This is a genomic window from Marinomonas sp. SBI8L, assembly GCF_001624705.1.
GTDB lineage: Bacteria > Pseudomonadota > Gammaproteobacteria > Pseudomonadales > Marinomonadaceae > Marinomonas.
Genome location: NZ_JSEO01000007.1, coordinates 115343 through 230685, shown reverse-complemented (window position 1 = coordinate 230685; position 115343 = coordinate 115343). Strand labels below are relative to the sequence as shown.

Below are 115343 nucleotides of genomic sequence, written 5' to 3'. Positions count from 1 at the left end.
TTCAGACATATCATTTAAAACACGTTGCTTTAACGCGATATCAGCGAGATCTTGTGTATTCCTTCTAAGCGTATGCTCGCCATAGGAACCACCATCTATATAGTGAAATAAGAATGGGGGTAATTTCGCTTTTGCTGCTTTACGGTAATCTGTTGAAGACGCAATAATCACAGGACCAACCTCTCGCTTTAATATGAAAAATGATAAAAACATCAAACACTCAGCAGTAATACATCACCACAATTTAATAGATGACGGTTTTCTTCCAAACATTTGAAAATAGCCAGCACTACATAAGCACACTCATCCATGGCAAATAATTCAAACAACCAAATATATTGAAATTTTTGAATTAAAACATTTAATTGGTATTACCAATATTACCAATTAGTTAATCTCTTTATTCCATATTGTAGAAATTTTATCAAGCACTAGATATTTAAGAGCCTGAAAGCTAAAATCGATTAAACAGAACCATTAAATGGTATTACCAATTTGTCGATATCATCAAACGCAGTTTAGGAAATACAAATGGCAGGCTTAAAAATCTCTGATCAAATCACCAAAGAGCTTGAAAGCATGATGATTGAAGGTGTACTTAAACCTGGAGACAGGCTACCTCCAGAAAGAGAGTTAGCTGAGCGCTTTAAAGTTTCCCGCCCTTCTTTAAGAGAGGCAATTCAAAACTTAAAAGCAAAAGGCATGGTTGTTAGTCGCCAAGGGGGCGGTAATTACATCAGTGAAACACTAGGCAGCGATCTGAGAGACCCTTTATTACAAGCCTTATCAGAACACGATGAATTTAGATATGATTTACTAGAATTTAGGGACGCATTAGAAGGCATCTCCACTTACTATGCTGCGATAAGAAGCACAGATGAAGATAAACAGAAATTGACTGCAGCCTATGAAGATTTAGTGCAAGCACACAATATGCGCCTACCTGAATTAGAAGCTAAAAAAGACGCTGCATTTCATTTAACCATTGCCGAATGCGCCCATAACGCTGTAATGCTACATACTATGCGAGCGCTATTTCAAATGTTGTCACAAAGTATCGCTGCCAATCTGAATTATTTATTTCAACACAGCGAAGCAAGAGAAATGGTCATGCAACAGCATACAAGTATTTATAATGCCATTATGACAGGCGACGGTAATGTGGCTAAACTCGCTATCCATGAACATCTGTCGTATGTTGAGGACATATTACTTGAAGTAAGCCGACTTGAATCCCGCAGGCAAAGAGCCCTAAAGCAAGCAAATTTATTACTATAAGCCCTCAAAATTAATCCTATTCACAAAAAAGCAGCCTAGGCTGCTTTTTTATTCGACTCAATATCAATTAACGGCCTGGACGTTTAGGCTTGCGATTCCCTGATTTTTGCTGAGAAGGCCTTGACGCATTTGGCTTTTTACCAGCACTTGCAGGTTTAGCAGGACGAGACTCTCCTCTACCATTGGCTTTATCCGCTTTTTGATTAGCTTTTGCTTTCGCTGCATTCTTTGCCATGGTTGGTCTATTACTAGAATGGGATGCGCCCGTTGCTTGACCCGGTTTTGCCTTTTTAGGTCGACGGGAAACTTGTTTATCCCTTTCTTCGCCAGGCACCAATTTATTAACGCCATCACCAATCAAGTCACCACGACCCATTGCTCGCAATGTTTTACGTAACGCTGACCAGTTATCAGGATCGTGATAACGCAAGAAGCCTTTTTGCACTACTCGCTGCTCAGCTTCTTTAATTGTCACCACATCTTCACTCTTATAAGTCACCGCTTTTAACGGGTTCTTACCAGAATGGTACATGGCCGTTGCCAATGACATAGGCGAAGGATAGAAGGTTTGTACCTGATCTGGCTTGAAATCATTTTGTTTGAGCCAAAGGGCTAAACTCAACATGTCCTTGTCATCGCTGCCAGGGTGAGCTGCTATAAAGTAAGGAATGAGATGCTGTTTTTTACCTGCTTCTTTTGAATACTTATCAAACATACGCTTGAATCTGTCGTAGGTTCCCATGCCCGGCTTCATCATCTTCGCCAAGGTATCCGTCTCAGAGTGCTCTGGTGCAATCTTTAACAAGCCACCCACATGATGAGTAACCAGTTCACGAACATATTCAGGATCTTCTACTGCTAAGTCATAACGTAAGCCAGAGGCAATAGAGACAGTATGCACGCCTTCAACAGCACGTGTTTTACGGTATAGCTGGGTAGTTGGGCTATGATCTGTAATTAGGTTTTCACAAATTGTCGGGTAAACACAAGATAGCTTACGACAAGAGGCTTGGATTTCATCACTCTTACAATTAAGCATATACATGTTAGAAGTCGGTCCACCAAGATCTGAAATATGCCCAGTAAAACCAGGCACCTTTTGCTTAATGTCTTCAATTTCGTTCAAAATAGATTCATGTGAACGACTTTGAATAACACGCCCCTCATGCTCAGTAATTGAACAGAAGGTACAACCTCCAAAACAGCCACGCATGATATTAATTGAGGTTTTAATCATGTCGTAGGCTGGAATCTTAGCTTTGCCATATTTTGGATGAGGCACACGGGCATAAGGTAAATCAAATACGCCATCCATTTCATCAGTCAACAGAGGAATTGGTGGTGGGTTAACCCATATCTCTTTTTTACCGTGCTTTTGCACCAAAGTTCGTGCGTTATGCGGGTTAGATTCTAAATGTAAAACTCGCGATGTATGTGCATATAACACAGGATCTTTCGAGACCTTTTCGAAGGAAGGTAATCGCACATAAGTTTTAGCTGGGTCTAATTTCTGTTTACGACCAAGTGGTGCAGGAATAACACGGATCGGCATAACATCAGACTCTTCCTCGTCAGTCTGACACTTACCTTCGGGAATATATTCATATGGGCTATAAATCTTATCGATTTTACCGGGCCAATCGACACGGGTTGAATCAAGTTCAGTCCAACCACCAGGAGGAGTATTAAGCACCACAGTTGTACCGCGAATGTCACTGATCTCTGACATTTTTTTACCGGCAGCAATAGCATGAGTCACTTCAACTATAGCTCTTTCTGCATTGCCGTAGAGTAAGATGTCGGCTGTTGAATCTATTAAAACAGAGCGCCTCACTTCATTACTCCAATAATCATATTGAGCAATACGGCGTAAACTCGCTTCTATACCACCAATCATGACAGGTACATTTGAGAAAGCTTCTTTACAACGTTGAGAATAAACAATTACCGCTCTATCAGGGCGTTTACCACCAGCACCATAAGGGGTATAAGCATCATCGTTTCGAACTTTCAAATCGGCCGTATAACGGTTAATCATAGAGTCCATGTTGCCTGCGGTCACACCAAAATAAAGATTAGGCTCACCTAAACGGCGAAAATCTTCAGCACTGCGCCAATTGGGTTGATCAATGATACCAACACGATAGCCCTGCCTTTCAAGCAAACGACCCATAACCGCCATACCAAAACTTGGATGGTCAACATAGGCATCACCCGTTACCAAGATAACATCACAAGAGTCCCAACCAAGTTGATCCATTTCTTCGCGGCTTGTGGGTAAGAATGGGGCTATTCCATAACATTCAGCCCAGTATTGTGGGTATGAAAATAGATTAGCTGCGCTCTTGTGTTTTTTGATCATGATTAACTGTGCCTGATTTGCTGTTTTCCATAGAAAACTAGCTGCTATTTGAAACATTTCTAAGGGCCCTATTGTCCCAGAAATTGCACTGTGAATATAGTCTTGTGAATACAAAGATAAATTAGATTTATATTTTGCAAAGCTCAAATGAGTTACTGAAATATCGCTTTAATTTTTAAATATTTTTCATTCTAAAGATTAAAATCTTTCGCTAAAACCTCAGCTAATTGTAAATATGTTCAGTTTCAAGCTTAGTGATTCAAAATATGCGATTTTTTAAGGTATAAATTCAAGCCACAAAACTTAAATTCGCATTTAAAAACTCTTAAATATGCGTTAGTATCCACTTACTTTATGAAATAATTATATAAGAGTCATGATGTTAATACTGGGAAAAATGGATTATTACCTCGCTCTACTTATTTTGTTTACTGCCTCCTCTTTGCATGCATCCGCTGTGGATTCCCCACAATCGACCTTAGATAAAGTCAAAAATCGTGGCGATCTTAACTGTGGTGTTTTCCCCGACGACCCAGCAAGAAGCGCGATTAATCTTGAAGGTCAATGGCAAGGTTTTTATGTTGATTTTTGCCGTGCTACCGCAGCTGCCGTCTTAAAAAACCAAGAATTTGTTAATTACATTGAAGTGGGAGCTACGAGTCGCTTTACAACGCTTCTCGAATTAAAAACAGATGTGGTCATGTATAGCTCGACTTGGACTCATTCAAGAGAAAGTGATTATCAGTTAGATTTTCCCGCCGTTTATTTATTTGACGGCCAAGGTTTTATTGTTCGTTCAGCAACGAATATTCAATCCCTTGATGATTTAGATAATAAAACCGTGTGTGTCACTCAAAATACTAGTACTCACCAAAACCTAGTCGACCTTATCGAAAGCAGGCAACTAAATACTAAAGTCCTTTTCTCAAATGGCGATAGCTTTTTCAGAGGTGGACCCTGTGACGCTTATACAGCTGATCGTATGAACCTTGCCACAAATCGTGCAAACCGTACCGATAAGCCGGAAAACTATCGCCTACTGCCAGATACCATCTCCCGAGAACCTATTGGCCCCATGGTACGAAATAATGATGATCAATGGAGTCGAATCATACGCGCTGTTGTTCATGCCCTAATACTCGCAGAAGAAAAAAACATTAATGCCAACAACATAGATCAAGCACTCGCTTTGGCCAAGAATGCAGAAATACAAAATCTACTTGGTAAAAAAGGTGATATAGGTGAACAACTTGGCCTAGATAGCCAATGGGCCTATAGAGCCATAAAAGCAGTCGGAAATTACGGTGAGATATACAATCGCCATTTTGGTATCAACTCAAGAGTAGGCATAGAGAGAGGTATCAATCAGCCTTGGACTCAAGGTGGCATACTCTATGCACCCATTTTTAAATAATCTCACCCTCACCAACGAGTGAACCATGAAGATTGACCAGACATTGAAGTCAAACAAATTTAAGCATATTAGCTTTCGCCTGAACCTTGTATTGTTTGTTGTACTTGGTTTCTATCTTGTCGCCAGTTATATGAGCATTAACACCTTGGCAGAACAGGCTGAGAAATTTAAAGCCCTATCCGGTGACCATTTTGAAAGTGCGATGAATGCGGCTGAATTAGCAAGGGATGCTGAGGTGATTGCGGCACAAGCAATCGAACAACTCATTAGTAGTGATAGAAGCATTTCTAATGAGGAAGTTTTAAATCAAAGCTTAGTGGCTATTTATCAGAACGTAAGACAAAAGCTAAACTCTAATGCTGAAATGGATGCCGCTCAGTTAGATAAAATAGATAAACTACAAGTTCCCTTCTTTAAAAGTTTGAAACATTTAGAGTTAAGCCTTTTGCAAGAACAAAAGCTCATCTTTGATAAACAAGAGAATACACAGAAGCTCACCTTATTATCTCAATGGCTTATCGAAGAAGATATTAAAACAAGCCACCCTGAGTTCTACCTCCATGCACTTGCTGTTTTAAATTACACCTCCCTTGCCCTAAATACAGAAAGCCTTGGGCAATTAAATAAAATTAGCCAGTTAAGCCAAGCTTCTTTTAATTCATTAACCAGCCTTAAGTTAACTCAAACAAAAGAGCAAAATTTCTTAAACCAATTAGAGCCTTTATTAAAAGAAACGATTGCACTACAAACGCCACTGCAAAAAAGCCACAGGGCAACACTTGCGGCTGCAAGAACCGCTAGATTACACGCCCAAAGGTTAAGTGGTAGTAGCTATAACTACTTTTTGACATTAAAAGAAGCGGCACAAACTGCCAGTGCGAACCATCAAAATGTCGTCAATCAAGCCATCACCCGTTTATTTATTTTTAGTGCTGTTTTTCTACTGTTAACAGGTATTACTTATTTCTTCATACGTTTTTATATCATACGTAGACTTAATAACCTGAGTAACACCATGCAATGTCATGTTAAGGGGCAAGAAGTAGAAATACCTCTAAAAGGCAATGATGAAATCGCCCTTATTGCTCAAGCATTTGCCGTATTTGTTAAAGCAAGGATTGATGCCGAAGAAAAGCTTAAAAAAGCACATTTAGCAACAGAAGCAGCTAATCAAAAATTAATGCAGTTTAATGATCAATTACAGACATTAAGTGAAACAGATGAATTAACCCAGGTTGCAAATAGACGACGCTTCTTTACTGAGGCTAATGATAAGTGGCAACACGCTCTGCACTATAACAACTGGATTGGCATCATCATGTTAGATGTAGACTTATTCAAATCTTACAATGATTATTATGGCCACCTCGCAGGAGATCAATGCCTACTAAAAATTGCTAAATTACTTGAGCAAGAACTTGATCAAAACACTGACATTATAGCCCGCTATGGTGGGGAAGAGTTTATTATTCTACTCCCAATGAAAGATCAAACCAGCTGTTTAGCAATCGCAGACCACCTATTAAATATCATCATTGAAGCGGGTTTGCCCCATTTGCAAAATCCTCATCAAATAGTCACTTTAAGTATGGGCGTTGCGGCCTGCGTCCCTGAGCCTGAGTCAAATATACAGCACCTGATTAAAGATGCTGACAGTGCGCTTTACCAAGCGAAGAACAATGGGCGCAGTCAGGTAAAGTTAGCTCAACAGGAGACTTTTAGGCTTAATAGCTCAGTATAAAAAAGTACAGGGACTCCCTGTTTTAATTTCATTTTGTGTAATGTAAAAGGAAGTGTACATGCCCAAGATAAGCTCGCCTCTTTCTCGACGCTCAGCGCTAAAAGGGATGGCTCTCGCAGCGAGTGCGACCAGCCTTCCCCTTAGTTTATTGAGCTCCCCCGTCAATGCTGCTAACCATAAAGATACCTCTTTATTTTTATCCATAAGCAGCATTTTGACAGGTATCAAACTAGATTCCAGCTACTTGCAACTTGGCCAAGATATTCTCTTTCTTCTTGGTTTGAATTATCAGTTCACCCTACAGTATGACAATCTGATTTTAAGCTTTGAAGAAAGCCAGCATCAAAACCAAGCATTATCCTCCCACTTAGCAAAACACCATCCTTACCCTGTTCAAGCCATTCTTAAAGCTTGGTATTTAAGTCAGGTCAGCCTCAATGAACAAGACAGACTTAATCCTATGGTACAAAAGCTGTGCCCTAATTTACGACAAGAAGAGGGAGCTAGTTTCAATCTAACACAAGAGACTGAGCTTCAGATGAAAAAGGTGATTGGCCAAATAAACTATGACGAAGCCTTAACTTGGTTAGCCTGTAGCTTTACCAAACCTTCTGCCACTTGCGGCGGCCCTTTCGGTTACTGGAAACATGCTCCAACACTAGCTTAACTAACACATTTGATGGAACAAATACCAATATGAAAGAAGCACAAGAGCAACAAAGCTATAGTCTAACTCACCCTCAAGAAAGCATTGAGGCAGATGTTGTTATAGTCGGTGCAGGTGTTGTCGGCAGCATAATGGCTTGGAAACTATCTCAAGCCGGCTTGAATGTCGTGATACTAGACGCAGGTGCCAAGGTTAATAAAGTCGATGCTATTAACCGCTATAAGAATGACCTAACGAAAGAAGCTAACTCACCTTATAAGATGATGCCTTGGGCACCTGTCCCAGATGATAACGACCCTTTAAGCTATTACGTACAACCTAAATTACCCTCTTCTCCAAACGCCCCACAAGAACCTAAAAAGCAGATTGCTTTTGAAGGCTTTTTTATGCGCTTAGTAGGAGGAACCTCTTGGCACTGGACAGGCCATGCAGAGCGCCTTTTTCCCAATGACTTTAGAATGAAAACCCAATACGGAGTGGGGAAAGATTGGCCAATTAGCTATCAAGATATTGAGCCTTATTATCATCAAATTGAAGATGCATGGGGTGTCGCAGGTGGCCCAGATTGCATCGCCCCATCACCAGACATTCAATACCCTATGCCTGAAGTTCCTCGCTCCTATCTAGATAGAGTCATTGGCAAAGGTGTAAAAGAACATAATCTAGGCCCAGATAGCCAACCGCTGCCCCACTGTCGTAACTCTGTTCCAAGGGATAACAGACCCCAATGCTGTGGTAACGCAAGTTGTTTACCTATCTGCCCCATTGGCGCTAAATATGATGCAAGCGTTCATGTTCAAAAAGCACAACAACTAGGCACAAGAGTGCTAGCCAACCGAGTTGTTTTCCAAGTCGCCCTTGAAGAAGACGGTAAACAAGTTAAGGAGATTTATTATCGTAATTTTGATGCTGACCCTAAAACAGGCCCAATTGGCATTGCTAGAGCAAAAACCTTTATTCTAGCCGCCCATGCCGTAGAAACAGCCAGACTAATGCTGCTTTCGGCAGGCAAGTTCAATGTGCCAGCATCGGGTTTAAGTAATTCATCAGATCAAGTTGGTCGAAACTTGATGGGCTTTGCCAACATCAACACCTTAGGCTATGCCTCAGATGATATGAAGGTTTACCCCTATCGTGGACCTGTCAGTGCAACAGGTGCCTTTGGCCAATGGCGAGATGGCGAATTTAGATCTGAATCTGCCTCTATTGCCCCCTTTATCGTTAACGCAGCATTTAAAGGAGGTATAGGCCCTATCCAAGAAGCAGAAAAAGGCATAGAAAAAGGCCTAGTGGGAGAAGCCTTAAAACACTATGTTGATAATAGAACGGCTCGTCAGATCAACCTTCATAGTACTGTTGAAATCCTACCTATTAGCACCAATCGAGTAACGCTATCAGACCAACTTGATCCATTAGGCCTCCCTAGACCTGAGGTAAATTTTCAGCTTGATGATTACACCCTAAGAGGCTGCAAAAAAGCGTGGGATTGGCACCTAGATGTTTTTCATAAACTTGATATTAAAACCATCACAGATGAGCCCATGCCTGCAAAAACTGATGAAAACTGGCATAAATTTGTCGCAGGTGAATTCAAGCAAAAGTATCAATTAAGCCTCACCTCTGGTGATGCCGTAATCGCAGGCACGGCATGTATGGGTGATGATGCCAATAAAGCAGTTGTCAATAAGTACAGCCAAAGCTTTGATCATAACAACCTCTATGTAGTCGGCACGGCTAACTATTTAAGCGTAGGCAGTGCGTCGCCTTCTTTAACGGCAGCCGCATTAGGCCTTCGCAGTGCAGAGCATATTATCAGCCACTTTTTTAATGCAAGTGCCAAGGAGTCAGCATGAGCATCTTTAAAAACAATAAAATACCAAGACGTTCATTCATTAAAGGAATAAGTTTAACTAGTCTCGCTGGTGCTGGTACGGGATATTTTATCTCTGGGGCTTGGGCGAAAAGCGCTCACTCACGCCCTTTACAAAATCCACCTCAAGAAGCTGCAGTGGATGGCTTACTAAGGGTAAATATCAATGCACAATATGGCAATTTTGAGTTAATGAATCAGCAAACCTACTTGCGTTGCTTTGATAACCAACCCGTCGGTCGTACGCTAAGGGTCAAGGCGGGAGACACAATCAGATTAGGTTTACACAACAAACTTCCCTATGATCCTTTGCAAGAAATTTGCACTAGCATCCCAACGGAAGAAGACAACACACCAAGGGGCTTTAATGTGACGAATATGCATGTACATGGTGTGCATGTGTCACCCAAAAGCCCTGCAGATAATATTTTTACCTTAGTCAGGTTCCAAGAGTCCGAGCAATATATTTATAACATTCCTAAAGACCACCCTCCCGGCACTTACTTTTATCATGCTCACTTTCATGGCTCAGTAGCTCTACAAGTGGCTTCTGGTATGGCTGGCGCCTTGATCATTGAAGGCCCAATTGATGATGTACCCGAAATTAAAGCCTGTAAGGAACAGGTTTTGTGCTTCCAAACACCTAGGTTTGATAGCGAAGGTTTATGCGAAAATTATGATTTATTAAGTGAGCAAGGTGCCATCTTAATCAATGGCCAATATAAACCTGTTATCACAATGAAGCAGGGAGAAGTACAAAGGTGGCGTATGGTAAATGCTAGCCATATGGCCAATATGCAATTTAACGTACAAGCACATGAGGTTACAGCTCTTTGCTTTGACGGTAACCCTTTAGAAGAAAGTCGCATTCAAAATCAAATTGTTATGGTGCCAGGTAATCGAGCAGATATATTAATTAAAGCAAAGGCAACAGGTACTTATGCCATCTATTCAGAACCAGTTACAGACACTGATTCAGAAGCGGAAAAGGAAGCAAAACGATTAGCTAGCCTTGTCATAGAGCCACAAAAATTAGACATGCCTCTTTTTCAAGGAAAGCTACCTAGACCTAACTTATTAAATAACATTAACAAGGATGAAATTACTTTTGGCCGACGTTTAGAGTTTGGGCTTTCAGGTGCTGCAGAAGGCAAAAAGTACACAATTAACGGCGAACCTTTTTCTTGTCTCAATCCTTGGCAAATCCCCTTAGGCGCCGTGGAAGAATGGGAAGTTTATAATCATACTGCTGAATCACACCCATTCCATATTCACGTCAATCCGTTTCAAATGATAAGTGGTGGAGATGTTGAGCCAGGAACTTGGCTTGACACTGTTAACTTAGCACCTTTCTCACGCATTCGTTTTAGAACACGGTTTGAAGATTATACTGGCACTTTTGTATTTCACTGCCACAACCTGACCCATGAGGATTTAGGAATGATGCAAGCAGTTGAAGTTATCTCCCCCATATCCTAACAGGATCAAAGGGCGACAATTAGGTCGCCCTTTCCACTTATTTTACAAAATGAACTTTCATCAAACTAATCTGATAGTTTTTCAATATCCATAATGCCTGCTACACCATCTAGGGGCTTAAAAATGGTAATCATGGCAGAATAAAGTGTTTGACTATCACTCTCTTTCGCATCACAAAAAAAAGCATAGTTTGTACCTGATACCACCTGAGTGGCCACAGCAACGGGCGTATATTGAACATTGTCGAAGTGCGCTGTTGCTTCTTTAAAGCACGTCATGGCCCTATCATCTAACAAAGAGCTAAATGGGCCATACGTCCCTACCATCATGTACGACATAATTTATTCCTTTAAATCTAAACACATTGGTAATTTAAGCCAGCAACAAGCAAAGGTTATTACTGACTCACAACCAATATAAAACACGATTTATCACTCAGCCAGTGTAATAATCTCATTTCCCCAAAAGTCTCATATAACGAACGTTAAGGGTTCATATTTTCAACAATAAATACTAACCCTTTGTTTTTTATAAACATTAACAAAATTTAATAATTGGTTTTATTCATGAGTTAATATCCAATAAAACACTTGTTACCCTTAATTCTAAAAATATTACACCTCTTACAAAACGAGCTTCAACTAACTAGGGAAGCTAAAGTTCAGCTTTCTACAGTCTCAAAAATTTATTTCATTGAACTTTTTATCCAGCTATTACGTAAAGGTCTAAACAGACAGTGGATAAAAGCAGAATATGAAATCCATAAAACTGTACATTTATACAGTTTTATTTTTTAATAAAGCACCTTTTTATTCCATAGATTAGAACTAAAGTAGATAAATCTAATCTATATGAAGCTTGAAGCGCGTTTCTGTTTTCGCAAATATTCTTATGCTAAACATGTTGCAGGTACTATGACTAAAAAAGTGAATAACTCATTGGTTAATAAAACTCAAAATACATCCCTTAGCCAAATGGACATTCAAGCTCATCTTGCACTAGGTGAGTACTGTCTTATTTCCGCCCCTGTGGTAGATCTTCCTAATGGGCAGACCTGTGTCCCTCAGCATTTTTATGGATACAGTCATAGTCTGGAAAGTGTTGAGCATTTACTAGGCAAAATAAGCTTTGATAAAGCCTTCCCTATTTTCTGCGCTGAAGATGAGCAAGGTCTTTTCATTCAAGTAGGTATTATTGGCAGGGAGAACTATGAGAAGAAGGTCCCAGACAGAAGCAATAAAATTGTTTATGGCCGTAAATGGCGAGTGGAAGTTAATCTACCTACTTCAGAGATAGTACAAACTGTTTTTTTGGCCCTTAAGAAAACTCGGGAACATGAAATTCGAGAGCTTTTCAGCTTAAAAGCAGAAGATGGCAAGAGCGTTAGCACACCTTTTAACAGCCATCACGACCTTCCTTTAATGGCACAATATGCAGAGCTATTTGACCTAAGTATGGACCCAGATGCTGACTTTGATATGAATGTCATCAATCAGACCTTTGAAAGACTCAGCTTTGATCAAACCCGTATTGAATGCTTAGACATATGCACTCGCCGAAATGGAAAGTTTCTTATCGATATTATTTTCCATATAGGCAATGCCACTCAAGATCCTCAAATTGAGTTCGCAGAACTACATGGAATTGAATGTACTCTAGTCCTAAATAAGGCCTGTATTAACGAATTGCTATATGAAGTCATGCAGTGTTTAGTCAATTTAAGCGATAGATACGTAGAAGAACATTTTAGCTTTAACGGTTTTAGGCGCTTTAGTCGTAATAATAACATTCAGGCAATCGGTGACTTTTCCATCAACACACGAAAAATCCATGAAGACAAATTAAATGAAGAAGGTAAACGTCTCATCAGTGAACATAATTGCCAAGTAGATGAAAGCCGTGCGCCTCTCATTAAATTGGCTCAACAAAAACAACGTCTTGCCTCTTCCTTTATGCAAACAGAAGCAATGGAAGGATTTCTACCTAAAGGGTTAAAAGACGAAATATAAAGACAGCTTTTTCGCTTGTATTAACCCGCTAATACCTTAAATCGATTATTTATTGTTACAACTAACCTACCGTAATCAAACTGACGATAGGAAAGACAATGAATAATAAAAAAATCCTTATGATCACAGGTGATTTTACCGAAGACTACGAAACCATGGTGCCATTTCAAGCATTACTCGCTAATGGTTATCAGGTTGATGCTGTTTGCCCAGATAAAGTGGCAGGTGACAGTGTTCGTACTGCTATACACGATTTCGAAGGAGATCAAACCTATACCGAGAAACCTGGGCATAACTTTGTTTTAAACGCCTCTTTTGCAGAAGTAAAAGTAGAAAGCTATAACGCATTAGTCATTCCAGGAGGACGCGCACCTGAATACTTAAGGCTTAATCCCGAAGTCATCAAGATGGTGCGTCATTTTTTCATCGAAGATAAACCCGTTGCAGCCATTTGCCATGGAGCACAATTACTATCTGCTGCCGGTGTTTTAGAAGGAAGACAGTGCTCAGCTTACCCCGCTTGTCGCTATGAAGTTGAAGCCAGCAAAGGCATTTATGCGGATATCGACGTGGATCAAGCTATCACTCAAGGCAACCTTGTTACAGCCCCAGCTTGGCCTGCTCACCCTGAATGGCTAAAACAATTCTACCTTTTACTTGAAGCCAACTAAGCGATAGGAATACGCGAAAAATACGTCAAATAAAAACGCTTTAAAGCATTTCATAGTATGCTTTAAAGCGTTGTTATACTCGTTAGACTCATAATTTACAAATAAGGTTAGAATCATGTGCAAACTTTTTATTCAAGCCGATAGCCAGCTCTGGCAAAGTTCGACACGCTCGCTTCGAATTGACGGTATGGTTACGAGTATTCGTTTAGAAAATAGCTTCTGGGGGATTCTAGAAGAAATTGCCAAACGAGACGATCTTCAAGTTCCACAAATGATTACTCGCCTATACCATGAGTCAATTGATGCCGGCCATGATATGGGAAACTTCACTTCATTTTTAAGAGTATGTGCTATGCGTTATGTGTCTTTGCAGGTTCATGGGCAAATATCTTCAGATATCAGCACACCGATAAATACGCTAAATGCAGATGAGATACTATTGAACGAAAAGCTTATTAACCAAGCAAAACATTAGTTCGATTAAAACCCTATCAAATAAATGTTAAAAAGCTAAGAAAAACCGCAATTTCCACAACTTATGATCTACCTTTAAAAGAGAGTGTTTAAAAGGTATTTTCAAGTATGATTAAATTTGCCCTAGTTGTTAGCACCATTACTTTCCTTGGTTGTAGCTCTGTTCAACAACAAACATTTAGCCTAAGTACAGATGAAGAATTCAAACTTAAAGCCGCAAAAACGTTAGAGTTTTCGACATTGTGCGAGCAACTTTCGATTATTGCTTTTATGAATCTATTGGATAAAGATCCAGCAGACATATCTAACCAAGATGAAGGTAGAACCTCTTGCTCTTTTAGTGGTTCCCAAACGCATTCCGGTTATAGTTTTGGTTTTACTTACCAATCCCCAGACGACACAGAGTATGCATACTCTGATCATAAATACCTCAACAAAACCTCGTACACTAAAAGCGAGTTAGAACTAAACGCAGTAAAAACAAATAACGCCATAGATATTTACATCAAAGCCAGCAATCAAGATCAGGCATTTGAAAAATTAACCTTTCTAGTAGATAAACTTTTACAACAGGAATATAGCCAATATTATACTGAGACCAAAACACAGCAGATAAAAAAACCTAAGCCTTATTATGATGATTAAGGTTTATTTATTACCTCAATGAATATCAGATACTCAAGCACAAGCAATTGTTTTAACAGCCTTTAGTTTTTTCTTATGGTATATCTAATTTAGATAAATGCTTTCAAATTAGGATGGTGTCGTCCTAAGCATCCCTTATTGATGAGCACTCACATGATAGAAAAAATAATAAAGGCCCAAGATGGTCATGAGATTCAAGCTTTCATTTGGCCCTCTGAAAATGCAAAGGCTTGGGTACATATTTTTCATGGAATGGCTGAGCATGCCAAACGCTATGACACTTTCGCTCAAGCGCTTGTGGAAGAAGGTTATAATGTCCTTGCTCACAATCATAGAGGCCATGGTACAAGTAAAACCACGGTTTTAGGCCAATTTGCAGAACAGGATGGCTGGCAAAAAGTATTAATTGATTTAGAAACAGTCAGAGAAGCAATTTGCACAGAAGAGACCAAGCTGCCTTATTATATTTTTGGCCATAGTATGGGATCTTTTATCGCTCAATCTTATTTGATCGGCAACGCCAAGCCGATAGATGGACTAATGTTAAGCGCCTCGAACCAACAAAATACTTTTATGAGTCAGGCAGGTAAATTAGTTGCCAATATTGAAGCCATGCGTCTTGGTTCTGATAAGCCCAGTAAACTGCTGCAATTCTTATCTTTCGGTTCCTTCAACAATCACTTTAAGCCCACCAGAACAGAGTATGACTGGCTCAGTCGAGATCCAAAAGAAGTTGATAAATACGTTGATGATAGCCTTTGCGGCTTTGCTTGCTCCATCAGCTTATGGCAAGATTTTTTAACCGCTTTAACTCAACTTTTTCAACCAGACAGCCTCAAAAAAATTCAAATAGATCTTCCCATTATAATTATTGGAGGAGATAAAGATCCTGTCGGATTAATGGGCAAAGGGCTGACTAAACTGGCCCAAAGCTATCGAAAAGCAGGCCAAGAGAAAGTGACTTTTAAGCTTTACACTGATGCTCGTCACGAGCTTTTAAACGAAACGAATCGCACTGAGATTTTAGAGGATATTCTTTCTTGGTTGCATCAAAATCAAGAACCGTAAATATTGAAAAATAAGTAATGAGAGCTTTTAGTTGTGTTGAACAAGCTACGAATTTAAGAATCAGTTTTATAAATTTTTTGAATACGTAAAACTAACGTAACTTTGCTAAACCTCTAAAGCATTCAAATTTTCAACTAATAAGTATACTAACAACACTGTATTTAAATTTTGAGCAGACCCATTGTTTATTTTAATATAAACAATGGGTTACCCTTAAACAACTAACAATCTTTTAATTTAAGGGAATAAATGTTTAAGCCACTTATGTTGCTAATAACTAGCTTTAGTTTGATAGCATGCCAATCAAATTCACTGAACGATAAATATGTTGATAGGTATAAGGACTCTCTTAAGCCTGTCAGCGAAGTAGAAAAACAAATTCGCAAACAATACTTAATCGCAAATGACTATTTTTATGGTTTTGATAGAAAACAAAACCAAAAAAAAGCTTGTGATATTTATGAAAAGCTAGCTTTCAAGCAAGATCCAGAATCAATCAACAGTTATGCCTATTGTTTTGATTTTGGTGAAGGTAGAGAAGAAGATGATGATAAAGCTTGTTCATTATTTGAAAAAGCTGCCCAATTTAACATACCAAGTGCTCAAAACAGCCTTGGGAATTGTTACGAGTTTGGAATTGGAAAAATAAAAAGCCTAGATTTAGCTATGTACTGGTATAAAAAAGCTGCTGACCAAGGCAATTCTCTTGCAATACAAAATATTGCTGATCTTGAGTTAGAAATACCCTATGTTGAGAATAGAAATAACAATCCTATACCACGTTTAGTAAATCATCAAAATTGTAAATTAGCTGAAACTAGAGCACAACAAAATGATAATGATGATATACCGTCTAAGAGTGAAGCTATATTCCTAGTAGGTCTCTGCTATCATGACCATCTTGGATTCAAACAGAATGACAGCAAGGCCTACGACTGGTTTAAAAGAGCTGCTGAAACAAATATTGCTGAAGCCCAGTTCCAAGTTGGTTATTACCTATTCAAAGGAAAAGGAATTAAAGCGAATAAAAGCCGTGCAATTTATTGGTTTAACTTAGCTGCGGCTCAAAAAAACCATCAGGCAGAATTTTATTTAGGCGAATATTATTATATGGGATACACCAATAAAAAAGATTATACACAATCATTTTATTGGTTTGAAAAGGCGGCTAATGGAGGCAGTATTGAAGGTATGCTTAGACTTTCTGAAAGCTATAAAGATGGTAAAGGTACAGAAAAAAATGATGCTCTAGCAACCTACTGGCTTCAAGAAGCATCTAAACAAAAAGCATTAAAATAGCTTTAAAAAGTTCAAATATAAAGGCCTGCTACTTAACGTTAGCAGGCCTTTTTATCTAACTTTTTTGCTTGCTCCAATAACTCGCTAATAGCGAGCCTGAAACATTATGCCAAATACTGAATATGCTGCCTGGCAAAGCCGCAACAGGTGTAAAAAATTTAATCGCTAGAGCGGCAGCTAGTCCTGAGTTCTGTAACCCTACTTCAAAGGCTATCGTTCGACATATTCTCTCATCAAACCCTAGCAAACGAGTGACACCATAACCTAAGATCAAACCTATACTGTTATGAATCATCACGGCAAAGACAATCAAGTAACCTATTTCAGCGAGTTTTCCTGCGCTTAAAGCAACCACTATGGCGATAATAAAGACAATGGTAAACATAGAAATATAGGGTAATAAAAACTGAATTTTTTCCACTTTTTTAGCAAAAAAAGTATTCAATAAGACGCCGACTGTCACAGGTAAAAGTACAATTTTGACTAAACTTTCCAGCATAGCCTGAACCGGAATATCAACGCCCTTTCCTACCATAAGAGCGACCAGAAGCGGAGTTAATACAACACCGATTAAGGTTGAGATACTTGTCATTGAAATTGATAAGGCCGTATCACCTTTTGCTAGGTAGCACATAACATTTGATGCTGTACCTCCAGCAACACTGCCCACTAGAAGCATACCAATAGTTAATTCATCATCAAAACCAAATACTTTGCTAACAAGTAAAGCTGCTATTGGCATTACCATAAACTGCAACAATACACCGACGATAACAGCTCGTTTGCTCGCCAGAACTTGCTTAAAGTCTTTTGCTGTTAATGTTAGCCCCATTGAAAGCATAATAATGATTAAAAGGGGAATAATGTAGCTTTTAAAATCTACAAAAAAGTTTGGCTGGAAGTAAGCATAAGCACTTAACAATAAAGCCCAGACGGGAAATAGCAAAATTAGCATAATAGATCCAAAACTATAGAAGGTTACAGTTAACTGAAAGTAAGTCAGAAACAGAATACAGAAGAAATGTAGCGTTATGATGGAGTATTCAAAAAAGATGCGAATGGCAAATTGACTACTCTCGAGCCTTATTTGCCATTCAAACTAAAATAGGAATGTATTTAAAAGAATTTATTCAAAAATACAAAGACGCTTAGCGACTTTAACTTTTGTCGTTTTACGTGCTGTTTTAACCTTAATTTTACTTTCAAGGTCATTAGTTTGATTGTCTTTTTTATCCTTACCTGAGAGCTCTTCAAAGCTCTGACTCGCTGCAACATCCTTTTCTCGAGTTAAACTCAAATTTTCCGATTGCATACTTACCACCTTTAAATCCGTTAAAGTTATCGGTTATTGTTTACTCAATTATTATGGGATTTAGTGACATTTTCATTAAATATCACCCTCATATAGGTAATCGGCCAAAAGTGCCATTTATTGAGCTTAATATCGCAAATTTAAGTGTTTTTAACCGGATTTATATCAATTTTTTGACATTAATAGCCAAATAGCATCCTTGCTTTGGCGGCCCAGGGGCCACTTGAAAGGGGATCAAGTAACTTGAGTCTATCTAACCCAAATTTCAGGATATATTACGTGGAATTACGCTTTATTAATCTTGTGAGGAGCAAAGCTCAGATCGGGAAAAAAATAACACTTGATGCTGCTGATGAGTGAATGTTAAACCTGCATATTCAGCTACTCTAACTGAAGCCAAGTTAGTTTCTTTCACCTCAGCACAAATGGCATCTTTTATACTATTTGCAAAAACAAGCACCATCTCTTTAGCTAACCCCTTACCTCTGTAGTTTGGCTCCAAAGTCCAAGAAAGTTCCCAAGCTTGCTTCTTTCTATCATAATCAGCCCGCAATGAACCAATGTCTTCATCTTGATAGACTGCAATCACAAGTTTACGGTTTGTATTTTTTAGCGACCTCTCTAACCAAACTTGATGTTGAGCAACCTCTATCAAATCTTGAGTATGGCTAGATAACCTTGTTAGTTCATCATTACGCCACGCTAAGAGCTGTTCTGCATCCTGAATGCTGGCTTGCCTCAACTGAACGTCATTGATCATATTATTAAACCTTTTTGTTTATGTACTCTTAACGCTGGTATTTTGCTAACTCTCTAGCATTAGAGTTAGCTTAACGCCCCAGCTTCAACCGCTTTATTAAGCTCAGTCTCTACTTCTTCCCATAATGTATGGCTTGCACCTTGAATGCGTGCTTTATTTAATGAGAAAACTTTTTCTTTAGATATGTTATGCCGCTTCCAACTATGCCCTTCTCCATGAATATTATGTAAAAGCGGTGGCACTCTATCAATGGCCTTGGCGAATTTAGCGTCATTCGTCTCGCCTGCTTCAAACTCTAACCATAAGCTATTGAGTTCAACTTCCATTTTTGCAGGTAACAGAGCAAAGAGTTTATGGATACCTTGACTCTCTTGCTGCTTAATCTCAGTTGTTTCAGAGGCATAGATAATGGTATCTCCAGCTTCTATTTCACCTAAGTCATGAATCAGAAGCATCTTAATAACCCGATTAATATTGATCTCGTCATCAGCATGATCTTTTAGCAAAAGCGCCATAAGGCTCACATGCCAGCTATGTTCTGCTGAGTTTTCATAGCGAAAATGTCCAACCGGCTTTGTTTTACGCAACACTGATTTGAGTTTTTCAACTTCAACCATGAAGTTTAATATCTGCTTAATATCTGACATAGTTAATCCTTTATCCCATTATTATCAGGCAGTTAGGATACGTAAATTTGAATTCACTGTATCTAAGAAGCAAGGAGTTTTCGCAAACTTTACCTAAGAGTCTTATTTAGTCATTCTCATCTAAAATGCAACGCAAAAAAAACCGCACATAAATGTGCGGTCTAAATTGTCTAACACCAATTATTAGCGCTTTCATGATTGAAGCGTTAACCCTTTACCACCATGACAGGGATATCTGCATGGCTTAATACCTTGTTTGCGATTGAGCCTAGCATCATGTAACCCACTCTCGACTGCTTATGGCTAGCCATGACAATCACTTGCGCATTACTTTCTTTAGCAACGCTTAAAATAGATTCCACTGGCTTTCCTTCAACAACCTTAGTAGTGCAATCATTAGCATCAATGGGAAGCTCATCATTTACAAATTCAACCAGTTTTTGATGCACTTGTTTTACCGCTTTATCAAAAGTCCCTGGTTGGAAGAAAGACCCAACTAATGGCATTTGATACCCAGCTAATGCGGTTAAAAGAATTAAGTTTCCGCCAGGTGATAGAACATGCAAAGCATGCTCTATCACTTTATCTGTGTAGCCTTTTTCTGCCAGATCAACCGGCACTAGCACTGTGTCATACATAATGCCTCCTAAGCGGCTTGACCAGATACAAAAGAATTAAGTCTTTGCTGCTGCAATTTACGAATAACAAGCAGGACAAGCAATGCAGGGATAAATACCAGCTCTTTAGGCGGTCTATCGGATTCTTTTTCTATCCCCATAATTTGCCAACCAAAATCAATACTGGCTTTCTCTGCTGCACTACCAAAGTCAACATAATCAACCGTCCAGATCTCACCATCTTGGGTTAGATTCAGACCAAAAGATTGAAGTCTTGCCATACCATCGCCATCTGTTTGAGTCAGCTGTAATGAGACAGTTTTACTCACTTCATCTCCTTCAATGGTGACACCTTCTACCTGAAGTTGAATAAAGTCTCCCTGATTAAGTGCTTCTACTTCTTGAATCAATGCAGTTGGCGCTACTTGAGTTTTTGGCTCGTAGACCATATCCCACCAGAAACCTGGACGGAATAGGCTAAAAGCGATTAAAACAAGCACTAAAGATTCCCATAATCGGCTTTTAACCAACCAATAACCTTGAGTACCAGCCGAGAAGACAAGTATGGCAACTATCGCACTGGCGACGGTTAAGATGAGATCTAGAATCGAATCTATACCAATCAATAAAAGCTGGGTGTTATAGATGAACATGAAAGGCAAGATCGCCGTTCGTATGTCATAAATAAAGCCTTGTATACCCGTTTTAATTGGGTCATCACCACTGATTGCTGCTGCGGCAAACGCAGCAAGACCAACGGGTGGCGTATCATCAGCCAAAATACCAAAATAGAAAACAAAGAGGTGAACAGCAATTAAGGGAACAACTAGGCCATTCTCAGCGCCTAATGACACAATAACGGGTGCCATCAAGGTCGATACCACAATATAGTTTGCTGTTGTCGGTAAACCCATACCTAAAACAATACAAATTATCGCGGTAAAAATAAGAATCAGAATAAGATTGCCACCGGAAATAAACTCAACAAATTCAGTCATCATCTGACCTAAACCTGTTAATGTTACTGTTCCGACGATAATCCCCGCTGCAGCTGTGGCAATACCAATACCGACCATGTTCCTAGCACTGGTGATCATGCCATCAATAAATTCATTCCAGCATACCTTAAACTGGCCAGCCCAATTGGTTTCATTACGGAACCAAGCCTTAATTGGCCTGTGAGTTAGCACTACGGCAATTAAAAACACCACAGCGTAAAAAGCAGATTGTTGAGGAGAGTATTGCTTAACCGCTAATGCCCATAAAAGAACAACGATTGGCAAAGAGAAATACAGACCTGAGAACACGGTAGGTCTAGGTTCTGGCAAGTGGTCTAACTCAATACTTGTTTCATCTTCAGCTAAATCTGGATACGCAGCTGATAGTTTTACTAGCGCAAAATATGCAGCCACTATTAGTAACAACATCACCAAATAAGATGTGCCACCTAATACCATTTCTAAAAAGCTAGACCCATAGAAAACCACCAGACCTAATACTAGTAGAATCACAGATGTGCTCATCCAAGACAACATACGCATGGCAAGTGTTGGTTTGTTAAGCTTTTCAATCCCCTTCATATTAAGCTTTAAGGCTTCAAGATGGACGATATAGACCAAGGCAATATAGGAAATAATAGAAGGCAGAATAGCGTGTTTAATCACCTCTATATAAGGGATACCAACATACTCCACCATTAAGAAAGCTGCAGCTCCCATAATAGGTGGTGTTAACTGGCCATTAGTAGAAGCTGCTACTTCGATAGCACCCGCTTTCGTACCTGGAAAGCCGACTCGCTTCATCAAAGGGATAGTAAAAGTACCTGTGGTAACTACATTCGCAATTGAGGAACCTGAAATAATCCCGCTCAAACCAGATGCTACGACGGCAGCTTTAGCCGGTCCACCACGCATGTGGCCTAACAAGGAGAAAGAAACCTTTATCAGGTAATTACCGGCGCCAGCTTTATCAAGCAATGAGCCTAACAAAACAAATAAAAATACGAAGGTAGTGGAAACACCGATAGCAACACCAAAAACACCTTCGGTCGTTAGCCATTGATGGGAAGCAACCTTCTTCAAGCTTGCCCCTTTGTGAGCAATCACGTCTGGCATATATTGACCAGCAAAAGTAAAGGTCAAGAAGACAACCGCGACTATCACTAACGGCGGCCCAAGGGTTCTCCGTGTTGCTTCAAGGAGCGCCAGCATACCCACAACAGCAACAATAATATCTGTTACGGTTGGTGCCCCCATACGAGAAGCGAGGTCATTGCGAAAAACTAATAAATATAAACACGCACTTGAGGCAGCTACCGCAAGCACTATATCGAGTAAGGATGCAGACGTTTTACTCGAACTCTTTGTTGCAGGAAATAAAAAGAATGCTAAAAAAATCGCAAATGATAAGTGAATATACTTAGCTTGATCTTCATTAAAAGTGGCAAAATTAAGAATAAATGGAAGAGGAGAAGCGTACCAGATTTGAAAACTTGCCCAAGCGATTAATGTGCCGACAACGAGCTTTGCCATATTACCGTTAAATTGACGGCTACCAGTTTCTGAGCTTAAAAACTCATCTGCTGCATTATTTTGCTCATCATTTGAGCCAGATAAATGTTTGGGGTTCATAGATTAATTCCTATGCCGAAAACGAAAAAACACAGGGGCCTAAGCCCCTGTTGAAGTGACAATTAAACGAACTTGTCGACTTACATCAAACCCGCTTCTTTATAGTACTTAACCGCACCTGGGTGTAATGGTGCAGACAAGCCATCTTTAATCATCTCTTCTTTCTTCAAATTAGCAAAAGCTGGGTGTAGCTTTTTGAAGGTTTCAAAGTTCTCAAACACAGCTTTAACCACGTTGTAGACCAATTTATCATCTACTTTTGCAGAAGTTACAAAAGTCGCACCCACACCAAAGGTACCCACATCTTTAGCATTACCTGAGTACATGCCGCCTGGGATAGTTGCAGTACGATAAAAAGAATTATCAGCCACTAGTTGATTAATCTTAGCACCAGAGACTTCTACAATAACGCTATCGCAAGACGTTGTTGCTTCTTTAATAGAGCCACTTGGGTGACCAACAACATAGACCATTGCATCAATTTTGTTATCGCAAAGTGCTTTAGACTGCTCTGCCGCTTTTAATTCAGATGCCAACGCAAAGTCATCCATATCCCAGCCATATTTATCCATGACAACTTCCATTGTGCCACGTTGACCAGAACCCGCATTACCTACGTTCACTCTCTTACCTTTAAGATCTTCAAAGGTTTTAATACCTGAGTCAGCACGAGCAACCAATGTAAATGGTTCAGGGTGAACAGAGAAAACCGCTCTTAAGTCTTCAAATTTACCATTTTTGCTAAATTTACTGGTGCCATTGTAAGCATGATATTGCCAGTCAGACTGAGCAACACCCATGTCCAATTCACCCTCGCGGATAGTGTTAATGTTGTATACAGATCCACCTGTACTTTCAACACTACAACGTATGCCATGCTCTTTTCGCGCTTTATTCACCAAGCGACAAATCGAACCACCTGTTGGATAGTAAACACCCGTTACACCACCTGTACCAATTGTGATGAACTCTTGTGCTTGAGCAGTAACAGATGCTCCACCAAAACATGCGGCAATACCTGCACCGATAAGTGTGGATTTAATGTATTTCATTGACGACCCCTTAGCTATTTTATTGTTTGCTTTATTTGTTAAGTGATAGTTTTCGCTTACCTTGCTTTTTTTGAAACAAAAGTAAGTATTCATTCCTTTGTACGATTAGAACTGATTCCTTAGCACCTCAGTTGTCATTGCTGTACGTTTAATTTCCTGTAAACGTGACACCATCTCTTCGACTTGAGCAGCATTATTTTTTGCTAACTCTCCTGTCTTAGAAAACAGATTATTTTCAAACCCTATGCGTACATCACCGCCTAACTTCGCTGCTGCTAATAGACAGTCTTGTTCCTTTTTGCCAAAAGCGCAAATTGCCCAACGAATATCATCTAATTGTTCTATTAGATGAATAAAAGGAGTTAAGTCGGATGGATCTGATTCTAGTTGTTTGTGATATCGCCCTAAAACCAATAAAAGGTGATGCTTATTCTTAGGTAAAAGGCCTCTTTTACGAAGATCTAAATAATAGGCAAGCTGATCTGCTGAATAGACAATGTATTGAGCGACTATATTATTATCAGCAGCCCAATGAAAAAATTCACTGGCATTAGATTCAAAAGATGGATCTGGAATAAGTTCAGATAAAGCAAAAGAAGCTGCTTCAGGTTTTAACGTCCTAATTAATGCCATTTGCTGCTCAGGCTGATAAATACCAACTGCTTCAGTGGTCAGTTGGATCATCACCTCATCACCTAATTTTTCTCTAACCGCTGCAATAACTGCACGATTATCATCTATTTCCAGAGAGTGGCGACCTGTTTTTGTTCTAGCATGTAGATGAACCATACTAGCGCCAGCGGCAACACATAGAGCGACTTCTTCTGCAAGTTCATCAGGGGTGATAGGTAAAGCAGGATGATCGAGTTTACTCTTTCTTGCACCATTAGGCGCAACGATAACAGCACAAGCGGGGCTATTTCCATTAATCCTTGTCATTAAACACTTTCCTTGTAATGTTTTTGAGTTACGGCATCAATACTAAAATACAACTTGTCAGTTAACTCATCAAGTTGGTCATCACTAATAATAAATGGAGGAGCTAAAAGCACATGATGCCCTTCTTGACCGTCAATTGTACCTGGCATTGGATAACACATAAGGCCAAGTTCCATCGCCTGAGCTTTTATTTTTGCATGTAGTTTTGTGCTTGCAGCAAAGGGTGTTTTTTTCTCTTTATCTGCCATTATCTCGATCGCACGAAATAAGCCTCGACCTCGAATATCCCCTATGAAAGCATGATTCTCAAAGCGTTTTTCTAATTTCGCTTGTAATAAATCCCCTGCAACCCTAACACGAGGTAGTAGAGCATCTTGTTCGATTGCATTAAGAACAGCTAATGAACCCGCGACAGCCGTTGCATGGCCCATATATGTATGACCATGTTGAAAAAAGCCAGAACCATTTGAAATAGTATTATGTATTTCAGAAGATGCCATCATAGCACCTATTGGCTGATACCCTGCCCCTAGGCCTTTCGCGATTGTTACCATGTCAGCTTCGATACCTTCCTGCTCGTGAGCAAATAAGGTACCTGTACGACCCATGCCACACATCACCTCATCAAGAATAAGAAGAACGCCATATTTATCGCATATTTCACGAATACGCTTAAAGTAACCTTCTTCAGCGACAACAGCACCAGCCGTTGCACCCACAACAGGCTCAGCAATAAATGCGATGACAGTTTCAGGACCAACTTCTAATAACCTCTCCTCTAGTTCATTTGCCATGCGTTGACCATATTCAAATGCGGTTTCAGATGCAGTCTGACCATGGTATGCAAAACAAGCAGAAATATGCTCAACAGGCATAAGTAAAGGAGAAAAGGGTTCGCGTCTTAGGGCATTTCCGCCAACTGAAAGCGCACCCAGCGTATTGCCATGATAACTTTGTTTTCGAGAAATAAAACGAGATCTTTGCAGCTCGCCTTTTTCAACGAAATATTGGCGAGCTAGCTTTAACGCAGACTCAACCGCCTCAGAACCACCTGATACAAAATATACATGCTCAAGCTTACCAGGTGCTGATGCGACTAGTTTATCGGCTAAGTTTTGAGCAGCCTCTGTCGTGAAAAATCCTGTATGAGCATAAGCCAATTGATCAATTTGTTCATGTAAAGCCGCCTTTACTGCAGGGTGGCTGTGACCTAAACAAGACACAGCAGCACCGCCACTCGCATCTAAATAAGATTTACCCATTTGATCAAAAATATAAACACCTTCGCCTCGAGCGGCGACAGGTAAATTGGCATGACAGTGGCGTTGAAAAATATGGTTCATTGTGGTGTAGGTATCTTTATCATTATCAAGAAGAAACTTAATTTATGATGTCTTTACCCTCACCGACAAACGATATATTCTCAGACCCTATGAGAAAAAGTAATGAGGTAAGTTGTGCCAAATAAACTCCCCCCACTAAATGCATTAAAAGCCTTCGAAGTGGCGGCACGTAAATTAAGTTTTTCTAAAGCCGCTGCGGAACTTTGTGTTACCCAAGGGGCAATCAGTAAGCAGATTAAGTCCTTAGAAGAACATCTTCAGCTAGCCTTATTCGACCGAACAACAACAGGCCTTGCTTTAACTAAAGCAGGTAAACAATATTTACCCACTATTATGTCAGCCCTAGAACAGATCCAAAGTTCTACAGCAAATTTACAACAACTAGAAACCAACAATCATAGTTTAAAGCTAAATATCATTCCCTCTTTAAGCCATCTATGGCTAATACCTCGCTTAAAAAGGCTCAGTGAGGCCTTACCTAATTTACGACTAAATATGGTATCAGGAGATGGTGCTTTTCAATTTCACCAAGCAAGTGCTGACATAGCAATTCGCTGTTTACCGCTTTCTTTAAGCCATGAAAACTCAACACTTTTGGCAGAAGAAGTACTCATTCCTGTTATTCACCCTGACTTATTATCTCAAACACCCATAAATCAAGCTCAGGACATTCTAAAACACCCATTACTAATGCAAACCACTAGACCTCAATTATGGTCACAGTTTTTAAGCAGCGTATTAGAAGGAGGGAAACCACAAGAAGCACCCAATTTCCATCATGGTTTTGAGCATTTCTTTATGTCTTTAGAGGCAGCTAAGCAAAAACAAGGAATCGCCCTTGTTCCAAACTTTTTGGCCACTGAATTTATAAAAAAAGGTGAGTTGGTTAATGTGTTAGAGGCTGAATACAAAAGTAGCTATGGTTTTTATTTTTTAGTACCTAGCTACCGTCAACAAAATGATCATGTACAGCAGTTTTATCACTGGCTACAAAGCGAAATACAAGTAAACAAGTAAACAGACTTAAAACACTACTCAAAGCCCGCTGTTTAAGTAGGCACCTAATAATTCAAAGTATTCGGTAAAAGCTTGGTTAATCTTATACCTATGCTCACCTTCTGGATAAAGGCCTAACCTTGCTTCTTCTGAATGGCGGCTTCCTTTCACCAGAAAAGAATTAATTAAACTTGCGTCTGCTAAACCTGCATCCTCAACAAAAGCTTCGAATGCTCTTGCACATAATTCTTCGGGCAAACTGTAATAAAGTTGATTTAACTTTTTATCAATAAGGTTGGAGTTTTGTACAAGCTGACTTGCCGCATGGCCGCTTTCATCTAGTAAAATGGCCTTAAAACAGTTCGATAACAAATCATTTAAAGGATGTCGACGCATAGGCGCATCTAGAAGCCAAGCTTTGGAAGCAAACAAAGCCTTTGATTGATAGTTCAGACCTTGGTCAAAACTGGGTAATGTCTGAAATGCTTGAGACCCCAAGTAATGATCAAGAGCATGGAACCATTCATGCGCTATGCTACCTGGACCTGCATTTTTAGCTAAAGAAAAACACCTTTCGTGGGGCGAGTAATGGGCGGCAACACCAGGACGACCACCTCTACCGTACTGTAATGATAGACTTGCTCGCAATGAAATAAGGTTTTCAGGCGCTTGCAATATTTTCATTAAAGTCACTAGTGCATGATAAAAAGCGTGGGCTGCTCGCTTTTGCTCTTCAGGTGTTACCCATCGCCCTAATTGAATAGAGCGAAAATTAAAACGCTTACGAATATCAACAAAGCTTATATCAGTTTCATCCAACTTTTTATTCAATTCAGGTTGGCCAAATCGATAAAACAAATGTGCTTTAGACATGTAAAAACCAATATAAAAGTGACTTAAGTAGCATCTCTTGTTACTAATTTCATTGAAATTGAGTTAACGCAATGTCTAAGGTTTTTAGTGGTTAATCCCTCACCTTCAAACACATGCCCAAGATGACCATCACACTTAGCACAAACAATTTCGACACGTCTTCCATCTGCATCAGGTAGCTGTTTAATTGCACCTTCAATCTCATCATCAAAACTTGGCCAACCACAATGAGATAAGAATTTATGCTCTGAATAAAATAAAGGCGCATCACATTGGCGGCAAAGATAAACCCCCTCTGCGGTTGTGTCTGTATACTCTCCAGTAAAAGGTCTCTCTGTTCCTTTATGAAGAATGACATGTTGCTCTGCGGCATTTAAAGGGTTAAGGGGCTTAGTCATCAAACTTTCTCTCTCAATAAATATTTGCCTAAAACAGGTTGGATTGAACAAACGTGGTTTAGTTCTTTATTATATTACAAAAGGGGTAATTATTATTGGGGTCCTATAGATTCCCCTTTAAAAGGATTTTTACTTTAAGGCCTGTGGTTTTAGCTATATAGATAGTTATTCTCATTATAACAAAAACAAAACAATAACCAAAAAACCATAAATAATACCTATATAAATAATCACCAGAATCCATAAGATTTTATCCTCCCCTCGCCTTATAGTCTTATCATTAGATAATTATATGGAGCCAACCATGGCCAGTTTAAGTACAGCACAAGTCACTCAAGTCCATCATTGGAATGATGGGTTATTCAGCTTTAAAACCACGCGAGACCCAGGCTTTAGATTTAAGAATGGCCAATTCGTGATGATAGGACTTGAAGTCGACGCCAAACCTTTATTGAGGGCTTATAGTATCGCCAGCCCTAATTATGCTGACGAGCTCGAATTTTTTAGCATTAAAGTGGCCGATGGTGCCCTCACTTCAAGACTGCAGAATATTCAAGTGGGTGAAAATATCATTCTAGGGGGAAAAGCAACTGGCAGCCTCATTGTCGATGACCTCTTACCCGGTAAAAACCTTTTTTTACTTGCAACAGGAACAGGTTTAGCCGCCTTTATGAGTGTTATTCAAGACCCAGAAGTGTACGAGCGTTTTGACAGAGTCATCTTAGTTCACGGCACCAGACATATCGCTGATTTAGCCTATCAAGACTTTATTGAAAATGAGCTGCCTGACAACGAATATCTAGGTGAAGAAATTAAAGAAAAGCTTAGCTATTACCCAACAGTGACAAGAGAAAGCTATAAACATGAAGGCCGCGTGACTGAACTTATTAGGACGGACAAACTTTGTCGTGACCTAGGGCTTCCACCAATGAATCCAGCAACAGATAGAGTCATGATATGCGGCAACCAATCCATGCTAGCTGAATGTCGAGAACTTCTTGATGAGAGAGGGTTTAAAATTTCTCCGCGTATTGGTGAAGCAGGTGATTATGTGATTGAAAGAGCTTTTGTCGAAAAGTAATCACACTCAATATTATTCTAAATAAAGTGCACCTTTCCCCTTAGGGTGCACTGACATCCATAACCAACTTCCTAGATAGCTCCCTCCTATCATTATTGAGTCAGCCTCATAAAAACCTTATTAACTCCTTTTAAATTAGGCTCAAATAGGCCTCACTTTTTGTACAAACGCATAACAAAAAACAATAAAAACTTTCTGTTAAGCACTCTGTTAAATAACGTATTCTGCTAATTAGATTAAGAATTTACCTAAAGAAGTTTTCTCCAATTTAGACAAACAGCTGTGAATGATTTATGGCGTTAAACGATGAAGGGAAGTATCAAATGGATAAATTAGAACACGCTAAATATATTATTTTAACCATAGGCCTTTTTTTACTTTTAATCGCAAGTATCTTGTTTTATCAATCCCAGCACCCTTTCAAAGATAGCCAAGAAGCCAGTGGACATGTTGTTCAACCAAGCTCTTCACAGGATAATGCCTTTAAACAAGATTTAATTGTTTCTTTCAAAACCCTGTGGAATCAAGAAATTGAGCTTCACCTAAGCTCACCTCAAAGTACCCAGCCGTTACAACAAGGGCAGTCTATTGCTGTCATTTATAGTGAGTCTGAACCAGGCAGAGCCATTTTAAAACCCACCCCAAGCTTTACATCTCCCTTCAGCATTCTTGCTGATCTTGGTAGCGCCTTAATACTCTGCTTTATTCTTATTCACTTGAAAGATTTTAAGAAACAGCGAAAAGTACGCTATTTACAAAACCATGGAGTTAAAATTAAAACAGTCTTAAGAAGCGTCGAAATAAACCCAGAACATGAATGTAAAGGAAAAAAACCATATCGAATTTATACGGAATGGTTAAATCCAAATGCCACCGCATTACATATATTTAAAAGTGATTACTTATTATTCGACCCTAGCGATATGCTGGAAGATAAAGAAGTCACCATTCTGATCAAAAAAGATAATCCTAGTGAATATTACTTTGATTTGTCTTTTTTAACGCCCCCTGAAAAAGCACCCAACTTTAAATGGTAAACAAAGCAACAAGGGGTTTAAGGAATACTTTTACTATATTGTCTTGATTGAAAGTTTTACCATAGCTCTTCACCTCTAAACCTAATTCGATCCGATAGAAATTAAGAGTATTCCTTTGCAAATATTAATTATTGGTTATGTCTGGCCAGAACCAAATTCATCCGCTGCTGGCTCACGCATGATGCAACTCATCGAAAGCTTACAGAGCGCAAGCTTTTCAGTTCATTTCGCAACCCCTGCACAAACGACAGAACATATGGTTAACCTTGGTGAAATGGGGATAAGTACCAGTCAAATAGAACTTAATCAGTCTAGTTTTGATGACTATATTATCTCGTTAAATCCAGACATAGTGATTTTTGATCGTTTTATGATGGAAGAGCAGTTTGCATGGCGAGTTGAAAAGCATTGCCCTAACGCTTTACGCGTACTTAATACCGAAGATCTTCATAGCCTCAGAAGCGCTAGACATAAAGCGGTTAAATCAGGTCAAAATTTTCAACTTAGCGATATGCACTCAGATCTAGGCATTAGAGAAATTGCAGCCATATTACGCAGTGATTTAACGCTTATGATTTCTGAGTATGAGTATCAGCTGCTACAAGACAAGTTCAATGTCCCAGCCTACCAACTTATGCACCTTCCTTTTATGCTAGAGAAGGTTGATCAAACAAAACTGGATTCACTCCCCTCTTTCGAAGAAAGGGCGCATTTTATTAGCATAGGTAATTTTCGTCACGAACCTAATTGGGATGCTGTATTACAGCTTAAAACTGAAATTTGGCCAAAAATACGCAAGCAGCTCCCTCAAGCACAGCTTCATGTTTATGGCGCCTACCCACCACCTAAAGCCACCCAGCTTCATAATGAAAAACAAGGCTTCTTAATTAAAGGCTGGGCTAAAGATGCCAATCAGGTGATGCAAAATGCCAGAGTATGCTTAGCTCCCATTCGGTTTGGTGCTGGTATCAAAGGTAAATTAGTTGAAGCAATGCAAAATGGCACCTCAAGCATCACCACATCGATAGGTGCTGAAGCCATGCATGGAGACTTTGCTTGGAATGGTGTTATTTCTGACGACATGGATGAATTTATTCAGTCCGCTGTATCACTTTATCAAGATGAGCCAAGCTGGAAGGCAAACCAAAACAAAGCTATCCAGATACTCAACCGCTTTTATCATAAAAATGAATGGCAACAGAAATTTATTGAACGACTTATTGATTCAAAAGCTAATCAAACACAGAATCGCCAACAAAATTTCATGGGATTAATGGTGAGACACCATAGTTTGAAGAGCACTCAGTATATGTCGCAGTGGATTGAGGCAAAAAACAAAGGATAAATGCACTGTAATTTGCTTTTTTTTATAGGTTTCAAAAAATCACACTTACAGTCAAAGCCCCTAAAATTGGGGCTATTCTCCCCTCTTATTAGTATTTACATGGCTAAGATAGCAACTAATACAAAATTAACTATGCTTATGCCCTTCTAATGCTGACTATTTATCCTGTATACTTGCGCGAAAATTTTTCGTCCAAACCTTATATATTAGAGTAATGTAATGGCTGACTTATCGCACTACAGAAACATTGGTATTTTTGCTCACGTTGACGCGGGTAAAACAACTACAACAGAACGTATTCTTAAACTTACCGGTATGATCCACAAGATCGGTGAAGTACATGAAGGCGAATCTACAACTGACTTCATGACTCAAGAAGCTGAACGTGGTATTACCATCCAGTCTGCAGCAGTAAGCTGTTTCTGGAAAAACCACCGTTTCAACGTTATCGACACACCTGGGCACGTTGACTTCACAGTAGAAGTATATCGTTCTCTTAAAGTGCTTGATGGCGGTATCGGTGTATTCTGTGGTTCTGGTGGTGTTGAGCCTCAGTCTGAAACTAACTGGCGTTATGCTAACGATTCAGAAGTTGCTCGTATCATCTTCGTAAACAAACTTGACCGTTTGGGTGCTGACTTCTACCGTGTAACTGACCAAGTACGTAACGTACTAGGCGCAACACCACTAATCATGGTATTGCCTATCGGTACTGAAGATCAGTTCACTGGTGTTGTTGACCTTCTAACTCGTAAAGCTTACGTTTGGGACGAAACTGGACAACCAGAAAACTACTCAATCGAAGACGTTCCAGCTGACATGGTTGATGATGTTGAAGCTTACCGTGAACAGTTGATCGAAACTGCGGTAGAACAAGACGACGACCTAATGATGGCATACATGGAAGGTGAAGAGCCTTCAATGGAAGACATCAAGCGTTGTATCCGTACTGGTACACGTGACCTTGCTTTCTTCCCTACATACTGTGGTTCTGCGTTCAAGAACAAAGGTATGCAGATTCTTCTTGATGCGGTTGTTGATTACCTACCAAGCCCAACTGAAGTTGAGCCTCAAGACCTTACTGACGAAGAAGGTAATGCAAACGGCGAGAAAGCAATTGTATCTGCTGACGAACCTTTTCGCGCATTGGCATTCAAAATCATGGATGACCGTTTCGGTGCCCTAACTTTCGTACGTGTATACTCAGGTGTGCTTAACAAAGGTGATACTGTACTTAACAGCTTCACAGGAAAAACTGAACGTATCGGCCGTATGGTTGAAATGCAAGCTGACGATCGTAACGAAATCAGCACAGCGCAAGCGGGTGACATCATCGCTATCGTTGGTATGAAAAACGTTCAAACTGGTCATACTCTTTGTGACGTTAAGCACCCTTGTACACTTGAAGCAATGGTATTCCCTGAGCCAGTAATCTCTATCGCCGTAACACCTAAAGATAAAGGTGGTAACGAGAAGATGGGTATTGCGATTGGTAAAATGGTTGCAGAAGATCCAACATTCCGCGTTGAAACTGACCAAGAAACTGGTGAGACAATCCTACGTGGTATGGGTGAACTTCACCTAGATATCAAAGTTGATATCCTAATGCGTACCTACGGTGTAGACCTAGTTGTTGGTCAACCTCAGGTTGCTTACCGTGAAACTATCACACAACAAGTTGAAGACAGCTACACTCACAAGAAACAATCTGGTGGTTCTGGTCAGTTCGGTAAGATCGACTACCGCATCAAACCAGGTGAAGTGGGTACTGGTTTCACATTCAGCTCTTCTGTTGTTGGTGGTAACGTACCAAAAGAATTCTTCCCAGCTGTAGAAAAAGGCTTCAAGTCTATGATGGACGAAGGTACCCTAGCGGGCTTCCCTGTTCTTGACGTTGAAGTTGAACTATTTGACGGTGGCTTCCACGCAGTTGACTCCTCTGCTGTTGCCTTCGAAATCGCTGCTAAAGGCGCTTTCCGCCAGTCTATGCCAAAAGCAGGTCCTCAGTTGATCGAACCTATCATGGCTGTTGACGTATTCACTCCTGATGATCACGTTGGTGATGTAATCGGTGACCTTAACCGTCGTCGTGGCATGATCAAAGATCAAAACGCTGGCGTTTCTGGTGTTCGTATTAAAGCTGACGTACCTCTATCAGAAATGTTTGGTTACATCAGTACACTACGTACTATGACATCTGGTCGTGGTCAGTTCTCTATGCTGTTCTCTCACTACTCTCCTTGCCCGAACTCTGTTTCTGAAGCAGTAATCGAAGCACAACGTGAGAAAAAAGCTAACAGTTAATAACTAATAGTTTTTGAGAAACACAAAAACCCGATGATGTAATCATCGGGTTTTTTTTGCCTAAATTTTATGATCCACAGAACATAATTGAAAATTACTGCTTCGCACTCTTAAGTCGTTAGCAAAGCACAAGGAGAGAAAAAAGCTAACGGTTAATAACTAATAGTTTTTGAGAAACACAAAAGCCCAATGATGTAATCATCGGTTTTTTTTACCTAAATTTTATAATCCACAGAACATAATTGAAAATTACTGCTTCGCACTCTTAAGTCGTTAGCAAAGCACAAGGTGAGAAAAAAACTAACGATTAATCTCCAGTAGTTTTCTACCTGAAATTTACAACCCTTAAAATCAGGCACAAAAAAAAGCCAAGACAATCCATCTCAGCTTTGATTATTACTTTTATAAGTTTACAACTTGCTTGCTAACGCATCATACGACCACTAGCCTGCTCACGTTCAGCCACTCTCTGCATAGTTTCTTTGCGCTCTTGGTGTTTCATGCGACCCCAAGCAGTAATTTCTTTAACACTGCGATGACAGCCAATACAGACATCCTCATCATCTAGACAACACAAAGACATACAGGGTGATTTAATTTCAGGCTCCGCACTCACCTCTTTAACATCTGACAAACTTTATCCCCCTCAAATAGAGAGATAATAGCAATTTATCTATAATATCGTCAGTTAAATTAATAACGCCTTCTTTTCAACTTCAGCAGGTCGGCCAAAATAATAACCTTGTGCTAAACCACAACCTAAACGCCCCAAGACCTGCCTCTGGCTTTCACGCTCAACGCCTTCTGCAATCACTCTAATCGAAAAAGCCTCAGCTATAGCAAGAATAGCACTCACAAGAGCAAGATCAGATTCATCGTTAGCAATATCTGCCACAAAGCGACGATCTATTTTAAGAATATCAACCGGTATACTTTTTAAATAAGCCAGCGAAGAGAAGCCTGTACCAAAGTCATCTAAAGCTAGACGATATCCAGCTTCTCTCACCTTTTCCAACCATAAACGAGTATTCATCGAGTCTTTTAGCAAGACCCCTTCTGTAATCTCAAGGATGATATTTTCTGGTGCCAAATCATAATGACTGAGCTGTTCTGTCATCCAACCCACACCCAAAAGACTAGGAATTTGATAACAGGAAAGGTTTATAGACACATAAATACGCTTGGCGTGCTGTTTCTGTAAATCACAAAATCCCTTCAAGACTTTAACGTAAACCACTTCGAATAAATCTTGAATTAACCCTAACTCTTCTGCACAACCAACAAAAACATCAGGCGCAACAACCTGACCCGAAGAGGTTGTCCACCTTGCCAATGCCTCATACCCAAGCACCTCATGACTAGATAAATCAACAATAGGCTGAAATGCGACGCGTATATCCTGCTTTAAAATTGACTCTCGCAATTCTAGTTCGAGCTTTCGAGCAGAAAGCACATCTTCCGACATCTGACCCGTATGAAACACATATCGCCCTTTTCCAAGCTCTTTCGCTTTATACATCGCAAGATCCGCAAGACGTAAAATCTCTTCAACATCTTCAACATTTCGTGACAAGGCAATGCCAATACTTGCCCCTGTATGCACCAAGCTTGACTCAATAACAAAAGGCTCTTTTAAAGCATCAACCACTGTTTGCGCTAGTCTTTCAAGCTCATTAATTTGTGAAAATGAAGGCAACATAATCACAAATTCATCGCCACCTAGACGAGAAACAGTATTAGTTTCACCAATCACATTCGTTAGTACTTGAGTCACCTTTCTGAGCAAACTATCGCCTACACTATGACCTAACGAATCATTAATTCGCTTAAAGTTATCCAAGTCTAGATACATCAAAGCACACTGGCTCTTTTCTTTGCAGCAGAGCGTCAGTTGATTAGCCATTAATTCATGAAAATACGCTCTATTTGGCAACCCAGTTAAATGGTCAAAATTAGCTCTAAACTCAATAGCTTCAAGACGCGCCTTTTTATGGGTAATATCACTAAATACAGCAAGGAACTCATATATTTCCCCTTTTTCGTTTTTTAGCGCTGTAATCGTTTGCCATTGCACGTAAAGGCTGCCATTTTTACGTTTATTCCATACTTCACCATGCCACTGCCCTTCCTGATAAAGCGCCCTATAAACCTGACTATAAAAGCTTGAGTCATGCTGTCCAGAACTCAGCATAGAGGGATTATTCCCTATCATTTCATCTGCGCTATAACCTGTAATGTCAGTAAAGGCTGGGTTGACCGCTCTAATTTTTGAATCGACTCCCGCCAGAAGAATCCCCTCTTTTGCAGAGTTGAAAACAGCTTTATATTGGGAGTTTTTATCAGCAACCAGCTTTTCTTGTGTAACATCCTTTATTACACCAAGAATGGCGCAAAACTCACCATCAAAGAGGAATGGCTTTAACGAAACGTCTAAACAGGCAAAGTTTTTCAGAGTAAATTCAAAACTTACTTGAGAACTGTCTTTTGTTAAGTCTTGCTCATACTCACAACACAGAGTTGTTAGGCTCGCAGGCAAAATTTGATTAGGGTTATTGAATTGAATTTCGGTAGGCTTATCTTGACTAAAATAGCGCTGCAATTCGGAGTTAACCGCTAGATACCTACCATGTAAATCTTTTAAATAAACTAGACCTGGCAGATTTTCAATGAAAACGCTGATTTGCTTTTCTTCAATTAACAATGCAGATTACCTCGTTAATACATCCTTGTTAGCATCCTTGACATCCGCTCCAGAACATCAGCTACATAGTGCTTACATCGCTAAAATAATGACACTAGTAGGTTCACGACTAAAGCCTGAGCTACCCTTTTCGTGATGTAGAACAAGGTATCAAGAAACTTAGTAACACTTGATTAATACAACCCCCATCTTTCATAAGATAATTTTAAGAACAAAAAAGGCCACCTCAATGAGGCAGCCTTAATCAGAAAACGAAGACGTCTTCTTTAGTTCATTTGCGCTTTTATCACATCTGCAAGTAATGCGATTGAATAATCTAACTTATCTTCCGGTACGCGAGCAAAACTCAAACGAATATTACTATCGTAGGCATCACTATTATTTGGATAAAAAGGCGTGCCAGGTAAAATTAGCACTTTTTGCTCTAGCGCGTCTGACAATACTTTTTTAGAAGACACACCTTCTGGTAAGGTCAACCAAACAAACATACCGCCAGCTGGTTTTTCAAATTGTACAAGGTCACCCAAATACTTATCTAACGCCAACATCATGGTATCGCGCTTCGCCTTATATACTTGCTGCAACTTTTCTAAATGAGCAGGAAACTCACCTGTCGCTAAATAGCTAGCAATTAGGTTTTGGCCTAAACGATTCGTATGCAAATCAGTCGCTTGTTTTAGCTTAACAAGATAAGGCGCAATATCTGGACATGAAACAAGGTAGCCCGTTCTTAATCCTGGCCATAAAACCTTTGAGTAACTCCCCATATATATCCAAGGCGCCGTTTTAAGCATACTAGAAATAGGTGTTCTATCTACATCTTCAAAGCACAAATCACGATAAGGGTCATCTTCTATCAATAGAATACCCTTTTCATCTAATAGAGCTGCAATCTCTTGACGACGCTTCAAGCTATAGCAATGCCCTGCTGGGTTTTGAAAGTTAGGAATTAAATAAACGGCTTTTGGCTGATGTTGATCTATCAACTCTCGCATAACAGATACTGACATTCCCTCATCATCTGCCGCTACATCCTGAATCTGAGCGCCTTGCAATTTAAACACCTGAATCGCAGCAAGGTAAGTAGGCTGCTCAGTCAAAATCATTGAATCACTATCCAATATCAAGCGACTGACTATATCTAGCCCCTGCTGAGAACCATTTGTAATCAAAGTTTGATCAAAGCCAGCCTGAATACCACGTTCAGCCACAGTCGCAACAACTTGCTCACGCAATGCCGCCTCACCTTCGCTTGGACCATATTGGCGACTATCTGCAACACTCTCCATATTAGGGAAAGCAGGCATGTAAGCCTCATCAGGCAAGCCACCAGCAAAAGATAAAATATCTGGCTGCTGACTATAATGTAGAAGCTCACGCACAAGTGAACTTTCCATTTGCTGCGAATTTGCGGTTAACAACTGAGACAACTTCATTCAAAACTTCCTAACACATATTCTAATTTGGCAAAATTTTATCAAGACTATCTTATATTCAAACAGACAGGCTAAGTGATTGCTGAGCATACAGATAAAAAAAAGCCATTTTATACAGGATAAAACCAGACAGAGAAAGGAAAGAAGAAGAGCTTCAGAAAGTTTTTATGAACCTAAAACCAAAAACTTAAGAAAAAACTCAAAGAAAAGCTAAAAATTTAAAACGAAACAAAATAGGTATGACCAATCTATATTGATTTTTTTAAATTAAATGCCTTTGACAAAGCTAAATACAGCAAGTAGTTTGAGATTTAACTATTAAAACAAATTGGTCATACCAAAGTGAGTGTAAAATGCAGTATCAAGAATTCTTAGATCAAGTAAAAGCCATATGTGCTGAAAATAACATCATAGAAGACCCGTTACGAACACTTGCTTACGGTACAGATGCCAGCTTCTATCGACTTATTCCTAAAGCCGTTATCAAGGTTGGATCGATATCAGAAGTCATTCACATCATAAAAGCAGCAAACCAATTCTCGGTTCCAATTACCTTTCGAGCTGCTGGCACCAGCCTATCTGGACAAGCCATTACTGAATTTGTACTCATTTCATTAGGCAATAAATGGCAAAATTATAAAATTTTTGATGAAGGTAAAATCATTCAACTTGAACCAGGTATTATCGGTGCTCAGGCAAACAAATACCTTGCGCCTTATGGACGAAAAATTGGACCAGATCCTGCTTCTATTAACTCGGCCAAAATCGGCGGAATAGCGGCTAATAACGCCTCAGGCATGTGTTGTGGCACAGCACACAATACCTACCATACCCTAGAGTCAATTCATTGCATTATGGCCGATGGCAGCCAGTTAAATACTGCAGACCCTGAATCAGTATCCCAGTTCAAGCAGTCACATAGCCAGATGCTAGAAGAGCTTTCTCAATTAGCTAAAGACGTTAAAAGCGATCCACAGCTGAAACAGAAAATTGAACATAAATATCGTCTTAAAAATACAACTGGCTATGCCCTAAATGCCCTAACCGACTTTACAGATCCTATTGATATCCTTGCTCACCTACTCATAGGTTCAGAAGGTACTCTAGGCTTTATTGCTAATGTCTCTTATCGCACCATGATTGAAGAGAAACACAAAGCCTCTGCATTAATCTTTTTTAATGATATTCAAGCAGCTTGTGACGCTGTTAGCCGTCTAAAGCACACACCTGTTGCAGCCGTTGAACTCATGGACTGGCCTGCATTAAACTCTGTACGTCATCATGATGTAATTAGCCAAACGATTACTCAATTAAAAGAAGGCTCATGTGTATTACTCGTCGAAACCAGAGCCCAATGCCGCCACCAGCTAGAAGACCAAGTAGACAAGATCAATCAGGTATTAAATCAAGCTGAAGAGCCTGCATGCCTTGATTACCAATTTAGCCAAGATGCAAATTTATGTGCTCAATATTGGGCAATTCGAAAAGGTGTTTTCCCAGCTGTTGGTGCAATAAGAAGCACAGGCTCTACTGTTCTAATTGAAGACGTCGCCTATCCAGTAGCAGAACTTGCCAATGCCGTTAATGATTTACATAAGCTGTTTGAAAAATGGCATTACCATGATGCCGTTATTTTTGGCCATGCATTAGAAGGCAACTTGCACTTTGTTTTCCCACAATCTTTTGACACTCAAACCGATATTGATAGATACGATGGATTGATGAAAGATGTCGCCAATATGACGGTTGGAAAATACCAAGGCTCACTTAAAGCAGAACATGGCACAGGTCGAAACATGGCTCCCTTTGTTGAGCTCGAATGGGGCCAGACAGGTTACAGCGTCATGGAGAAAATCAAACAGATATTCGACCCAACAGGCATACTTAATCCAGGAGTAATTCTAAACGATAATAAAAATATTCATTTAGAAAATATAAAGCCTTTACCGGCAAGTAACCCATTAATTGATGCCTGTATTGAGTGCGGCTTTTGCGAGAAAAATTGCCCATCAAAAGACCTAACACTTTCACCAAGACAACGCATTGTGATCAGCCGTGAACTTTCACGCTTAGCGACAGCACCTGAAGAAAAAGAGCGCTTGGCAGCTCTTGAAAAAGATTATCAGTATCAAGCCATTGATACCTGTGCAGGTTGTGGGCTTTGTAGTATGGCATGCCCTGTTGGCATCAATACAGGTGATTTGACACGCCACTTACGACAGGAAAACAATAAAGTTAATGAAAACAAAGCTAAATGGGCTGCGAAACATTTTGATACCAGCACTAAATTAATAAAGGTTGCCCTTGATAGCGCTAACATTACTCGTAATGTTATTGGCAATAAAACCATGTCAAAACTGGTTTCTCAGGTAAATAAAGTGAGCCAAGGCACAGTGGGTGAATGGCGTCCTAATACCCCTAAAGCCAACCACTGGTTGAAAGAAACAAGATCAAATACAGGAAACCATACTAAAAAAGTGGTGTACTTTCCTTCTTGTGCCAATAGAACTTTAGGCATAGATCCGGACCAGGTGGATTCACGAAGTCTAACTCAAGTTATATTCGAGCTATTAGATAAGGCGGGGTTTGACGTCATTCTTCCCAAACAAGTATCAGACCTTTGTTGTGGTATGCCGTTTCAGAGTAAAGGCTTTTTTGAGCAAGCTGATGAGAAGCGTAGCCAATTAAACCAAGCACTCATCACGGCTTCTGAAAATGGCAAATGGCCTGTTTTATTTGATACTAGCCCCTGCATTAACAGTGCAGATCAAGGCCTAGACAAAAAGCTCGATGCTTATGATCCTGTTAGGTTCGCCTTAGAGCATTTGGTACCTGCACTTAATATTCAAAAAAGTAGCGATAGCATCAGCCTTCATGTCACATGTAGCACTAAAAAAGCAGGATTAGAGCCAAGCATGCTAAATCTCGCAAACCTACTGTGTGACAATATTTATGTGCCAGATGACATTGGTTGTTGTGGTTTCGCCGGTGATAAAGGCTTCTCTCATCCTGAGCTAAACCAAAGTGCTTTAGCGAATCTTAAGCAGCAATTACCAAAAGAATGCGAACGAGGGATTTCATCAAGTAGAACTTGTGAGATTGGTTTGAGCGAACATGCAGGCGTTCCTTATCAATCACTATATTATTTACTCGATGAGGTGAGCCAAGCGAAGAGAGCTGATTAAGGATTTACTTAATCAGCCTATATTACAGTAACGCTAGATAATGACATAGACGTCATTATCTAGTTCAGCATCACTTCAATTTGCTGATCTTTTTGCAACCAGATTTCATTAACCCAAAGCTGGAAGGCTTTGCGAAAGTCCTCATCTTCTAAATAATTACCAATGCGCTCTTCAGAAATAGGAAGAACTCGGATATGTACTTTCACCTCTTTAACCTTACCACCAAGGTAATCCCAAAAACTTGGGATTCCGTTTGGATAAACCAGAGTGACATCCAACAAATTATCTAGCCTTTCACCCATAACGGAAAGTGCAAAAGCTAGGCCGCCAGCTTTTGGTGTTAGCAGATTATTAAACTTTTTACCTTGTTTCTCATGTTTACTGGCCGTTAGCCTTGTTCCCTCTAAAAAATTCATCACGGTTACAGGTGAAAACTGATACTTTTCACAGGCCTTACGTGTGACCTCAATGTCTTTACCCTTCAACTCTGGGCGTTTAGCAATTGCAGCTTGGCTATAACGCTTCATAAAGGGGAAGTCGAGTGCCCACCAAGTAAGACCAATAAATGGAACCCAAATGAGCTCTTGCTTCAGAAAGAATTTGAGAAAAGGAATTTTACGGTTAAAAATTCTTTGCAGGATTAAAATATCCACCCAAGATTGATGGTTTGAAATGAGCATATACCAAGCATTTAAAGAGAGACGCTCTTGATCATAGCGGGTTACTTTTGTTCGCCCCAGTAGAGACTGGTTAAGATTATTTAAAGCTATCCAGTATGTCGCCATTCTATCGATAATAAGATTAAGTTTCCCTCTGATCCAAGTATTGGGAATTAAAACCTTAATCACGCCTAACGCAACCACTGGTGTAAACCAAAATAAAGTATTTAACACTATCAACAAAAGTGACAGAGAGGCTTTTAAATGAAAAGAAATATGACTCATAACAGCACCAATAAAACATAACAAAAAAGCATAATACTGTTTTTTTATAATCAACAAAAGAGAGTCTATCTCGCCTAGGGAAAATAACGAATAGGCGTCACTAAAAGAAGATTCAGAAGAAACCTTAACAGGAAACCTTAGCGCTATGTTTTAACTCTTTAGAAAGCGCTATTAGCTCTGGTTTCACATGCTTTTCATAATCTTTGTGTAACACAAATGGCAGCAAGAAAGGTAAGGCGATAGCCCAAGGCACCCAAGCTCCAGACACCCCACCTAACGGGCCAGTAAGCAACCAGGCAATCATTAAAAACAAACCACTCAGCTTAATCATCACCCAAGGTTTAAAAAACACTTTAGAGCGAATTAAAGCTAGTCTCCATGCCCTACGACGGGTCTTAGCATCTAACTTTCTAACAACTTCTTCATGGAAACGAAACGGAGGCATATCACTCACTTACACTATAAACTTAAAACCTATTATCAATTACGCTTTTAGACGCAATTAAATCGCAGGGCATTATAAAGGGCCTAGTTTGATTAAAAAACATCCAAATCAATATTTTTCCTCTTTATTTACACAAGCAACATCTAGTCAGTTTGGGTCGATTAGTCGTATGCTTCAGGGTAAATTGAACTTAATACAAATTGAAAACCAGATGGCCTATGAACCTTCTTTCTACATTAAAACTTAAATATAAACTTTTTATCATTTTTGCCGTATCCAACATACTTATCATTGGTAGTATGTGGCAGATTTATCAGTGGAGTTTTGACCAAGGCTTTTTCAATTATGTGATTCAGCAAGACAAATCTTACCTTGGACAAATGGCTAACCGCTCAGCAAACCTCTACATCTATTATGAGGATTGGGATTTTCTCGTATCCGAGAGTCGCTTAGAGGAAGATTGGAAAAAAGCCAAGCTTGCTAGTACCGCTGACATGGTGCCCTCACCACTTACACCCAACTTGGATCTGATTTATCCATCTCAGCAGTACCGTAAACGCTTTTTATTGTATAACGCTGACAAAGAAACCCTCATAGGTGAAATTCCATTTAAATATGCTTTAACTCAAAAAGTAAAAGTAGCGGGTGAAATTGTTGGTTATGTCGGCTTAAGGTCTCTCAAAGAAGTTGTACAACACCACACGATAGAGTTTGTGAAAAAACAGGCTGAGTCGTTCTTGCTTATCTCTGCATTTATGATCGCAATCGTAGCTTTGTTTACATGGAGTCTTGCTAAAGCAATGAGTCGACCTATCTGCCAAATGAGTCAAGCAACAAGACAGTTGGCATCAGGTAGCTATAGCACTCGTCTGCCAACCAATAGCCGTGATGAATTAGGCATGCTGGCATTCGACCTCAACCATTTAGCGAGTACACTACAAAATACAACAGAAGCAAGAAAACGCTGGGTTGCGGATACCGCTCACGAACTAAGGACGCCTCTTGCTATTTTGCGAGGTGAGATAGAAGCCATGCAGGATGGCATCATTAAAGTTACTCCTGATAGCTTGGGCTCTTTATTGAATGAGACAGTGCATTTGGGTCGCTTAATCGAAGATCTTAACCAGTTATCTATGCATGATACTGGTAATATGGATTACAAGATGGAAGAGCACGATGTTGTTGATGTGCTTGAGCAAACCGTTGCTAGTATGCAAAGATCATTCGAAGAAGCTAACCTTAACTTATCATTAACCTTTGATAAGAAACGTGCTATCCCGATTACAGCTGATGCGAACCGCTTAAATCAATTGTTTTCAAATTTAATGAGTAACACGCTAAAATACACTTCAGCACCGGGCGAGCTAAGCATTCATGTACAAAAGCAAAAGCACGCAGTCGTTATTTGTTTTGAAGACTCAGCGCCAGGCATTTGCTCTGGAGATATTGAAAAAATATTTGAACGTTTTTATCGAACAGAATGCTCAAGAAACCGCAAAACAGGCGGACGAGGTTTAGGATTAGCTATCTGCCGTAGTATTGTTAACGGCCATAGAGGTACAATTAGCTCCTATTCTTCAAGCAAACAAGGTCTTGGTATACGTATCGAGCTACCGCTAACTTAATTTAGGAATATCAAGCAGATCATGAGTAAAATACTAATTGTTGAAGACGAACCTAAATTAGCCGAATTACTAACGGCTTATTTAGCTCAATCTGGCTATGAAAGCCATCACCTTGATCGTGGTGATATTGTCATTGATTATCTAAAACAAAATCATGTTGACCTCATTTTACTAGACCTTATGTTACCTGGTCTTGATGGCATGGAAATCTGTAAACAAGTTCGCTTATTTAGTAATGTGCCTATCATAATGCTGACAGCAAAAGCGGAAGAAATTGACCGTCTATTAGGTTTGGAAATGGGCGCAGACGACTATGTTTGTAAACCTTACAGCCCTCGAGAAGTGGTTGCACGTGTAAAAGCCAACTTACGTCGCGTTGGTTTTGATCAAATTGAAGAGCCAAAAACTGAAGGCTTTGAGCTGGATGTAGATAGACTTCGCGTTACCTACAAAGGCGAACTAATCGATTTAACCACAGTAGAATTCCAACTACTGCAATTACTTATTAGTGAACCTGGCCGTGTATTTGGTCGTGAAATCATTATGAAACGCATCTACACAGATAGCCGAGTTGTCAGTGATAGAACCATAGACAGCCATATTAAAAAGCTGCGTAAGCGTATCTCAATGGTGGCTCCAGAATTGAATGTAATCCATTCTGTTTATGGCGCGGGTTATCGCTTCGAAAATAACGATTAGTAGGCAACTTAAAATTCAATAAGCCACTGTCATGGCTTATTGAATCCTATCTTTAGCTTAGAGACCCACAATGGAAAGTTTTCTCTCGGTTCTGCAGTTTTCAGTTTCCATTACTTTGCCCATTTTCTTCATTCTCGCCTTAGGTGCATTATTAAATTACCTTAGGATGATTAATGATAATTTTATTGATGTTGCATCTAAACTCGTCTTTAACATTACCCTGCCCGCTCTACTATTTATCAGCATTGTTAAAACAGACTTAACCCAGTCCACTGATTTTAGCTTGCCAATTTTTGCAGTAACTTGTGTACTACTACTCTTTTTAGTGTTTGAGTTTGTTACTGCAAAATTAGTAAAAAACAAAGCTGATAGAGGCGTTATTGTTCAGGGAGCCTTTCGTTCAAATATGGGAATTATCGGATTAGCCTATTGCGTTAATGCATACGGGGACAGTGTTTTCTCTATCGCCTCCATATACTTAGGCAGTGTTACCGTTTTATTTAATATTTTATCTGTTATCACTTTAAACCGCTCTTTTAACAAGCAAGCAAACATTGCAAACACTTTAAAAGGCATAGTAAAAAACCCACTTATTATCAGTATTGTTTCGGCAACTATCATTTCAAGTTTAGGTATCAGCTTGCCAGAGAGTATTCTTAAAACAGGCAGTTATTTTGCTCAGATGACGCTTCCTCTTGCACTCTTATGTGCCGGAGCTACTTTGAGTTTCAGTGCTTTAAAAAATGATTTGCCCCTTTCTTCCATGGCCAGTATTGGCAAACTGCTAATCAAACCCTTGGTGATAACACTGGCCGGCATTTTATGGGGTTTTAGAGGCATGGAACTAGGGGTCATCTTTTTAATGTCATCAGCCCCTTCAGCCTCAGCTGGCTATATCATGGTGAGAGCCATGGCAGGAAATGCTAAACTAGCAGCTAACATCATAGTACTAACCACCATGCTTTCATTAATCAGTACCAGCATTGGTATTACATTACTGCGCAGCTATGGATTAATTTAATTAAGACCTAAAGCTATTAATTATATAATTAGCACTAAAGCATTTTCGCCTTTCATTAGCCTAGCTAGGGTATAGTTTTGAATTTTAGCTATAAAAAGCACAAATTAGTTTTCATTAGTAGCGCACTACTCGCCGCTAGCTTCTTATTTGCCATTGCACATTTTTTTGCAAGCCAAGCCTTGATGTTAAAGCTCCATCAACAAGGGCAAAACCAGCTATTAACCTATGTTGCAGACTTAAGGCGTGAGTTAAATGAATACCGCCACATGCCTTATTCAGTGACAGATAATCCAGCTATTAGAGAGTTCATATCTAACCCTCAGCCCACACCTTACCTAAGAGGCTACCTTGAAGATATAGCTAAGGTATCAGGTGCCAATGACTGGTTTATTCTCAATCAAGATGGTGACATTCTTCTTTCCACCAATGACAGGGGAAAGAGCGTACTCGACCCTTTTTTCTCCCAAACAGAACTCGCTAAACAATTAATAAAACAGCAAGGTGAAGCTGGCTTACTAACTGGATACAACAAGGAATACACGCAATCAGCACAGTTACTCACGGCACCTATTTACGGTTCTGGTCAGCTACTTGGGGCAGTCGCCATACAGATACAGCTTTCCCACTTAATAGAGAGTTGGACCGTATCGGGGGAAATCATTGCCATTACAGATAAGGAAAAGAATCTCTTTTTAGCCAATGACGACCTTAACTGGTCCAGAGATAAAAAAAGCCTGCAATCTGGACTACGCTACCCTCTCATTGAAGGCACAAAGACTTATCAAATAAAAATAGAAAACAAAGATTATATGCTACACAGCGTCGTCTTAGATGACCTTGAATGGCAGCTTCATTATTTATCCCCCATGAAGAGCAGTAAACAAACGGCCAATTACATCGCCTTTGTTTGTCTAATGATTGGCTCCTTATTAATTGTATTTGCCCTGTATCGCAATGAAAGAGCACTAAAGATTGCCTCAAAGATAGAGAATGAACGCCTGCTTGAGCAAAATGAACAAAGGCAAAAAGCCTTAATTGAAAAAACCCATGTGGGCTTAATTCAACTTGATAATGTCGGTAATATTTTATTTATTAACCCAACTGGGCAAGCTTATTTTAGGCATCAGCCCCAACTTATCGGGCAACACTTAAGCGAGCTGCTTGCACCGCGCCACAGCTACCCTGAAGCCCACCAGCAACCTAGCCTAAGTCTTAATGACTTTTATCACGCGCTTAATATAAAAGAGCAAGAAATTTGGCTAAAACGTGCGGAGAAAGAAAGCTTCCCAGCGCTTATTTCCATCTCTGCCATTAACTGGGCCCATTCCAGCGGCTTTCTTGTTACCTTGATTGATATCTCAAAACGTAAGCAAGCTGAGCAGGCCTTAATTGCAGCAAACAATAACCTTGAAAGTCGAGTAGAGGCCCGTAGCAACGAATTGAAAGCGGCTCAAAAAGAACTTTTAAGAGCGGAAAAGCTAGCAGCCATAGGCCAGATGTCTACTGCAATTGCCCACGAATTAAATCAACCTCTCACCGGCCTTCGCACCTTGGTTTACACTGCTGAGCTATTACTCAATAGAAATCAGATCAAAGAAACGCAAACAACCTTAAGCCAAGTAGAAGCCATGATAGGTCGTATGCACAAACTCACCAGTGAGTTAAAAGTCATTGCTTATCAAAGACCCGAACAACTCGGGCCGACCCGATTAGATGATTGCCTAGATAAAGCCTTTCTTAGTCTTGGTGATAAAGCAAAGGAACTGGAACTCAAAGTAAACCTTGAAGAACAAAATGTCAGTGCTGAATCGACTCGCTTAGAACGTATTTTTGCCAACTTATTGAGCAATGCTTTAGATGCTTGCATCGAACATGACATTGCAGCAAAAATTAATTTCACCAGTCAGTTAGTCAACAATAAGGTGCAAATTAAGATTGAAGATAATGGTCCAGGTGTGGATGAAGCCAGCCTCATACACCTCTTTGAACCCTTTTATACCAGTAAATCTATAGGTAAAGGCCTTGGCCTAGGACTTGCGATCAGCGCAAACCTCGCAAAAGATATGCAAGGCACACTAATTGCAGAGCAAAACGACAATACAGGCCTTACTTTTATCCTCACATTGGAGCAAGCACATTTTGAAAACCAAGCACAGTAAAACCACACTACTCTTAGTGGATGACGATCAGCTTGTTCGTGAAACAACTGCACAATGGTTGCGCTTATCTGACTATGAAGTACAAGAATTTGATAATGCCCAAACCCTGCTTGCGGAATTTGATGTGAATCGCAATGCCATTGTTATCAGTGATATCAGAATGCAGCCACTAGATGGTTTAGGCTTGATGTCGCAACTTCTCGCTTTGGCCCCAAGATTACCAGTGATACTTATTACAGGCCATGGTGATATCGACATGGCAGTCAAAGCCTTAAGAGATGGTGCTTTTGACTTCCTTGAAAAACCTTTTGATCCTAATCGTCTACTAGAAACAGTGGCAAAAGCATGTGCTCAAAGAGAGCTTGATGCGCAACAAAGACAGCAACAAGATTACCTAGCGAATGTAAAAGGCATTGAAGAGCTAATTCTAGGTAAGAGTGTTGAAATTCAAGCTATTCGTGAACAAATTAAGACCTTTGCTCAAATTGATACCAATGTCATCATTTATGGTGATACTGGCTGCGGCAAAGAGCTCGTTGCTCAGGCTCTTCATGAGCACAGTCATAGACGTGATAAACCCTTTATGGCGATTAACTGCGCCGCTATTCCGGCAGATTTGTTTGAGAGTGAATTATTTGGTCATGAAGCTGGTGCATTTACTAGTGCACAAAAACAACGCATTGGTAAATTAGAGCTTGCCAGCGGTGGTAGCCTGTTCTTAGATGAAATTGAAAGCATGCCATTGGCTATGCAAATCAAATTACTCAGAGTACTACAAGAAAACACCCTAGAGAGAGTCGGTGGCAATAAATCAATTAAGGTAGACCTTAGGGTGCTTGCTGCTGCAAAAGGCAACCTACAGACCCAAGAAGCCTTCCGTCAGGATTTATTCTTTAGGCTGAATGTCTCACAAGTCCACCTACCGCCTTTAAACGAACGAGGCGATGATATCCCCCTATTGTTTGAGCACTTCTGCCAACAAGCCTGTGCTGAAAAAGGCGCTAATTTCAGACCCTTAAGCCCAATGGACCATGAGACACTTATGCTTTATGGCTGGCCAGGTAATGTACGAGAATTGAGAAATGTCGCCCTAAGGTATGCATTAGAAGCCAACAGCACCATAGTAAAAATTCTTAGCGGTTATCAAGCACAAAGCTCACATGTTAACCTTTCCCCTCTCCCCTTGAGCGTTAAAGTTCAAGAGTACGAAAGGAACCTAATAGACCAAGCATTACGTGATTTTAAAGGTAATATCCAAAGTACTTTAGACTTTTTACATTTACCCAGAAGGACACTTAATCAAAAAATGCAGCGTTACGGTTTAAATCGCAGCGACTATCTAGATGAAAGTTAAGATGAGAATCCACTAAACCAGCAATTAAATTATTCTCTCCACCTAAAATCCAGTCAAAAGCGCCTCTCGTCTTAGTGCCATAAAACTAAGAGCCTTAAAACTAGCAGACGAGAGAGTGCCTAATAAGATATAGCAAGCCCCATACTTCAAAACAGTAAAAAGCGCATTAAATTAAGGATTTTTCAAAATATCTAAACTTTTAATGAGAATGACTTGCATTTGCATTTATTTGATATTATAAATAGTAATCATTATCAAATACGAAAGGTTAGGACCAATGCGCATCAGCATTAATGACATTTATAACGAAGAAGGAGAAGTATCATCACTGATGTCTGATGCTTTTTCAGGGTATAAAAATACCTATCAATTAATGTCTGGCTTAACTTTAACGCAGCAAGAAATTAAGTGCTTTCAAGACACTGTATTTTTTGAAAAGGCTGAAAGAGGAATTTACTTTTCTCTGCTAGGAAAGCAATCAGTATACTCTCCAGCTGATTTGGATTCCTTACAAGTCTCGTACTTTGATAATGATGTCGCAGGTGAGTTCGAAGTAAAAGCAGATGAAGTTCGCAGTTTAGTACAAGTTCATTTTGAACCTGAGCTTTTGGCTAATGCGCTTAATGAGAAACAAGCTGGTCTAATCGGTTTTTTAAAGACGCTTATGCATAAGATTGCCCCTACAAAAAGTGTGGTTTGTTTACCGATAACCAATAAAAGCCATACAAATATTAAGCCATTAATCGAAAATAACGCTCAAAGGCAACTGAGTTTGGTGGGTCAGATCTATGCTTTTGCATTTTTAGCACTAGAACAGATGCAAACCTTGTCTCACATGTTGTCCTGCAATGATTGCCAAAGTAAACTATTCAACGTGCAGAATTTGCTAGAAGCAGATATTGGCATAACGAAAGAACTTACTGAGTTTGCATACCAAGCAGGTTTAAATGCTGATGCCTTAGAATTAGGCTTTTATCATCTTGTTGGTCAAACGGTTACCCAATACCGAGATCAAATAAGATTAAAACGTGCCGCGGCTATGTTACGTACTGACCATTATTCGCGATCTGAAATTGTAGCGAAAACCGGTTTTTCTGAAGACCAGTTTGAAGCTATGTTTATTCGACAGTTTGGCGTACCTACAAATCAGTATGGTCAAGTACATTAAGTTCTTAAACATATTTCTAGAATACGTTTTTAGAACCATTTTATGGCCCAAGTTTAGGCCAAATAGTTAGGAGAGTTAAAGTGTCACCTGATACACCTATTGCCATTGTTTATGGAACAGATACAAACAACACAGAAGAAATTGCTCATAAAATTGCGAAACAATGGACAGAGCTTGGACATACAACAGAAATTTTTAATATTAGCGACATAGATGCTGATACTTTAGCTCAATATGAGTTTTTGATTTTAGGTATTCCTACTTGGGACTTTGGCGGTATTCAGTCCGACTGGGAAGACATTGGTGAAGATCTAGCTGCACTAGACCTAAAAGGCAAATTGATTGCACTTTACGGTTTGGGTGACCAATTTGGTTACGGCGATTATTTCGTTGATGCTATGGGCTGGATTTACGAGCACCTTAAAGATTCTGGCGCTACCTTTATTGGCACTTGGTCTACTGAAGGCTATGACTTCACTGCATCAAGAGCTTGTATTGAAAACAATGATCAATTTATCGGTCTAGCAATCGATGAAGATCAACAATTTGAACTCACTGACGAACGTGTTGAGCAGTGGGTCATCCAACTTTACGCTGAAATGATGGCTGAAGCTGAATAGAAGATCTATGACTGGCGCATTGATAATGCACTGAGGCAAAACGACTCATAATTTGGAACTCCACTCATTCGCTGCCCCGAATGACCAAATTCGCCTTATATCAATGTTGGTCTTTATTGAGCCCATCGTACAAGTGTGAAGCACGCAGGCAACCTAAACTCTCCTGCCAGGTTGCCTGCGTTTTATTATCTTGAATTTAGTGTTAAATATGAAAATAGCATGGCTTTTTCATAAAACCGTTTACTTCTTCTTTTTATTTATCATAACCTTAAGCAACTAAAACTATTTAATTGCATCTATATGAACCTATCTCTATCAGATCTCGTTATTCTATTTTCACTTGGACTATTTGTTTATCTGTGGTGGTTAGGAAAAGCAGTGAAAGAAAGAGCAATTCCTCAAGTAAAACAACATTGCAAGAAATTCAATGTTCAGTTGTTAGACGACACTATCTCTCAAGAAAAGACACGTATTGTTTGGCATAAAGGTCAAATTAAAATAAAGCGTCAATTCAGTTTCGAGTTTACCTCAACTGGCGAAGCCAGATATCAAGGCAACATCAGCTTCATCAACCAGAAGCTTGAAACCATTAATCTAGACCCACACCATTTTTAAAACCGTATAAAACGATAAACCTCTCTATAACGCTCTTCTTCAAACCTCTACTCTTTTACATTGTGTGCACCAAGTTGGTTCACACAATATATTTTCATATCTCAAGACATTACTTAGAAATCAAAATAATCAATATTATTCAATATTATTCAATAACTTAAACACCAACCTCATTATATTTCTCAGACTGGTATAGCTATTGCTTAAAGAGTGTAAACCCACATTCACATAAGCCAAGTGCCTATGTCGAAAGATCAAGGAGAATATATGAGGGTATTTCATCCTGGCATGACACTTGTGTCATCGCTTCCAAGCCCATTCAGGATTACGTTAATCACATTTCTTACCTGTATTTGTTTTTTACTGATTTTATATCCAAACCAACAAAATCAAATTTTCATTAGTCTTTTTGTTTTAATCATTCTGCTCTACGTCAGTCTTTCGGTACTTTACTTAGGCCAGCAGAGACTTTCTAACATCAGCAATCATATTCAGGATCTAAGTCAGCTATCAACCATTGAACTATCCAGTAATGATAGTGACTTTAATGAATTAGTAACACAAATAAACTTGCTAATACGACAGTTAGAAAGAAAAGATCAATTAATTGATAATTGCGCCAGTGAAACGCAATACACTGCGGATGAACTTGGTCAAGCCTCCACCCATCTTGCACAAGATGCTAACCAAGAGCACCTCACTCTCAACGCCATAACAGGCACAGCTGAGGAGATGAATACGACAGTTACCCAAATAGCCAAACAAATAGAAGAAACCAAGTCTCTTGCACACGCAACACAAACCGCATCCAAACAAGGCATGACTGCGGTTAATACATTAACAAGCGCATTAACTCAGCTTGATAATGAAATCAAAACGAACAAAACCAATATTGAACAACTTGAGACAGATGCCCAAAACATCCAAGACTTTATCACTAACATCACTCTCATTAATGATCAGATAAATCTACTTTCTCTCAATGCTGCTATAGAGTCGGCCAGAGCAGGTGATGCAGGCAAAGGTTTTGCTGTTGTTGCCAACGAAATAAGGTTATTAGCCACACGAACCCAGCATGTCACAGAAGAGATCACAGGTCTGATAGGCCAAGTAAAGACGCAAGTACAAGTATCTAATAACACAAGCCAGCGTATTAATGAATTCAAACATGCCAGTCAACAAGCGGCTAATACCACAGGCAAGCAGTTAGAGCATATTCAATTAGCAGCTAATCAAACTCATGATGCTGCATTTATCGCCAGTGCATTTGTTAACGACTTTAGCAAAGCCAATGATGATCTGTGTTTACGCTTGCAAAATATCGCAACCTTAAGTGAAAAAAACAGCCTGTCTAGCCGTGATACACAAGAAATGGTGACTTATCTAACCTGGCTTTCCAAGAAACTCGGATCTCATAAGGAATAATTTATGCCTTCAAGCCCTATTCTGTTCGCCTTATTAATAGGTTTATTTACTCTTTTTGCATGTTATCGACTTTATCTTGCCCGCAGACAAGCGAAAGCAAAAAGCTTACGAGGCTTATCTGCCCTCACTCACATAATTGATATTATTAAGTTAACACAACAACACAGGGGCCTTTATGCAGGTCGACTTAATGGGCAAAATGTCAGCCAAGCAAACCTCAACACAATCAGAACCCAAATTGATCGACATTATGATCAATTAATAAATTCACCAGACAAAGCTCTGAAGCGCCTTATTCGTAAATCACATCAGATGTGGGGGGCTCTGCTAATAAACCCAACACAAGATGTAAATAAAAGCTTTCATTTACACTCTAGCCTCATACAAAGACTTTTGGATTGTTTATGGGATATAGCTGATGAGTATGCTCTCACCTCACACACAGATCAGAATATACAAAACTTGGCTAATGACCTTGTAAGAACCCTGCCTAAACTAACAGAAGCAATAGGACAAGTAAGAGCAATCACATTACAAGTCACCAATACCAAGTATTGTTCAGCAGATAAAAAGCTATTGCTCTTGTTCACTTTGGGGAAAATACAACGAGATTTGAGCCAAGTTAAGCCAAAACTGCAAAAGCAAAGTTATGATAATTTAGTCGCATTCATCGAAGAAATAACCAAATCAGTTGAAGATCAAGCTCTCAGTAATCGTAACCCAGATTCTTTTTTTACTGAGGCTAGCTCTCATATCGATATCATTTTTAATAATATTCAATCAGGTCTAAAAGAATTAAAAGCCCAAGTATTATTAGAACCTAAGCATAGAAAAAGAGTATGAAGACTATTGCTTCACATATTTTAGTTGAGACAATTTAACGCCTATTTCAACATCTGTTTTAAGCAGTGCTAATGACCTACTCAGTTTGCATTGCTCTAGCCCTCCTTCTAACATTTGCTTCATTTTTGGCTCAAATGTGTCAAGGTTTTGATAGATGGCTTCTACTGTATTGGCCTGTGCCAATACCTTTACTGCTGTTTTTGGACCAATGCCTTTTACTCCAGGGATTTTATTTGTCGTATCTCCCACTAAAGCCCAATAATCCCCTAACATTTCGGCACTCACACCGTATTTTTCATATACCCATTCTTTGTCATATCCCAACCTTGCAAAGTAGTCATATTGCAAAATATTGGTATCACCTAAAAGCTGAGTAAAACCTTTATCTGTTGAAATAATATAAGATTTAATATCATTTTGAGCCGCTTTGAATGCCAAGGTTGCAATTAAGTCATCCGCCTCCCAGCCTGACAATCTCAATGCTGGCACTTTATTAAAACGAAATAGCTTGGCAAATTCAGGCATGGCATTCAGAAGAATATCATCCATGGGAATTCGACCTAGTTTATACTCTGGGAAAGCCCTATGACGCCATGTCTGGCCATTAGAGTCAAAAACAACAACCGCATAATCTGGGTCAAATTGATGTAACAAGCGGCTCAAAGCATCAATGCTCGTACTTTGTGTACGTTCAATACGCCGAACAGGATCCATCTCTTTTTCTAACGCGGCATATAAACGTCTAATTAGATTTAGCCCATCAATAATTAAAAAACGCTTCTGCACCCACTACCCTTATTTTTAGATTGATTAATGTACATGGATTATCAAGTACAAGAGTGAAATAATATCCAAATCTTGGTTCTGATTTTTACCAATTAAACTGACATCCATATCGACATATATAAGGAAATATCATGCGCTTTTACTACATTCCGGTCTGCTTATTATTGATCGCTCCTTTTGAATTGGCTGCTGCAAACACAATAAAGGCAGCCATAGGCCTAAACAGCAGTCAATTAATTGAAGAGCTTGATCAAGAAGCAGAACTATCCTTAATGCCTATTGAGGGCAGCATCATACCACTCATTAACACCCAACCAATAGATTTAGGCCGAATTTATGATCAAGGTAAAAACTGGCAAAGGCATATTAATCAGCCAGTTAAAGTAATAAACCGCCACAATGAACAAGCTTATGAAGGACGTTTATTAAGTAGTAATCACGACCTCTTTGAATTATTGGTTGCAGGACACGTTATGCAACTGCACCTCTCAGATTACAACCTAGTCATGGACTATCAAGCGGCAAAGTTAACACCACTGTTTTCTTTAAATGATAAGTTCACTTATCAAACCTATGATCTCAGTTGGCAGCCACAGCTTAGTATTTTTCTTGATAATGAGTATGCAGTCTTAAAGCAGAGTGCCCTAATTCAAAATGCATCATATAAAGATCTCATCTTAGCTCACCCTATTCTGCAACTTAAACAACACCATCAAGCTCCTCAACCCAGCATGAAAATGGCTAGAGGATTACAGCTTAGCGACATGGCCACAGAATCCTCAGGGGTTGATTATGTAAAGAATGAAATTACTGTTCCAACCAACCAAGACATTCGATTAGGTGCAAGACAAACTCTTCTCTTTCCATTTAAAGAGCAAAAGCTAAAGTTAAATCAAATACGTTCAGTTGCTGAAATACACCCTAATCCAAGATCAAAAGTTCAGCACGAAATACAATTTGAACAAAGAGCAGATTTGATTTTAGAGCAAGATGCCATGCCAGGAAGTTATCAAACCTTTTGGCAGTATAAAGATTATTTACTTCCAGCTGGCATTACCCAGCTCAAGCATTTAAGACAAGGTAACCAAGTCACTCTCAAGATAAACCAAAGCCAAGACATCAAAGCTGAATTAACCTTGATAGAAGCAAGCTCATTAAAGTTACCCTCAAATCAAACTTGGCAACTATCACTTAGTAACCTATCTAATCAGCATCAGAAAATAGATGTTTTTCATAATGCCAACGGCCTTATTGATGATTACCAAGACTTATCTAAACAGCCTTTGACCCAATTAGAAATGCGTTCTGCATATAGACTCAAATTAAGCTATCAACTTGTACCAAATGAAAAAGTTAACATCAAATATAAGTTGAACCTTACTCAATAAACGGACACAGGCCTCTACATTAAGTATTACATTTTAGACATATCTGATATTCCATTTTGCCAAGTGCCAGATAAGTGCAATCTAAGTATCATTATCAGAATTTATTTATCCGAAATTAATCGAGCTGAAGTATTCATATGAAAAAGACCATTATCGCCTCTCTTGTCACCCTAGCTACGGCTTCTAGTATGAATGCCCAAGCTGAAAACTTATTAGACGTTTACCAACTTGCTAAAATCAACGACCCAGGCTTACGCTCTGCCGCCGCTTCTTATGAATCTGAAAAAGAAGGCGTTGTGATTACTAAGGGTAACTTATTCCCTAATATTTCATTTGATGCTGACCTTGGTTACACAGATACCAGTGCGGACGCTGGCGACTCTGATACCAATACTAACTCTCTCAAAGTCAGTCTAGATTACCCTATTTACTCTCCCGCCCTTGGCTACGCGGTTGATTCGGTTGAAATTGGCCTAGAAAGCTCAGGTGTGAGCTATACCAATACAGAAGAAGACTTGAGCTTTGAAAGTATCTCAGCTTACTTTGATTTACTCACTGAAATGTCGAATCTCAACACAGCAAAACAACAAGCTAAAGCAACAGCCAGCCAGCTTGACCAAGTGAAACAACAATATGAAGTGGGTCAGGTTGCCATTACTGATCTTCATACAGCCCAAGCTGAATACGACTCAAACATCGTTGATATTATCAGTGCTGAAGCTGACATGATTAATGCCCAAGAAACCTTGCGTCAGTTAACAGGCAAGCTCATCACTGATGTACCTGACTTATCTAAAAACTATCCCATTGAAATGGAAGCAGGTAAGACAGCGAGCTTTTATGTGGATCTTGCGAAAAAGCAAAACAACGACATAAAAACCTTGGCTCTGGCTCATGACTCTGCTTTGACTAACATTGAGATTCAAAAGTCCAATGGCCGTGTCCCTACGGTGACCGTTTCTGGTAGCCTTACTCGCTCTGATCGCGACACATCACCAACCTCAAGTGGTGATGGCGATAGTCTGGCGGCATTTATAGGGGTTAATGTTAGCATTCCTCTTTATCAAGGTGGTGCAATCAACGCGCAAGTGAGACAGTCTGTTCATGATGCCGTTGCCGCTGAAGAGAACCTAGAAGATCAATTACAAACAACAGAGCTAGCGGTTCGCTCTTTGTACCGAGATCTAAAAACGTCTGTAGCGCAAATTGCCGCACAGAAGCAACTTATTATCTCGAATGCCAGCTCATTAGAAGCCACACAAGCAGGCTATGATGTGGGCACTCGTAACATTGTTGAACTACTTGATGCACAATCTGATCTGTACAATTCTCAAGGCACACTTGAGCAATTAAGATACAGCTTTGCGGTAAAACAAATGTCCTTGCTTGAATACACTGGCGAGCTTGATGAAGAGAAGATTAAAGAGCTAAATACTTGGTTAGTTAACTAATTTTTTCTTTTATCTAGATATTTACCCTTTAAAAGGATGCCAATTGGCATCCTTTTTTATGTCAGGCCTAAACAATCATTTGAAAAGCCTTAAGCAAAACAAAAATAGCGAAATTCTTAGTTACGCTTTTATTTCAAGAGGCTTATAATAATCGCCATTTTTACAACTGGAATTGATGAGTCTCTTATGTCTGAAATCAGAACGCGTATCGCCCCATCACCAACAGGTGATCCACATGTAGGAACCGCGTACATCGCTTTATTTAATATGGCTTTTGCTCGCAAAATGGGCGGTAAGTTCATTCTTCGTATTGAAGATACAGACCAAACTCGTAGTACACCAGAATCAGAAAAAATGATTCTAGATGCATTACGCTGGTTAGGTCTAGATTGGGCAGAAGGGCCTGATGTTGGTGGCGAGTATGGCCCGTATCGCCAAAGTGAGCGTGGTGATATTTATGCAGATTACGCCAAAGAGCTGATTGAAAAAGGTCACGCTTTTTACGCGTTTGAAACAGCTGAAGAGCTTGATCAAATGCGAAACGAGCAAAGAGAACAAGGTCTTCAACCTAAATATGATGGTCGTGCTCTTAAGTTAAGCCAAGAAGAAGTACAAGCAAAGCTAGATGCTGGTGTCCCTTATGTTATCCGCATGAAAATACCAGAAGAAGGTATCTGCCGCGTGCAAGATATGCTTCGTGGCGAGATAGAAATTGATTGGGCTCAAGTTGATATGCAAGTTCTGCTAAAAGCAGATGGTATGCCGACTTACCACTTAGCCAATGTTGTTGATGATCATCTAATGAAGATCACCCATGTTATCCGTGGTGAAGAATGGATCAACTCAGCCCCTAAGCACATTTTGCTATATCAATACTTTGGTTGGGATATGCCAACACTGTGTCACATGCCTTTGTTACGTAACCCTGATAAGTCAAAGCTATCTAAACGTAAGAACCCAACAAGCATCCTTTACTACCAACGTATGGGTTACCTTGCTGAAGCTGTTGTTAACTATTTAGGACGCATGGGCTGGTCAATGCCAGATGAAAGAGAGAAGTTCTCTTTAGATGACATGATCGAACACTTTGATATACAACGTGTTTCTTTAGGCGGCCCTGTTTTTGATGTAGAGAAACTTAGCTGGCTTAATGGTTTATGGATTCGTGAAGACTTGAACCCGCAAGCTTTTGCACAGAAGTTCCAAGAGTGGGCATTAAACCCTGAATACCTAATGCAAATTCTGCCTTTGATCACACCTAGAATTGAGAAATTCTCAGATGTGGCTGATGTCGCAGGCTTCTTCTTAAAAGGTCACTTAGACATTAATGCTAGCAGTTTTGATGGCCTTAAACTTGAAGATGAAACTTTAAGAAAAGCATTGCAGTTTGCTACATGGAAGCTTGAATCACTTAGCAAATGGGAAAAAGACGAAATCTTTAATGCGATGAAATCCCTAGCTCAAACCATGGAAATCAAACCTAAAGACTTCTTTGCACCACTATTTGTTGCAATAGCCGGCACAACATCTTCAGTCTCTGTCTTTGACTCTATGGCCATTCTTGGGCCAGATATCTCAAGAGCAAGACTAAGAGCCGCTGTTAACGCTGTTGGTTCACCCTCTAAGAAAGAAGGTAAGCGCTGGGAAAAAGAGTTCCAAGCACTTTAAGCTTCGGGCTTATAGATATAAAAAAACCGGCATAAGCCGGTTTTTTTATATTTCATCATTAGATTAGACAGTGGTAAATACGCGTGTCTTACTATCAAGATGATCAACCAAATTATGAATTTGGTTAGTATTATCAGCAATAGTCGTAATTGAATCTGTGTCTGCTTGTAGCTGTTGAGCAATATTATCCATATCTTCACTCATATGTACGGCAGTTTTAGACACTTCCTGAATAGACTGAGCCATATGATTGGCTGAATCAGCACCGGTTCTCGCGTTAACTTCGATCTCACGCATCGCCTGCTCTGCTTTTTCACCCGACTCTTCAATAGCAAGAAGGTTTTCTTGACCATTCTTCATCGTCGAGATCGCAGAACTTGTAGAGGTTTGAATTGTGCTAACTATGTCAGTGATTCTTGCAGTAGCATCAACTGTCTTCTCCGCAAGAGAACGGACTTCATCGGCTACAACAGAGAAACCTCGACCAGCTTCGCCTGCTCGAGCAGCCTCAATAGCCGCATTGAGCGCAAGTAGGTTAGTTTGGTTTGCCAAATCATTGATCATAGAGATCACACCATCAATGTCTTTAGACAAACGACCTAACTCATTTAGTTGATCACCTGTTTTATTAACAAATCCGACGGTTTTAGACAGATTGAATAGCGCTTCTTTAATTGTCTCTGCACCATTTTTCGCAGACTCATAAGTATCTTTAGACTGAACGCTTAGTGTATCTGTTGTATCTGAAATACTTGAAATGGTTGTTGAGATTTCTTCTGTTGCAGCAGCTAAAGAGTTAGTTTGAGTATTGATCGACTTGTTACTGTCAGCAATATTAGATACTGCTGTATTTAATTCAGAAACCATGTCATTAACTTCTGTCGTGGTTGTCACCACATCACTTAATACTGAGCCTAAGCCACCCGTCATTTCGTTGACAGAGCCACAAAGTGCATCAAACTCATCATTTCTTTTCGCATTAATCGAAAGTCTAGCAGTTAAGTCGCCTTCTTTTACCTTCACAAGATCACGAATGATTTGATTAAGTGTTTTGTTAACACTTTTACCAATACCCATCATCATTAAGCCCGCAAATACAGCAACAAGGATACTCACACTAATCAGGGTAAAACTTGCTTGTTTAGAACTGTCTTTCGCTAAGGTTTCAGCACTTATGATTAAACTTTTTAAATAATCTGACGCAGCTGAGCGGTTGGTTGCAAACTCAGCTTTCTGCTCTGCAAAAACTTGCTCAGCATCAATCGTAATTGTATTTTGAACCGTTAGCTTTTCAACTGAAGCTAAGTAAGCCTTAATACTTTCACCAAAACGCTCTTCCAAACCAAAGTTTTTTACACGCTTGAAAAAGCTATTATATTTTTCAAGAAAGTAAGCTCGGTTATCTTCAGTTGTTTCAAAAATATAGTTTTTCTCAGCTTCACGAACAGGCAAGAATTCTTGCTTCACCAAACTTAGAAAAGAAATTTCACCAAGAACAACTTCACCAAGAGAAGCGATTTCTCCTTTAATACCTGATTGGCCATCAAAGCCAAGAATATGTCTTTGGTGAACAATATTGGTTAACGAGTTAGAGTAACTTTCTAAACTTGCTTTAGCCGTTTCAAGTGTTGCTCGGCCTTCTTCTGTACCTATCTCACTAATATTTTGATCTAAACTTACTAAAAACGTTTCCTTGTTTGAATTAATCCCTTCGATATACGACTCATAATTATCGTTATTAATAGTCAGTACACCCTCATACTTTTTCATCATAGAGATGACAAGAGCATCAAGGTTACTTTCTATTTGAGAGAGATTTTGAAGACGGGAAGAAGTGGCTTGCTGAGTATTTAAACCATTTAACGCGACTAAAGTGACTACGACAAAACCACTTATAGCACAAAATAGTAAAATGGTGAGCTTTGCTCTAAAGCTGAGATTTACCAACATATTGCATTCACCTGATTAAGCTGCATTGAATTGTTACACGACGTTACATTAAATAATCTTTTTAGACTAATGTCTAAGAAGGGTAACCCATGCAATTTAGTATCGAAACAATTTTTTTAAACTTAACAATATTTTTTTGTTTAAATAATATTATCGCAACAAACTCCGTCTTGTAATTAAAAAAACCTTTATGTTCAGCACTCTATCCTTAGTACTTGGTAACAGGTTATCAAAATCTTTTCTATTTTCATACATTCAAGTCTGAGCACTAACCATAGGATTTATGACCTTTCTAGCATGAGCACTCTTATTTTTTGGAACAGAACCTTTACTCAACTTACAAAAGTCTTGATCAAGGTATTTGTAACAATCGAACAAAAACATCTTAAAACCTCGTAACCTTACCTAGGAAACTTGCGAATAAGTTCTCCCGCCTCAACGTGTGGATAAAAGCCGCTAGATTTATGGCGAGGTGCGCAACTTAATAGTTATTCTATTAATATGGTCCTCAACGTAAAGATAGAACTTTTAGGCCACGCCCTTCAGGTCTTTCAGAAAGAGTAACACCCTGTGTTGTCACTTCTCGAAAGTGTACCAACATCACGTCAAGGTAACGTCTTGTGTGATACTTTTCCCCAAATACCTTAAAAGAGCAGACTTAATCGCAGGTTCCCTAGTCCCTTAACATCTAAAAATAGAAAATAATTATTTTAAACGCAAAAAAAGGCCCGATAATCGGGCCCTTTTTTGATTTAACTTGGCTGAATTTTAACTCAAACCAAAACTAAAGCATTTTACTTCTGATTCGAAGTGTACCATTGACCAAGAAGGTCTCGCTCTTCATCTGTCATTTGCGTGATATTAGCAAGTGGCATTGTTTTTAATACAACAGAGCGCTGGAATATACGTTCTTGCAATGCATCAATTTGCTCTTGATTTTCTAGCAGAATCCCAAGAGGTGCAGCGGTAAACATTTCAGAACTTGGGTTAACCGCATGACAGCTAGCACAACGCTCTATAATAATGTCTTTCGCCTTAAGGTTTAACGCATGCTTATCATCCACTGATTGCTCTACTGCTGCATTTGCAGTAACTGGTGCAACATAGGCTGCTGGCTTAGTAATAAAGGCCAAACCAAGTAGCGCAACAACACCAACAGGTAAGATCCAAGCTGATTTCTCAGGTTTATGCTGGATATTGAAGTGATGACGAATAGCCATACTAATCACAACCAAGCCTAATAGGATTGCCCAATTATGCGCATCACTAAACGTAGATGGGTAGTGGTTAGAGATCATGATGAACAAGATCGGCAGTGTTAGGTAGTTATTATGACGCGAACGTAATAAAGCTTTCGCACCATATTTAGGATCTACTTCTTCACCTTTTTCTACCGCTGCAATCAAAGCGCGCTGAGAAGGCATAATGACATGAGCAACGTTACCCACCATCATGGTACCAATCATTGCACCAATATGGATAAATGCACCACGGCCGCTAAAGACTTGCGTCAAACCGTAAGCTGCCAAAGACATGAGCACAAAACCAACAGCAACTAATACTTGAGGGTTACTCGCCAAAAGATCACATAGGTAGTGATAGATTACCCAAGTTGCCACAATCACCAAGATACCAATTGCAACAGCCTGCCACGCTTCAAGTGCCATGACTTGTGGGTCAATCAGATACAAGTTGGCATTCATGTAGTACTGAACAAAGAGTAAAGCAATACCTGTCAACCAAGTAGTGTAGGCTTCCCATTTAAACCAATGTAAGGTTTCCGGCATTTTTTCCGGTGCAGATTTGTATTTTTCTAGACGGTAAATACCGCCACCATGAATGGCCCAAAGATAGCCAGAAATTCCTTCTTTTTGCTTGCCTGTTCTAACTAGGTTATTTTCCAACCAGTTAAAGTAAAAAGATGCGCCTATCCACGCAATACCAGCCGTGATATGAAACCAACGTACTAGTAAGTTTAACCATTCATTATAGTGGCCATCTAACATTTTAAACCCCTTCGAAACTCATTGCTGCAATTTGAATATCACTTCCTTCTGGGAAAAAGAATTCATCACAATTGTGCCCTTCTCCAATTCTGTCTACGACAAGAAAATCAGAAACCTCTTCGAGCGCCAATAGTGGATGATGCCAAGTACCAGTGAAGTAATTTACCCCTTGAGCCCCCGTCGCATAGAACAAACGCAACCTACTCAGATCTGGCTCCTCATCATTTAACGCCGGTGCAACAACCACAAGATAGGGTCTTTGTTGTAATGGCATAAATGCTTGAGAACCTTTTGGATGACGCTCTAGCATTTCAATTTGCATTGGAAATTGCCTAGCATCCCCGCGAAAGATACTGATACCACCTCTTGCTTCACCTATTGTTTCCACTTCAGCAAGGTCATGAAAGCGCTGGGTTGTGCCTCCATTGATTGCAAATTGGTTTGTGCACACTTCGGTATCAATTACTTGACCAAAATCTGCAAAGGCGTCTGCTGTTAGCGTTTCTATTTTCAGTTTCATCACGAATCCTGTTCTATTTAACGAGCCTAATATCTAGGCTCGTCATGTTTTTCTTAATTAGTTTTTAACTGGTTTACCCATTAGACGAATACGGCTCACACCACCATCAGGGAAGATATTCATACGAACGTGAGTAATAACACCAACACGGTTAAGCTCTTCAGCAAATACGTGTTCAGCATCAGCAGATAGAGACTGCTTAGGTAGCAACTCTTTCCAATAAATACTTTGAGCCGCTAATGTCGAATCAGGTAGTTCAGAAATATTTGCTACTTGTAAAGATAGACCGTCTGGGAAATTGCCTTTAAAGAAAGCGGTATCGATAGTGACAGACTCAACCTCACCTGGGTGGCCAAGTGCTAGAATAACCCAGTCGTTACCCGGCTCACGGCGACGGCGTGTTTCCCAACCATCACCCATGTTAATCCCTTTACCAGGCATGATGATGTTATGCATAGTACCAAAGTGTTCGTCGTTACAAGCAAGGGCACGACCGCCATTTTCAACAGCAACTAAGTCAATTTGCTTATCACCTGTTACTTCATCCCAGCGTACTTCTGGCTCACCATAAACACGAAGACGAGCAATACCACCATCTGGGTAAATATTAACGCGAACATGGTTGTAAACAGTGTCATCGTTAACATCAACAAATAGTTGGTTGTTACCGGAAAGTGCAATGTTTTCTGTGATTTCTGTCCATTGAGTATTTTCATCAGGTGCAGTTTCTGAGTAACAAGCTTCGATTAAAGTTGCTGGCGCAAAGTTACCCGTGAAAAAGCGTGTATCAATTTCAAGTGTCTTAATTTTACCTGAGATACCTAGCTTGATAATACCATAGTCAAAACCTTCAGAGCGCTTACGACGGCTTTCCCAACCATCCATCCACTTACCGTTATCATCATACTTGTCATCAATCCAAACTGGATCGTGATCCTGGATCATACGGCTAATTGGCGCAAAGAAATCATCCGTTGCATACAGTGCTTCAGCACCAAGACGGGTAGATGCTAGATTCACTCCGTACCAAACTTTATCAGTGTTAGACATGGTCTCTCCTAGAAAGGCTAATGAGGTTTAAATAAGGTCATCTCTTTGGTGAGAAGTAAAAAAAGTGAATTATTCTCAAAACACCAAAGATGAAATTTATGTTTCAATAATGCAACTATAATACATTTGTTTCACTATAACCAAATATTTTTTTTCATAACGCACTTTTTTCAGTGAAAAAGGTATACTCTCAAGAACTTCTTAGCACTAAGAGCGAATTACTAATACGAATAGTAATTATTCCAAGTATTTTGATGCGGAACTGACTATTACCCATGCAAGACCTATCAATAGAACAAAGAATTAAACAAATTTACGATCAGTTATCTCCAACGCAGCAAAAGCTGGCATCTTGCATATTGAATCATCAAGGTGACATAGCCACATATTCTGCCACTGAGTTAGCCAAATTAGCCGGTGTTTCTAAATCCGCAGTTACGCGACTACTACAAAGATTAGAGTACAAAGACTTTGGAGAGGTGAAGCGCCAAGTTCGTGCTGCACGTCGTTGGGGTACACCCATTGCAGAGAAGCAGCCTGAGCACCAATCTATTTCAAATGTGTTTAGTGACTATATTCAGTGTGACCAGAACAATATTCAAAAAACTCTGGAGTCTATTAAGACAAGTGATTTTGATGCTGCGGTAAAGTCCATTGGACAAGCTCAAAGAGTTTATGTGATCGGTTATCGCAACAATCATGCTTTAGCGTTGCATTTACGTCAGCAACTCACTCAGTGCCGTGACAATGTCACCCTGCTTCCACTGCCAGGACAAACACTCGGTGAAGAGGTTGCCAGTTTCACAGCTAAAGATACTGTCATTATCATGGGTATTCGCCGACGCCCTGCTTGGCTTAAAAATCTAATGATTACCCTAAGAAAGCGTGGCATTTTCTTGATTTATGTAACAGATCACGCCGATGTGAATCCAAAAGAAGTCAGCGACATTCACTTTTCATGTGTGGTTCGAGGTGTTTCTGCCTTCGACTCTTATGCCAGTGTTATGAACATCATTAGCGTTTTAGCAAATGGGGTTTATCAAGACAATTACAATGAGGCAAATGATAGAATTCAAGCAATTGAAGAGACATATCAGACCTTAAACGAATTAGATATGGCAGCGCTGAACAATGGTGCGCTTATCGATGAATTTGAAGCCTAGACTTTAAATTAAACATAATAAAAAATTGATATTAATTAACTAGTAGTAACGCATTTTTAACGGAAACATTAATGAACTCACTTACACTTGGACCGCTTTCTAGCGCCGATGGCGAGATCCAGATTCCTGGATCTAAAAGCCTTTCTAACCGTATTCTTCTATTGGCTGCATTAGCAAAAGGTGAAACCAAGATCACCAACCTGCTAGACAGTGATGATATTCGTCATATGCTTGATGCCCTTAAAAGCCTAGGCGTAAATTATCAATTAAGTGACGATGGCACGAGTTGTACAGTGCAAGGTGTTGCAGGCCCTCTTTCCAATGCCACATCAGAGCCTATTTCTGCTGACTTATTCTTAGGCAATGCTGGTACAGCAATGCGTCCATTAACATCTGCACTATGTTTAGGGAAAGGCGAGTATCTGTTGCACGGTGAGCCACGCATGCACGAACGCCCTATTGGTGATTTAGTGAGTGCACTTCGTCAACTAGGTGCCAACGTTGAGTATCTAGGCGAAGAGAATTATCCACCTCTGAAAATCCATGCAAATGGTATTCAAGGTGGCGAAGTCTCTATTAAAGGCAATATTTCCAGTCAATTCTTAACCGCCATTCTTATGAGTGCTCCCCTTGCACAAAACGACTTAACGATACACGTTGATGGCGAGCTTGTTTCTAAACCATATATTGATATTACCTTACATGTGATGAAGCAGTTTGGCGTCACAGTTGAAAATAAGGATTACCAGAGCTTTGTGGTAAAGGGTAATCAGACCTATGTAAGCCCTGGTGAGATCATGGTTGAAGGTGATGCTTCTTCGGCTTCATACTTCTTAGCCGCAGCAGCTATCGCGGGTGGTACAATCAAGGTTCATGGTATTGGCACAGATAGCGTCCAAGGCGATGTTAAATTCGCAGAAGTTCTTGCTGCTATGGGTGCAAACATTAGTTATGGTCCAACTTGGGTTCAGGCCAGCAAGGGCGAACTAAATGGTGTTGACCTTGATATGAACCATATTCCGGATGCGGCAATGACAATTGCTACCACAGCTCTTTTCGCCAAAGGCCCTACTCGTATTAGAAATATTTACAACTGGCGCGTAAAAGAAACGGATAGACTCAATGCCATGGCGACTGAGCTACGTAAACTTGGTGCTACAGTTGATGAAGGTGAAGATTATATCTATGTTGAACCATTAGCAGATGTACAGCATGCTGCAATCGATACCTATAATGATCATAGAATTGCTATGTGTTTCTCACTTGTGGCTTTCTCAAACAGTCAGGTGACAATTAATGATCCAGGCTGTACCTCCAAGACTTTCCCAACCTACTTTGAATTATTTGAGAAAGTAACAAACTAGTTTGACCACACATAAAAAAACCAGCTTAAGCTGGTTTTTTTATGTGTCCTAAATACTGTCATCTAGATTATTTGTCTGACTTAATCTCGTTAGATTCAATATCACCACTTTCAAATGAAAAGATTCCTTTTGTTCTATCCTTTGCGATTCGAGCCTTCATCTTTTGTGCAAATCTATGCTTTATCAATTCAAGCTCTTCAATTTGATCAAGGGTTAATAATTGATAAATTTCGACTTGCTGCTTGGCATATAAACGCATAACTTGAGTACTAATGTCTGCCTGAATACCTGCTGCATCAGACACTTTCTGCATATATTCAGCATCACTAGGACTTAGCTCTGCTAGCAGCTGAACTTCAACGGCTATCTTACCTTGTAAGATTTTTCTTTGATTTGAATATCGAGTCACTATATCTGATAGCGTACTTTGAGCTTCTTCAGATAAACTTAATTTACGCGTTAAAAAATAGACAACATGGTCATTTGGCATATCCATTGTTGTTCGCGCTACAACCGCTTTGGGGAAGATCACCTGAGGCATATCAGATGGTTTTCTATATCTTGGGTTATGAACGATATGTGGGGGAGGCTGAGATTGGCGAAGCTTTTTAAAGTCTTCTAGAATTTCACGCTTTAAGCTTTCTGATTTCCACTCCAAAAAAACATAAGGTGACACAAAAAGCGCCAACAAAATGAGCGCTATCAAAAAGCACCATGTTTTAGTTAGTGAGATCACCATTCAACAAACTCCTTTTCAGGCAAATAATAGCCATACTTTAATTATGACTATTAACCCGTCAAGATGTGTCAATCTGAAGTAATCTTGCGGTAAAATTATTTAAAATAAAGCATAAAAAGCCCTCTATTTAACAAATTTTGCATTGTAAAAGTGATCACTTATCATGAAACACATTTTTCACAAGAACTTGCTAATATAGAGGGCTCTAGATTAATTCAAAAAGTGCTTTTATAGAAGCCTAGTTGATCTCTTCTTGTAACAAATACACCTCACTTCCCAAATCTTTAAACTGAGCTGACATATCATCCATTCCTTTACGCACCTCATCTGCTTCGACATTATGCACTTCAATCTTAGAGCTTCGCTCAAGATCCGCAGCATAATCCCTTACTTCTTGGGTAATTTTCATGGAGCAGAATTTTGGTCCACACATAGAGCAGAAATGAGCAACTTTGCCTGATGCTTGTGGCAGAGTTTCATCATGGTAAGCTCTCGCTGTTTCAGGGTCTAATGCCAAGTTAAATTGATCCTGCCAACGAAATTCAAAACGCGCTTTAGATAATGCATTATCACGAATTTGCGCCCCGGGATGCCCTTTAGCAAGGTCTGCCGCATGAGCTGCAATTTTATAGGTAATTAAGCCCTGCTTTACATCCTCTTTATTTGGTAAGCCTAAATGCTCTTTAGGCGTTACATAACAGAGCATTGCGCAGCCATACCAGCCTATTTGAGCGGCTCCTATACCGGATGTAAAATGATCATAGCCAGGTGCAATATCTTGAGTTAGCGGCCCTAATGTATAAAAAGGTGCTTCATGACAATGCTCAAGTTGCTCTGTCATATTATGCTTAATCATTTGCATAGGCACGTGTCCTGGGCCCTCAATCATAACTTGGACATCATACTCCCAGGCCACCTTAGTTAATTCACCTAGGGTTTTAAGCTCAGACATTTGAGCTTCATCATTAGCATCCATGATAGAGCCAGGTCGCAAGCCGTCACCAAGAGATAGAGAAACATCATAAGCCTGACAGATTTCACAAATCTCACGAAAACGTTGGTACAAGAAACTTTCTTCATGATGTGCTAAACACCATTTCGCCATAATTGAACCGCCACGAGAAACTATTCCTGTCAGTCGTTTGGCTGTCATAGGAACATAACGTAATAGAACCCCTGCATGAATTGTAAAGTAATCTACACCTTGCTCCGCTTGCTCAATCAATGTGTCTCTGAAGACGTCCCAGTTTAGATCTTCGGCAATGCCTTTCACTTTTTCCAGTGCTTGATAAATCGGTACTGTACCAATTGGAATCGGTGAGTTTCTCAAAATCCACTCACGAGTTTCGTGAATATTTTTACCTGTGGAGAGATCCATCAGGGTATCGGCTCCCCAACGCGTTGACCAAACAAGCTTCTCAACTTCTTCTTCAATTGATGAGGTTAAGGCAGAGTTACCAATGTTAGCGTTGACCTTCACTAGGAAATTACGGCCAATAATCATGGGCTCTGATTCAGGGTGGTTAATATTTGCGGGTATGATAGCTCTACCTGCTGCAACTTCTTGACGCACAAACTCAGGAGTAATTTCAGTTTGGATATTAGCACCAAAACTATGTCCTGGATGCTGCTTCAACAAAAGCTCACTTTGTACTGCCTGCATATTTTGATTCTCACGAATCGCAATGAATTCCATTTCAGGCGTAATAATACCTTTGCGTGCGTAATGTAGTTGAGTTACCACCGCGCCCTGCTTAGCTTTTACTACTTTTGGTAAGTTTTCAAACCTAAGGTTATCTAACTTTTCATCACTGAGCCTTTGCTGAGCAAATTCTGAAGATACCCCCTCAAGCTCTTCAATATCATTACGTGCTGCTATCCATTTGCCTCGGGTGGACGCTATACCTTTATAAACATCAATGTGCCTGCTTGGATCAGAGTAAGGTCCTGAACATTCATAGACATAAACAGGTTCATTTTTCTCATAGGTAAAATTAGCAGGATCTTTGCCTATAGGCGTATCCGAAACATTAATTTTACGCATAGGTACTTGTATAGAAGGGTCACTTCCTTGAATGAAAACACGTTCTGAGGCTGGAAAAGGGTTCGCCTGCAAAGAGTCAATAAAGGCTTTAGCCTTTAACCTAGCTTCTTCGCGTTTACTCAGTGTTTCAGGTACAGCTGAGTTTGATTTAGTATTTTTTAACTCATTAGAAGACATAAGCAATCCTTTTAAATGAAAGAAGTGCTTGTCAGTCGTGCGTTTGCTTCTACAAAAATCATATTTCTGATTTTTGCTAACACCACTCTATTATGACAACTAGCCATAATTTAAGAATGGAAAAGCATTCGATGCAGATAAGAAAGAATGAAGATTTTCTTGTTCCCTACGCAGGTATTTAGCCCTGTTCAGGTTCTGCGGATCCCGTGCATAAACACGATCTCAGCCAAATGGCACTCCGACAAGTGGGAGCAACTATAAGGAGATTAAAGAAAAAGTAAAGCCTTGTTGAATCATTAGCTGATTGTTTCATCAGTAAGCAGGTCGCTACTAAAATAGTTTTTTTGTAATATTTCTTGTTTCAATTCAACCAGAGATAAAGGCTTATAAAGAAGAAAACCTTGGGCATATTCGCATTTTAAAACTTTAAAAAAATCATACTGAAAATGACTTTCGATCCCCTCAACGACGACAACAAGGTTTAACATTTCTGCCATTTTCACCGATGCTTTGAGAATGACATCCTGACTATTACCTGGGATTAAATTCTTAACAAACGACCTATCAATTTTAAGTCCATCAAAAGGATACTGAGTTAGTCTTTCAAGAGAGCTATATCCTGTTCCAAAGTCATCGATATAAATGCCAACACCATAACTACGAATACGTCTGAGCTGTCGCAGAACACTTTCTTCTTGGTCATAAATCGCTGTTTCAGTAATTTCTACTTTAATATTTTTAGGTGTTAACTGATTCACCTCCATCGACATAAGCAAGTTGTCACATACCTGATCAGAGAGCAGTTGCTTAGGCGAAATATTAATACTAACAAAAAGGTTAGGCTTTCCACTGGCACTAATTAAATCTTTTAAATCATGACATACATGGTGAATTAACCAGTTTGAAAAGGGATTTATTAAATTCACTTGCTCAGCAATAGCAATAAACTCGGCTGGTGAGACCTCTCCTAAGGTGTCATTTCGCCAGCGCATTAAAGCTTCCATCCCCTTAATTTCACCTGTTTCAAAACATACTATCGGCTGATAATTAATATAAATTTCATTATGCTTTAACGCGTTAAAAAGACTCTTTTCTAATAAACTTCGACGTCTTTCAAACTCATTCAGCCCTTGATTAAAGACAATAAAGTCGGCACGTCCATTGCGCTTTACTTCATACATGGCCATATCAGCTTGCTTTAACCCTTCACTGGCACTTTTTACACTTGCGTCCAACATACTGATGCCAATGCTGGCAGATATTTTAAAGTTGAACCCATTGCTAAACGCAAATGGCTTACGCATACCAGCTACTACTTTATCAGCCAACTCATGTAACTGAGGCAACCCCTCAACACTCTTTAAAAAGACAGCAAACTCATCACCACCTAATCGAGTTATCATTTCATCAATACTGAAACACGCCTTTAAACGACGAGAGAACTCAACTAATAACTCGTCTCCAACATGATGACCATATTGATCATTAACTGCTTTGAACTTATCTAGATCAATAAAGAAAATTGCACTTTGATCAGCCCCATGCTGATCAATAAAAGATGACATCTGAGCCACAAATGTTGCTCGATTTAACAAGCCAGTTAAGGAGTCCATTTGCGCTTGCTGTTTTAAAGCTTCTTCCGCTTTTTTCTTTTCGGTCACATTTGAAATGAAGCCTTCATAGTAGACTTCACCGTTTTCATGTTGAGTTAAATAAGCATTCTCAAGCAACCAAATAGGCCTACCCGCTTGGTCCTGACTTTGCCATTCGAAACCTATCACCCTTTGCTCTTTCTTAAGCAGATTAATAAAATGCAAATACTGCTTGGGGTTTAGATACAATTGTTGACCAATATTTTTTACCTTAATACAAAGTTCATCTTCATTGTCATAACCAAAAGCCATAGCATAGGCAGGATTTGCTTTAAGCAGGTTACCATTCAAATTTGCCCGATAAATACCGTCCACTGACAACATAAATAAATTCGAATATTCAGTACGGACCTCTTTTAAACTTTGCCCTCTATCTTTTAAAAGACTTTCAATCTTGTATTCATAACGTCTTGACCTGTATATATAAAATACAATCAAACTTGCCATTAACACTAACATGGAAAGTAAGAGCTTAATTAAAGATCTAGGTTCATTTTGAATTGGACTGAAAGAAGGAAAAACACTTAACTTAAATTTATAATTTAACCATGAAAAAAGATAAGTTTCAGAAACTGGACCTTTACTAAACCCCTGACATGATAGGGCTTTAGCACTATACACAAGGCTCAAAGTTTCAGAATAAGTTAATAATGACAAATTTAAGCAGGGCGGGTTATTAGTGATATCAACATCAGATTTAGGGGGCAATAGCTCAGCTATATTCATACTCACAAATAATAACCCAGCATCTTTTATCCTAATACTTGAACCAAGCATGCCAGCATATTTTTCAGATTGGCTTATATATAACAAGTTGGAAATATTCGTATTTTCGTCTGCAAACTGGCGCATTTCGTATTGATTTAAGAGTGAGTCTAAACCTGTTGAATCACGAGCATCAAACCAAACATAATTAACCAGACTCTCACCACCTTTAACATGGCTCAATACACCTTCAACTTCACTTTGAGAATAAGTATTTAATCGGTTAAGTTGATCTCTCAGGCTTTCAACTTCATGAATGTGAGATAAAATCTGACGATCAAATAAAGAAGATTGAGCTTTAATTGATTCATGATAAGAGACAGGATAGGACCAGCCGTTAACGGATAATGAAGTATACGTAAGCCAAGCGCAAATCATTACAATGAGCGCTATGGCAATTATCATAGGGGCAGGCGATTTCAGCCATTTTGACAAAAAATGCATAAGTTTTTTTTAATAGTCTAGCGATAATAGGCAAGTTGCTCTTATCTTGACAATGTCTAAAGCGAATAAATCCTTAATAACACCCCTATATTCATTATTTCAAATAACTATATTGGCAGAATCCAATATCAATAATAGCTATATCAAAAGTAATTTATGACTTCATCTCTAAGGCTATTTGATACAGAAAATTTTTCTTTAGACCTGTAATCTTAGCTGCAAGTTGTGACGCCTGTTTAACAGGTAATTCAGTCAATAATATCTCAAGAATTCGCTTGGCCTCTTGATCATTGTCATCCTCATCTTCTTGAGGTCTATAATCAACCATTACTACAAACTCTCCCCGCATTTGATTTGAGTCTTCTTCAAAGCATTGCAAGATATAAGAAGGCTTACCTTTAAGAAAAGTCTCGAAAGTTTTAGTCAGCTCACGGGCTAGAACCAGCTCAACATCATCATCAAACACTGACATGAGATCTGTAATAGAATCATTAATCCTATGAGTTGACTCATAAAATATCGTTGTACCTGTTTGCTGCTTCCATGTTTGCATTACGTCTTTACGAGACTTACTTTTAGCGGGTAAAAAGCCTTGGAAGAAAAACTTATCTGTTGGTAAACCAGATGCACATAAAGCCGTTATGATGGCTGAAGGTCCTGGCACAGGTGATACTTTGTAGCCTAAATCTCTTAGATGGCTAACAACGTGATACCCAGGGTCTGAAATCAAAGGAGTACCAGCATCAGAAACCAAAGCAATATCTTCACCTTCGTCCAGTAACTTAGCGATATATTGGGCGCGGTCTTTTTCATTATGATCATGGAGTGAAAATAAACGGGCTTCTATATTAAAGAAATTTAGTAGTTTCTTTGTATGGCGAGTATCTTCAGCAGCAATATAACTTGCCTTTTCTAAGGTTTCTTTTGCCCTTTTACTAAGGTCATCTAAATTTCCAATTGGTGTCGCGACAATATACAGGGTGCCACTAACATCCGTAGAACTATGTGGTAACATACGACCTCTTTCTCTTTGATTTTTAAGCATATGAGTCTTTTTAACGGGCGTATAATAGCATTATCTTTGTGTTCTGCACTCTTGGTTGCATGTGGTTCTGAAAAAACAACGCAAAGTGTTCAAGTTCAAGTAGTACAAGAACCTGTTATTGCTGAAACCATAGTTGCAGAACCAGTAGAAGAAATACCTACAGATGAATTTGAAAAGCTAATTTGGCAAGCAGAAAGAAGCCTAGAGCCAAGCATCTCCTCTGTTTATTATTTTAATGCTGCAACTTTAAAATATAACGCAGGTCAGTTAGCAACTTCGCTTTCTATCCTAGATAACCAAGTCATACCTTTTACCGGCCCAAAACAGTTTGATGCCTACCTTTTAACCGCTCAAATCTATACTGAGTTAAAGCAACCTTTATATGCCTTAAGCGCATTATTTAAAGCTAAAAGGCTAGATAATGCGGATCTAAATACTAGCCAATATAAACTCGGTTTAAAAAGAGCGGCTGCACTCGAAGTACTTCAGAACTGGCCTTCTGTCGTCAAAGAGAGAATTAAGCTTGATTCGCTTTTACCTCTTGATCGACTAGCGGACAATCAATCACAATTATGGCAAGCAATTCAAAACTTAACAGACCCTGAAGTTAGCTTTTTACAAAAAAATCCTGACCCTGTTTTAAAAGGTTGGCTCAGCATCTCATCAATTCTCAGGTCAAAATCAGCAACAATCAGTATGCAGCTTAACGCCTTTAAACAATGGCAAGCAAGACACCCTCTACACCCAGCTGCAGGCACACCTCCCGAAGACTTTGTAGTAATTGAAGAACTCGATCAAACTAAGCTTAATAAGATTGCAATTATTTTACCTATGACGGGCAGATTAAGCCTTGCATCAAGAGCGATAATTGATGGTTTTTTAGCCGCTTATTATCAGATTAAAGATGCAAATAAAGCCCAGCTCATCTTTATTAATAGCGACGACTATCAGGATATAGGTGCAGCATTAAACGAAGCTTATGCTCAAGATGTAGATGTGGTTGTTGGCCCTCTCTCTAAAAGCTCCGTGGCTCAACTGAGTCGTTTTAACTTAGAAAAACCAGTTATCGCGTTAAATCAATTAGAAACGTCTGCAAAGCACCCAAATCTACACTATTTTTCTTTAACCAGTGCCGACGATATTTTAGAACTAATTTCTTTCGCCAAACAAGAAGGTGCCACTAACGCTGGTATTTTATCACTAACCGACCCTTGGGCTCTTCGCCAAGCAGATGAATTCAAACAAATTGGCGAGCAAGAAAATATTAATATTGTCAGCAATATTGAGTTCAATAACAAACCAAAGGAAAGAGAAACTGCGATTAAAGAGCTGCTGCTTATAAATGAGAGCCAGCAAAGAAAAAAGTTAATTGAGCGCACCCTCAATCAGAAAGTAAGCAGCATTGATAGACCAAGACAAGATTTAGATTATCTATACTTTGTTGGACACTTGACTGACGCCAAACAAATTAGACCCTCACTTGATTATTACTATGCGAATGACAATAACATTCCCATTCTGGCAAGCCATTCCATCAACAATCAAACACCAGATAAAAATACAAAAAAAGAAGATATTGAACGCATACTTTTTACAGAAGTACCCGCGCTAACAAGAGCAAATAGTCTATTGGCCCCTGTATCTTCAAAGGTTTCTAAAAATATTTTAAAGCGATTACAAGCCATGGGAGCAGACGCTTACTTGTTAGCGAATCGTTATTGGGTTTTTCACAAACTCCCACAAGCTAGAATTTCCGCTAATACAGGACTTATTACTCTAGATGAATTAGGTGTTTTTAGAAAAAGGCCTGAGCTCGTTATGTTCAAATCAGGAAGATTGATCAATGCGAAAAATAAGGACATTTTTACAATCACTCGCCCTAAAGAAGAAGGCTACCAATAAAGGGGAGCTAGCAGAACTAGCTGCCCGGCGGTTTTTACAGAAACAAAAGCTCACCATCTTAGAACAGAACTTCTTTTGTAAGTTGGGTGAGATAGATCTAATTTGCCTTGAAAATGGTGTAATTGTTTTTGTTGAAGTAAGATACCGGAAAGATAACAGCCACGGGAATGCTGCCCAAAGCATTCATCATGGAAAACAAAGAAAAGTGATTAAAAGTGCCCAATATTGGCTTTTAATCAACCATAAACACGATGTAGACATACGCTTTGATGCCATACTCTTTGATCAAAGCATAGATGAGAAACATCTTACTTGGCTTAAAAGCGCATTTTAACTATATGGATTTTCAAGAAGCAATATACACCCAATTCGCCCAAAGCTTTGAAGCACAGCAAAGTGCTTTTGAGTCCTTACCACCTTATATTGAGCATGCAGCAAAAGTTATGTTTGCAAGTATTGCAGAAGGTAATAAGGTAATTTGTTGTGGCAATGGTACGGGCTCACATTTAGCCCATTACTTTAACACCTTAATGTTAGATAAAATGGAAAGAGAGAGACCTGGACTTCCCTCAATTACATTAAGTGGTGAAGGTGCATCCTTGTTATCTATATCGCACAACGACAGTTACCATGATGTGTTTTCAAAACAATTAACTGCAATTGGAAACCCTGGTGATGTTCTATTTATAGTAGCCAATAAAGGCAACACCTCTCCCATCATTCAAGCTATTCAAGCCGCGCATCAGAGAAAGATGTCTATTGTCGCCTTAACTAGCCCAGAGGCAAAAAACATTTCAGCTCTAACCTCTACAGATGATACAGAAATTAAAATAAACCTATTGGGGACTGCTAGAGTGCATGAGTGCCAAGTCCTTGTCATACATACACTAATAGATTTAATTGAACGCCAACTTTTTGGCTATGAAGATTAAAAAAGGCGCTTAAAGCGCCTTTTTTATTAACTCGATAAACAATAACCTAGATTCAGGGCAAAGCTACTTCACAACCCGTAAAGTAAAACCTTTTTTATCCGCTTTTGGCTCAGGCTCTTTGGTTGGTGTCGGATATGTAGGCTCATCTGGAAACTCTTCATCTGGAAAGAATAATCCATCGCCATTCTCTTTACCGTACACAGCTAAGGTTGCCTTAATAGGCACATATACCTGCATTGGTTTACCGCTAAAGCGAGCTTCGAAAGACACGGCCTCTTGATCCATAATAAGGTGCCTTACCGCTGTCATACTAATATTCAAAACAATCTGACCGTCTTGAATAAATTCCGTTGGCACAACAACATCTGGCAATTCGGCATTTACCAAAAGATACGGTGTCATATCATTATCAACAACCCACTCATAGGCTGCCTTCAGCAAATAGGATCTTTTTGGGACCATCACCCTTCTCTCTTTCTAGTTTCTCTACTAAACAAATAAAGGGGCATAAGGCCCCTTTATTCAACAACTAACTTAACGTTAGTCTAAACGCATTTCTTGTTCAGCCTCTGAAAGGCTTTCTTTAAATGATTCACGATCAAAAATAAGATCCATGTATTCAAATAAAGGCTGCGCCTGCTCTTTCGTTATTTCAACACCCAAAATAGGAAGTCTCCATAAAATCGGAGCCAAGCAACAATCAACAATCGTGAACTCATCACTCATGAAATAAGGCTTTTCTTGAAAGATTGGCGCTACATTAATTAGGCTTTCTCTCAGCTCTTTTTGAGCTTTTTCAATTGCAGCTTGATCTTTACTTGTCAAAATAAAATCAGCTAATGCTGCCCAGTCTCTTTGAATACGATACATATACAAACGACTTTCAGCACGTGCAACAGGGTATACAGGAAGCAGAGGAGGATGAGGGAAACGTTCATCCAAATATTCCATCATGACATTCGGCTCATACAAGACAAGGTCACGGTCTACTAGTGCAGGTAATTCATTGTATGGGTTCACATCCGCCAATTCACTCGGCTTATTGAATGGATCCACATCAATGATATCAACCGTTACGGCTTTTTCTGCTAAAACAATTCTGACTCTGTGACTGTAATGGTCTTCACCATCAGAGAAAAAAGTCATTGAAGAGCGTTTTGCAACAACACCCATGGATAAACCCCTATTCCAAAAACAAAGAAAACCCCTAAGCGGGGCTACATAAACACATTCAAACAATAGCCGCATTTGCGGCTATTGTTTGCAGTATTTTAATGGTCAATTTCGCGCCAGTACTCTTTATTCAAGAGGAATGCGAAAACACCAAACAATACGATAAATAGTAATACTTTCAAACCTAAAGCTTCAGACTGAAGACGGATAGGGTCTGCCATGTAAACCAAGAAGTTAGTTACATCGTAAACCACTTGTTCAAACTCTTCTTCAGAAAGAGAACCTTTAGTTTTCTGAGCTACAATACCACATTTTTCAACTGTAAGAGCTTCGCCCGTTAAAGTATCAAATAATGGGTTGTGATCTTCATCATACGCAGGTGCTTGCGCACAAGTTACATGACGAACACCTTGTAGGCCTTCTAAAACATTCGGCATACCGACATTTGGGAATACAGTGTTGTTTACACCCCAAGGACGAGTCTCATCTTCATAGAAAGCTTTTAGATAACTGTAAACCCAGTCACTACCACGAACACGAGCCTGAAGCGTTAAATCTGGTGGCGGAGCACCAAACCAAGCTTTAGCATCTTTAGAGTCCATAGAGTTAGCCATCAAATCACCAATTTTATTACCCGCTGGCAATAAGTTTTCAGTGAAAAGATCTGCAGGAATACCAAGGTCAGTTGCTGCACGCTCAAAACGAGCATAACCAGCATCATGACAACCTAAACAATAGTTTGCGAAAGTATTTAAACCACGCTGTAGAGACGCTTTATCATGAAGATCAGGCGTCATGTCTTCTAGCTCTACAGAACTACCTGCAGCTAAACCCAGTGCTGGTAGCAATGCCAGAGTAATAGTAGCAATAATTTTTTTCATAATTACACCCTCTCTGGCACAGGCTTAGTGCTTTCCCAACGTGTATACCAAGGCATTAGAATGAAATACGCAAAGTATATTACAGAAGCGATTTGAGCTGCTGTTGTTCTACCATCAGTTGAAGGAAGAACACCTAACACACCCAATACAACAAAACTGATACAGAAAATAAAGAGTGCAAGTTTACTCATCCAACCCTTGTAAAGCATTGATTTAACTGGACTTCTATCCAACCAAGGCAATACAAACAAAATCGCGATAGCACCACCCATAGCCACAACACCCCAGAACTTAGCATCTAAGCCAAATAGCGGGAAGGTAACAGCACGCAAGATTGCATAGAAAGGCGTAAAGTACCACACTGGTGCGATATGCTCAGGTGTTTTAAGCGGGTTAGCTGCTTCAAAGTTTGGTTTCTCAAGGAAGTATCCTCCCATTTCAGGGAAGAAGAAAACCACTGAACAGAAAACAAATAAGAAGACTGCAATACCTACCAAGTCATGAGTTGTATAGAAAGGATGGAATGGAATACCGTCTAATGGCACACCGTTTTCATCTTTATACTTCTTGATATCAACACCTTTAGGGTTGTTAGAACCCACATGGTGCAATGCCAACAAGTGCAATACTACAAGTGCAACGATAACGAGAGGCAGAGCAATAACATGCAAAGAGAAGAAACGGTTCAGTGTAATACCTGAAATCAAGTAGTCACCACGGATCCATTCTGCTAAATCTGGTCCAATTAAAGGAATCGCACTAAACAAAGAGATAATTACCTGCGCACCCCAGTAAGACATTTGTCCCCAAGGCAGTAAGTAACCCATGAAAGCTTCAGCCATCAAAGCAAGATAAATAGCCATACCAAACAACCAAACTAATTCACGTGGTTTTTGATAAGAACCATATAACAAGCCTCTAAACATATGCATATAAACAACAACAAAAAATGCCGAAGCACCTGTTGAATGCAAATAGCGAATTAGCCAGCCATACTCAACATCTCGCATGATGTATTCAACCGAAGCAAAAGCTGCTTCCGCTGAAGGGGTATAACTCATTGTCAACCACACACCAGTTAGTATTTGGTTAACAAGTACAACAAGAGAAAGAACACCAAAGATATAAAACACATTGAAGTTTTTCGGAGCATAATATTTGCTCATGTGTTTTTCAAAGGCTTCAGTTACAGGAAGACGAGCGTCAATCCAACCCATCAAGCCTTTCGATTCTTTAAAATCGGCCATTACGCGTTACCTCCGTCATCACCAATTAAGATCACATTATCAGAAAGGTATTGATAAGGCGGCACTAATAAGTTGATTGGCGCAGGAACACTCTTGTATACACGTCCAGCTAAGTCAAAGCGAGAACCATGACAAGGACAGAAATAACCACCAACCCATTCAGGACCTAAGTCCTCTGGAGCTAATTCTGGACGGTATGTTGGAGAACAGCCAAGGTGTGTACAAATACCTAGTAGCACTACAATTTCAGGTTTAATAGAGCGGTACGCATTTTGTGCATACTCAGGTTGCTGATCTTTTTCAGAAGATGGATCACTAAGTTGATCAGAAATTTTTGTTAGATTATCAAGTGTCTCTTTAGATCGTTTCACGACCCAAACAGGCTGCCCACGCCACTCGACTATCATTTGTTGACCAGTTTCTAACTTACTGACATCAACTTTAACTGGCGCACCAGCAGCTTTCGCTTTTGCGCTCGGCTTCCAAGAAGCAACAAAGGGGGTAGCGATACCGACCGCACCAACCGCGCCAATAGCACTTGTTGTTCCGACCAGGAATCGACGTCGACCTTTATTAACGTCGCTTTGACTCATTATGGTTCTCTCCCACCAAATTACAAATCCCAAATTAGAGTATGACGAACCCCAATATGAATGCAGTGCAAATAGTAAAAAAAACAAAGGGTTCTGGCAAGAAAAGTCTCATCACCAGAAGAGCGACATTGACATATCGCATAAAAAAAACGCCTGGATAACCAGGCGTTTGGAAGTATCCCAAGATTAACGCTTGGAGAACTGAGGACGACGACGCGCTTTGCGTAGACCAACCTTTTTACGTTCTACTTCACGAGAGTCACGAGTAACGTAACCAGCAGTACGTAGAGAACGACGTAGTGTCTCATCATACTGTAACAATGCACGTGTAATACCGTGACGAATAGCACCAGCTTGACCAGAGATACCACCACCTTTAACAGTGATGTAAACGTCAAATTTTTCTGTTGCTTCAACAAGCTCTAGTGGTTGACGAACAACCATTTGCGCAGTTTCACGGCCGAAATATTGCTCTAGAGAACGGTCGTTGATAACTAGGTTACCAGTACCGGCCTTAAGGAATACACGAGCGGTAGATGATTTGCGACGACCTGTACCGTAGTATTGAGTAGCTGACATAATGATCTTCCGTATTAAATATTAAGTTCTAGCGGCTGTTGAGCTGCATGTGGATGTTGAGTACCAGCATACACTTTCATTTTCTTGTGCATAGCGCGGCCCAAAGGACCTTTTGGCAACATACCCTTAACTGCGAGTTCAAGAACGCGCTCTGGAGCATGATCGATCAGCGTTTCAAAGTTCATCGAACGCAAGCCACCTGGATAACCAGTGTGACGGTAGTATTGTTTAGCTTTAGCCTTGTTACCTGTAACATGAACTTTATCAGCATTGATAACAACGATGTAATCACCAGTGTCAACATGAGGAGTATATTCAGCTTTATGCTTACCGCGTAAACGACGAGCAATCTCGGTAGCCAAACGGCCTAAAGTTTTGCCTTCAGCATCAACTACGAACCAGTCGCGTCTTACTTCAGCAGGTTTTGCAGTAAAAGTTTTCATCAAAAACCCTTTCATTTAGCATGTATTGACATGCTCAATACCTATTATTATTGGTTATGTCTTCGTATCGAAAACATAACGTGCATATACCTTTTAAAAAAGGCGAGCGGATTATACACATTCCACCCTACTTTATAAAGAGCACATCCTAGATAAACATTAAGATATTATCGCTATCACTTACCTTTATGGCCTATGTTCTAGCGACAAGTACTCTTCAGATTGCATTTCAAGTAAACGACTGACGGTTCTGTCATACTCAAAAGCCAATTGTGTTCCTTTATATATTTCAGGAATTTCTACTTCTGCGGACACAATAAGTTTTACATGCCTGTCATAAAACTCATCCACTAAATTAATAAATCGCCTAGCCATATCATCACGAGTCGTATCAAACTGAGGAACATTAGACACGATAACCGTAGTATAAAGTTTTGCGATTTCAATATAATCAACCTGACTTCTCGGCCCATCACATAATGCGTATACGTCAAACCAAGCGATATCTTCACAACTATTCTGTAAATGTATCTTTCGGTTTTCAATTTCTACCACACCACCTTCTTTTGCTTGCGCTAAATCAGGCGCTAAACGAGCAAAACAAGCCGCTAAAGCAGCCTCTGACTCTTGTCCAAGTGGCGTATAGTAAAGACTTGCCTGTTTGAGCGCACGTAAACGATAGTCAACACCACCATCAATATTCATGACACGGGTGTGTTTATTAACCAGATCGATAGCAGGTAAAAAGCGAGCTCGCTGCAAACCATTTTCATACAAGCCATCAGGCTCAATATTTGATGTCGCCACCAGGCTGGTGCCATTTTCAAACAATACTTTTAGAAGCCCTGCCAAAATCATTGCATCGGTAATATCTTTCACAAAAAATTCATCGAAGCATAAGACCTCAGCTTTAGCCGATATTTGCTTTCCAACGACCTCCAATGGATTTTTAACATCTTTAACTTCACGCAACTCTTTATGGACCATTTGCATAAAACGGTGAAAGTGCAAACGAAGCTTTCTCTCAGTTGGCAAACAATCATAAAACGTATCCATTAAATACGTTTTACCTCGACCGACTCCCCCCCAAAAATATAAACCCTTCTCCACTTCAGGCTTATTGCTTTTCTTAAAAAAGCTTAGGAATCCACCTGTTGCTTCAGGCTTTTTATTTACAATTCGATCAAACAGATCTTGTAAGGCCTCAACAGCCTCTTCTTGTGCAGGATCGTAGGCAAAATCAGAACGAGTTAAATCTTTGCGGTAACGTGATAAAGGGGTCATAGGGCTCTTAAACTTTGAAAGATAAACAAACCAATTAAATTGAAGCTAATTCTAGCAAAATTCTCACCAAAGCTCATCTCAATAAGGCTTCTTTCGAGACAAGATTCAGCTATACTTAACTTGTTATATTTTTGGAGTAAGTCATGAACTTAGAAGTAATTGATGCGGTAATTTTTATCGCTGGCGCAGCTGTAGGCCTATTTTTGGGCATGAGCTTGAAAAAAGAAAATAAATCGGCGACAAACAACACTACAATTTTATCTCCCGATGCTGTGAAACACGAACTTGATAAACAACAGGTTGCTATAGATAGCTTCTTTGAAGAAACTGAGAATGCTCTTGAGCAAGCAGAGACAACTATTGCTAAACTAAGAAATCAAATTGCAAATGGCGCCCTTGAACTAAGCAACGTCAACATACAAAACAACTCCGACATAAATACAACAGCAAAAATTGAAGACACCCCTAAGATAGAAGCAGAACCGCCTAGAGACTACGCCTTAAAAACAGATGTACAGTCTCCTGGAACCCTATCTGAAGACTTCGGCTTTAATAAAGAGCAAGAAAAAAGCAACACACCTTAATTATTAAAAGCTAAAGCACTAGATAATATAGATAGCCCTAGGCAGGGTTATCTATATCTACAAAGCATGCCTCAATTCCAAGCTCATCTTGTATATAGCGAGCCATAGCTTTTGCACCATAACGCTCTGTTGCATGATGACCAGCCGCAATAAAGTTAATACCGTATTCACGCGCTAAGTGTATCGTTTGCTCAGATACCTCACCAGTCAAATATAAGTCAGCTCCTCTTTCAACCGCCTGCTCTATATACCCCTGCGCGCCACCTGAACATAAGGCAACCGTTTTGATTTCAGATTTTCCTGCAAACTCCAACAAGACCTTACGACCCAATTCTTTTTCAACGATCGATTTCACCTCATTAACCCCAACCGCCAACTTAAACTCAGCAACAACACCTATTGATTCCTCTAAAGGCAAATAGGCTTGCAATGGCTGAGGTTTTTCTAATCCAAATTTTTTCACCAATTGAGCGTTATTACCTAACTCTGGATGCGCATCTAACGGCAAGTGATAAGCAAATAGATTAATATCATTTTTAATCAAACTAGAAATGCGCTTATATTTTATCCCTGTCATCACCTGTGACTCACCTTTCCAAAAATAGCCATGATGAACCAAGATAGTATCAGCTTGTAACTTAACCGCCTCATTAATAAGCGCTTGAGAGGCCGTCACTCCTGTGACTACTTTTGAAATTTTTTCCGATCCTTCAACCTGCAAACCGTTTGGGGCATAGTCTTTAAACTTGTTTGGCTTTAGAATAGCGGTTAGCGCTTTTTCAAATTCGTGACGATTCACCATCACCTCCATAGGCAGTATTAATAAAAATTATGATAAGTAAAAAACTTAATCTCAATACAATTTTAGCCAGCTTAGTAGGCCTATGTCTTGGTTTATCTTATCTACTTTACTTCCAAATCAAAGAATCTCACTCAGAAGTGCACACTCAAAGTTATGCAAACTCAGTCAATCAAGCCGCCCCAGCGGTTGTAAATATCTACACACAAAAGAAAGTTACGAGCAGCAAAGCAAGCAACTCTTTATCTCAAAAAACATCAAACAAATCAGTTGGCCTAGGGTCTGGAGTAATCACATCAGATAATGGTTACATACTTACCAACCATCATGTTATCAAAGGTGCAGACGGCATTATTGTTGCACTGAGAGACGGTCGTCAAACAAGGGCTAAACTTATAGGCACAGATCCTGCGACTGACTTAGCTCTATTGAAAATAAACCTTCTTGAGTTACCTAGTATCAAAATGCCAGAACAAAATATGACTTCGGTTGGTGATTTAGTTTTCGCCATAGGCAACCCATTTGGGATAGGTCAAACGGTTACAATGGGTATCATAAGTGCTATGGGAAGAAACCAGCTAGGGCTTAATGCTTATGAAAACTTCATTCAAACTGATGCGGCAATAAACCCTGGAAATTCAGGTGGCGCACTTATCAACAGCCAAGGCGAAATCATTGGAATCAGCACAGCAATTTATTCAAACAGCGGCGGCTCACAAGGTATAGGCTTTGCAATCCCAATCGCTGACGCTGTTGACATTATGGAAGACCTCATCCTGTTTGGTAAAGTAGAGCGCGGCTATTTGGGTATAGAAGCGAGACAAATAACACCTGCTACGGTAAAAATCCTAAACCTAAATATTAAAGAAGGCTTGCTGGTTTCAGATGTCAACAATAAGAGTCCTGCTCAGCACGCCGGCATTTTAAGTGGAGACATTTTATTGAGTATAGATGGCATAGCGACAACTAATGCCAATAACACTCGAAATCAAATTGCAAAATACAAACCTGGAAAAGTCGTTTCTATTGTTGGTGTAAGAGGTACTCAATCCTATCAAACAAGCATTAAACTTGGTGAGCAACCTATGATGGGAGCAGAGAAACCATAAATAAAAAATGCCGCTGAATAGCGGCACTTTTAAAACTAAATTTGAGTTTATTTTTCTAGACGAACTTTTAACTGAGACAAACTCTTTTCGAAGTTTGCTCCAGCAATATCATTAGCAAATAAAGCAAGATAAGGGCTCAACAACCCCGATTCTAGCTCGCCATTAATAGACCAGGAAACTCGGGTTACATTACCAGACTCTAACGCCTCAAGACTAAGTTCATTCGCAACGACCCTTTGCCCCTCTTTGGGAATAACATCAAATTTATATTTAGCTGATCTAAGCTCGCCAATTCTAATTGAGCCTTTATCACCAGACTCATAGTTAATAGCCAAGATTAAATCCTGCGTAAGCGCAACATCAAGCAACTCAACTTGTCCTTTCTGCACATAAAGCCATCCAGACAAATTGGACGCTTTCGCTAAAAAGTCTGCAACCTCAATTTGTGTCGCATCAATATTGATAGAGCGCTCAATATGATATTTCTTTGGCAAGAAGTAGCCTACAACCAAAAGAAATATCACAACCAAAGCAAAAATTCGCGTCACCACTCTTAATTGATAGAGTGCTTTTCGCTGATGATCAGGTGCTTCACGTTTTAACAAAACCTAATCCTTGATTTGTCTATACTCTGCTGACATTGCATGCGCCTGTAGAGACTCACCTCTAGCCAAAGGACCAGCAATTTTAGCCAATTCACTAGCACCCTGAACAGAGCAATTAATCAAGGAACTACGTTTTTGAAAATCATAAACACCCAAAGGAGATGAGAATCTAGCAGTACCTGATGTTGGCAAAACATGGTTAGGCCCTGCACAATAATCACCTAGAGCCTCAGCCGTGTGTCTCCCCATAAAAATAGCGCCAGCATGACGAATTTTAGGCGCCCACAATTCAGGCTGATCAACAGATAACTCTAAGTGTTCGGCTGCCACATGATTAGCAATTTCAATCGCCTCATCCATACTTGCAACATGAACTAAAGCTCCACGCCCTTCCAATGAAGCTAGAATAATATCTTTACGACTTTGACCTTCAAGCAACTTATTCATCGACTCTAGAACTTTGTCTAGATAAGCTGCGTCTGGGGAGATCAAAATAGATTGAGCATCTTCATCATGCTCCGCTTGTGAGAACAGATCCATCGCAATCCAATCAGGGTCGGTCTTACCATCACAAACAACAAGAATTTCAGATGGCCCTGCAATCATATCGATCCCAACCGCACCAAAAACCATTCGCTTAGCTGTCGCCACAAAGATATTACCCGGGCCCACAATTTTATCTACTTTAGGAATAGTTTCTGTACCATAAGCAAGCGCAGCAACAGCTTGAGCACCACCAACAGTAAAAATACGATCAACACCCGCAATGCTAGCAGCAGCAAGCACAATATCGTTAACCACACCATCAGGCGTTGGAACGACCATAATAATTTCTTTCACACCAGCAACTTTTGCAGGCATAACATTCATCAAAACAGAAGATGGATAAGCCGCTTTACCGCCAGGCACATAAACACCAACTCTATCAAGAGGCATCACCTGCTGACCCAAAACTGTGCCATCAGCCTCTTCATACTGCCAAGAGTCTTGCTTTTGATGAAGGTGATATGACTTCACTCTCTCAGCTGCCGACTTTAACGCTTGCAAAATACTTGCATCAACACGAGCTATTGCCGCTTGAATATCAGCAACAGGCACTTCTAATTGTTCTGCTGCTTTAAACTCGCAGCGATCAAACTTATTTGTGTACTCAAGCAAGGCATCATTTCCTCGCTTGCGTACATCAAAGACAATATTCGCAACCGTTTGCTGGACATCTAAGTCTGAAACTGAGTCCCACGCCAGAAGAGCATCCAACTCATTTTTAAAACCCTCTTCCTGAGTAGAAAGTCTTTTTATATTAATGCTCATTAGCTTTTTCTTTCACCTTCAACTGCAGATTGCAGCATTTCCATAATAGGCTGAATCTGATCATACTTAGTTTTATAAGCCGCTTTGTTGACTACCAAACGAGTACTGATATCAGCAATAAGATCACGCGCCTCAAGCCCATTCGCTTTAAGGGTGTTTCCTGTATCAACAATATCCACAATTAAATCAGCTAATCCCATAATTGGCGCCAATTCCATTGCACCATAAAGCTTAATCACATCCGCTTGTATGCCCTGCTGTGCAAAATACTCTTTTGCTGTTGTCGTAAACTTAGATGCCACTTTCAAGCGACCTGTTGTTTCAGGCACACCTACAACGCCAGCTGTCATTAAACGACATTTTGCAATTTCCAAATCAAGCAACTCATAGATATTACTTGTATCTGACTCCATCAATACATCTTTACCCGCTACACCAAAGTCAGCAACACCATGCCCTACGTATGTCGGCACATCTGTTGCCCTTAGAATAACAAGCTTAATATTTTCATGGTTGGTATCAAAAATCAGTTTACGACTTTTCGAAATATCTTCTGCGGGAATAATGTTGGCTTTTTCCAATAAAGGTAAAGTCTCTTTAAGAATTCGACCTTTTGATAAAGCTATTGTTAACGTCTTACTCATTTTAATTTAATACCCTTGATATTTTCGCGCCGAGAGAACCAAACTTCTCTTCAATACATTCATAACCACGATCAATATGATAAATACGATCTATCTTAGTATCCCCTTCTGCTACTAATGCAGAAAGAACTAAACTCGCAGAAGCCCTTAAATCCGTCGCCATCACTGGGGCACCTTTAAGCGCACTACCACCTTTAACAATGGCCGTATTACCGTTCACTTCAATATCAGCCCCCATACGCAACATCTCATCAACATGCATAAAACGGTTTTCAAAGATATTTTCTGTAACTCGCCCCACACCATCTGCAATAGCATTTAATGCTACAAATTGAGCCTGCATATCTGTTGGGAAAGCAGGGTAAGGTGCTGTACTGATATTAACAGCCTTAGGACGACGCCCTTGCATATCAAGTTCAATCCAATCCTCGCCTACCTCAACACTGGCACCCGCCTCTTCAAGTTTGGCAAGTACTGCTTCCATTGAATGAACATCAGTATCGACAACTTTTACCTTACCTGCGGTAATTGCAGCGGCAACAAGGAAGGTACCTGTTTCAATTCGATCAGGCATTACAGAATATTCAGTACCAAAAAGCTCTTCCACGCCATCAATGGTAATAGTATCTGTACCATGACCCGTGATTTTCGCTCCCATAGCAATCAAGCATTCAGCCAAATCAACAACTTCTGGTTCACGAGCAGCATTTTCAAGAATAGAGCGGCCATCAGCTAAAACAGCAGCCATCAAAAGATTCTCTGTTCCTGTTACCGTTACCTTATCAAAGAAAATTCTCGCCCCTTTTAGGCGACCATCAACTTTAGCAACAATGTTACCGCCTTCTACTTGAATATCTGCACCCATCGCTTCAAGACCACGTAAGTGAAGATCTACAGGACGGCTACCTATTGCACAGCCACCAGGCAAAGAAACTATGGCTTCGCCAAAATGACTAACTAAAGGCCCCAGCACCAAAATTGAAGCTCGCATTGTCTTAACCAATTCATAAGGCGCTTCAGTGCGGTTGACAGTAGAGACATCTAACTGAACATTCATTTTTTCATCAACAACAACACCACACCCCATAGAGCCTAACAACTCCAACATGGTCGTAATATCGTGCAAATGAGGTAGATTTTTAATCGTAATAGGTTGCTTTGTAAGAAGTGTTGCAGCCAAAATAGGCAAAGCTGCATTTTTTGCACCAGATGCTCTAACCACACCATTAAGTGACTGACCGCCAGTAATTAGCAGCTTATCCATACTGTTTCCTTAACGCGTAATTAGTTTAATTGACTATATTGTGCTGGTGTATAGGTTTTCATAGTAACGGCATGAATTGCGCCACTGGCAATCGAATCTTGAAGATGCGCGTAAACCAGCTGTTGTCTTTTCACCATAGATAAACCGTCAAAAACAGGAGAAATCAGGGTCAATTGAAAGTTACACCCTTCTCCTTCGGCAATCACTTCACAGCTTTCAATTTCACTTTCTAATAATGCTTTTACTTCGTTTGCGTTCACAACAACTCCAAATCTTAAATAACGCCTATAACTTATTCTGTATATTGGCTCTAATTACCAAAAAACTTTAAATCAACTAGTCAAAACACGTCATTACACGACTATTTATCATCAACTAGTGTAAAAAAATCATTCAACTGGGACAATTCTATCAGACCTTTCACTCCGGCACTGGCATTTATTAAATTTACTTGCCAATGTTTTTTATTTGCAAACCTCTGATAAAACAAAAGTAATGCAATTAGCCCGCTATCACTTCCTTTCAAAGAGGTTAAGTTTAAGTCTTTAGCTGTATTGAGGGAGTTTAAACATTTGCTTAGGTTAGCTTCAAGCATCATAAGCTCTGCTGCTTGGTATTCTCCTAAAATGCTAATTTCCTTATCACTTTCCACCAATTCAAGCATGCTCACTCAACTCTCTTTTCCAATGACTTAGCCCAGCTTGCAATTGCCAAGTCTATGTTGTTTTTGTTTTTTTGAACCATGGATGCAAATTGCTTTCTAAAAGTTAGGCCAAAATTAATACCACTAATAATCACATTATCGAGCAACCATTCGTTTTGCTTACTCAGCTTCATCAAAAATACGATATCAACCAAGCTGCCAGCATCAGTCACAAACTCCATGTTCACTCTAGCTTTATTTTTTTTCTTTGAAGGGGCTAAAGGTAAAATTTTCACCTTCTCTTCATCAAACTCTAATAAAGCGGTCGCATAACTATTCAAAAGTGTTTGTTTTGTCACTGTTGAAAACTCTAATCTTTGCTCTTTTGAGGCCCTACGATAATATTTCCCCATTACATTCTTCGCAAAGTTATCGAAATTAATCAAAGGTGAAAGAATTTCGTCTGCTTTCTGCCTTAAAGCCGCTTTATCCTTTGATAAAACGTCACGATTGGCAACAATCTCAGTCTTCAATAATTCAACAACATTAACAACCTGCTCTCTTGGCCCAAGCTGAGCATAAGCCAATTGAGTAACTAGGGATAAAAGTAAAACACAAACGGATAATAATATTTTCATAATCAATCCCCTTGAGTCGATTCAAATAAGAACTGACTAATAAGGTTTTCTAACACTAAGGCAGATTGTGTATCATATATTTCTCCACCTTGAGTTAAGTACTCTTCTTCTGCACCAATCGACACCCCCACATATTTTTCACCCAATAAACCATTAGTCAAAATAGCAAATGAGCTATCTGTAGGAATATTTTCAACATCCGCATAAATATTAAATGTTACAAGTGCCATATAAAGCTCTTTATCAAGAACAATACTATCTACTTCACCAACAGTGACACCAGCAATAGAGACTTTTGCTCTTTCAGTAAGGCCACCAATATCATCAAATCTTGCCTGTATTTGATATACATCTTTTGAACTGGAACCAGAAAGCCCACTTACTTGAATAGCTAAATACGCTAAAGCAGCAAACCCTAAAATAACAAACATACCAACCATAAGCTCTAGCTGCTTATTCTTCATGCTAAAAATCCCCTATCATAGCGGCGGTTAAAATAAAATCTAATGCGAGAATAGACAAAGACCCTAACACTACAGTACGTGTTGTAGCCTTACCTATACCTTCTGATGTTGGCTCGCATTCATATCCTTGAAACACAGCAATCCAAGTTGTCGCTATGGCAAAACAAAATGCTTTAATAATGCCATTAACAACATCCGTTGAAAAATAGACCGACTGCTGCATCAATGACCAAAAACTTCCTCCATGAATTTGTAACCAACTCACAGCAACAAATTCACCACCTAGCACGCCCACTGCTGAAAAAATGACACATAAAATCGGCAGACAAATTAAACCAGCTATAAATCGTGGCGCTATAATGCGTCGATAAGGATCAACCCCCATCATTTCAAGGCTAGAAAGCTGCTCTGTCGCTTTCATCAAACCTATCTCTGCAGTAAGTGCAGAACAAGCTCGACCGGCAAATAGCAAAGCAGTAACGACTGGACCGAGCTCACGTAACAATGTCAATGCAAGTAACTGCCCTACTGCCTGCTCAGAGCCAAACTTTGCTAAAATTGTATAACCTTGAAGCCCTAGTACCATTCCGATAAACAGCCCAGATACAACAATAATAACTAGGGACAGCACACCCACTGAATAAATTTGCTTTATCAACAAATTCATCGCCCCAGAAAAGGATTTGGGCTTATGTAACATCACATGGATCAGAAATAACCCGGCTCTACCAAAAGCAGCGATCGAGTTAATCGCAGTCAATCCTGCCGACTGTATTGATTTCATCTAGCATTCCCACCCATTTTCATATCCTCTTGATAATCCATCGCATCAAAATGAAACGGAACAGGACCGTCAGGCAAACCACCTAAGAATTGCTTAACCCTTTCATCTGAAGATGCTCGAATCTCATCAGGCGTACCCTGTGCAACAACAGCACCACCCGAGAGAATATAGGCATAATCAGCAATTGAAAGAGACTCTTCAACATCATGGGAAACTAATACTGAAGTCATTCCCACTGATTGGTTTAATCGTTTTATCAACTCAACAACTACCCCCATTGAGATAGGGTCTTGACCAGCAAAAGGTTCATCAAACATAACCAATTGGGGATCAAGTGCAATTGCACGCGCCAAAGCCGCTCGTCGAGCCATTCCCCCTGAAAGTTCAGCAGGCATTAAGTTCGCTGCCCCGCGTAGGCCAACACTCTGTAATTTCATTAAAACCACATCACGAATAACATCTTCACTGAAGTTCGTATGCTCTCTTAATGGGAAAGCAACATTATCAAAGACACTAATATCAGTAAAAAGTGCGCCACTTTGAAACAACATGCCAATTTTCTTTCTAGCTTCGTATAATTGCTTTCTAGACAAATCTGGTACATTTTGCTGATCTAATAAAACCTTGCCCTCATCAGGCATTAACTGACCACCAATTAAACGTAACAAGGTAGTTTTACCCGTTCCACTTGGGCCCATAACCGCGGTAATTTTACCCTTTGGAATTTGTAGCGATATGTCTTTATAAATTGCTCTATCACCACGATAGAAACTCATATTTTGAATATCAACAAAGTTATTGCTCATCAGTTTTCCCTGGTTCTTTATCACCAAACGTGAATATTACACTGGATTTTAATAAATTGAACACTAAAACAAGGAGATTAAGTGGTTTATGGCATTTAAGGTCTTGAATTTATGGAGCAAACTTCATTAAATTAGGCATCATTTTTCACACGAGTTAGTTTTACCTCATGCTGCTATTCTCTGCCGCCCTATTTTTTGGTCTCATTCTCCTAGTTTTTAGTTCCGATAAGTTCATTGAGCACTCTGCATTGGTAGCAGAAAAACTAAATGTAAGCCCAATTGTTATTGGTTTCACCTTAGTTGCCTTAGGCACTTCAGCCCCCGAAATGGTTGTATCAGCGATTGCTGCACTAGATGGTGCACCTGAAATTGCTGTAGGGAACGTCTTGGGGTCTAACATTGCAAATGTAGCGCTTGTATTTGGCGCCACGTTATTAATCAGCGCCATCCCAATAAAAGAAGGTCTTGCTACCAAAGAAGTGCCTATTCTGCTAGGTATCACCATACTTGCTGGCTTACTTATGATGGATAACAGCTTAGAGTTTTTAGATGGCATTATCCTTATTATTGCTTTTTTTGTCGCACTATTCTTACTGTTACGAAACAGCAAAGGCCTAGAAGAGGAGCTTACACAGGAGCTACCAGAAGACGATGGGTCGAGCGTTACTAAATCACTGACAATAGCCGTAATAGGTCTAGCCGTTTTAATTTTGAGCTCAAAAATTCTAGTTTGGGGTGCGACAGGTATAGCGGTTGCTTTCGGTGTCAGTGAGTTACTTATCGGATTAACCATCATAGCAATTGGAACGAGTTTACCAGAGCTTGCAGCGTCAATAACAAGCGCCCTTAAAGGTCACCACGACATTGCCATAGGTAACATTTTAGGCTCAAACCTGTTTAATTTAGCAACTGTACTTCCTTTACCAGCTATTATTGCCCCTGGACTTATAGACCCTAACATCATGGGCAGAGATTATTGGTGGATGTTCTGCACCTCACTATTTTTAGCACTTTGCATCCTGATTTTCCGTAGAACTAAATCAACCAGCATCCCAAAATGGATCGGTATTATACTGCTTATCAGTTATGCTACTTATTTAATCAGTCTATTTTTACAAGCTAGGTAAAGATTTATCATGAAACAGAAATGGACACTGGCCTCAATTGCTCTAGGTGCAATGCTAGTTTTTAGTTTCACATTTTGGTTTGGCCTTACACCTAAACAAAGTTTGTTACAAAAAAGTGAATTAGAATCTGCACCAGACTTTTTTTTAGAAGGTGTTGAAACAAAAACATTTAATATAGATGGCCAGTTGACAGAAAAGTTGTTAGCGAAAGAAATTAAACACTACCCAATGCAAGGAGAGTCTCATCTTATTGAGCCTATAGTAAGCAAAACTCAAAACGGAAGTATTTGGGTAGCTTCTAGCGAAACAGGCTTAATTAAAGATTCAAGTAACGACATATTGCTAAATGGTTCTGCTAAGATAACAAACCAATCAAATGAATCTGTACCAACTGTCATTACATCCAATAGCATTATTTATACAGATAAAGATCAAAGTATTACTAGCCTTGGCAAAGCCAACATCACATCAGCACAAGGCAATATTAAAGCAGACACTATCACTGCATTTACCAGCACAAATAAAGTAACCATGCAGGGATCTGTACGAGGAAGTTATGAACAAAATCGTTAAATGCTTATTTTTATTAAGCTGCACCATTAGCGCCACTTCTGGGTATGCGTTACCTGAAGATTTTCAAGAAACCATTGAAATCGAAGCAGATTCAGCCTTCATAGATAATGAAAAAGGCAATGCTATCTACATAGGCAATGTAAAAGTTAGCCAAGGCAGCATACTGATTAGTGCCAATAAACTAACCATTACTAGCTCAAAGTCCACTAACAAATACGACAAAATCTTTGCTAAAGGGACAGATGGTCAAGCTGCAAACTTTAGCCAACAAGTAGATATCGCTGGCAATATGGTTATTAGCCGAGGCACCAAAATTTTCTATGATAGCAGCACCTCTATTTTAGAAGTAGAAGGTGAAGGCTTTATTAAGCGAGGTGAAGATGAAATTGCAGCAGGCTTTATCCGCTACGACATGAAAACAGGCACATTCGAAGCAAAGAAAAACAAAGGCGGTCGTGTTTCCATGACATTACAACCCCAATCTAACACACCTCCTAAGGCTAATTAATGGCGATTCTAGAAGCTAAAAATTTGGCTAAGAGCTACAAAAAACGTAAAGTTGTTATTGATGTATCCATAGCTGTAGAGTCCGGCCAAGCGGTTGGCTTATTAGGGCCAAATGGCGCAGGCAAGACCACTTGCTTCTACATGATAGTTGGCATGGTTGCGAATGATGAAGGTGGCATTTTTATTGATGGCGAGCCAGTAACACATTTAGCCATGCATGCAAGAGCACAAAAAGGCATAGGCTACCTTCCTCAAGAAGCGTCCATATTTCGAAAAATGTCTGTTGAAAATAATATTGCCGCCATCTTGGAAACTAGAAAAAGTCTCTCCAAACAAGAAAGAGAGGAGAAGCTTGAAGAGCTTCTTAACGAATTCCACATTACACATATACGAAAGAATTTAGGCATGGCACTTTCTGGTGGTGAAAGGCGTCGTGTTGAAATAGCAAGAGCACTAGCTATGAACCCAAAATTTGTCTTGCTAGATGAACCTTTTGCTGGCGTTGACCCTATCTCTGTTGGGGATATCAAACAAATCATCAAACACCTTCAACAAAGCGGTATTGGCGTCTTAATTACTGACCATAATGTTAGAGAAACATTGGATATTTGCGACAAGGCTTACATAGTGGGTAATGGACACATTATCGCCTCAGGCAATGCGGAAGAAGTCATTTCGAATGAACAGGTAAAAAAAGTTTACCTGGGCGACAACTTCCGACTCTAGATCTTTCTCTTTTACTGAAAAAGGGAGTAATATGCATAACTCGTTCCAAATCATTCTTACAGAAAGTGTTTCACTATGAAGCAATCTTTACAGTTAAAAATTGGTCAACAACTGACCATGACACCTCAATTGCAGCAAGCCATACGTTTACTGCAATTATCTACATTGGACCTACAACAAGAAATCCATGAATTTTTAGAATCTAATCCCCTTTTAGAAATGGATGATGATGACTTTAATGATACTAGTGTAGAAGAAAATACCGACAAAAAAGATAATGAAGCTAATTCAAATAGCCAAAATAATGATGAAGCAAGAGTAGAGTCTGAGTGGACAGAAAGCATCCCAGAAGAACTATCCATCGACAGCTCTTGGGATGATACTTATCAAAACTCCGCAGCAGCATCAGAAAGCCAAAGCTACGACAATGACTTTGATTTTGAGAGCAGAAATGCACCTTCAGAAAGCATCCAAGACCACCTGATCTGGCAACTTAATTTAACGCCTTTTTCTGAACGTGATATTGAAATTGCCTACTCTATTATTGAGTGCGTCCAACCTGATGGCTACCTAAGCATTTCTATCAATGAGATCTGGCAAGGCTTAATGCCACAACTCGAAGAATTAGAAGAGGACGAGGTATTAGCTGTACAACATAGGCTACAATGCTTTGACCCTGTAGGCGTTTGTTCAGCTGATTTAAGAGAATGCTTGCTAGTTCAATTACAAGCTTACAAAGAACACCCTCTTTACAAGAGCACTCACAACCTAATAAATCAGCACCTCGCTTTGTTAGGAAGCAGAGACTTCACCCAGCTATCTCGAAAAACAAAACTAAAAGAAGAAGCCCTAAAGGAAGTTATTGCTCTAATACAGCAACTTAACCCAAGGCCTGGTTCTCTTATCGATCAAGATGATACTGATTACGTTATTCCAGATGTTAATGTCAGAAAACGTAATGATATCTGGCAAGTTGAACTTAATAACGATGCACTTCCTCCCGTTAGAATCAACAAAACCTATTCATCACTTGCTAATAGCTCTAAAAAAACTGAGGAAGTGAACTACATTAAAAACTCTTTGCAAGAAGCCAAATGGTTTTTAAAAAGTATCCAAAGCCGGAATGAAACCCTACTCAAAGTAGCTAGCTGTATTGTTGAAAAACAAATAGATTTTTTTGAGCTAGGTGAAGAAGCCATGAAACCTATGGTGCTGCATGATGTTGCAGAAGAAGTTGGTATGCATGAATCCACGATTTCTCGTGTTACCACTCAAAAGTATATGCACACACCTAGAGGCATCTTTGAATTGAAATACTTCTTCTCCAGTCACGTAAGTACTGACTCTGGTGGAGAGTGCTCATCAACAGCAATACGAGCCATGATCAAAAAACTCATTACCGATGAACCCGCCAAAAAGCCTTTAAGCGACAACAAGCTTGCAACGGCATTGGCAGATCAAGGCATACAAGTGGCAAGGAGAACCGTTGCTAAATACCGTGAAGCAATGAACATCCCCCCTTCAAATGAACGAAAAAGACTAATATAAAGCGGAATAGAAAGTGTCATTAACTAACATTTTAAAACCAGAACTAGTAATCGCGAATCTTGCTACGACCAGCAAAAAAAGAACACTTGAAAGCATTGCTAATTTGGTAGGAGATAGACTTCATTGCGACAAAGAAGCCGTTTTTGATGCTTTACTGGCTCGCGAAAAACTTGGAAGTACTGGCGTAGGCCAAGGTATTGCTGTACCTCATTGCCGCTTGGAAGAAGCAAACCATACAGCAATGGTTGTTATCTCTTTAGAAAAGGCAATTGACTTTGACGCGATAGACCGCAAAAAAGTCGATCTAATATTTGCTTTAATTGTGCCGCCACAAGAATGTGATCACCACCTAAAAACACTAGGTCAGATTGCAGAATTTGCTCAGTCTCCAGAAAAGTTAGAGTCCTTAAGACAAGCAGATTCAAATCAGGCACTTTACGACACATTTAAATCATTGTTATAGGGACCAACATGTTAGAGCAAGAGATCATTATTATTAACAAACTAGGTTTACATGCCAGAGCAGCTGGTAAACTAGTCGAAACGACATCACGATTTTCTTGTGATATTACAATAGATAAAGAAGGTCGCAATGTGGACGGTAAAAGCATCATGGCAATGATGATGCTAGCTGCCTCAAAAGGCACCAATATTACAATCAAAACCAATGGTGAAGATGAAGCAGCAGCACTTGAAGCCATAACAGCACTTATCAACAATCGCTTTGACGAAGAAGAATAATACCTAAACCAAATGGTTGAACAGGATACGCAACAACACCTGCAAACTGTCACAGACTCTCTTGAGTCTGGTGGCACTATGCAAATTAAATACTTACTTAATGGCGCCTTACCTGCGCAAGATGTCGCTCGCCTTCTAGAATCCTCACCGCCAAAAGAAAGACGCCTTCTTTGGGACCTCATAGAACAAAAGAATGAAGGTGAGATACTTCAATACTTAAGTGAAGACATTAGTGTTCAGTTCCTTAAGGAAATGGATACAGAGCAACTTGTTGCCGTAACAGAGCAACTTGAAAGTGATGACCTAGCAGACATACTACAAAACCTGCCTGAGACAGTCGTAGCTGAAGTACTCGCGTCAATGACGGCTCAAGACAGATCTAGAGTCGAATCACTCCTAAGCTACCCAGAAGACTCTGCTGGCGGCTTAATGAATACAGACACCATCACAGTTCGACCCAATATCACTATCGATATTGCATTTCGCTTCTTAAGGCGCCATGCAAGTCTACCTGACATGACAGACAGTTTATTAGTTGTCAGCCGCTCTGATAGATTTTTAGGCACTCTCCCTCTAACCAAACTTCTCGTTGCTGACCCCGAAGCTAGCGTACGAGATATAATGGAAACAGAGACAACGGTAATTGAAGCTAACGCTCCTGCTAGTGAAGTAGCCCAATTATTTGAAAAAATGGACTTAGTATCTGCCCCAGTAATTGACGAAGCTTCCGGCAAACTTTTAGGGCGTATTACCATTGATGATGTCGTCGATGTAATTCGAGATGAAGCAGAACACTCAATGCTCAGTATGGCCGGCCTTGATGATGACGAAGACACTTTTGCCCCCATCATGCAAACCTCTAAGCGCCGCGCAGTTTGGTTAGGCATTAACCTGATTACAGCTTTTATTGCCTCTTATGTAATTGGCCTTTTTCAAAACACAATTGATCAGGTCGTTGCTCTCGCCATTCTTATGCCAATTGTTGCCAGCATGGGCGGAATAGCTGGCTCACAAGTACTAACATTGGTTATTCGAGGTATAGCATTAGGCCATATAGGTGCAGCTAATACACGATGGCTTTTAAACAGAGAGATTGTCGTCGGCTTTTTAAACGGCATACTTTGGGCCATTGTTGTGGGCGCTTTAACTGCATATTGGTTTGACAACATTGAGATTGCCTATATCATAGCGGGCGCATTAATCATTAATTTACTGTTTGCCGCCCTTGTCGGCACACTCCTCCCTATTACATTAAAGCGCTTGGGCATAGACCCAGCTCTTGCGGGTAACGTAATACTCACTACAGTGACAGATGTAGTCGGTTTTTTATCCTTTTTAGGGCTAGCAACTATTTTTCTTATTTAGGCTCACATGACAGACTTTGATCAATTAGAAGACGACGAAAACTTTATTAGTAAAACTCAAATCAAGCGTGAAATGGAAGCGCTGCAAGCTTTGGGTAAGAAGCTACTTAATTTAAGTAAGGCACAGCAAAAAAAAGTTGAGATGTCTGACACCCTACGAGATGCATTAGCTGAAGCTGATCGTATAAAGAAACATGAAGCCATGCGTCGCCATATGCAATATATCGGACGCATTATGCGCACAGAAGATCACGAAAAAATTGCAGCTCGCATTGAGTTATTTGATACAACTTCTGCTGCTCATAACAAAATGTTTCATCAACTTGAAAACCTACGTGACGCATTAATTGGCGAAAACAGTCAAAGTGTTTTACAAGAGTACTTAAGCGAAAACCCTGATGTTGATATTCAGCACTTTAGACAACTCATTAGACAAGCTCAAAAAGAAGTCAGTCAAAATGGCAAAACAACAAACCGCAAAAAGCTATTTAGACTATTAAGAGAAGTTCAAGACAAAAAACTTGGACTTGCCTAGCCCCTATTCAGGACGAGCCAACACTAGTTAATAAAAAAAGCGCTTTATGAAGCGCTTTTTTTATATTCTAAAATTCAATAAAAGCGCCTATGACTATGAACAGGCATAGTTTCACGACACTCATTTATTTTAGCTAAATCTATTTCTACCAGTAGAATATCAGGCTCATGATCTAGCCGACCTAAACAGTCTCCCCAAGGAGAATAGCATACAGAATTCCCAAATGTTTGGCGTGTACTTGAGTGATGGCCACATTGATTCACACCTAAAACATAGAATTGATTTTCTATTGCTCGACACTTCAATAAAGTATGCCAATGAGCCTCGCCTGTACGATAGGTAAATGCAGCAGGCACAATAACTAAATCAGCACCACAGTCAGCAAGCTTTCGATACATCTCAGGAAACCTAACATCGTAACAAATTGACAAACCAAGCTTCAGCCCCTCAATTTCAACAACCATAGGCTCAAGCTGACCAGGCTCAATGACCTTAGACTCCATATACTGACCATTTTGATCAGAAACCATGACATCAAATAAGTGAATTTTATCGTATCTAGCCTTAAGCTCACCATCCGGACCAAGTACCAAGCAAGACTGTCTCACTCTCCCTGAATCCACCACATCACCATCAGGACGTTTTAAACTTGGATGCGAACCAATAACTAGATGAATTTCATGATGCTTTGCTAATTGGGAAAGCTCCCTTAATACCAACTCTTGATCAGGTGATTCAGCTAAAGGACGCATCTTATTACCCGCAAACATAAGAGCATTCTCAGGTAATACAACTAAATTAGCCCCTTCACTTACAGCCTTATCAGTCATAGCTTGAATATTTGCTAAATTAGCCTGCCAGTCATCTTTACTTGTCAATTGAATTGCTGCGATCTTCATTTCACTTATCTCTATTTTTGGGGCGCTCTTTTGGCGTATGTATTACAGGCGTAATAATAGGATCATTAAATGGACCCTTGATTAAATATTCAACACCGGTCACTTTCGATAATTTATCCCCAAATATCTTATCTGTTATATATAGAATACCTGCTACCTGAGGCATCCCAAGTAAGAAACCAGCAATGGGTAATGCATTACCTAAAGGGAAATAGGCGATCATCCTTTCATCAAGTGTCTCAGTAACCAAATCAGCGCGGCCTTGCAACTCAATCTCAACCGTTGGAGAAACGATACTAAGAGGCTTATTCGTATTTAACTGACCATCTTGAATAACCAGAGTTGTAGACATTTTATCATAGGTCAAGCCATCCGAACTGACATCAGAAAAATCTAACGTTAATCTACGCGCTAGCGCATGTAAGTTAAAGATCCCTAAAGCTTTTAGGAAGCCAGGCAGCTCATTAACTTTTTCCAACACACCATTTTGGGATAAAAACGCTATTCGTCCAGTTAGAGTATCTCTTTGAATATCAAACGGTGTACCCAACCAACTTAGACTGACATTTATTTTATAACTTTTGGAGGTCAACAAGGTTTCGTTGGAAAATTTTCGGGTTAATTCATCAATATTCCCGCCATCTATATCCAATACCAACTCTACATTTGAATTAGCGTCATCCTGCCAAAACAAACTTCCAACAAAGTCGCCCTCTGTTAACTCGGTTGAAAAGGGATCAATTCGAATTTTTTTGCCTAAATTAGTAATCATCAAACGCCAATCACCATAAGGCTGATTGTTAACAACTAGCTCATCTATATTCAATGACATGCTTGGTATTTGCTGAGCTTTAATCCCAGCAGAATCAGATGCACTTTTAACACTGTCTTGCGAAACACCTTCTTGAGCTGGACTATTCCAGCTAAGATAAGAAAAATTAACAACAGGTCCCTGTAAATCTTTAGTTAACTGTAAACTCATTTCTTCAGAACTAAGATAAATATCACCTAATCGCTCACTACTATCGTATTCAACCTTAACATTGTGTAAAAGGTTGTCTTCATTCAACCTAACTTGATCTGCAATTAGGTGCACAAATGAAAGCCACTCAGGCACAAATAGGCGTAAGCTTTGAGGCTCAGACTCATTACCAGATTCATTTAAAAACTTGCGCCATGCAGCCAATTCAATATGGGGTAATTGCCCCCTTAAAGATAACCCCTCTCGAACTTCTTGGGGCATATCACTTGCTTCATTAATTAAAGCCTGACCACCATAAAAGCCTGATTCAGAAAAACGCAATTTAGAACGGTAATTTTCATCATACAGAATAGAAACATCAGCATAATCAGATAACACATCAATAGTAAGCGCTAAGTTCTTGTGGGTGTTTGCTGTTTTAGCAAAGGGAACAGGAAGAGACACGCTGGCGCCATGTAAATCTGTTTTAGCATTTATAGTAACTAAATCAGCCGCCTCAGGATTAATCACAAAATCTGCAACAAAGCCAACCTGCCCTTGTACTGTTCGGGTCAGCATTTCAGGCAATTTCTGCCAGGTCATCACCTCTTCAAGACTTAAGTCACCTTTGATGTCAGCCCTAATCAATAAGTCTTTCGAAGGCAATACATCACCATATAAATTAAGCTTAGCATTACCAGAAAAAGCCTCTATATCAAAAACTGAATCATAGATCCCTTTCTCTGTATCATAATTCAAAGATCCAGTTAGAATTTTGCCCGTCAGTTCAAGATCAGTTATTTCGAGTGGACTATTTTTAAGTTGTAAAGCGAGATTAAAATATGGACTGACATTTTGATCATCTTCTAGAGGAAGAATAAGTTTAAATTCTCCTTTTGCATCCCCCTCAGTTCGCCAGGTTTGAAAAGGCTTAAGCACCCCTGTAGCTAAATCAGTCTGAGCAAGCAACGCCATCACATCACCTAAATCATCAGCCAACTTACCGTCTAAATTTAGAGCCCCTAGCCCACCTTCAGTAAAAGGAATAGAGAGGGATAAATCCCTACTTTCAACATCTGCTAAGGCGGCATAATTTAACTCAAGCCTAACGCCTGAATTATCAATTTGTACATCTGCATCAACATCTTTAGCAGCAGGCCAATCGGGCGCAAACTTCACTTCAGCCCCCGCAACATCAAGGTCCACTAAAAACTGAGGATTGGAACCTTCTGATAACTCAGTTTGCAATACAAAGTCAGCTTGCCTTGCATGCCCAACTAATAATGAATCTCGCAACCACTTATGGGCAGACTCAGGCAAGGCAATATTAGGGATGTACGCCAAACCATCGGCCATGGCAAGATTCTCACCATGAATATCTAGCGCCAGCGTATCGCTCGCATTACTTACCACCTCTAACCTAAAATCACCAGTAAGGTCAGCTCCATTTCGATTCAGGTATAAATCGTTTGCCGACACGAGAAAACTATCCTGTTGCGGCCCCCACTCAACTTGGCCAACAACACCATCTAGTAGCCAAACATCCTGATACATAAGAGGGAAAGCCAAACTTGCATCATTAGATACAAAACTAATTGAGCCCTGATCATTATTAATTGTAAGTATCGATTCTAATCTCTCAACACTTGGAATATTTTGATAACCTTGAGCCGAATCTATCATCAAGTTTCCCTGATAAGTCACGGATAGTTTTGGTTTTTCTATTATTTTAAGATGACCGTTCTTTGCTACACCTTGAGCCTCCATCGCTGTGAGCATTTTTGTCACAAACCAAGAGTCATTTAAATATGGGATAGCAAGACCCAATCCTAAAGCGAGGTCAAGTTGATCAAAAGACAAGCCTGTAGTCTTCTGCTCAAAATTTCTAGTTAACTTAATGTTTGCAGCAGGATAAACCTCCCCCTCCTTGCTAAGAACTAAATCTGCCAATTGAAGATTTAATTCCTTAGTCCTGAGTGAGTATTGAGAACTAAGCTTAGAAGCTAAAGAGAGCTTTTCCCCCGAAAACAATTGCGGCTGTAAATTAAGACTCCCAACCAAAGATAAGTCAGAACCAGACGAATAAGATAACCAAAGCTTTGCCCCAAAATCCAACTGAGAAACCTGAAATTGCTCAAGCTCCACTAGCTCTGATTGACTAATACTCATTTCAGGCAAATCAAGCTCTGCAACAAGCTTTAAACTATCAGGTCGAATTAAATCACCATGAATTTCAGCATTAAGTTTAAATTCATCATCATAGTTTTGATGCTTTACCTTTGCACTAACACCTATCCCTGATGCGGTTCTTTGTAAATACATGGCATCAGATGATAAATTAATTAAACCAACTCGCTCACTGTGAACCGACAACTGAGTATCTATTAAAGATATCTGTCTTTGATCTAAAAAATAATTAAAGATACGAGCAAAACCGCCCGTATTTTGAGATGCAACCACAGGCAAACCAGTCAAAGACCAGCGCCCTGAAGCCTCAGTTAAACTCACCTGAGTCTGATATAAACGTATGTAGCTAAAGTTTGGCTCAAGCTTAATTAATGATTGCCATAAGTTTAAACGAATCATCAATCGTTCAAACCTTAGAGGCTGGGACTCACCCTCTGCCTTTAAACTTAACCCATCAATAGAAAAACTAGGATCAAGACCCTCCAGTTTTGCTGATATATTCTCAATCTCTATCTGATATCCAGAAACTTGACTTAGATTTCTTTCTATCTGATAACGGTACTCATCAGCATAAGGCAAAGAGAACTTCACCAAAACCATAAAGGAGGCAAAGATTAGAACAACAGAAACCAAAAGCCACCAAGCTATATCGGCAGCCCGCTTCACACTCAAACTCATTTGGCCGGACACTTATCAATCACAAACAATTATCGTATAACCACATCATATTGGTCTTGGGTATACATGGTTTCAACCTGGAAATGAATACTCTTACCAATGAAGGCTTCTAACTCTGCGACACTGGCACTCTCCTCCTCATGCATACGATCAATTACTGCACGAGAAGCTAACACAGCATAAGTCGGAGAATCGTAGGCTCGGTCCGCTCTGAGTATCTCCCTAAAAACCTCATAACAAACTGTTTCAGGCGTTTTAACCAAGCCACTACCGCGACATGAACGACAAGGCTCACACAAGGTTTGCCCCAAGCTCTCACGAGTACGCTTACGCGTCATTTCAACTAAGCCTAACTCAGACACACCTGTAATTTTTGTCTTAGCATGATCTACGTCCAATATCTTCTCAAGCATGCGCAAGACTTGACGTTTATGCTCTTCATCTTCCATATCGATAAAATCAATAATGATAATACCACCTAGATTACGCAACCTAAGTTGACGACCAATCGCTGTGGCAGCTTCTAAATTAGTCTTGTATATGGTTTCTTCCAAATTTCGACTACCAACGAAAGCACCCGTGTTGACATCAATAGTCGTCATAGATTCAGTTTGCTCAACTAAAAGATAACCACCGGACTTTAGTTGCACCTTACGATCTAACGCTTTTTGAATCTCATCTTCAACACTATAAATATCAAAGATAGGTCGCTCACCAGGATAGTATTCAACCCTTTGCCCCACCTCAGGTATAAACTCTTCCGCAAAAGACTTTAATTTAGCGTAATTCTCTCTAGAATCTATCCGTATTTTTTCAGTTTTAAGACTGACCAAGTCACGCATGGTGCGCAAATGTAATGGTAAATCATCATAGATTACTGAAGGCGCTTTTGCAGAGCTAATACGCTTTTTAACCGACTGCCATAAACGCGTTAAGAATTTAATATCCGCTAAGATTTCTTCTTCGCCAGCACCCTCTGCAGCTGTTCTTAAAATATAGCCACTTGTCTCATCAGCCTCCGTCAGTGCAGCTGAAACAAGCTGTTTTAATCTTTCTCTTTCAGCTTCATCTTCAATTCTTTGACTGACACCCACATGAGACTGATCTGGCATGTAAACCAAATAACGAGATGGGATAGATAGATGCGTTGTTAACCTAGCACCCTTTGAGCTAATTGGGTCCTTAGTCACCTGAACAACCAAAGACTGACCTTCTCTCAAGTAATCACCGATTTGATCACTTGGGTTTACAGCATCACGCTCAGCCACCTCAGAAACATGTATAAAAGCGGCCCTTTCTAACCCTATATCTACAAATGCTGCCTGCATGCCAGGCAAAACACGGACAACCTTGCCCTGATAAATATTACCGACAATACCTTTACGAGTAGACCTTTCAATATAAACTTCTTGTAAAACACCATTTTCAACAAGAGCAACTCGAATTTCCATCGGGGTTACATTAATTAAAACATCTTCACTCATTGGACATCTCCTGTAATGGCTCTATTCCTACTTGCTGCAATAACTGCGCCGTTTCGAACATAGGCAAACCAACTACAGCAGAAAAAGAACCATTTATTTGCTCAACAAAAACAGAACCTAAACCTTGAATACCGTAACTTCCCGCTTTATCTTGCGGCTCACCACTATCCCAATAGCGGCTAATTTCAAGGTCAGATATCCTACGAAATGTGACTTGGGTAATAACATTTTTAACAGCTAAATGATCAAAGCGAGCATCAAATAGACAAACAGCCGTCATTACTTGATGTGTCTTACCAGACAATGAACGCAACATGGATTGTGCACTCCCAAAACTATCAGGTTTGCCTAAAATCTCACCATCAAGTACAACACTGGTATCAGAGCCTATAATAATAGACCTATCTGGAGGGGAAAGTTCAGATTGAAGCGACAAGCTTGCGCTTGCTTTAGCCTTTTCAACAGCCATACGCTGAACATATTCAGCAGCATCTTCATTTACAAATGGGGTTTCATCTATATCAGCAGGCAAGATATCGAACTCCCTCACCAACTGCCCTAACAAGCTTTTTCTGCGTGGTGATGCTGAAGCTAACAATATCATTTATTTTCCTTAACGGATGGCGTACATGCGTCGAATACTACGTAATACAACAAAAGACCAAGGCCACAAAGCCCCAGTTATAATAGCTGGCACAAAAATCATTAGAGTAGGTTCGGCGTCGCCCAAATACCTATCAATACAAAAGTCTACCAACTGACTAATACTGACAAGCAAGCCAACAAATACACCTTGCTGCCAAGAGTGATACATGCGAAGCCTTTGATAAAAAACAGCACAGGTAAAAGCAATAATGACATAAGTTAAAGAGTGCTGACCTAATACGCCGCCTTGCAACAGGTCGACCATAATACCCAACATCCAAGCAACACCGACCCCAACTCGGTAAGGTAGCGCAATAACCCAGTACAAGATAACCAACAACGCCCACTCTGGCCTAAACCAAACAAAAGCATCTGGAAAAGGTAATGCTTCAAGCATAAGCGCAATAAGAAGAGTGATTAAAAATACCAAACTGGCTTTCATTAGCGCTGAGACTCCGGCACATCAATTAACATTACATGTCGACTTCGCTCTAGTTGAGCTAACGGGACTACCTCGACATCAGCGTAGGGCTTACCAGAGATACGGACAACAGACTTAACAACACCGACGGGATAATCACTTGGAAACCTATCATCTAATCCCGATGTCGTCAGTACATCACCTTTTTTAATATCTGCAGAATGAGGAACATTCATCAAAGCAAGACGCTTAAGGTCACCTGTGCCTCGTAAAATACTTCTCAAACCTGTTCGAGATAATTGTACTGGCACAAAATGGCTCGCATCAGCGATTAATAGCACACGACTGTTATAAGCACCCGCCTCAACAATTTGCCCCATCACCCCTGTCGCATCTAGCACAGATTGACCAACATAAGCACCAGAAGAGAAGCCTTTATCAATCATGATTTTATGGCTATAAGCATTTTGATCAAAACCAATGACTTCGGCCATAATGATTTTAGCTTCAACCTGCTGCGATGCATCCAGCAATTCACGTAAGCGCACATTCTCAGCACGCAAAGAGTCTAACTTTTGCAAGCGGCTTTTTAAAACCAAAACATCTTGATTTAATCTTTGATTCTCAGAGACAAGATACTCACGACTAGCAAGGTGCTCTACTCCCCAAGAAATAGCTTGTTGAGGTGCGTTAACAACAACTTGGATAGGCGTAACAAGGAAACTCAAATAAGGACGAAGTGGATTAAAAAATCCACTTCGGGCATCTGCAACAATCATGATGGAAGATAAGATCACCAGCAAAAAAAAGCGTAAGCCTGAGACCTTACCTTCAAAAAAGAGAGTACTAATAGCTCACCTCTAACCTTTTACTCATTATCAGCAGTAAAGAGCTCAGAAGCATGTTTATCTATCATCTCTAACGCCATACCACCACCACGGGCAACACAGGTCAGTGGATCATCAGCGATAATTACTGGCAATCCAGTTTCTTCACTAATAAGACGATCAATTTCACGTAACAAAGCACCACCACCGGTTAACACCAAACCTGTTTCACCGATATCAGCAGCAAGCTCTGGTGGAGACTGCTCAAGCACACCTTTTACCGCTTGAACAATTTGCGCTAGTGGCTCTTGTAAAGCATCAAGTATCTCAGTGCTACTTAGTGTAAAGCTACGAGGGATACCTTCAGCCAAGTTACGACCACGAACATCAATTTGCAACTCTTCACCAGTATGATAAGCCATACCGATTTCAGTTTTGATTTTCTCAGCTGTGGCATCACCAATTAAACTACCGTAGGCACGACGTACATAAGTCGTGATAGCTTCATCAAAACGGTCACCGCCTACTCGAATAGATTCAGAGGTTACAACACCGTTTAATGAGATGATTGCAATTTCAGTAGTACCACCACCGATATCAATAACCATAGAGCCGGACGCTTCAGCAACAGGTAGACCTGCACCTATCGCCGCAGCCATTGGCTCTTCAATGATATAAACTTCGCGTGCACCAGCACCCAAAGCAGACTCTTTGATAGCACGACGCTCAACTTGAGTGGATTTACAAGGTACACAAACCAATACACGAGGACTTGGTTTCATCAAGCTATTCTCGTGTACTTTAGAAATAAAATACTGCAGCATTTTTTCAGTAACATGAAAGTCTGCAATAACGCCGTCTTTTAATGGACGAATAGCGGTAATATTGCCAGGTGTTCTACCTAACATACGCTTCGCATCAGTACCAACGGACGCAACGGTTTTTTGATTGCCATTATGACGAATTGCCACAACGGAGGGTTCATCAAGCACGATTCCACGGTCGCGAACATAGATAAGGGTATTCGCCGTCCCTAGGTCAATCGACAAATCGCTTGAAAACATTCCCCTGATTTTCTTAAACATGAATTTCAACACCCTGATAGATACGATACGAACAGCGTAAAAATGTACCAATCCAAGGCCCATTCGGCAAGCTGAATACACGCTTTTCTACAAAATAGAGGGTGCTATTTCATTGTTTATTAAAATTTTTTTAATTTAGCGGCTTATTAATCAGTTTTTAAGGCAATCCTCTATCACCCAACCTTGGTTCTCGATACAATAGCCAACATTTTTTACAACACACTATTTATGGGTGAAATATGTCTCTAGATAAACAAGACGTGCAAAAAATTGCTCATTTAGCGCGCCTAGCACTCACTGAAGAAGATGCTTCTCAATATCAATCATCTCTTTCCAGCGTTTTAGAACTAGTTGAGCAAATGCAGTCAGTCGATACAGATGGTATAGAGCCGCTTTCCAATCCATTGGAAATGACACAAAGATTACGTGCAGATGAAGTAACAGAAGAAAACCGTCGCGAAGCTTTCCTAGCGAATGCTCCAAGCACAGAAGCAGGCCTTTTCTTAGTGCCCAAAGTGATTGATTAATTGGATACCATCATGCTTGAACAAAACATCTCTAGCCTTGTACAAAAGCTACGCAACAAAGAAATTACAAGTGTCGAATTAACACAAAGCTACCTTGATAAAATCAAGGAACTAAACCCTAGCCTAAATAGCTATATCACTGTGCGCTCTGAATCAGCACTTGCTGCAGCCCAAAAAGCAGATGAAGCGATTCAAGCCGGCACAGCAGGTCCATTAGCTGGCATACCGATTGCGCATAAAGACTTATTCTGCACTAACGGCATTAAAACTACCTGCGCCTCAAAAATGCTAAATAACTTCATCCCTCCTTATGAGTCAACCGTAACAGCTCGCCTAGAACAAGCTGGCGCCATTATGTTAGGTAAGACAAATATGGATGAGTTTGCCATGGGCTCCTCAAACGAAAACAGTCATTATGGCCTAGTTAAAAACCCTTGGAACACCGACCTTGTTCCTGGCGGTTCATCTGGCGGATCTGCCGTCGCAGTTGCAGCAGGCATGGCAGTTGCCACAACAGGCACAGATACCGGCGGTTCAATTCGTCAACCAGCCTCTTTTTGCGGCATTACCGGCTTAAAGCCAACTTATGGCCGTGTCTCCCGTTTTGGTATGATTGCTTATGCATCTAGCTTAGACCAAGCTGGCCCTATGGCTCGAAGTGCCGAAGACTGCGCTCACTTGATGAATGCTATTGCGGGATTCGACCCTCAAGATTCAACTTCTGCAGAAGTAGACACTCAAGATTATTTAGCGGATCTAAACAAACCCTTAACGGGTTTAAAAATTGGCCTGCCTAAAGAATACTTTGGCGAAGGCCTAGAACAAGGCGTCGCTGATGCAATCAGAGAAGCGGTAAAAGAGTTTGAGAAATTAGGTGCTAGTGTTATTGATATATCACTACCTAACTTAAAATTAAGCATCCCCGCTTATTATGTCATTGCACCATCCGAAGCCTCTTCTAATCTATCAAGGTTTGACGGCGTTCGTTATGGCCACCGCTGCGATGAACCAAAAGACCTGTTAGATATGTATATGAGATCTCGCGCAGAAGGCTTTAGCAAGGAAGTACAAAAGCGCATCATGGTAGGTACATATGCACTATCAGAAGGTTATTACGATGCCTACTACCTAAAAGCACAGCGTATCCGTCGACTAATAAAACAGGACTTTGTTAACGCTCTTAACGAAGTAGATGTCATCATGGGGCCTGTTGCACCAAGCACAGCGTTTGCCATTGGCAGTAAGACAGATGACCCTGTTGCCATGTATCTAGAAGACATTTACACATTGTCTGTAAACTTGGCAGGCATCCCAGCCATGTCAGTACCAGCCGGCTTTAGTAACAAGATGCCTGTTGGCCTTCAAATTATGGGCAACTATTTCGCTGAATCTAAATTACTTAACATTGCACACCAGTTCCAGCAAGCAACTGATTGGCACCTACAAACCCCAAGCATGGAAAAAGGAGCATAAGAATGAACTGGGAAATTGTTATTGGCCTTGAGATTCACGCCCAACTATCCACGCAATCTAAACTATTCTCTGGCGCCCCAGTAAGCTTTGGCGCAGAAGCAAACACCCAAACAACCTTGGTTGACCTAGGTATGCCTGGTGCACTCCCTGTATTTAACAAGGAAGCCCTAAGAATGGCCGTTATGTTTGGCCATGCAGTGAATGCTGACATTGGTATGACATCAGTTTTTGCACGCAAAAACTATTTCTACCCAGACTTACCTAAAGGTTATCAAACCAGCCAAATGGACGACCCTATTGTTGGTATTGGCCACCTTGACGTCACACTAGAAGATGGCACCACCAAACGTGTTGGCATCACTCGTGCCCACCTAGAAGAAGATGCGGGTAAATCTTTACATGAAGATTTCCATGGCATGTCTGGTATTGACTTAAACCGTTCAAGCACACCTTTGCTTGAAATTGTTTCTGAACCCGATATACGCTCAGCAAAAGAAGCCGTTGCATACGTTAAGATGATTCACTCTATCGTGACTTACCTTGGCATTTGTGATGGCAATATGGCCGAAGGCTCAATGCGTTGCGACGTAAACATCTCCCTTCGCCCTAAAGGACAAGAAGAGTTTGGCACTCGTACCGAAATCAAAAACGTTAACTCTTTCCGTTTTATCGAAAAAGCCATTCATACAGAAGTTGAGCGCCAAGCTGACATTCTTGAAGATGGCGGCAAGATCACACAGGAAACTCGCCTGTATGATCCAGATAAAGATGAAACTCGCAGCATGCGCTCAAAAGAAGACGCTAACGACTATCGCTACTTTCCTTGCCCAGACCTACTCCCTGTCGTATTGACTCAAGAGTATGTTGATGAAATTAAAGCAAGCCTACCTGAGCTGCCAACTCAAAAAGCTGCCCGCTTTATTTCTGAATACAAACTAAGCGAGTACGATGCAGGCGTACTATCTTCTAGTCGCCCTATGGCAGATTACTTTGAAAAGGTTAATAAATCTGCTGGCGACACCAAGTTATCAGCAAACTGGGTAATGGGGGAGTTAAGCAAACTTCTCAACCAAAACCAGTTAGATATTAACGACAGTCCTGTCGATGCAAACAACCTAGGTTTACTGCTAGCCCGCATTAAAGACAATACAATTAACGGCAAAACTGCCAAAGACATTCTGGCTGATATGTGGAATGGCGAAGGCAGTGCTGACGAGATAATTGAAAAGAAAGGTCTAAAACAAGTTACCGATACAGGTGCTATAGAAGCCATGATTCAAGAAATCATAGTAGCGAACCCTGCTCAGGTGGAACAGTTTAGGGCAGCTGAAGCAGATAAACAGAAAAAAATGATGGGATTCTTTATGGGACAAATAATGAAAGCATCCCAAGGCAAAGCCAATCCAGGCATAGTCACTCCTATCTTGATGAAGCTACTAAAAGGCTAATAACATTAAAAACAAAAAAACCGCGTCTAGTACGCGGTTTTTTTTACATCTAAAAATCATCGGCTCAAGACTAGCATATTCTTAAGCTAGCCAACTTCACTTAAACTGCATACTTGATTTCGGCCATTATTTTTCGCCAAATAAAGACGTGAGTCAGCCACTTTAACCGCACCTTCTAAATTCTCAAACACTTCGCTCACAACACCACCACTGTAAGTCACCTTCACCTCTTCACTGGTGAAAGACTTATCATCCAAGCATTCATGTAATGCTTTTAAGCGCTGAGCAATACCTTCTACAGTACAAGTATCATTAAGAACGCAAAATTCCTCTCCGCCAAAACGAGCCACCAAAGAATCAGAGAAAAATTCGGTCAGAAGCTCAGAGAATGCCTCCAAAAGCCTATCACCAATTAAATGCCCATAATTATCATTAATCTGCTTAAAGTGATCTATGTCTATCATCACCACATGAATAGGCCTGTGTGCAGCAACTGCACCCTGATAGAAACTTTCACCCTCCGCCATCAAATAACGCCTATTATAAAGGCCAGTAAGCGCGTCAAGGTTAGCCAAATCTCTTATCGTATTTAACATCTCTTGAGCTTCTAAGTTATGTATTACCCGACAGTGAAACTCTTCATGATAAAAAGGCTTTTTAAGAAAGTCGTTAGCACCAGATTTAATGAATTTAGCGGTTAAGGATGAATCCCCTTCAGAAGACAAACCAATAATAACCAGATCTTGAAAACGTACATTTCGGCGTAACATTCTCACCAAATCATAACCATTTATCACAGGCATATTATGATCAGTAATTAACATACTAATGGTGTCATCTGACTCCAAAATCGTCAGCGCTTCTTGCCCATCTTTAGCCTCAATAACTTGAAAGCGATACTGTTGCAACAACGTTTTAATAAAGTTTCGGCTGGTTGTTGAGTCTTCTGCAACCAAAACTTTAATCGCAACATTTTTTCGCAACCTCTCAACGACCTTCATAACATGCTGATATGAATAGCGACTATCCTTGGTCACATAATCCACAACCCCTTTATTCAAAAGAGAGAGCCGAAGATTATCGTCATAGGTCCCAGTTAACACAACACATGGAATCCCTCTTTCAAGCATGGCATCAACGATCTCTCCGTTTTCAGCATCAGGCAAATGCAAATCAACCACAGCAACAAATAAGTCATTACCATGAATGTCGATTTGCTCTATTGCTGCGCTATAGCTATTGGCTAAAACAGGTTCAAAGTTTGAATTTTGACCTACCAAATGTTTAAGTACCTTGAGCACAACAGAGCTATCTTCAACCAAAAGGATTTTTTCTTTCATATTCATTTCATATAAGGTAACTGGACACATAAACAATACACGGGCAGACGAAAAAGCGACAGTTTAAAACACCAAATATTACATTAGTTAACATGGTTACAGAGCAAAATCCCTATAAAAAACAATCCACTTAACACAAGATAAAAAATACATTTTTTTAACTTGCTTTACGTCATTTTAGGTTAAAATTATCTTTTGCCAATTAAGAGATAAGAATGCAATGTAGACCCTCTTGTGGAGCCTGCTGTATCGCGCCATCGATAAGCTCCGCCATCCCAGGAATGCCTAATGGCAAAGCGGCAGGAGAAAGGTGCATACATCTTCTCAACGACTTTAGATGCAATATTTTTACAGATAATGCTAGACCCAAAGTCTGTAGTGACTTTAAAGCAGACAAAGATATTTGCGGAGACACAAGAGAAATAGCATTGATAACAATCACTGAACTAGAAACCATGACCAATTAATATGAGTCAATCACCAAGGAGATATGAATGAATTGGACTGCCTTAAAAGGACTGGCTTGCGCCTCATTAGCTTTACTACTTAGCGCTTGCTCAGCTCCAACACCCAAAAGCAGCCCGAGTAGTTTTGTTGTAACACCACCAAGTGTTGAACAAATTGCGACAAGCGTTACCAGCCAAGTCAGCATGATGGTGAATGCCTTTTCTCCTGTCGCAGGACAAGCACTACCGAACGAAGCAGTTCAAGCCGCTTATCGCTTTAGGGAGTTCAAACCTTTTTGGATTGAAAACAATATACTAAACCCTTCGTTATATAAATTAGTTGATATCTTAGA

107 protein-coding genes and 1 riboswitch (2 of these 108 running past the window's edge) are annotated in these 115343 nt (G+C 39.9%); of the genes, 52 read left to right on the top strand and 55 right to left on the bottom strand.

The features are described from left to right. Positions 1-171, bottom strand: the beginning of a protein-coding gene (gene lldD, locus OA91_RS12685; RefSeq protein ID WP_063338772.1) for an FMN-dependent L-lactate dehydrogenase LldD. 969 nt of this gene lie to the left of the window's left edge; 171 of the gene's 1140 nt are visible here — the first part of the coding sequence; its start codon is at positions 169-171; the stop codon falls past the left edge of the window. Between the two features lie 360 nt (positions 172-531). On the opposite strand from lldD, the gene OA91_RS12680 reads away from it, so the two are divergent. Then, positions 532-1278: a GntR family transcriptional regulator gene (locus tag OA91_RS12680; protein ID WP_063338730.1), complete on the top strand. Its 747-nt coding sequence runs from the start codon at positions 532-534 to the stop codon at positions 1276-1278. A 67-nt stretch (positions 1279-1345) separates the two neighbouring features. Here the strand turns inward: OA91_RS12680 and OA91_RS12675 are convergent, their stop codons facing one another. After that, a complete protein-coding gene (locus tag OA91_RS12675; protein ID WP_063338771.1) occupies positions 1346-3640 on the bottom strand; it encodes a YgiQ family radical SAM protein in 2295 nt (764 codons plus the stop codon). A 379-nt stretch (positions 3641-4019) separates the two neighbouring features. On the opposite strand from OA91_RS12675, the gene OA91_RS12670 reads away from it, so the two are divergent. Genes OA91_RS12670 through OA91_RS12650 form a run of 5 tightly spaced genes read left to right on the top strand, consistent with a single transcriptional unit; the run spans position 4020 to position 10811 of the window. Continuing rightward, positions 4020-5054 (top strand): amino acid ABC transporter substrate-binding protein, encoded by a 1035-nt coding sequence (locus tag OA91_RS12670; protein WP_052701969.1) that lies wholly within the window; start codon positions 4020-4022, stop codon positions 5052-5054. Between the two features lie 25 nt (positions 5055-5079). Continuing rightward, entirely contained in the window at positions 5080-6795 is a 1716-nt protein-coding gene (locus OA91_RS12665; RefSeq protein ID WP_063338729.1) for a diguanylate cyclase domain-containing protein, read from the top strand. Positions 6796-6853: 58 nt separating this feature from the next. Next, on the top strand, positions 6854-7462 hold the full coding sequence (locus OA91_RS12660) for a sugar dehydrogenase complex small subunit (RefSeq protein ID WP_063338728.1): 609 nt from the start codon (positions 6854-6856) through the stop codon (positions 7460-7462). 29 nt (positions 7463-7491) lie between these two features. Further along, positions 7492-9315 carry a GMC oxidoreductase gene (locus OA91_RS12655; protein ID WP_063338727.1) on the top strand — a complete coding sequence of 608 codons (1824 nt, stop codon included), beginning with the start codon at positions 7492-7494 and terminating at the stop codon, positions 9313-9315. Continuing rightward, entirely contained in the window at positions 9312-10811 is a 1500-nt protein-coding gene (locus OA91_RS12650) for a multicopper oxidase family protein (protein WP_063338726.1), read from the top strand. The genes OA91_RS12655 and OA91_RS12650 overlap by 4 nt, the downstream gene beginning before the upstream one ends. A 65-nt stretch (positions 10812-10876) precedes the next feature. Here OA91_RS12650 and OA91_RS12645 read toward each other — a convergent pair whose 3' ends face one another. Next, on the bottom strand, positions 10877-11149 hold the full coding sequence (locus OA91_RS12645; protein ID WP_063338725.1) for a hypothetical protein: 273 nt from the start codon (positions 11147-11149) through the stop codon (positions 10877-10879). A gap of 576 nt (positions 11150-11725) precedes the next feature. Between OA91_RS12645 and OA91_RS12640 the strand changes: the two genes are divergently transcribed. The 6 genes from OA91_RS12640 (at position 11726) to OA91_RS12615 (ending at position 16977) form a co-directional block, all read left to right on the top strand. After that, positions 11726-12820 carry a hypothetical protein gene (locus OA91_RS12640; RefSeq protein WP_157203839.1) on the top strand — a complete coding sequence of 365 codons (1095 nt, stop codon included), beginning with the start codon at positions 11726-11728 and terminating at the stop codon, positions 12818-12820. Between the two features lie 98 nt (positions 12821-12918). Beyond that, the gene (locus tag OA91_RS12635; RefSeq protein ID WP_063338723.1) at positions 12919-13491 is read left to right on the top strand and encodes a DJ-1/PfpI family protein; all 573 of its coding nucleotides are present in this window, start codon (positions 12919-12921) and stop codon (positions 13489-13491) included. Positions 13492-13606: 115 nt separating this feature from the next. Further along, positions 13607-13966 (top strand): ribbon-helix-helix domain-containing protein, encoded by a 360-nt coding sequence (locus OA91_RS12630; protein ID WP_046018972.1) that lies wholly within the window; start codon positions 13607-13609, stop codon positions 13964-13966. A 107-nt stretch (positions 13967-14073) separates the two neighbouring features. Then, entirely contained in the window at positions 14074-14610 is a 537-nt protein-coding gene (locus OA91_RS12625) for a hypothetical protein (RefSeq protein WP_063338722.1), read from the top strand. 153 nt (positions 14611-14763) lie between these two features. After that, a complete protein-coding gene (locus OA91_RS12620) occupies positions 14764-15678 on the top strand; it encodes an alpha/beta fold hydrolase (protein ID WP_063338721.1) in 915 nt (304 codons plus the stop codon). A gap of 249 nt (positions 15679-15927) precedes the next feature. Beyond that, on the top strand, positions 15928-16977 hold the full coding sequence (locus OA91_RS12615) for a tetratricopeptide repeat protein (RefSeq protein WP_063338720.1): 1050 nt from the start codon (positions 15928-15930) through the stop codon (positions 16975-16977). Between the two features lie 55 nt (positions 16978-17032). Here the strand turns inward: OA91_RS12615 and OA91_RS12610 are convergent, their stop codons facing one another. From OA91_RS12610 to OA91_RS12570, 9 genes are all read right to left on the bottom strand, one after another. Then, complete coding sequence (locus OA91_RS12610; RefSeq protein WP_063338719.1) at positions 17033-17932, bottom strand: bile acid:sodium symporter family protein; 900 nt, start codon at positions 17930-17932, stop codon at positions 17033-17035. 171 nt (positions 17933-18103) lie between these two features. Then, positions 18104-18289, bottom strand: coding sequence for a hypothetical protein (locus tag OA91_RS12605; RefSeq protein ID WP_063338718.1), 186 nt, complete (start codon positions 18287-18289; stop codon positions 18104-18106). Positions 18290-18584: 295 nt separating this feature from the next. Continuing rightward, on the bottom strand, positions 18585-19049 hold the full coding sequence (locus OA91_RS12600) for a GNAT family N-acetyltransferase (protein WP_063338717.1): 465 nt from the start codon (positions 19047-19049) through the stop codon (positions 18585-18587). Positions 19050-19114: 65 nt separating this feature from the next. Further along, positions 19115-19696: an HD domain-containing protein gene (locus tag OA91_RS12595; protein ID WP_063338716.1), complete on the bottom strand. Its 582-nt coding sequence runs from the start codon at positions 19694-19696 to the stop codon at positions 19115-19117. Between the two features lie 206 nt (positions 19697-19902). Continuing rightward, positions 19903-20334, bottom strand: a complete 432-nt coding sequence (locus tag OA91_RS12590; protein ID WP_063338715.1) for a universal stress protein — start codon at positions 20332-20334, stop codon at positions 19903-19905. Positions 20335-20342: 8 nt separating this feature from the next. Continuing rightward, a complete protein-coding gene (locus tag OA91_RS12585) occupies positions 20343-22943 on the bottom strand; it encodes a TRAP transporter permease (protein WP_063338714.1) in 2601 nt (866 codons plus the stop codon). 80 nt (positions 22944-23023) lie between these two features. Then, positions 23024-23995, bottom strand: a complete 972-nt coding sequence (locus OA91_RS12580) for a TAXI family TRAP transporter solute-binding subunit (RefSeq protein WP_046018990.1) — start codon at positions 23993-23995, stop codon at positions 23024-23026. 105 nt (positions 23996-24100) lie between these two features. Next, positions 24101-24934 carry a 3-keto-5-aminohexanoate cleavage protein gene (locus tag OA91_RS12575; RefSeq protein ID WP_063338713.1) on the bottom strand — a complete coding sequence of 278 codons (834 nt, stop codon included), beginning with the start codon at positions 24932-24934 and terminating at the stop codon, positions 24101-24103. Beyond that, the gene (locus OA91_RS12570; protein WP_046018992.1) at positions 24934-26277 is read right to left on the bottom strand and encodes an aspartate aminotransferase family protein; all 1344 of its coding nucleotides are present in this window, start codon (positions 26275-26277) and stop codon (positions 24934-24936) included. Before OA91_RS12570 ends, OA91_RS12575 begins: the two co-directional genes overlap by 1 nt. 114 nt (positions 26278-26391) lie before the next feature. Here OA91_RS12570 and OA91_RS12565 point away from each other — a divergent pair, with 114 nt between their 5' ends. Next, the gene (locus OA91_RS12565; RefSeq protein ID WP_063338712.1) at positions 26392-27294 is read left to right on the top strand and encodes a LysR substrate-binding domain-containing protein; all 903 of its coding nucleotides are present in this window, start codon (positions 26392-26394) and stop codon (positions 27292-27294) included. A gap of 18 nt (positions 27295-27312) precedes the next feature. Here OA91_RS12565 and OA91_RS12560 read toward each other — a convergent pair whose 3' ends face one another. Together OA91_RS12560 and OA91_RS12555 are read right to left on the bottom strand one after the other, a co-directional pair. Further along, positions 27313-28146, bottom strand: coding sequence for a CLCA_X family protein (locus OA91_RS12560; protein WP_063338711.1), 834 nt, complete (start codon positions 28144-28146; stop codon positions 27313-27315). A 23-nt stretch (positions 28147-28169) separates the two neighbouring features. Further along, positions 28170-28544, bottom strand: coding sequence for a methionine-R-sulfoxide reductase (locus OA91_RS12555; protein WP_063338710.1), 375 nt, complete (start codon positions 28542-28544; stop codon positions 28170-28172). A 304-nt stretch (positions 28545-28848) separates the two neighbouring features. Here OA91_RS12555 and OA91_RS12550 point away from each other — a divergent pair, with 304 nt between their 5' ends. The 4 genes from OA91_RS12550 to fusA all read left to right on the top strand — a co-directional run bounded on the left by OA91_RS12550 (position 28849) and on the right by fusA (position 34311). Continuing rightward, complete coding sequence (locus OA91_RS12550) at positions 28849-29625, top strand: ferredoxin--NADP reductase (RefSeq protein ID WP_046019016.1); 777 nt, start codon at positions 28849-28851, stop codon at positions 29623-29625. 323 nt (positions 29626-29948) lie between these two features. Continuing rightward, on the top strand, positions 29949-30662 hold the full coding sequence (locus tag OA91_RS24070) for a DUF3592 domain-containing protein (protein ID WP_082827929.1): 714 nt from the start codon (positions 29949-29951) through the stop codon (positions 30660-30662). A gap of 115 nt (positions 30663-30777) precedes the next feature. Beyond that, positions 30778-32007, top strand: a complete 1230-nt coding sequence (locus OA91_RS12540; RefSeq protein ID WP_197477803.1) for a glycosyltransferase family 4 protein — start codon at positions 30778-30780, stop codon at positions 32005-32007. Positions 32008-32226: 219 nt separating this feature from the next. Further along, positions 32227-34311, top strand: coding sequence for an elongation factor G (gene fusA, locus OA91_RS12535; RefSeq protein WP_063338708.1), 2085 nt, complete (start codon positions 32227-32229; stop codon positions 34309-34311). A 424-nt stretch (positions 34312-34735) separates the two neighbouring features. On the opposite strand, the gene OA91_RS12530 is transcribed toward fusA, so the two are convergent. From OA91_RS12530 to OA91_RS12520, 3 genes are all read right to left on the bottom strand, one after another. After that, positions 34736-34945 carry a DUF1289 domain-containing protein gene (locus tag OA91_RS12530; RefSeq protein WP_231870368.1) on the bottom strand — a complete coding sequence of 70 codons (210 nt, stop codon included), beginning with the start codon at positions 34943-34945 and terminating at the stop codon, positions 34736-34738. Positions 34946-34999: 54 nt separating this feature from the next. After that, positions 35000-37012, bottom strand: a complete 2013-nt coding sequence (locus OA91_RS12525; RefSeq protein ID WP_063338707.1) for a sensor domain-containing protein — start codon at positions 37010-37012, stop codon at positions 35000-35002. Positions 37013-37278: 266 nt separating this feature from the next. Beyond that, positions 37279-38448 carry an aminotransferase-like domain-containing protein gene (locus OA91_RS12520; RefSeq protein ID WP_063338706.1) on the bottom strand — a complete coding sequence of 390 codons (1170 nt, stop codon included), beginning with the start codon at positions 38446-38448 and terminating at the stop codon, positions 37279-37281. 353 nt (positions 38449-38801) lie between these two features. On the opposite strand from OA91_RS12520, the gene OA91_RS12515 reads away from it, so the two are divergent. Continuing rightward, positions 38802-41633 carry an FAD-binding and (Fe-S)-binding domain-containing protein gene (locus OA91_RS12515; RefSeq protein ID WP_063338705.1) on the top strand — a complete coding sequence of 944 codons (2832 nt, stop codon included), beginning with the start codon at positions 38802-38804 and terminating at the stop codon, positions 41631-41633. Positions 41634-41692: 59 nt separating this feature from the next. On the opposite strand, the gene OA91_RS12510 is transcribed toward OA91_RS12515, so the two are convergent. Together OA91_RS12510 and OA91_RS12505 are read right to left on the bottom strand one after the other, a co-directional pair. Further along, entirely contained in the window at positions 41693-42577 is an 885-nt protein-coding gene (locus OA91_RS12510) for an acyltransferase (RefSeq protein WP_063338769.1), read from the bottom strand. Between the two features lie 124 nt (positions 42578-42701). Then, positions 42702-43022 carry a hypothetical protein gene (locus OA91_RS12505; RefSeq protein ID WP_063338704.1) on the bottom strand — a complete coding sequence of 107 codons (321 nt, stop codon included), beginning with the start codon at positions 43020-43022 and terminating at the stop codon, positions 42702-42704. 218 nt (positions 43023-43240) lie between these two features. Here OA91_RS12505 and OA91_RS12500 point away from each other — a divergent pair, with 218 nt between their 5' ends. The 10 genes from OA91_RS12500 to OA91_RS12455 all read left to right on the top strand — a co-directional run bounded on the left by OA91_RS12500 (position 43241) and on the right by OA91_RS12455 (position 54551). Beyond that, positions 43241-44647, top strand: a complete 1407-nt coding sequence (locus OA91_RS12500) for an ATP-binding protein (protein ID WP_046019001.1) — start codon at positions 43241-43243, stop codon at positions 44645-44647. 21 nt (positions 44648-44668) lie between these two features. Then, positions 44669-45346, top strand: a complete 678-nt coding sequence (locus OA91_RS12495) for a response regulator (protein ID WP_046019002.1) — start codon at positions 44669-44671, stop codon at positions 45344-45346. 70 nt (positions 45347-45416) lie between these two features. Continuing rightward, on the top strand, positions 45417-46367 hold the full coding sequence (locus tag OA91_RS12490) for an AEC family transporter (protein WP_063338703.1): 951 nt from the start codon (positions 45417-45419) through the stop codon (positions 46365-46367). 77 nt (positions 46368-46444) lie between these two features. Continuing rightward, positions 46445-48526, top strand: coding sequence for a sensor histidine kinase (locus OA91_RS12485; RefSeq protein WP_046019004.1), 2082 nt, complete (start codon positions 46445-46447; stop codon positions 48524-48526). Next, complete coding sequence (locus OA91_RS12480) at positions 48507-49880, top strand: sigma-54-dependent transcriptional regulator (RefSeq protein WP_046019005.1); 1374 nt, start codon at positions 48507-48509, stop codon at positions 49878-49880. The genes OA91_RS12485 and OA91_RS12480 overlap by 20 nt, the downstream gene beginning before the upstream one ends. Positions 49881-50157: 277 nt before the next feature. Further along, positions 50158-51048 (top strand): helix-turn-helix domain-containing protein, encoded by an 891-nt coding sequence (locus OA91_RS12475; RefSeq protein ID WP_063338702.1) that lies wholly within the window; start codon positions 50158-50160, stop codon positions 51046-51048. 80 nt (positions 51049-51128) lie between these two features. Next, a complete protein-coding gene (locus OA91_RS12470; RefSeq protein WP_052702337.1) occupies positions 51129-51668 on the top strand; it encodes a flavodoxin in 540 nt (179 codons plus the stop codon). A 300-nt stretch (positions 51669-51968) separates the two neighbouring features. Beyond that, positions 51969-52283, top strand: coding sequence for a DUF3301 domain-containing protein (locus OA91_RS12465; RefSeq protein WP_046019007.1), 315 nt, complete (start codon positions 51969-51971; stop codon positions 52281-52283). Positions 52284-52550: 267 nt separating this feature from the next. Further along, positions 52551-53708, top strand: coding sequence for a methyl-accepting chemotaxis protein (locus OA91_RS12460; protein WP_063338701.1), 1158 nt, complete (start codon positions 52551-52553; stop codon positions 53706-53708). Positions 53709-53711: 3 nt separating this feature from the next. Further along, positions 53712-54551 (top strand): hypothetical protein, encoded by an 840-nt coding sequence (locus OA91_RS12455; protein WP_063338700.1) that lies wholly within the window; start codon positions 53712-53714, stop codon positions 54549-54551. A 3-nt stretch (positions 54552-54554) separates the two neighbouring features. On the opposite strand, the gene xni is transcribed toward OA91_RS12455, so the two are convergent. Continuing rightward, complete coding sequence (xni, locus tag OA91_RS12450; protein WP_063338699.1) at positions 54555-55337, bottom strand: flap endonuclease Xni; 783 nt, start codon at positions 55335-55337, stop codon at positions 54555-54557. Positions 55338-55468: 131 nt separating this feature from the next. Between xni and OA91_RS12445 the strand changes: the two genes are divergently transcribed. The 3 genes from OA91_RS12445 (at position 55469) to gltX (ending at position 59844) form a co-directional block, all read left to right on the top strand. Next, positions 55469-56725: a hypothetical protein gene (locus tag OA91_RS12445; protein ID WP_063338698.1), complete on the top strand. Its 1257-nt coding sequence runs from the start codon at positions 55469-55471 to the stop codon at positions 56723-56725. A gap of 137 nt (positions 56726-56862) precedes the next feature. Continuing rightward, a complete protein-coding gene (locus OA91_RS12440; RefSeq protein WP_063338697.1) occupies positions 56863-58176 on the top strand; it encodes a TolC family outer membrane protein in 1314 nt (437 codons plus the stop codon). Between the two features lie 186 nt (positions 58177-58362). Continuing rightward, positions 58363-59844 carry a glutamate--tRNA ligase gene (gene gltX / locus OA91_RS12435; protein WP_063338696.1) on the top strand — a complete coding sequence of 494 codons (1482 nt, stop codon included), beginning with the start codon at positions 58363-58365 and terminating at the stop codon, positions 59842-59844. 63 nt (positions 59845-59907) lie between these two features. Here gltX and OA91_RS12430 read toward each other — a convergent pair whose 3' ends face one another. The 4 genes from OA91_RS12430 to alc form a co-directional block, all read right to left on the bottom strand. After that, the gene (locus OA91_RS12430) at positions 59908-61794 is read right to left on the bottom strand and encodes a methyl-accepting chemotaxis protein (RefSeq protein WP_046016861.1); all 1887 of its coding nucleotides are present in this window, start codon (positions 61792-61794) and stop codon (positions 59908-59910) included. Positions 61795-62588: 794 nt separating this feature from the next. After that, entirely contained in the window at positions 62589-63800 is a 1212-nt protein-coding gene (locus tag OA91_RS12425) for a urate hydroxylase PuuD (RefSeq protein WP_063338695.1), read from the bottom strand. A gap of 1 nt (position 63801) precedes the next feature. Further along, complete coding sequence (locus OA91_RS12420; RefSeq protein ID WP_046016859.1) at positions 63802-64320, bottom strand: ureidoglycolate lyase; 519 nt, start codon at positions 64318-64320, stop codon at positions 63802-63804. 57 nt (positions 64321-64377) lie between these two features. Further along, positions 64378-65370 (bottom strand): allantoicase, encoded by a 993-nt coding sequence (gene alc / locus OA91_RS12415; RefSeq protein WP_046016858.1) that lies wholly within the window; start codon positions 65368-65370, stop codon positions 64378-64380. Between the two features lie 275 nt (positions 65371-65645). Between alc and OA91_RS12410 the strand changes: the two genes are divergently transcribed. Then, positions 65646-66533: a MurR/RpiR family transcriptional regulator gene (locus OA91_RS12410; protein WP_063338694.1), complete on the top strand. Its 888-nt coding sequence runs from the start codon at positions 65646-65648 to the stop codon at positions 66531-66533. Positions 66534-66604: 71 nt separating this feature from the next. Beyond that, positions 66605-67897: a 3-phosphoshikimate 1-carboxyvinyltransferase gene (gene aroA / locus OA91_RS12405; RefSeq protein WP_063338693.1), complete on the top strand. Its 1293-nt coding sequence runs from the start codon at positions 66605-66607 to the stop codon at positions 67895-67897. Between the two features lie 67 nt (positions 67898-67964). Here the strand turns inward: aroA and OA91_RS12400 are convergent, their stop codons facing one another. The 4 genes from OA91_RS12400 to rsmI form a co-directional block, all read right to left on the bottom strand. After that, on the bottom strand, positions 67965-68636 hold the full coding sequence (locus OA91_RS12400) for a hypothetical protein (protein WP_063338692.1): 672 nt from the start codon (positions 68634-68636) through the stop codon (positions 67965-67967). Positions 68637-68874: 238 nt separating this feature from the next. Beyond that, positions 68875-70857: a phosphomethylpyrimidine synthase ThiC gene (thiC, locus tag OA91_RS12395; protein WP_063338691.1), complete on the bottom strand. Its 1983-nt coding sequence runs from the start codon at positions 70855-70857 to the stop codon at positions 68875-68877. A 146-nt stretch (positions 70858-71003) separates the two neighbouring features. After that, positions 71004-71108: riboswitch (TPP riboswitch) on the bottom strand. Between the two features lie 45 nt (positions 71109-71153). Beyond that, complete coding sequence (locus tag OA91_RS12390; RefSeq protein WP_197480489.1) at positions 71154-73652, bottom strand: sensor domain-containing protein; 2499 nt, start codon at positions 73650-73652, stop codon at positions 71154-71156. A gap of 220 nt (positions 73653-73872) precedes the next feature. Further along, a complete protein-coding gene (gene rsmI / locus OA91_RS12385; RefSeq protein WP_046016874.1) occupies positions 73873-74733 on the bottom strand; it encodes a 16S rRNA (cytidine(1402)-2'-O)-methyltransferase in 861 nt (286 codons plus the stop codon). Between the two features lie 30 nt (positions 74734-74763). Here rsmI and OA91_RS12380 point away from each other — a divergent pair, with 30 nt between their 5' ends. From OA91_RS12380 to OA91_RS12370, 3 genes are read left to right on the top strand one after another with little or no spacing between them, the layout of a single operon-like run. Next, positions 74764-76665 (top strand): penicillin-binding protein activator, encoded by a 1902-nt coding sequence (locus tag OA91_RS12380; protein ID WP_063338689.1) that lies wholly within the window; start codon positions 74764-74766, stop codon positions 76663-76665. Beyond that, positions 76607-76999 (top strand): YraN family protein, encoded by a 393-nt coding sequence (locus tag OA91_RS12375; RefSeq protein WP_046016852.1) that lies wholly within the window; start codon positions 76607-76609, stop codon positions 76997-76999. Before OA91_RS12380 ends, OA91_RS12375 begins: the two co-directional genes overlap by 59 nt. Before the next feature lie 4 nt (positions 77000-77003). Further along, the gene (locus OA91_RS12370) at positions 77004-77597 is read left to right on the top strand and encodes an SIS domain-containing protein (protein ID WP_046016873.1); all 594 of its coding nucleotides are present in this window, start codon (positions 77004-77006) and stop codon (positions 77595-77597) included. A 63-nt stretch (positions 77598-77660) separates the two neighbouring features. On the opposite strand, the gene OA91_RS12365 is transcribed toward OA91_RS12370, so the two are convergent. The 8 genes from OA91_RS12365 to zapE all read right to left on the bottom strand — a co-directional run bounded on the left by OA91_RS12365 (position 77661) and on the right by zapE (position 83797). Then, positions 77661-78059: a ClpXP protease specificity-enhancing factor gene (locus tag OA91_RS12365; protein WP_063338688.1), complete on the bottom strand. Its 399-nt coding sequence runs from the start codon at positions 78057-78059 to the stop codon at positions 77661-77663. A 78-nt stretch (positions 78060-78137) separates the two neighbouring features. Beyond that, entirely contained in the window at positions 78138-78770 is a 633-nt protein-coding gene (locus OA91_RS12360) for a glutathione S-transferase N-terminal domain-containing protein (protein ID WP_046016850.1), read from the bottom strand. A 98-nt stretch (positions 78771-78868) separates the two neighbouring features. Continuing rightward, positions 78869-79651, bottom strand: coding sequence for a cytochrome c1 (locus OA91_RS12355; RefSeq protein ID WP_063338687.1), 783 nt, complete (start codon positions 79649-79651; stop codon positions 78869-78871). Positions 79652-79653: 2 nt separating this feature from the next. Continuing rightward, entirely contained in the window at positions 79654-80898 is a 1245-nt protein-coding gene (locus tag OA91_RS12350; RefSeq protein ID WP_046016848.1) for a cytochrome b, read from the bottom strand. Then, positions 80898-81491, bottom strand: a complete 594-nt coding sequence (gene petA, locus OA91_RS12345; RefSeq protein WP_046016847.1) for a ubiquinol-cytochrome c reductase iron-sulfur subunit — start codon at positions 81489-81491, stop codon at positions 80898-80900. The genes OA91_RS12350 and petA overlap by 1 nt, the downstream gene beginning before the upstream one ends. Positions 81492-81677: 186 nt before the next feature. Next, a complete protein-coding gene (gene rpsI / locus OA91_RS12335; protein WP_046016845.1) occupies positions 81678-82070 on the bottom strand; it encodes a 30S ribosomal protein S9 in 393 nt (130 codons plus the stop codon). 14 nt (positions 82071-82084) lie between these two features. Further along, positions 82085-82513, bottom strand: coding sequence for a 50S ribosomal protein L13 (gene rplM, locus OA91_RS12330; RefSeq protein ID WP_046016844.1), 429 nt, complete (start codon positions 82511-82513; stop codon positions 82085-82087). A gap of 186 nt (positions 82514-82699) precedes the next feature. Then, positions 82700-83797, bottom strand: coding sequence for a cell division protein ZapE (zapE, locus tag OA91_RS12325; RefSeq protein ID WP_063338686.1), 1098 nt, complete (start codon positions 83795-83797; stop codon positions 82700-82702). 143 nt (positions 83798-83940) lie between these two features. On the opposite strand from zapE, the gene OA91_RS12320 reads away from it, so the two are divergent. Beyond that, positions 83941-84381 (top strand): ZapG family protein, encoded by a 441-nt coding sequence (locus OA91_RS12320; protein WP_063338685.1) that lies wholly within the window; start codon positions 83941-83943, stop codon positions 84379-84381. Between the two features lie 37 nt (positions 84382-84418). On the opposite strand, the gene OA91_RS12315 is transcribed toward OA91_RS12320, so the two are convergent. Further along, positions 84419-85183 carry a Nif3-like dinuclear metal center hexameric protein gene (locus tag OA91_RS12315; RefSeq protein WP_063338684.1) on the bottom strand — a complete coding sequence of 255 codons (765 nt, stop codon included), beginning with the start codon at positions 85181-85183 and terminating at the stop codon, positions 84419-84421. Positions 85184-85212: 29 nt separating this feature from the next. On the opposite strand from OA91_RS12315, the gene OA91_RS12310 reads away from it, so the two are divergent. After that, on the top strand, positions 85213-86289 hold the full coding sequence (locus OA91_RS12310; RefSeq protein ID WP_063338683.1) for a S1C family serine protease: 1077 nt from the start codon (positions 85213-85215) through the stop codon (positions 86287-86289). 47 nt (positions 86290-86336) lie between these two features. On the opposite strand, the gene OA91_RS12305 is transcribed toward OA91_RS12310, so the two are convergent. The 10 genes from OA91_RS12305 to OA91_RS12260 all read right to left on the bottom strand — a co-directional run bounded on the left by OA91_RS12305 (position 86337) and on the right by OA91_RS12260 (position 93448). Beyond that, complete coding sequence (locus OA91_RS12305) at positions 86337-86894, bottom strand: hypothetical protein (RefSeq protein WP_046016839.1); 558 nt, start codon at positions 86892-86894, stop codon at positions 86337-86339. Positions 86895-86897: 3 nt separating this feature from the next. After that, positions 86898-88205 carry a histidinol dehydrogenase gene (hisD, locus tag OA91_RS12300; RefSeq protein ID WP_063338682.1) on the bottom strand — a complete coding sequence of 436 codons (1308 nt, stop codon included), beginning with the start codon at positions 88203-88205 and terminating at the stop codon, positions 86898-86900. Next, positions 88205-88849 carry an ATP phosphoribosyltransferase gene (gene hisG / locus OA91_RS12295; protein WP_046016837.1) on the bottom strand — a complete coding sequence of 215 codons (645 nt, stop codon included), beginning with the start codon at positions 88847-88849 and terminating at the stop codon, positions 88205-88207. The genes hisD and hisG overlap by 1 nt, the downstream gene beginning before the upstream one ends. A 1-nt stretch (position 88850) precedes the next feature. Then, the gene (murA, locus tag OA91_RS12290) at positions 88851-90113 is read right to left on the bottom strand and encodes a UDP-N-acetylglucosamine 1-carboxyvinyltransferase (protein ID WP_046016836.1); all 1263 of its coding nucleotides are present in this window, start codon (positions 90111-90113) and stop codon (positions 88851-88853) included. A 20-nt stretch (positions 90114-90133) separates the two neighbouring features. Beyond that, positions 90134-90373 carry a BolA family protein gene (locus OA91_RS12285; protein WP_063338681.1) on the bottom strand — a complete coding sequence of 80 codons (240 nt, stop codon included), beginning with the start codon at positions 90371-90373 and terminating at the stop codon, positions 90134-90136. A gap of 101 nt (positions 90374-90474) precedes the next feature. Beyond that, a complete protein-coding gene (locus tag OA91_RS12280; protein ID WP_063340096.1) occupies positions 90475-90783 on the bottom strand; it encodes a hypothetical protein in 309 nt (102 codons plus the stop codon). Continuing rightward, a complete protein-coding gene (locus tag OA91_RS12275) occupies positions 90780-91394 on the bottom strand; it encodes an MlaC/ttg2D family ABC transporter substrate-binding protein (RefSeq protein WP_063338679.1) in 615 nt (204 codons plus the stop codon). The genes OA91_RS12280 and OA91_RS12275 overlap by 4 nt, the downstream gene beginning before the upstream one ends. Before the next feature lie 2 nt (positions 91395-91396). After that, positions 91397-91858, bottom strand: a complete 462-nt coding sequence (gene mlaD / locus OA91_RS12270) for an outer membrane lipid asymmetry maintenance protein MlaD (protein WP_046016832.1) — start codon at positions 91856-91858, stop codon at positions 91397-91399. A 1-nt stretch (position 91859) separates the two neighbouring features. After that, on the bottom strand, positions 91860-92642 hold the full coding sequence (mlaE, locus tag OA91_RS12265; protein WP_063338678.1) for a lipid asymmetry maintenance ABC transporter permease subunit MlaE: 783 nt from the start codon (positions 92640-92642) through the stop codon (positions 91860-91862). After that, positions 92639-93448: an ATP-binding cassette domain-containing protein gene (locus tag OA91_RS12260; protein ID WP_046016830.1), complete on the bottom strand. Its 810-nt coding sequence runs from the start codon at positions 93446-93448 to the stop codon at positions 92639-92641. The genes mlaE and OA91_RS12260 overlap by 4 nt, the downstream gene beginning before the upstream one ends. A 167-nt stretch (positions 93449-93615) precedes the next feature. Here OA91_RS12260 and OA91_RS12255 point away from each other — a divergent pair, with 167 nt between their 5' ends. The 9 genes from OA91_RS12255 (at position 93616) to yjgA (ending at position 100569) form a co-directional block, all read left to right on the top strand. Beyond that, positions 93616-94575 (top strand): calcium/sodium antiporter, encoded by a 960-nt coding sequence (locus tag OA91_RS12255; protein ID WP_046016829.1) that lies wholly within the window; start codon positions 93616-93618, stop codon positions 94573-94575. Positions 94576-94584: 9 nt separating this feature from the next. Beyond that, positions 94585-95148 (top strand): LPS export ABC transporter periplasmic protein LptC, encoded by a 564-nt coding sequence (lptC, locus tag OA91_RS12250; protein ID WP_063338677.1) that lies wholly within the window; start codon positions 94585-94587, stop codon positions 95146-95148. After that, positions 95132-95656 carry a lipopolysaccharide transport periplasmic protein LptA gene (gene lptA, locus OA91_RS12245; RefSeq protein ID WP_046016827.1) on the top strand — a complete coding sequence of 175 codons (525 nt, stop codon included), beginning with the start codon at positions 95132-95134 and terminating at the stop codon, positions 95654-95656. Before lptC ends, lptA begins: the two co-directional genes overlap by 17 nt. Then, positions 95656-96381, top strand: coding sequence for an LPS export ABC transporter ATP-binding protein (gene lptB / locus OA91_RS12240; RefSeq protein ID WP_046016826.1), 726 nt, complete (start codon positions 95656-95658; stop codon positions 96379-96381). Before lptA ends, lptB begins: the two co-directional genes overlap by 1 nt. A 75-nt stretch (positions 96382-96456) precedes the next feature. Next, positions 96457-97929: an RNA polymerase factor sigma-54 gene (locus tag OA91_RS12235; RefSeq protein ID WP_046016825.1), complete on the top strand. Its 1473-nt coding sequence runs from the start codon at positions 96457-96459 to the stop codon at positions 97927-97929. 13 nt (positions 97930-97942) lie between these two features. Then, a complete protein-coding gene (ptsN, locus tag OA91_RS12230) occupies positions 97943-98392 on the top strand; it encodes a PTS IIA-like nitrogen regulatory protein PtsN (RefSeq protein ID WP_063338676.1) in 450 nt (149 codons plus the stop codon). An 8-nt stretch (positions 98393-98400) separates the two neighbouring features. Then, complete coding sequence (locus OA91_RS12225) at positions 98401-98670, top strand: HPr family phosphocarrier protein (RefSeq protein WP_063338675.1); 270 nt, start codon at positions 98401-98403, stop codon at positions 98668-98670. A gap of 12 nt (positions 98671-98682) precedes the next feature. Then, positions 98683-100035, top strand: coding sequence for a magnesium transporter (gene mgtE / locus OA91_RS12220; protein ID WP_046016822.1), 1353 nt, complete (start codon positions 98683-98685; stop codon positions 100033-100035). Between the two features lie 6 nt (positions 100036-100041). Continuing rightward, entirely contained in the window at positions 100042-100569 is a 528-nt protein-coding gene (gene yjgA / locus OA91_RS12215; protein ID WP_063338674.1) for a ribosome biogenesis factor YjgA, read from the top strand. A 74-nt stretch (positions 100570-100643) separates the two neighbouring features. Here yjgA and OA91_RS12210 read toward each other — a convergent pair whose 3' ends face one another. From OA91_RS12210 to OA91_RS12180, 7 genes are read right to left on the bottom strand one after another with little or no spacing between them, the layout of a single operon-like run. Further along, positions 100644-101468, bottom strand: coding sequence for a carbon-nitrogen hydrolase family protein (locus tag OA91_RS12210; protein ID WP_046016820.1), 825 nt, complete (start codon positions 101466-101468; stop codon positions 100644-100646). Between the two features lies 1 nt (position 101469). After that, a complete protein-coding gene (locus tag OA91_RS12205; protein WP_063338673.1) occupies positions 101470-105294 on the bottom strand; it encodes a YhdP family phospholipid transporter in 3825 nt (1274 codons plus the stop codon). 29 nt (positions 105295-105323) lie between these two features. Further along, positions 105324-106778, bottom strand: a complete 1455-nt coding sequence (rng, locus tag OA91_RS12200) for a ribonuclease G (RefSeq protein ID WP_063338672.1) — start codon at positions 106776-106778, stop codon at positions 105324-105326. Further along, a complete protein-coding gene (locus tag OA91_RS12195) occupies positions 106771-107382 on the bottom strand; it encodes a Maf family protein (RefSeq protein ID WP_063338671.1) in 612 nt (203 codons plus the stop codon). Before OA91_RS12195 ends, rng begins: the two co-directional genes overlap by 8 nt. Positions 107383-107391: 9 nt before the next feature. After that, positions 107392-107865, bottom strand: a complete 474-nt coding sequence (gene mreD / locus OA91_RS12190; protein WP_046016816.1) for a rod shape-determining protein MreD — start codon at positions 107863-107865, stop codon at positions 107392-107394. Continuing rightward, positions 107865-108695 carry a rod shape-determining protein MreC gene (gene mreC, locus OA91_RS12185; RefSeq protein WP_082827927.1) on the bottom strand — a complete coding sequence of 277 codons (831 nt, stop codon included), beginning with the start codon at positions 108693-108695 and terminating at the stop codon, positions 107865-107867. The genes mreD and mreC overlap by 1 nt, the downstream gene beginning before the upstream one ends. Positions 108696-108712: 17 nt before the next feature. Next, entirely contained in the window at positions 108713-109756 is a 1044-nt protein-coding gene (locus OA91_RS12180) for a rod shape-determining protein (RefSeq protein ID WP_046016814.1), read from the bottom strand. A gap of 239 nt (positions 109757-109995) precedes the next feature. On the opposite strand from OA91_RS12180, the gene gatC reads away from it, so the two are divergent. Genes gatC through gatB form a run of 3 tightly spaced genes read left to right on the top strand, consistent with a single transcriptional unit; the run spans position 109996 to position 113204 of the window. Then, positions 109996-110283, top strand: coding sequence for an Asp-tRNA(Asn)/Glu-tRNA(Gln) amidotransferase subunit GatC (gene gatC / locus OA91_RS12175; RefSeq protein WP_063338670.1), 288 nt, complete (start codon positions 109996-109998; stop codon positions 110281-110283). Positions 110284-110295: 12 nt separating this feature from the next. Further along, the gene (gatA, locus tag OA91_RS12170; RefSeq protein ID WP_063338669.1) at positions 110296-111756 is read left to right on the top strand and encodes an Asp-tRNA(Asn)/Glu-tRNA(Gln) amidotransferase subunit GatA; all 1461 of its coding nucleotides are present in this window, start codon (positions 110296-110298) and stop codon (positions 111754-111756) included. A 2-nt stretch (positions 111757-111758) separates the two neighbouring features. Beyond that, positions 111759-113204, top strand: coding sequence for an Asp-tRNA(Asn)/Glu-tRNA(Gln) amidotransferase subunit GatB (gene gatB / locus OA91_RS12165; protein WP_046016811.1), 1446 nt, complete (start codon positions 111759-111761; stop codon positions 113202-113204). 86 nt (positions 113205-113290) lie between these two features. On the opposite strand, the gene OA91_RS12160 is transcribed toward gatB, so the two are convergent. Further along, complete coding sequence (locus tag OA91_RS12160; RefSeq protein ID WP_063338668.1) at positions 113291-114544, bottom strand: diguanylate cyclase; 1254 nt, start codon at positions 114542-114544, stop codon at positions 113291-113293. 272 nt (positions 114545-114816) lie between these two features. Here OA91_RS12160 and OA91_RS24590 point away from each other — a divergent pair, with 272 nt between their 5' ends. Both OA91_RS24590 and OA91_RS12155 read left to right on the top strand, forming a co-directional pair. Continuing rightward, positions 114817-115011 carry a Fe-S-cluster oxidoreductase gene (locus OA91_RS24590; RefSeq protein ID WP_231870370.1) on the top strand — a complete coding sequence of 65 codons (195 nt, stop codon included), beginning with the start codon at positions 114817-114819 and terminating at the stop codon, positions 115009-115011. A 27-nt stretch (positions 115012-115038) separates the two neighbouring features. Continuing rightward, on the top strand, positions 115039-115343 hold the start of the coding sequence (locus tag OA91_RS12155) for a L,D-transpeptidase family protein (RefSeq protein WP_046016809.1). The gene runs 1378 nt beyond the window's last position; the window shows 305 of its 1683 coding nt (coding positions 1-305); it begins with the start codon at positions 115039-115041; the stop codon falls past the right edge of the window.

What these genes read in the sequence shown, in the direction of transcription:
- OA91_RS12680 (WP_063338730.1), top strand. Translation starts at nt 532, where the DNA reads ATGGCAGGCTTAAAAATCTCTGATCAAATCACCAAAGAGCTTGAAAGC.
- OA91_RS12675 (WP_063338771.1), bottom strand. Translation starts at nt 3,640, where the DNA reads ATGATCAAAAAACACAAGAGCGCAGCTAATCTATTTTCATACCCACAA.
- OA91_RS12670 (WP_052701969.1), top strand. Translation starts at nt 4,020, where the DNA reads ATGTTAATACTGGGAAAAATGGATTATTACCTCGCTCTACTTATTTTG.
- OA91_RS12665 (WP_063338729.1), top strand. Translation starts at nt 5,080, where the DNA reads ATGAAGATTGACCAGACATTGAAGTCAAACAAATTTAAGCATATTAGC.
- OA91_RS12660 (WP_063338728.1), top strand. Translation starts at nt 6,854, where the DNA reads ATGCCCAAGATAAGCTCGCCTCTTTCTCGACGCTCAGCGCTAAAAGGG.
- OA91_RS12655 (WP_063338727.1), top strand. Translation starts at nt 7,492, where the DNA reads ATGAAAGAAGCACAAGAGCAACAAAGCTATAGTCTAACTCACCCTCAA.
- OA91_RS12650 (WP_063338726.1), top strand. Translation starts at nt 9,312, where the DNA reads ATGAGCATCTTTAAAAACAATAAAATACCAAGACGTTCATTCATTAAA.
- OA91_RS12645 (WP_063338725.1), bottom strand. Translation starts at nt 11,149, where the DNA reads ATGTCGTACATGATGGTAGGGACGTATGGCCCATTTAGCTCTTTGTTA.
- OA91_RS12640 (WP_157203839.1), top strand. Translation starts at nt 11,726, where the DNA reads ATGACTAAAAAAGTGAATAACTCATTGGTTAATAAAACTCAAAATACA.
- OA91_RS12635 (WP_063338723.1), top strand. Translation starts at nt 12,919, where the DNA reads ATGAATAATAAAAAAATCCTTATGATCACAGGTGATTTTACCGAAGAC.
- OA91_RS12630 (WP_046018972.1), top strand. Translation starts at nt 13,607, where the DNA reads ATGTGCAAACTTTTTATTCAAGCCGATAGCCAGCTCTGGCAAAGTTCG.
- OA91_RS12625 (WP_063338722.1), top strand. Translation starts at nt 14,074, where the DNA reads ATGATTAAATTTGCCCTAGTTGTTAGCACCATTACTTTCCTTGGTTGT.
- OA91_RS12620 (WP_063338721.1), top strand. Translation starts at nt 14,764, where the DNA reads ATGATAGAAAAAATAATAAAGGCCCAAGATGGTCATGAGATTCAAGCT.
- OA91_RS12615 (WP_063338720.1), top strand. Translation starts at nt 15,928, where the DNA reads ATGTTTAAGCCACTTATGTTGCTAATAACTAGCTTTAGTTTGATAGCA.
- OA91_RS12610 (WP_063338719.1), bottom strand. Translation starts at nt 17,932, where the DNA reads ATGCTAATTTTGCTATTTCCCGTCTGGGCTTTATTGTTAAGTGCTTAT.
- OA91_RS12605 (WP_063338718.1), bottom strand. Translation starts at nt 18,289, where the DNA reads ATGCAATCGGAAAATTTGAGTTTAACTCGAGAAAAGGATGTTGCAGCG.
- OA91_RS12600 (WP_063338717.1), bottom strand. Translation starts at nt 19,049, where the DNA reads ATGATCAATGACGTTCAGTTGAGGCAAGCCAGCATTCAGGATGCAGAA.
- OA91_RS12595 (WP_063338716.1), bottom strand. Translation starts at nt 19,696, where the DNA reads ATGTCAGATATTAAGCAGATATTAAACTTCATGGTTGAAGTTGAAAAA.
- OA91_RS12590 (WP_063338715.1), bottom strand. Translation starts at nt 20,334, where the DNA reads ATGTATGACACAGTGCTAGTGCCGGTTGATCTGGCAGAAAAAGGCTAC.
- OA91_RS12585 (WP_063338714.1), bottom strand. Translation starts at nt 22,943, where the DNA reads ATGAACCCCAAACATTTATCTGGCTCAAATGATGAGCAAAATAATGCA.
- OA91_RS12580 (WP_046018990.1), bottom strand. Translation starts at nt 23,995, where the DNA reads ATGAAATACATTAAATCCACACTTATCGGTGCAGGTATTGCCGCATGT.
- OA91_RS12575 (WP_063338713.1), bottom strand. Translation starts at nt 24,934, where the DNA reads ATGACAAGGATTAATGGAAATAGCCCCGCTTGTGCTGTTATCGTTGCG.
- OA91_RS12570 (WP_046018992.1), bottom strand. Translation starts at nt 26,277, where the DNA reads ATGAACCATATTTTTCAACGCCACTGTCATGCCAATTTACCTGTCGCC.
- OA91_RS12560 (WP_063338711.1), bottom strand. Translation starts at nt 28,146, where the DNA reads ATGTCTAAAGCACATTTGTTTTATCGATTTGGCCAACCTGAATTGAAT.
- OA91_RS12555 (WP_063338710.1), bottom strand. Translation starts at nt 28,544, where the DNA reads ATGACTAAGCCCCTTAACCCTTTAAATGCCGCAGAGCAACATGTCATT.
- OA91_RS12550 (WP_046019016.1), top strand. Translation starts at nt 28,849, where the DNA reads ATGGCCAGTTTAAGTACAGCACAAGTCACTCAAGTCCATCATTGGAAT.
- OA91_RS24070 (WP_082827929.1), top strand. Translation starts at nt 29,949, where the DNA reads ATGGATAAATTAGAACACGCTAAATATATTATTTTAACCATAGGCCTT.
- fusA (WP_063338708.1), top strand. Translation starts at nt 32,227, where the DNA reads ATGGCTGACTTATCGCACTACAGAAACATTGGTATTTTTGCTCACGTT.
- OA91_RS12520 (WP_063338706.1), bottom strand. Translation starts at nt 38,448, where the DNA reads ATGAAGTTGTCTCAGTTGTTAACCGCAAATTCGCAGCAAATGGAAAGT.
- OA91_RS12515 (WP_063338705.1), top strand. Translation starts at nt 38,802, where the DNA reads ATGCAGTATCAAGAATTCTTAGATCAAGTAAAAGCCATATGTGCTGAA.
- OA91_RS12510 (WP_063338769.1), bottom strand. Translation starts at nt 42,577, where the DNA reads ATGAGTCATATTTCTTTTCATTTAAAAGCCTCTCTGTCACTTTTGTTG.
- OA91_RS12505 (WP_063338704.1), bottom strand. Translation starts at nt 43,022, where the DNA reads ATGCCTCCGTTTCGTTTCCATGAAGAAGTTGTTAGAAAGTTAGATGCT.
- OA91_RS12500 (WP_046019001.1), top strand. Translation starts at nt 43,241, where the DNA reads ATGAACCTTCTTTCTACATTAAAACTTAAATATAAACTTTTTATCATT.
- OA91_RS12495 (WP_046019002.1), top strand. Translation starts at nt 44,669, where the DNA reads ATGAGTAAAATACTAATTGTTGAAGACGAACCTAAATTAGCCGAATTA.
- OA91_RS12490 (WP_063338703.1), top strand. Translation starts at nt 45,417, where the DNA reads ATGGAAAGTTTTCTCTCGGTTCTGCAGTTTTCAGTTTCCATTACTTTG.
- OA91_RS12475 (WP_063338702.1), top strand. Translation starts at nt 50,158, where the DNA reads ATGCGCATCAGCATTAATGACATTTATAACGAAGAAGGAGAAGTATCA.
- OA91_RS12465 (WP_046019007.1), top strand. Translation starts at nt 51,969, where the DNA reads ATGAACCTATCTCTATCAGATCTCGTTATTCTATTTTCACTTGGACTA.
- OA91_RS12460 (WP_063338701.1), top strand. Translation starts at nt 52,551, where the DNA reads ATGAGGGTATTTCATCCTGGCATGACACTTGTGTCATCGCTTCCAAGC.
- OA91_RS12455 (WP_063338700.1), top strand. Translation starts at nt 53,712, where the DNA reads ATGCCTTCAAGCCCTATTCTGTTCGCCTTATTAATAGGTTTATTTACT.
- OA91_RS12445 (WP_063338698.1), top strand. Translation starts at nt 55,469, where the DNA reads ATGCGCTTTTACTACATTCCGGTCTGCTTATTATTGATCGCTCCTTTT.
- OA91_RS12440 (WP_063338697.1), top strand. Translation starts at nt 56,863, where the DNA reads ATGAAAAAGACCATTATCGCCTCTCTTGTCACCCTAGCTACGGCTTCT.
- gltX (WP_063338696.1), top strand. Translation starts at nt 58,363, where the DNA reads ATGTCTGAAATCAGAACGCGTATCGCCCCATCACCAACAGGTGATCCA.
- OA91_RS12430 (WP_046016861.1), bottom strand. Translation starts at nt 61,794, where the DNA reads ATGTTGGTAAATCTCAGCTTTAGAGCAAAGCTCACCATTTTACTATTT.
- OA91_RS12425 (WP_063338695.1), bottom strand. Translation starts at nt 63,800, where the DNA reads ATGTTAGATGGCCACTATAATGAATGGTTAAACTTACTAGTACGTTGG.
- OA91_RS12420 (WP_046016859.1), bottom strand. Translation starts at nt 64,320, where the DNA reads ATGAAACTGAAAATAGAAACGCTAACAGCAGACGCCTTTGCAGATTTT.
- alc (WP_046016858.1), bottom strand. Translation starts at nt 65,370, where the DNA reads ATGTCTAACACTGATAAAGTTTGGTACGGAGTGAATCTAGCATCTACC.
- OA91_RS12410 (WP_063338694.1), top strand. Translation starts at nt 65,646, where the DNA reads ATGCAAGACCTATCAATAGAACAAAGAATTAAACAAATTTACGATCAG.
- aroA (WP_063338693.1), top strand. Translation starts at nt 66,605, where the DNA reads ATGAACTCACTTACACTTGGACCGCTTTCTAGCGCCGATGGCGAGATC.
- OA91_RS12400 (WP_063338692.1), bottom strand. Translation starts at nt 68,636, where the DNA reads ATGGTGATCTCACTAACTAAAACATGGTGCTTTTTGATAGCGCTCATT.
- thiC (WP_063338691.1), bottom strand. Translation starts at nt 70,857, where the DNA reads ATGTCTTCTAATGAGTTAAAAAATACTAAATCAAACTCAGCTGTACCT.
- OA91_RS12390 (WP_197480489.1), bottom strand. Translation starts at nt 73,652, where the DNA reads ATGATTTGCGCTTGGCTTACGTATACTTCATTATCCGTTAACGGCTGG.
- rsmI (WP_046016874.1), bottom strand. Translation starts at nt 74,733, where the DNA reads ATGTTACCACATAGTTCTACGGATGTTAGTGGCACCCTGTATATTGTC.
- OA91_RS12380 (WP_063338689.1), top strand. Translation starts at nt 74,764, where the DNA reads ATGAGTCTTTTTAACGGGCGTATAATAGCATTATCTTTGTGTTCTGCA.
- OA91_RS12375 (WP_046016852.1), top strand. Translation starts at nt 76,607, where the DNA reads ATGCGAAAAATAAGGACATTTTTACAATCACTCGCCCTAAAGAAGAAG.
- OA91_RS12370 (WP_046016873.1), top strand. Translation starts at nt 77,004, where the DNA reads ATGGATTTTCAAGAAGCAATATACACCCAATTCGCCCAAAGCTTTGAA.
- OA91_RS12365 (WP_063338688.1), bottom strand. Translation starts at nt 78,059, where the DNA reads ATGGTCCCAAAAAGATCCTATTTGCTGAAGGCAGCCTATGAGTGGGTT.
- OA91_RS12360 (WP_046016850.1), bottom strand. Translation starts at nt 78,770, where the DNA reads ATGGGTGTTGTTGCAAAACGCTCTTCAATGACTTTTTTCTCTGATGGT.
- OA91_RS12355 (WP_063338687.1), bottom strand. Translation starts at nt 79,651, where the DNA reads ATGAAAAAAATTATTGCTACTATTACTCTGGCATTGCTACCAGCACTG.
- OA91_RS12350 (WP_046016848.1), bottom strand. Translation starts at nt 80,898, where the DNA reads ATGGCCGATTTTAAAGAATCGAAAGGCTTGATGGGTTGGATTGACGCT.
- petA (WP_046016847.1), bottom strand. Translation starts at nt 81,491, where the DNA reads ATGAGTCAAAGCGACGTTAATAAAGGTCGACGTCGATTCCTGGTCGGA.
- rpsI (WP_046016845.1), bottom strand. Translation starts at nt 82,070, where the DNA reads ATGTCAGCTACTCAATACTACGGTACAGGTCGTCGCAAATCATCTACC.
- rplM (WP_046016844.1), bottom strand. Translation starts at nt 82,513, where the DNA reads ATGAAAACTTTTACTGCAAAACCTGCTGAAGTAAGACGCGACTGGTTC.
- zapE (WP_063338686.1), bottom strand. Translation starts at nt 83,797, where the DNA reads ATGACCCCTTTATCACGTTACCGCAAAGATTTAACTCGTTCTGATTTT.
- OA91_RS12320 (WP_063338685.1), top strand. Translation starts at nt 83,941, where the DNA reads ATGAACTTAGAAGTAATTGATGCGGTAATTTTTATCGCTGGCGCAGCT.
- OA91_RS12315 (WP_063338684.1), bottom strand. Translation starts at nt 85,183, where the DNA reads ATGGTGAATCGTCACGAATTTGAAAAAGCGCTAACCGCTATTCTAAAG.
- OA91_RS12310 (WP_063338683.1), top strand. Translation starts at nt 85,213, where the DNA reads ATGATAAGTAAAAAACTTAATCTCAATACAATTTTAGCCAGCTTAGTA.
- hisD (WP_063338682.1), bottom strand. Translation starts at nt 88,205, where the DNA reads ATGAGCATTAATATAAAAAGACTTTCTACTCAGGAAGAGGGTTTTAAA.
- hisG (WP_046016837.1), bottom strand. Translation starts at nt 88,849, where the DNA reads ATGAGTAAGACGTTAACAATAGCTTTATCAAAAGGTCGAATTCTTAAA.
- murA (WP_046016836.1), bottom strand. Translation starts at nt 90,113, where the DNA reads ATGGATAAGCTGCTAATTACTGGCGGTCAGTCACTTAATGGTGTGGTT.
- OA91_RS12275 (WP_063338679.1), bottom strand. Translation starts at nt 91,394, where the DNA reads ATGAAAATATTATTATCCGTTTGTGTTTTACTTTTATCCCTAGTTACT.
- mlaD (WP_046016832.1), bottom strand. Translation starts at nt 91,858, where the DNA reads ATGAAGAATAAGCAGCTAGAGCTTATGGTTGGTATGTTTGTTATTTTA.
- mlaE (WP_063338678.1), bottom strand. Translation starts at nt 92,642, where the DNA reads ATGAAATCAATACAGTCGGCAGGATTGACTGCGATTAACTCGATCGCT.
- OA91_RS12260 (WP_046016830.1), bottom strand. Translation starts at nt 93,448, where the DNA reads ATGAGCAATAACTTTGTTGATATTCAAAATATGAGTTTCTATCGTGGT.
- OA91_RS12255 (WP_046016829.1), top strand. Translation starts at nt 93,616, where the DNA reads ATGCTGCTATTCTCTGCCGCCCTATTTTTTGGTCTCATTCTCCTAGTT.
- lptC (WP_063338677.1), top strand. Translation starts at nt 94,585, where the DNA reads ATGAAACAGAAATGGACACTGGCCTCAATTGCTCTAGGTGCAATGCTA.
- lptA (WP_046016827.1), top strand. Translation starts at nt 95,132, where the DNA reads ATGAACAAAATCGTTAAATGCTTATTTTTATTAAGCTGCACCATTAGC.
- lptB (WP_046016826.1), top strand. Translation starts at nt 95,656, where the DNA reads ATGGCGATTCTAGAAGCTAAAAATTTGGCTAAGAGCTACAAAAAACGT.
- OA91_RS12235 (WP_046016825.1), top strand. Translation starts at nt 96,457, where the DNA reads ATGAAGCAATCTTTACAGTTAAAAATTGGTCAACAACTGACCATGACA.
- OA91_RS12225 (WP_063338675.1), top strand. Translation starts at nt 98,401, where the DNA reads ATGTTAGAGCAAGAGATCATTATTATTAACAAACTAGGTTTACATGCC.
- mgtE (WP_046016822.1), top strand. Translation starts at nt 98,683, where the DNA reads ATGGTTGAACAGGATACGCAACAACACCTGCAAACTGTCACAGACTCT.
- yjgA (WP_063338674.1), top strand. Translation starts at nt 100,042, where the DNA reads ATGACAGACTTTGATCAATTAGAAGACGACGAAAACTTTATTAGTAAA.
- OA91_RS12210 (WP_046016820.1), bottom strand. Translation starts at nt 101,468, where the DNA reads ATGAAGATCGCAGCAATTCAATTGACAAGTAAAGATGACTGGCAGGCT.
- OA91_RS12205 (WP_063338673.1), bottom strand. Translation starts at nt 105,294, where the DNA reads ATGAGTTTGAGTGTGAAGCGGGCTGCCGATATAGCTTGGTGGCTTTTG.
- rng (WP_063338672.1), bottom strand. Translation starts at nt 106,778, where the DNA reads ATGAGTGAAGATGTTTTAATTAATGTAACCCCGATGGAAATTCGAGTT.
- OA91_RS12195 (WP_063338671.1), bottom strand. Translation starts at nt 107,382, where the DNA reads ATGATATTGTTAGCTTCAGCATCACCACGCAGAAAAAGCTTGTTAGGG.
- mreD (WP_046016816.1), bottom strand. Translation starts at nt 107,865, where the DNA reads ATGAAAGCCAGTTTGGTATTTTTAATCACTCTTCTTATTGCGCTTATG.
- OA91_RS12180 (WP_046016814.1), bottom strand. Translation starts at nt 109,756, where the DNA reads ATGTTTAAGAAAATCAGGGGAATGTTTTCAAGCGATTTGTCGATTGAC.
- gatC (WP_063338670.1), top strand. Translation starts at nt 109,996, where the DNA reads ATGTCTCTAGATAAACAAGACGTGCAAAAAATTGCTCATTTAGCGCGC.
- gatA (WP_063338669.1), top strand. Translation starts at nt 110,296, where the DNA reads ATGCTTGAACAAAACATCTCTAGCCTTGTACAAAAGCTACGCAACAAA.
- gatB (WP_046016811.1), top strand. Translation starts at nt 111,759, where the DNA reads ATGAACTGGGAAATTGTTATTGGCCTTGAGATTCACGCCCAACTATCC.
- OA91_RS12160 (WP_063338668.1), bottom strand. Translation starts at nt 114,544, where the DNA reads ATGAAAGAAAAAATCCTTTTGGTTGAAGATAGCTCTGTTGTGCTCAAG.